Here is a 115,343-nt window from a genome sequence, read left to right on the forward strand (position 1 = left end):
CGTTGCGTCCCGAAGCTTCAGCCGTCACGCCGAGCGCATTGAGCGCGTTGAGGACGATGGATGTTGAGATGGTTTTGTCGTATTCCGGTTTTCCCGCCATAAAGGTAAAGCAGGTATTGCCCAGATCGTGGAACACCGCACCGCCGCCGCTGCTCCGGCGCGCCAGGCGGACGTTGTCTTCTTCCATGCGCCGGGTGTTGCACTCTTTCCACGGATTTTGCGCACGACCAATGACCACCGTATCGGCGTTACGCCAGAGAAAGAGGACGCGCTGGGTGGCAGGCATCTGGCGGAAGATGCACTCTTCCACCGCGAGATTAAACCAGGGATCGTAAGAGTCAGAGATAAGCAGGCGTAACGTCGTCATGGCAAAGTTCCTTTTCTGAATCGTTCGCCTACTTTATCACTATTCTTTCTTCTCGCTCTCTTCGTCTTCGGGGACCGACCGGCTGGCGGTCAGCAGGAACGGGGATTGCTGCCAGCGCGTGCGTTTGCCGCGAAGCAGGGTGCGCGCCAGCACAACGCCAATGGCGAGCGAAAGCAGCAGCATCAGGCGCAGAATGTTGGTGGTATTATCGACCTGCTTGGCTTCAGTCGGAAGAGTATGGGTGTCGAGCGTCAGGCGCAGATACCCCAGAGGGCCATTCTTGCCCTGAATAGGTTCAACAAGCTGTTGGTTGAAGTAGCCGCCGGCTTTTTTGCCGTCCAGCGCCAGCCTGTCGCGCACGTCGACATGTTCGCCCGCGCGGGCAATCAGGTTGCCTTGCTCATCATAGACGCCCGCATCAAGAATGCGGCTGTTCTCCGTCAGCAGGCGTAAAACCTGGCCTATCCGCTTCTCGTCCGGCGTTTCGGTTCGCATGGACGGCGCGACGTTGAGCGTCACCTGGCGTGCCAGCGTGCGGGCCAGCTCTTCAAACTGCGGGTTGCGTTGCCGTTGATGATTCTGGCTAAACCACGATGCCCCTTGCATCAGCACCACTAAGAGTGCGAGACAGGAAAGGACAATCACGGCGCGATGGAGCCGGAATTTCAGTTTTGCGCGAGCCATATTCCACCTGCTGAAAATTTACGGCTTAATGTTGCCAGAAGTGATGGTTACAGGGTAGCCTCATGCGTTATTTTCCCTCTGCAACCTTCCGGCGCGAACGAAATTACAGGAGCTTTAATGCCGAACATTACCTGGTGTGACCTGCCAACGGATGTCTCTTTATGGCCAGGATTGCCGCTCTCTTTAAGTGGCGATGAGGTGATGCCTCTGGATTACCACGCCGGTCGTAGCGGCTGGCTGCTGTACGGACGCGGTCTGGATAAGCAACGCCTGACCCAGTATCAAACCAAACTGGGGGCCGCGATGGTCATCGTCGCCGCCTGGTGCGTGGAAGACTACCAGGTCATTCGTCTGGCGGGCTCTCTGACGCAGCGCGCCACGCGCCTGGCGCATGACGCCGGGCTGGACGTCGCGCCGCTGGGTAAAATTCCGCACCTGAAAACGCCGGGCCTGCTGGTCATGGACATGGACTCTACCGCCATTCAGATCGAGTGTATTGACGAAATTGCGAAGCTGGCGGGCAGCGGCGAGCTGGTGGCGGAAGTCACCGAGCGTGCGATGCGCGGCGAGCTGGATTTCACCGCCAGCCTGAGACAGCGCGTGGCGACCCTGAAAGGGGCCGATGCCAACATTCTGCGCCAGGTGCGCGATGTGCTGCCATTGATGCCCGGACTGACGCAGCTGGTGCTGAAGCTGCAGTCCCTCGGCTGGAAGGTGGCGATTGCCTCCGGTGGCTTCACCTTCTTCGCGGATTATCTGCGGGAAAAACTGCATCTGACCACCGTGGTGGCCAATGAGCTGGAGATCATGGACGGCAAGCTGACCGGCCAGGTGATCGGCGATATCGTGGATGCCCAGTACAAAGCCAATACGCTGACGCGTCTGGCGGAAAAATATGAAATTCCGGTTGTCCAGACCGTCGCCATCGGAGACGGCGCGAACGACCTGCCGATGATCAAAGCGGCCGGCCTGGGCATTGCCTACCATGCCAAGCCAAAAGTGAATGAAAAGACGGAAGTGACTATCCGTCACGCTGACCTGATGGGGGTGTTCTGCATTCTCTCCGGCAGCCTTAATCAGAAATAACGGTCTGCTTTGTAGGCCGGGTAAGCGTAAGCGCCACCCGGCACGCAGGCCGCAGAGAAATAACGAGGTAAACCGTGGCGAAAGCTCCAAAACGCGCATTTGTCTGTAATGAATGTGGTGCGGATTATCCGCGCTGGCAGGGGCAATGCAGCGCCTGTCATGCCTGGAACACCATCACCGAAGTGCGTGGTGTGGCGGCTTCGCCGAGCGTGGCGCGCAACGAGCGCCTGAGTGGCTACGCGGGCAATGCGGGCGTAGCGAAAGTCCAGAAGCTCTCGGACATCAGCCTCGAAGAGCTGCCGCGCTTCTCCACCGGGTTTAAAGAGTTCGATCGCGTGCTCGGCGGTGGCGTGGTGCCGGGCAGCGCGATTCTTATCGGCGGTAACCCGGGCGCGGGTAAATCGACCCTGCTGCTGCAAACGCTCTGCAAGCTTGCCGAACAGATGAAAACCCTGTACGTCACGGGGGAAGAGTCCCTGCAGCAGGTGGCGATGCGCGCGCACCGTCTGGGCCTGCCGACCGGCAACCTGAACATGCTGTCGGAAACCAGCATCGAGCAGATCTGCATGATCGCCGAAGAAGAGCAGCCGAAGCTGATGGTGATCGACTCCATCCAGGTGATGCACATGGCGGACATCCAGTCCTCGCCGGGCAGCGTCGCGCAGGTCCGTGAAACCGCGGCCTACCTGACGCGCTTTGCTAAAACACGCGGCGTGGCGATTGTGATGGTGGGCCATGTGACCAAAGATGGCTCGCTGGCGGGGCCGAAGGTGCTCGAACACTGTATCGACTGCTCCGTGATGCTCGACGGCGACGCGGATTCCCGCTTCCGCACCCTGCGCAGCCATAAAAACCGCTTTGGTGCGGTGAACGAGTTAGGCGTGTTTGCCATGACCGAGCAGGGGCTGCGCGAAGTCAGCAACCCGTCGGCCATCTTCCTGAGCCGTGGCGATGAGATCACCTCCGGCAGCTCGGTGATGGTGCTGTGGGAAGGGACGCGCCCGCTGCTCGTCGAAATTCAGGCGCTGGTCGATCACTCGATGATGGGCAACCCGCGGCGCGTAGCGGTTGGTCTGGAACAGAACCGTCTGGCGATCCTGCTGGCGGTGCTGCACCGTCACGGCGGGCTGCAGATGGCGGATCAGGACGTCTTCGTGAACGTGGTCGGCGGCGTCAAAGTCACTGAGACCAGCGCAGACCTGGCGCTGCTGCTGGCGATGGTCTCCAGCCTGCGCGACAGACCGCTGCCGCAGGATCTGGTCGTCTTCGGCGAGGTGGGGCTGGCCGGGGAAATCCGTCCGGTGCCGAGCGGGCAGGAGCGAATCTCCGAGGCGGCAAAACACGGTTTCCGTCGCGCGATCGTTCCGGCTGCAAACGTGCCGAAAAAAATCCCGGAAGGGATGCAGGTTTTTGGCGTGAAGAAACTCGCAGATGCGTTAAATGTCTTTGACGACTTATAATTACGTATTCGATTTTGCAGGAGGCACCGTAATTTATGTCATCATTTGACTACATCAAGACCGCTATCCGCCAGAAGGGCTGCACGCTGCAGCAGGTGGCAGACGCCAGCGGCATGACCAAAGGCTACCTGAGCCAACTGCTGAACGCCAAAATCAAAAGCCCCAGCGCGCAGAAGCTGGAAGCGCTGCACCGCTTTCTGGGGCTGGAATTCCCGCGTATGCAAAAGAACATCGGCGTGGTGTTCGGCAAGTTTTACCCGCTGCATACCGGGCATATCTATCTGATCCAGCGCGCCTGCAGCCAGGTGGATGAGCTGCACATCATCATGGGATACGACGAAACCCGCGATCGCCAGCTGTTTGAAGACAGCGCCATGTCGCAGCAGCCGACCGTGCCGGACCGCCTGCGCTGGCTGCTTCAGACCTTCAAGTACCAGAAAAACATCCGTATTCACGCCTTTAACGAAGAGGGCATGGAGCCGTACCCGCACGGCTGGGACGTGTGGAGCAACGGCATCAAAGCGTTTATGGAAGAGAAGGGCATTGCGCCTAACTGGATCTACACCTCTGAAGAGTCCGACGCGCCGCAGTTCCGCGAGCATCTGGGCATTGAGACGGTGCTGATCGATCCGAAACGCACCTTCATGAACATCAGCGGGGCACAGATCCGCGAAAACCCGTTCCGCTATTGGGACTACATCCCAACCGAGGTGAAGCCGTTCTTTGTGCGCACCGTCGCCATCCTGGGCGGCGAATCGAGCGGTAAGTCAACGCTGGTCAACAAGCTGGCGAATATCTTCAATACCACCAGCGCGTGGGAGTACGGGCGCGACTATGTCTTTTCCCATCTGGGCGGTGATGAGATGGCGCTGCAGTATTCCGACTACGACAAAATCGCGCTCGGTCATGCCCAGTACATTGATTTCGCGGTGAAATACGCCAACAAGGTGGCGTTTATCGATACCGATTTTGTCACCACCCAAGCGTTCTGCAAAAAGTACGAAGGGCGTGAACATCCGTTCGTGCAGGCGCTGATTGACGAATACCGCTTTGACCTGGTGATCCTGCTGGAAAACAACACCCCGTGGGTGGCCGACGGCATGCGCAGCCTCGGCAGCTCCGTCGACAGGCGTGAATTCCAGACCATGCTGGTGGATATGCTCAACGAAAACAATGTTGAGTTTGTGCACGTGGAAGAGTCGGACTACGACTCCCGTTTCCTGCGCTGCGTCGAGCTGGTGAAGGAGATGATGGGGGAGCAGGGTTAAAGACGGCTCCGTGCTATCCCCTCTCCCCTATGGGGAGAGGGTTAGGGTGAGGGGGAACAACCCACTCAATACTCAACCACCACTTTCCCCCGCATATGCCCGTCCAGCACTTTACGGTGCGCCTCCGTAATGCTTTCCACGCTCAGCCCGTGCAGCGTTTCACTCAGTGAGCTTTCCACCACGCCGTTATCCACCAGCTTCGCCACCTCATTGAGGATCTCACCCTGACGCGCCATATCAGCGGTCTGGTACATGCTGCGGGTGTACATAAATTCCCAGTGCAGCGCGGCGGATTTCGACTTCAGCTTGTCCTGGTTCAGCGGGTGTTCATTCTCCACGATAGAACAGATATGCCCCTGCGGCGCAATCAGTTCGCTGACCGCCTCCCAGTGTCCGTCGGTATCGTTGAGGATGAAAATGTAATCCACAAAGTTCAGCCCGTGCTTCGCCAGTTCGCCTTTCAGATCGCGGTAGTTCACCACCACATCTGCACCGCGATCGCGGCACCACTGGGCGGAATCTTCACGGGACGCCGTTGCGATAACCTTTACCTTGCTGTTGTGCTTCGCAAACGGGATCGCCAGCGATCCCACGCCGCCCGCACCGCCGATGATTAGCAGGGTTTTGTCCGCACCGGCATCCTGAATATTCAGCCGTTCAAACAGGCCTTCCCACGCGGTGAGTGCGGTCAACGGTAGCGCAGCGGCAGCCGCCCAGCCGAGGCTTGTCGGTTTGTGCCCGACTATGCGCGCGTCGATCAGCTGGTGTGTGGTGTTGCTGCCCGGGCGGGTGATGTCCCCTGCATACCACACCTCATCTCCCGGTTTGAATCCGGTGACGCCAGCGCCAGCGGCTTTGACGATCCCGCTGGCATCCCAGCCCAGCACGCGCGGCTCTTTCAGCCCGTTTTTGGCAATGCCTGCGTGGACTTTGGTATCGACCGGGTTAACCGAGACGGCTTTGACCTCCACCAGCAGATCGTGCTCGCCGGGCTGTGGCATTGGTGGGGTGATTTCAATGAAGGTGGACGGATTTTCCGGGTTCACGGCAATGGCTTTAACTGACATGGTGTGCTCCTCAATGGCATGCGTTTTGTTGAGGCTAGTCTATTAAGTGGCCAGCTGCATGATAAGATGGACAATCAAGAACTCAGCGTTCGTACAGGATGAACAATCATGTTTAAACAGCTGCAGGATATGGCGCTTTTCGCGCTGGTGGCGGAGATGGGCAGCTTTACCGCGGCAGCCCAGAAAGCCGAACTGCCGAAATCCAGCGTCAGCCAGCGAATTAGCCAGCTGGAGCAGCAGGTGGGTATCCGCCTGCTCAACCGCACTACCCGCAGGCTGAACCTGACGTTTGCGGGCGAGCACTATCTGGTGCACTGCCGCGAAATGCTGGCGGCCAGCGAGCGGGCGGAGTATGCCATTCAGCGCCTGCGCGAAAACCCGAGCGGGCGGCTGCGCATCACCTGTCCGGCGGGGATTGGCGCGACGCTGCTGGCGCATATGAATGCCGAGTTCCAGCTTCGCTATCCTGAGGTTTCGCTGGACGTGTCGATCTCTGATGATGTGGTGGATCTGGTCGAGTCCGGCTTTGACGTGGCGCTGCGTACCGGCAAGCCGCAGGACTCCTCCCTGATTGGCCGAATGATCGGGCATTGTCCGCGCTACATGCTGGCCTCGCCGGACTATCTGGCGCGGCGGGCGCCGCTAACGCATCCCCGTCAACTGGTGGAGCACCGCAGCATTACGCACAGAGCCTGGTCGGAGTGGCTTCTGCGAAGCGAGAATGAGGATTACCGCTACCTGCCGGATAACGCGCACATGACCGATAATCTGGTGTACGCCCGCGAGTGCGCGATGGCCGGGGCGGGGATCACGCTGCTTCCTGCATTTTTGCTGGAAGATAAGATTGAAAAGGGCGCGCTGGTGCAGGTGCTGCCGGAGTGGAACGTTGAAGGCAACGACCTCTGGCTGGCCTACCCGAGCCGCAAGCTGAATTCGCCCGCGCTGATGAGCTATATTGAGTTTGCGATGCAGTTTGACGAGGTGAAGCGGTATTACGTGGGCAAATAAAAAAGCCGGGTGGCGGCTTCGCCTTACCCGGCCTACACACTGTGCGGCCTGATGCCCTCACCCTGGCCCTCTCCCACGGGGAGAGGGAACAACCATAAAAAACGGCAACCGAAGTTGCCGTTTTGCTTTTATTTCGCAATACGCTTGTACTTAATACGCTTCGGCTCCAGCGCGTCGGCGCCCAGCGTGCGTTTCTTGTACTCTTCGTATTCGGTGAAGTTACCTTCGAAGAACTCCACCTTACCTTCGTCCTGGTAGTCCAGGATGTGGGTCGCGATACGGTCCAGGAACCAGCGGTCGTGCGAGATAACCATCGCGCAGCCCGGGAATTCCAGCAGGGCGTTTTCCAGCGCGCGCAGGGTTTCGATATCCAGGTCGTTTGTTGGTTCATCGAGCAGCAGAACGTTACCGCCCACCTGCAGCAGCTTCGCCAGGTGCAGACGACCGCGCTCACCGCCGGACAGCTCGCCCACGCGTTTGCCCTGGTCGGTGCCTTTAAAGTTAAAGCGACCAACGTAGGCGCGGCTTGGCATCTCGGTGTTGCCGATACGCATGATATCCAGACCGCCGGAGACTTCTTCCCACACGGTTTTGCTGTTATCCATCGCGTCACGGAACTGGTCAACGGAGGCCAGCTTCACGGTCTCACCCAGGGTGATAGAGCCGCTGTCTGGCTGTTCCTGACCGGACATCATGCGGAACAGAGTTGATTTACCCGCGCCGTTCGGACCGATGATGCCGACGATAGCACCTTTCGGTACGGAGAAGGTCAGGTCGTCGATCAGCACACGGTCGCCGTAAGACTTACGCAGGTTGGTCACTTCAACCACTTTATCCCCCAGACGTGCTCCAGGTGGAATAAACAGTTCGTTGGTTTCGTTACGTTTCTGGTATTCGGTGTTGTTCAGCTCTTCGAAGCGTGCCAGACGGGCTTTACCCTTAGACTGACGGCCTTTCGCGCCCTGACGCACCCACTCCAGCTCTTTCTCGATAGACTTACGACGGGCCGCTTCCTGAGACGCTTCCTGAGCCAGACGCTGATCTTTCTGCTCCAGCCAGGAGGAGTAGTTGCCTTCCCACGGAATACCTTCACCGCGGTCCAGCTCCAGGATCCAGCCGGCGACGTTGTCGAGGAAGTAACGGTCGTGGGTAATCGCCACAACGGTGCCTTCGAAGTCGTGCAGGAAGCGCTCCAGCCACGCCACGGATTCCGCATCCAGGTGGTTAGTTGGTTCGTCGAGCAGCAGCATGTCTGGTTTTTCCAGCAGCAGGCGGCACAGCGCCACGCGGCGGCGTTCACCCCCGGAGAGGTTCGCGATTTTTGCATCCCAGTCCGGCAGACGCAGGGCATCAGCCGCGCGCTCCAGCTGCACGTTCAGGTTGTGACCGTCGTGCGCCTGGATGATCTCTTCATACTTGCCCTGCTGTGCGGCCAGCTTGTCGAAGTCCGCATCCGGCTCGGCGTATTTGGCATACACTTCATCCAGACCTTTCAGGGCGTTAACCACTTCGGATACCGCTTCTTCAACAGATTCGCGAACGGTGTGTTCCGGGTTCAGCTGAGGTTCCTGCGGCAGGTAGCCAATCTTGATGCCAGGCTGCGGACGGGCTTCACCTTCGATGTCTGTATCAATGCCGGCCATGATGCGCAGCAGGGTGGACTTACCGGCACCGTTGAGACCCAGAACACCGATTTTTGCGCCCGGGAAGAAGCTCAGCGAGATATTTTTAAGAATATGACGTTTCGGCGGGACAACTTTGCCGACACGATGCATGGTATAAACGAATTGAGCCACGTTGGACTTCGCCTCTTTTATCGTAATGAGAAGGAATTTCAGCCTCGAAGTGTAGCCTTTTTCCCGCCCTAATCCCAGCCAGGAACGTCGGGAGTGTTAAAACGCGCAAGAAAGGTAAAAAAGTGTCCATGACGTGGCGCGTTGAAGGATGCCTGGTTAGCATAAGTTAATTAGACTTTGACGTGGCAAGACGCTGCAATTGACGAAAAAACAATGAGGAAGAGCTTGTGGAAAAAGCCAAACAGGTGGTCTGGCGTCTGCTGGCTGCCAGCGTATGCGTAATGGCGGTAAGCCAGGCGGTGCATGCCGATTCACTGGATGAACAACGTAGTCGCTACGCTCAGATTAAACAGGCGTGGGACAACAAGCAGATGGATACCGTTCAGGCGCTGATGCCGACGCTAAAGGATTATCCGCTGTATCCGTATCTTGAGTATCGCCAGATCACGGACGATCTCATGAACCAGCCCACCGTCACCGTGAATAACTTCATTCAGGCGAACCCGACCCTGCCGCCAGCCCGAAATCTCCAGTCTCGTTTTGTGAATGAGCTGGCGCGTCGCGAAGACTGGCGCGGGCTGCTGGCGTTTAGCCCAGAAAAGCCGAATACCACCGAAGCGCAGTGTAACTACTACTACGCAAAATGGGCGACCGGCCAGCAGGAAGAGGCCTGGGCCGGGGCGAAAGAGCTCTGGCTGACCGGGAAAAATCAGCCGAACGCCTGTGATTCCCTGTTTGGCGCGTGGCGTGCTTCCGGCAAGCAGGACCCGCTGTCCTATCTTGAGCGCATCCGCCTGGCGATGAAGGCAGGCAACACGCGGCTGGTGACCACGCTGGCGGGGCAGATGCCGTCCGATTACCAGACGATCTCCACGGCGGTTATCTCGCTGGCAAACGATCCCAACAGCGTGCTGACCTTTGCCCGCAGTACGGGCGCGACCGATTTTACCCGCCAGATGGCGGCGGTGGCTTTTGCCAGCGTGGCGCGTGACGATGTGGAAAACGCACGGCTGATGATCCCACAGCTGGTGCAGGCGCAGCAGCTTAATGAGGAGCAAACCCAGGAGCTGCGCGATATTGTGGCGTGGCGACTGATGGGCACCGATGTAACCGACGAGCAGGCGCGCTGGCGAGACGATGCCATTATGCGTTCGAACTCCACGTCGCTGGTGGAGCGCCGCGTGCGCATGGCGCTGGGTACGGGCGATCGTCGCGGGCTCAATACCTGGCTCGCGCGGTTGCCAATGGAGGCCAAAGAGAAAGACGAATGGCGCTACTGGCAGGCCGATCTGCTGATGGAGCGCGGTCGTGATGATGAAGCCAAAGAGATTCTCCATACGCTGATGCAGCAACGCGGGTTCTACCCGATGGCGGCCGCGCAGCGCCTGGGCGAGGAGTACACCTTCCGCATTGATAAGGCGCCCGCTAACGCGAACCCGGCGCTGACGCAGGGGCCAGAAATGGCGCGCGTTCGCGAGCTGATGTACTGGAATATGGATAACACCGCGCGCAGCGAATGGGCGAATCTGGTGACCAGCCGCACCACCGATGAAAAAGCCCAGCTTGCCCGCTATGCCTTTGATAACCACTGGTGGGATCTGAGCGTGCAGGCGACGATCGCCGGTAAGCTGTGGGATCATCTGGAGGAGCGTTTCCCGCTGGCGTACAACGATCTGTTCGAACGCTATACCCGCGGCAAAGATATTCCGCAAAGCTACGCGATGGCCATTGCCCGTCAGGAGAGTGCCTGGAACCCGAAAGTCCGCTCCCCGGTGGGCGCCAGCGGCCTGATGCAGATTATGCCGGGAACGGCGACGCACACGGTGAAGATGTTTAACATCCCTGGATACAGCAGCCCGTCACAGCTTCTCGATCCGGATACCAACATCAATATCGGTACCAGCTATCTCCAGTATGTGTATCAGCAGTTCGGCAACAACCGCATCTTCTCGTCGGCGGCCTATAACGCGGGACCGGGTCGCGTGCGCACCTGGCTCGGCAACAGCGCCGGACGCATCGACGCCGTGGCGTTTGTCGAGAGCATCCCGTTCTCGGAAACGCGCGGCTACGTGAAGAACGTGCTGGCCTATGATGCCTACTATCGCTACTTCATGGGGCAGAAAGATACCCTGATGAGCGATGCCGAGTGGCAGAGACGTTACTGATCGGCGTGGGTTGTGTTATGCTGTACTCGCTAAAGAGTACAAGAGGCAGCATAACATGACCCAGCATTCCCCGTATTCCTCGGCAATGGCCGAACAACGTCATCAGGAGTGGCTTCGTTTTGTGGAGTTGCTTCGTCAGTCTTACGAGCAGGATTTGCATTTACCCCTGATGCAGCTGATGCTCACGCCGGACGAGCGTGAGGCGCTGGGCACGCGCGTGCGGATCATTGAAGAGTTACTGCGCGGCGAGATGAGCCAGCGCGAGCTGAAAAATGAGCTCGGCGCGGGCATCGCAACGATTACCCGCGGATCGAACAGCCTGAAGTCGGCGCCCGTTGAGCTGCGCCAGTGGCTGGAAGCGGTGTTGTTGAAAAACGCTTAACGATAGATCGCGTTATGGAACGGGCTTAACGCCAGGATCACCGCCTGGTGGTAAACGCCTGAACGCGTCAGCGCGCCTGCGGTAAAGACGCCAATCGCCCCTTCTTTACGGCCAATCTCATCAATGCCGGTGTACTGCGACATCACCGGCCCGAGCGCTTCACCCGCACGCACTTTTTCCAGAATGATTTCCGGCAGGGGCAGGGTGGCCGAACGCGCTTCGCCGCGCTGTTCACGGCTTTCGATCACCACCCAGCTAAAGGTTGCACCTTCGTCGATACCGGCTTCAATCGCCACCCAAAAGTCCGCATCCGGTGCCGCAGCCCTGGCATTTGCCACGCGATTTCGTGCGCCAGCGCGCGTTTCCTCGCTGCCAAACGGCTGTTCAGGAACGCCACTCTCGACGCCGATGGCCTCAATATGGCAGGATCCTGCGCCGAAGATCTCGTCAAATGCCCTTAGAATTGCCTGAATTTTGGCAGGATTAGTGGTAGCAGAGACAACATGGTGCATAATTAAGCTCGATTCAAAAAAAACTCATCGCAGTATAACGGAAAAAAAGCATGTTACAGGTATACCTTGTTCGCCACGGTGAAACGCAGTGGAACGCCGAGCGACGTATTCAAGGCCAGTCAGACAGTCCTCTCACTGAGAAGGGTGTGCAGCAAGCGTGGCAGGTGGCAGAGCGTGCCAGAACGCTGGGCATTACCCACGTCATTACCAGCGATTTAGGTCGCACACAGCAGACGGCGCGCATCATCGCAGACGCCTGCGGCTGTGACGTCATGCTTGAGCCGCGCCTGCGCGAGCTGGATATGGGCGTGCTGGAAAAACGCCATATCGATACGCTGACGGAAACGGAAGAGGGCTGGCGCCGCACGCTGGTAAACGGTACCGAAGATGGCCGTATTCCTGAGGGCGAATCCATGCAGGAGCTCAGCGTACGTATGCATGCCGCACTGGCGGAATGCCTGAAGCTTCCGGCGGGAAGCCGTCCGCTGCTGGTGAGTCATGGGATTGCGTTGGGTTGCCTGGTGAGCACCATTCTGGGGTTACCGGCTTACGCTGAGCGCCGTCTGCGTCTGCGTAACTGCTCCATTTCCCGAATTGATTATCAGGAAAGCGCGTGGCTGGCGTCAGGTTGGGTCGTGGAGATGGCAGGGGACATTTCGCATCTCGATGCCCCTGCGCTTGACGAACTGCAGCGTTAACGACGTATTGGAATCAAGAATTCCATACGCAGATTGATAGGGCCTTCTTCCGGTTTCGCATCCTGAGCCGGGTAGTAGAGCTCAATGTCCTGACCTTTACGGCGATTCAGATTCAGCATCGGCATGCAGGTTCCGTAAACGGTCAGGATAAACTCCTGCACCCCCGTTCCCAGCCCTTCATAGGCGAACATCACGTATTCGCCACCTTCCAGCACGACAGGCTTCGAACCCTGAATGTAGCCATTGGCCATCTCTGGCGTCAGCGCGGTGGTGTAGAACACCTCCTGCTCGTCGTCTTTTTCCTGGCTTGGGTGCGTTTCGTTGAGACCATACAGGATCGGCGGGATCGCCGGTGCGTGGCTCAGGAAGTCGCGCCAGAACTGAACGCGCATCTGATGACGGAACTCGGAAATCTGCTCCAGTGAACAGGAGTAGCTCTGCGTTGTGCCGATCAGATGGGTTTCCGGCAGGGTAATAATTTCATACTTCGGCATCGCGAACTCGCCCAGACGCAGAGGCGGACGCATGCCAAACGAGCTCCAGTCAGGCGAGCGACGATACAGCGCTGGCGTCAACGAGAACTGTTTTTTAAAGGCGCGGGTGAAGGTCTGCTGCGAATCGAAACGATATTGCAGGGCAATATCCAGAATCGGGCGCGCGGTCAGGCGCAGAGCCACAGCAGATTTCGATAAACGACGTGCGCGAATATAGGCCCCGATAGCATGACCGGTGACATCCTTGAACATCCTTTGCAGATGCCACTTGGAATAGCCTGCTTTAGCCGCCACATTATCCAGTGACAAAGGCTGGTCGAGATGACCTTCCAGCCAGGTGAGCAGGTCGCGAATAATTCCAGCCTGATCCATATACTATCCTCATCCTTAAAACAGCAGGTGCCTGATAACAGGTTAGCGGATAATAGCATTTTTTGATGTTTTAGCATTCAGTGTTTTTTTTGCGCATTCATGCTTTTTGCAGGGCATTATGGGCAAATATATTCTAATCCTGTGATCTTGCTACATTTTTGTCTAAAGTGTTGAATAATCGCTCAGTGTAATTTTAAAGAATGGTAACAATATGAAATACAAGACTTTGCTCTTCACCGCGCTGATGTTGATGGCCGGACGCGCTGCACAGGCGGAACAGATTGGTTCCGTCGATACCGTGTTCAAAATGTTTGGCCCGGACCACAAAATTGTCGTTGAGGCGTTTGACGATCCAGACGTGAAAAACGTCACCTGCTATGTCAGCCGTGCGAAAACAGGCGGTATCAAAGGCGGCCTGGGGCTGGCGGAGGACACCTCCGATGCGGCGATCTCCTGTCAGCAGGTGGGACCGGTTGAATTGAGCGATAAAATTAAAAACGGCAAAGCGCAGGGCGACGTGGTATTCCAGAAACGGACCTCGCTGGTGTTCAAAAAGCTGCAGGTTGTGCGTTTCTACGATGCCAAACGCAACACGCTGGCCTACCTTGCCTATTCTGACAAAGTGGTGGAAGGCTCACCGAAGAACGCGATCAGCGCGGTGCCGATTATGCCGTGGCATTAATTCAGGGATGAATCATGCAACAACCTGTGGTCTGGCTGGTTGAAGACGAAACCAGTATCGCCGATACGCTGATCTACATGCTTCAGCAGGAAGGATTCGCGGTAAAGGCGTTTGAACGCGGTTTACCCGTGCTGGAGGAGGCGCAGCGGCAGGTTCCGGCGCTCGCCATTCTGGATGTCGGACTGCCGGACATCAGCGGGTTTGAGCTTTGCCGTCGGCTGCTGGCGCAGCATCCCTCGCTGCCTGTGCTGTTTCTGACGGCGCGCAGTGATGAGGTCGACAAGCTGCTTGGCCTGGAAATGGGCGCTGATGACTACGTTGCGAAACCTTTCTCCCCTCGTGAAGTCTGCGCGCGGGTGCGGACTGTTTTACGGCGCATGCAAAAATCCGCCGCACCCTCAGAAACGTTGCGTATCGGGCAGTTTGAACTGAACGAGCCTGCCGCGCGAATCAGCTGGTGCGGGGAAACATTGCCCCTGACCCGCTACGAATTCTTGCTGCTCAAAACCTTGTTACAGGCGCCCGGTCGGGTCTTTTCGCGTCAGCAGCTCATGGACAAGGTGTGGGGTGAAGACGGCGACAGTTTCGATCGTACCGTGGACACCCACATCAAAACCCTGCGCGCCAAGCTGCGGGCGGTGAACGAGGAACTGTCCCCCATCAGCACCCATCGCGGTATGGGCTACAGTCTGGGCCTTTACTGATGCGCATTGGGATGCGGTTGCTGCTGGGGTATTTCCTGATCGTCGCCATCGCCGCGTGGTTCGTGCTGTCGATCTTTGTTCAGGAGGTGAAGCCCGGCGTGCGCAGGGCAACCGAGGGCACATTAATCGATACCGCGACCCTGTTGGCCGAAATCGGACGTGATGATTTGCTTTCGGGTCACGCGCAGCAGGGCAAGCTTGCACAGGCCTTTTCTCAGCTTCATAAGCGCCCATTTCGCGCCAATATTGGCGGTATTCATAAAGTGCGTAACGAGTATCACGTCTACATGACCGATGCGCAGGGCAGGGTCGTGTTTGATTCCGCTGGTCTGGCCGTGGGAAAAGATTACTCGCGCTGGAATGATGTCTGGCTGACGCTTCGCGGCGAATACGGCGCGCGCAGTACCCAGAGCCATCCCGACGATCCGGAAAGCACGGTGATGTATGTTGCCGCGCCGGTTGTGGATCAGGGCAAGATAATCGGCGTGCTGTCGGTGGGGAAACCGAACAGCGCGATGGCTCCGGTGATTCACCGCAGCGAGCGACGGATATTGTGGGCAGGCGGTGCGCTGCTCGGCATTGCCCTGCTGATTGGCTTGGCGGTGGCGTGGTGGATCAATCGATCTATCGGTACGTTATCGCGCTATGCCGACTCGGTAACCACCGATACGCCTCTCCCATTGCCTAATCCAGGCAGTAGCGAGCTGCAAAAGCTGGCACAGGCGCTGGAAAATATGCGTATTCGCCTTGAAGGGAAAAACTACATTGAACGCTATGTCCATGCGCTGACCCACGAGCTGAAAAGCCCGATTGCCGCCATACGCGGCGCGGCAGAAATTCTCTCCGAGCAGCCGCCGCCGCAGGTCGCCGCGCGGTTTATCGATAATATTCTGGTGCAAAATGCGCGCATGCAGTCGCTGGTTGAAAAGCTGCTCACTCAGGCGCGGCTTGAAAATCGTGTCGAGATTACGCCTGAAGCTGTCAGCGTTGACTCGCTCTTCACTCGGCTTGCAGACGCGCGAGCGACGCTGTTGGCAGCGAAAGAAATTGTGCTGACCCTTCAGCCGACATCGCTTTATGTGGCGGGCGATCCCGACCTTCTCGAACAGGCGCTCGGCAATTTGCTGGATAACGCTATCGATTTCACCCCGCAGGGTGGCGCCATTGCGCTGGCGGCCCGGGAAGATCGCAGGCAGGTAGAGCTGATCGTCACCGACAGCGGAAGCGGGATCCCGGATTACGCGCTGGAGCGTATTTTTGAGCGCTTTTATTCCCTTCCGCGCGAGAACGGGTTAAAGAGCAGCGGGCTCGGGCTGGCGTTTGTTCAGGAGGTGGCGCGTCTGCATCAGGGTGAGATTACATTGCGTAATCGTGATGAAGGTGGCGTGATGGCCACGCTGAGACTTCACCGTCCCTTCACATAACTTCAAACTGGCCCCACATAGCCTGGTTACGCTCTCCTCATCACAAAGGAGACGTAATGATGAAATCCCCCCTGTTCTGGAAAGTTAGCACCCTGCTGGGGTGCATCCTGCTGCTGTTAGTCCCGCTTTTTATGGTCAGTAACCTGATATCAGAGCGAGAGAGCTACCGCAATGATGTTGAAAATACGCTGCGTCAGAGTACCAGCGGGCCGCAAAAACTGGTCGGGCCGCTGATTGCTATCCCGGTAACGGAGATTTTTTACAAGGTAGAGGATGAGAAGAAAGTCGAGTACAAGAAAAGCTATATGCATTTTATTCTGCCGGAGTCACTGGTTGTTGAAGGTAGCCAGCACGTTGAGTCCCGAAATATCGGGATCTATGACGGACAAATCTGGAACACTGATCTCAGGATAAAAGTGCGGTTCAGCACCGAGAAAATGGCGCAGCTTAAAGGGGAAACGATGACCCTTGGGCAACCGTTTATCGTTGTCGGCGTAGGGGATGCGCGGGGCATTGGCACGGTGAAAGTCTCCAGCATCAATGGCGAGGCGTTGAGCGTCGAGCCGGGGTCGGGTGTGTATGGTGCGCTTTCCGGTATTCATATTCCGCTGACTGACAAAACGCTGGAGTCAAAAACGTTTACCCTGGAGATGTCCCTGAATCTGGCCGGAACGGGGAGTTTTGCCGTGGTTCCTGTGGGACGCAACAGTGAAATGACGCTCAACAGCAACTGGCCACATCCGGGCTTTATGGGTAACTATCTGCCGGTAAAGCATAAAATTGGTGATTCTGGCTTTCAGGCGAACTGGCAGAGCAGCTGGTTTGCGAACAATCTTGAGAGCTGGTTTAACGGCAGTGAATCGCCAGAGTGGGAATCAATCCCTGCTTTTAGCGTTACGGTAGCCACGCCTGCCGATCAGTATCAACTGACTGACCGTGCGATCAAGTACGCCATTTTGCTGATTGCGCTGACGTTTATGGCCTTCTTTGTCTTCGAAACCTTAACCGGATTACGCCTTCACCCGATGCAGTATTTGCTGGTGGGGCTGTCGCTGGTTCTGTTCTATCTGGTGCTGCTGGCGCTGTCTGAACACGTCGGGTTTACCCCCGCCTGGGTTGTTGCAAGTCTGGTTGGTGCAGCGATGAACGTAATGTACCTGCAGGCCGTGATGAAAAGCTGGAAGCGCAGCGGGCTGTTTGTGCTGGCGCTACTCGGGCTGGATGTCGTGATGTGGTTCCTGCTGCGCTCGGAGGACAGCGCGCTGCTGTTGGGGTCAGCGGTTCTCGCGCTGGCGCTGTTCGCCGTGATGTACCTGACCCGGCATTTCGACTGGTACTCGCTCTCTCAGTCAAAGCGGCCTGAACCTCCGGCAGAGCCTGATAACGACACGATGCGGATCTGGAAATAAAAAAAACGGCGCAAATGCGCCGTTTTTTAATGCGTTAACTGCGGGATTACTCCTGCAGGTCACCGCAGAAACGGTACCCTTCGCCGTGGATCGTGGCGATGATTTCCGGCGTATCTGGCGTAGATTCGAAGTGCTTACGAATACGACGGATGGTGACGTCTACGGTACGGTCGTGCGGCTTCAGCTCACGGCCGGTCATTTTCTTCAGCAGCTCTGCACGGGACTGGATCTTGCCCGGGTTTTCGCAGAAGTGCAGCATCGCGCGGAATTCACTGCGCGGCAGTTTATACTGCTCGCCGTTCGGGCTAATCAGCGAACGGCTATTGATATCAAGTTCCCAGCCGTTGAATTTGTAGCTATCGACGCTACGACGCTCTTCGCTGACCGTGCCCAGATTCATGGTACGGGACAGCAGGTTGCGTGCACGAATGGTTAACTCGCGAGGGTTGAACGGTTTGGTGATGTAATCATCCGCACCGATTTCCAGGCCAAGAATTTTATCAACTTCGTTATCACGGCCCGTCAGGAACATTAACGCGACGTTCGCCTGCTCGCGCAGTTCGCGCGCCAGAAGAAGACCGTTTTTGCCCGGCAGGTTAATATCCATGATCACCAGGTTGATATCATTTTCAGAAAGGATCTGATGCATCTCTGCGCCATCGGTCGCTTCAAAGACATCGTAGCCTTCTGCTTCGAAAATGCTCTTCAACGTGTTGCGTGTTACCAACTCGTCTTCAACGATAAGAATGTGCGGGGTCTGCATGTTTGCTACCTAAATTGCCAACTAAATCGAAACAGGAAGTACAAAAGTCCCTGACCTGCCTGATGCATGTCGCAAATTAACATGATCGGCTTAACGTGACTAAAGTACGTAATTGCGTTCTTGATGCACTTTCCATCAACGTCAACAACATCATTAGCTTGGTCTTGGGTACTTTCCCTTTGGACCCGACAGTGTCAAAAACGGCTGTCATCCTAACCATTTTAACAGCAACATAACAGGCTAAGTGACACCAGACACCCAATAAAACTACGCTTCGTTGACATATATCAAGTTCAATTGTAGCACGTTAACAGTTTGATGAAATCATCGTAGCCGAATGCTAGCCTTTGTCACAATTTTTCAATAAACCAACTAGTTGCGGACATTGATTTATAAACGAAGCGAATCCAATCAGAATAGGGTATTCATGTCGCTATTATCATTATAAAACATAAGGATAATAGTGTTCTGTTAACATTCTAACTGATTGTTCAGACACAGAATAGTTTAGCGTTTTTAATTTGTTATGAAACGCTATTTCGGTGATTTGTGTTGCAATTTTGTAAATTCGCGCTGCGTAATATGTTGAAGTGCATCACATTTTTACCGGCTAACTGATTAAAAAGAGAGCATAAATGCATCTGTCGATTGTACTGGTTGCCCCAGCCAGAGCAGAAAATATAGGCGCAGCGGCGCGTGCCATGAAGACCATGGGTTTTACCGATTTGCGTATTGTGGACAGCACGGCCCATCTAGAACCCGCCGCCCGTTGGGTGGCGCACGGATCGGGAGATATTCTCGATAATATAACCACTTACGCTACGCTTGCCGATGCGCTGCACGATATTTCGTTTACCGTCGCAACCACGGCGCGCAGCCGGGCGAAGTTCCACTACTATGCCACGCCAGCGGAGCTGGTGCCGATGCTCAGCGAGAAAAGCCAGTGGCTGGAGAAAGCGGCGCTGGTGTTTGGGCGTGAAGATTCTGGATTAACCAATGAAGAGCTGGAACTGGCGGACGTGCTGACGGGGGCACCGATGGTCGCGGATTATCCGTCCCTCAATTTAGGCCAGGCGGTCATGGTGTATTGCTATCAATTAGCATCCTTAATACAAATTCCCCCGTCGCAAAATACAGGAACCGATGAAAATCAGCTTGCCGCACTTCGCGCGCGCGTAGAAAACCTGCTCGTGCATCTGGGGGTGGCGGACGATCAAAAAATGGCTGACTGGTTGCAGCAGCGTTTGGGGCGTCTTGAACAGCGGGACACCGCCATGCTGCACCGTTTGCTACACGATATTGAAAAAAAATTGGCCGAGTAAAACACTGCCATAAGTTTTTACTATGGCGAATAAGTCTGTCTGGATGGGTTGCACATGGGGGAATCGGATGAAAATAAATCTGCACACAGCGGGACGTGAGAGTCTCCCGAATTGTGATCAAATTAAAAATTCGTTGACTTAAGGTGCCCGATCCTTTAACCCTAAAAGAATACAGCACAGACAGATAATAATGACAGAGTACACAACATCCATGAAACGCATCAGCATCACCACCATTACCACAACCATCATCATTACCACAGGTAACGATGCGGGCTGACGCGTACAGGAAAAACAGAAAAAAGCCCGCACCTAGACAGTGCGGGCTTTTTTTTCGGCTAAAGGAAACGAGGTAGAACCATGCGAGTGTTGAAGTTCGGCGGTACATCAGTGGCAAATGCAGAACGTTTTCTGCGTGTTGCCGATATCCTGGAAAGCAACGCCAGGCAGGGGCAGGTTGCGACCGTGCTCTCTGCCCCGGCAAAAATCACGAACCATCTGGTGGCGATGATTGAAAAGACCATCGGTGGTCAGGATGCACTTCCGAACATCAGCGACGCAGAGCGTATCTTCGCTGACTTACTGCAAGGGCTGGCAGAGGCGCTGCCTGGCTTCCCGCATGCGCAGCTGAAGTCCTTCGTTGAGCAGGAATTCGCGCAAATTAAACATGTCCTGCACGGCATCAGCCTCCTCGGCCAGTGCCCGGACAGCATCAACGCGGCGCTGATTTGTCGCGGTGAAAAACTCTCTATCGCCATCATGGCGGGCGTGCTGGAAGCGCGCGGCCATAGCGTGACCGTGATCGATCCCGTTGAAAAACTGCTGGCGGTGGGCCACTACCTCGAATCCACCGTTGATATTGCCGAATCAACCCGCCGTATCGCCGCCAGCAAAATTCCGTCTGACCACATGATCCTGATGGCTGGCTTTACCGCCGGTAACGAGAAGGGCGAGCTGGTGGTGCTGGGCCGTAACGGCTCCGACTACTCCGCCGCCGTGCTGGCTGCCTGCTTACGCGCGGACTGTTGTGAGATCTGGACTGACGTCGACGGCGTTTATACCTGCGACCCGCGCCAGGTACCGGACGCCAGGCTGCTGAAGTCGATGTCGTACCAGGAAGCGATGGAGCTTTCCTACTTCGGCGCCAAAGTGCTTCACCCGCGTACCATCTCCCCGATTGCCCAGTTCCAGATCCCTTGCCTGATTAAAAATACCGGTAACCCGCAGGCGCCGGGTACGCTGATTGGCGCGAGCACCGATGAGGACGGTCTGCCGGTGAAAGGCATCTCCAACCTCAACAATATGGCGATGTTCAGCGTCTCCGGTCCGGGGATGAAAGGAATGGTCGGCATGGCGGCACGCGTGTTTGCGGCCATGTCCCGCAACGGTATTTCGGTGGTGCTGATCACCCAGTCCTCTTCCGAATACAGCATCAGCTTCTGCGTGCCGCAGGCTGACTGCCTGCGCGCCCGCCGCGCGCTGGAGGAAGAGTTCTATCTGGAGCTGAAAGAAGAGCTGCTGGAGCCGCTCGCGATTCAGGAGCGTCTGGCGATCATCTCCGTGGTGGGCGACGGTATGCGCACCCTGCGCGGTATCTCCGCCAAATTCTTTGCCGCGCTGGCGCGCGCCAATATCAATATCGTGGCGATTGCCCAGGGCTCGTCAGAGCGTTCAATTTCTGTTGTCGTCGATAACGACGATGCCACCACCGGCGTTCGCGTGGTTCACCAGATGCTGTTTAACACCGATCAGGTCATCGAGCTGTTCCTGATTGGCGTGGGTGGCGTGGGCGGCGCGCTCCTGGAGCAGGTGAAGCGCCAGCAGGCGTGGCTGAAGAAGAAACACATCGACCTGCGCGTCTGCGGGATCGCGAATTCCAAAGCGCTGCTGACCAACGTCCACGGCCTGAACCTGGAAAACTGGCAGGCCGAGATGAAGGAGGCAAAAGAGCCGTTCAACCTGGGCCGCCTGATCCGTCTGGTAAAAGAGTATCACCTGCTTAACCCGGTCATCGTCGACTGCACTTCGAACCAGGCGGTGGCCGACCAGTACGCGGACTTCCTGCGTGAAGGTTTCCACGTGGTAACGCCGAACAAAAAGGCCAACACCTCGTCGATGGATTACTATCACCAGCTGCGTCTGGCGGCGAGCAAGTCGCGCCGCAAGTTCCTGTACGACACCAATGTGGGGGCGGGCCTGCCGGTTATCGAGAACCTGCAGAACCTGCTTAACGCGGGCGACGAACTGCAGCGTTTCTCCGGCATTCTCTCCGGCTCGCTGTCGTTTATCTTCGGCAAGCTGGATGAGGGGATGAGCCTCTCGGAAGCCACCCGCGCCGCGCGCGAGCTGGGCTATACCGAGCCGGATCCGCGTGATGACCTTTCCGGTATGGATGTGGCGCGCAAGCTGCTGATCCTCGCCCGCGAAACGGGCCGTGAGCTTGAGCTTTCTGATATCGTGATTGAACCGGTCCTGCCGGCAGAATTTGACAGCAGCGGCGATGTTGGCGCCTTTATGGCCAGTTTGCCGCAGCTTGACGACGCGTTTGCCGCTCGCGTTGCAAAAGCCCGTGATGAAGGTAAGGTATTGCGCTATGTTGGCAACATTGAAGAAGATGGCGTGTGCCGGGTGAAGATTGCCGAAGTGGATGGCAACGACCCGCTGTACAAAGTCAAAAACGGCGAAAACGCCCTCGCGTTTTACAGCCACTATTATCAGCCACTGCCGCTGGTGCTTCGCGGCTATGGCGCAGGGAACGATGTTACGGCGGCGGGTGTGTTTGCCGATCTGCTGCGTACCCTGTCATGGAAGTTAGGAGTTTAACATGGTCAAAGTTTATGCCCCGGCTTCCAGCGCGAATATGAGCGTCGGATTCGACGTGCTGGGTGCGGCGGTGACGCCGGTGGATGGTTCGCTGCTGGGTGATACGGTGACGGTGGAAGCGGCAGACAGCTTCAGCCTGAACAACGTGGGCCGCTTCGCCAGCAAGTTACCGTCCGACCCGCGCGAGAACATCGTCTATCAGTGCTGGGAACGTTTCTGTCAGGAGATCGGCAAAAACGTGCCGGTCGCCATGACGCTGGAAAAGAGTATGCCGATCGGCTCGGGTCTGGGGTCCAGCGCCTGCTCGGTGGTCGCCGCGCTGGTAGCAATGAACGAGCATTGCGGCAAGCCGCTGAACAACAACCGCCTGCTGGGCTTAATGGGCGAGCTGGAAGGGCGTATCTCCGGCAGCATTCACTATGACAACGTGGCGCCGTGCTTCCTCGGCGGCATGCAGTTGATGATCGAAGAAAATGGCATCATCAGCCAGCAGGTGCCAGGGTTTGATGAGTGGCTGTGGGTGCTGGCCTATCCGGGTATCAAGGTTTCAACCGCGGAAGCGCGTGCGATCCTGCCCGCGCAGTATCGTCGTCAGGACTGTATTGCCCACGGGCGTCATCTGGCGGGCTTTATCCACGCCTGCTACACCCGCCAGCCGCAGCTGGCGGCCAAACTGATGAAGGACGTCATTGCCGAGCCGTACCGCACGAAACTGCTGCCCGGCTTTAACGAGGCGCGACAGGCATCAATGGATATCGGCGCGCAGGCGTGCGGGATCTCCGGCTCCGGCCCGACGCTGTTCGCCCTGTGCGACAAGGCAGACACTGCGCAGCGCGTGGCGGACTGGCTCTCTAAACACTACCTGCAAAATCAGGAAGGCTTTGTTCATATTTGCCGTCTGGACACGGCTGGCGCACGAGTACTGGGATAATTAATGAAACTCTACAACCTTAAAGATCATAACGAGCAGGTCAGCTTCGCGCAGGCGGTGACTCAGGGACTGGGCAAAAATCAGGGGCTGTTTTTCCCTCATGACCTGCCGGAATTCCAGCTGACCGAGATTGATGACCTGCTGAAGCAGGATTTTGTCACCCGCAGCACCAAAATTCTGTCCGCGTTTATCGGCGATGAAATTCCGCAGGAGCTGCTGGAAGAGCGCGTACGCGCGGCATTCGCGTTCCCGGCGCCGGTTCAGCAGGTTGAGCCTGACGTCGGCTGTCTGGAGTTGTTCCACGGCCCGACCCTGGCGTTCAAAGACTTCGGCGGCCGCTTTATGGCGCAGATGCTGACCCACATCAGCGGCGACAAGCCGGTGACCATCCTGACCGCAACCTCCGGCGATACCGGCGCGGCGGTAGCCCACGCGTTCTACGGCCTGAAAAACGTCCGCGTGGTGATCCTCTATCCGAAAGGTAAAATCAGCCCGCTGCAGGAGAAACTGTTCTGCACCCTCGGCGGCAACATTGAAACCGTGGCAATTGACGGTGATTTCGATGCCTGCCAGGCGCTGGTCAAGCAGGCCTTCGACGACGAAGAGCTGAAGGTGGCGCTGGGTCTGAACTCCGCCAACTCCATCAACATCAGCCGTCTGCTGGCCCAGATCTGCTACTACTTCGAAGCGGTGGCGCAACTGCCGCAGGAAGCGCGCAACCAGCTGGTGATCTCCGTGCCGAGCGGTAACTTCGGTGACCTGACGGCGGGCCTGCTGGCAAAATCCCTGGGGCTGCCGGTGAAACGCTTTATCGCCGCCACCAACGCCAACGACACCGTGCCGCGCTTCCTGAAAGACGGGAAGTGGGCGCCGAACGCCACGCAGGCGACCCTCTCCAATGCGATGGATGTGTCACAGCCAAACAACTGGCCGCGCGTGGAAGAGCTGTTCCGCCGTAAGATCTGGCGTCTGGGCGATCTGGGCTATGCCGCGGTGACGGATGAGACCACCAAATCCACCATGCGCGAGCTGAAGGCGGTGGGGTATACCTCTGAACCGCACGCGGCGATTGCCTACCGCGCGCTGCGCGATCAGCTTAATCCGGGTGAATACGGCCTGTTCCTGGGAACCGCACATCCGGCGAAGTTCAAAGAGAGCGTGGAGGCGATTCTGGGCGAAACGTTGCCGCTGCCAAAAGAGCTGGCCGAGCGTGCCGACCTGCCGCTGCTGTCTCATGAGCTGCCGGCAGACTTTGCCGCGCTGCGTAAGCTGATGATGACTCGCGCATGATTTTTTGTCGGGTGGCGGCTACGCCTTACCCGACCTACAACCAATGATGACGCGTGCGTGATTGTGTTGCCCGGTGGTGGCTATGCCTTACCGGGCCTACAACGACGAACAAATCGTAGGCCGGGTAAGCGAAGCGCCACCCGGCTTTTTTTATGGAGAAATTAAGGAGAAAAATAGCAGGGAAAAAGTAGAAATTCCCAATAAATGCGGTCACTTAGCGTTTAGGATTGCAGAGAATAACATCCCCCGTTCCCCTCGCGTACTCTCCTTACATCGGCCCACGTTGGGCAAAGATAATAAGGAGTCACCGATGTCTACACTGAAACCTGTGCTGATTGCGCTTTCACTGATGCTGGTCGCTCCCATGGCGGTACAGGCATCCGAAATCACCCTCGTACCTGCGGTCAAATTGCAGATTGGCGACCGGGATAATAACGGGCATTACTGGGACGGCGGCCGCTGGCGCGACCACGACTGGTGGAAAGCGCATTATGACTGGCGCGATAACCACTGGCGCCCACATGATGAGCATCGTAAACACGACGATCGTCACGATGACCATCACCACGATGACCGCCGCGACGATCGCGGCCCGGACTGGAAACACCACTAATGCAAAACCCCGCCAGCTGGCGGGGTTTGTTTTTACTGCTCGTGGCGCTTAAACACCAGTTCGCCTTTCCCTGACGACGCCTCGTCAAAGAAATAGCCTTCGCTGTTGAAGGCGGTTAGCTGCTCCGGCTTCGTCAGGCGGTTCTGAATGATGTAGCGGCTCATCAGGCCACGCGCTTTCTTGGCGTAGAAGCTGATCACTTTGAACTTACCGTTCTTCTCGTCAAGGAATACCGGCTTGATGATGTCGGCATCCAGTTTTTTCGGCTTCACCGACTTATAATATTCATCGGACGCCAGGTTAATCACTACGTTATCGCCCTGTGCGTGCAGCGCCGCATTCAGCTTATCGGTGATGATATCGCCCCAGAAATGGTACAGGTCTTTGCCTTTGGCATTCTCCAGACGAATCCCCATCTCCAGACGGTACGGCTGCATCAGATCCAGCGGGCGCAGTACGCCGTACAGACCCGACAGCATGCGCAGATGCTGCTGGGCAAAATCGAAATCGGCTTCGCTAAAATCTTCCGCCTGCAGGCCGGTATACACGTCGCCTTTAAATGCCAGAATCGCCTGACGAGCGTTGGCAGGGGTGAAATCCGGATGCCATTCATGAAAGCGGGTCGCGTTAAGGTCTGCCAGCTTGTCGCTGATGCTCATCAGCGAGGCGATTTGCGGCGCAGAGAGCTTACGCGCTTCGCGGATCAGCTGTTGCGAATAGTCCAGCAGTTCAGGCTGGGTATAGCGTTCGGTGGCGAGCGGGCTCTGGTAGTCGAGCGTTTTTGCAGGTGAAATAAGAATCAGCATATCCAGTCCTTGCAGGAAATTTAGAGCGACTTTAGCAAAAAATCGCCCCGAATTGATCGATAGCTGTTATTGCCGCGGCAAATCATCCCACGTGCCGGGGGCAAGCTGCGCCTTGATATCGGGATAGCGGGCGGGATCAAAGACCGGCGGAACGCCGAGTTTGCGCTGACGCAGATAGTCTCTGGCAATCAGGGTCACCACGGGCGAGAGCAGCAGGATTGCCGTGAGGTTAGTGATCGCCATTAGCGCCATAATGATATCGGCCAGCTGCCAGACCAGCGGCATACTGAGCAGGGAGCCTGCAATCACCATCAGGATGACCCCCAGGCGCAGGGTTCCGATTGCGGCGCGGGAGTCGAGTTTCAGGAAAATAAGGTTATTTTCGGCGTAAAGGTAATTCACCACTATCGAGCTGAAGGCAAACAAGATCAGGATGAGCGAGACAAATCCGGCTCCCCAGCCGCCGGTCAGGTTGACCAGCGCCTGCTGAAGAAGCTGTATCCCGACGGTGCCCGACGCGTGCGGTACGGGGCCTGCCAGCAGCAAAATCATGGCGCTGGCGGAACAGATAATAATGGTATCGGTAAAGACGCCAATCATCTGCACAATGCCTTGTGCGGCCGGGTGCGGCGGCCAGGAAGAGGCGGCGGCGGCCGCGTTGGGGGTTGACCCCATACCGGCTTCATTGGAGAACATGCCCCGTTGAAAACCCGCCATCAGCGCCTGGCTGAAGGTGTAGCCCAGCGCCCCGGAGGCCACTTCGCGCCAGCCAAAGGCGCTTTTGACGATGGTTGCAATCACGCCCGGCACCTGGTCGAGATGCAGTGCGGCAACGAACAGGCTCGCGGCAACCCAGAGCAGCGCCATAATGGGCACCAGCCACTGCATCAGGCGAGCGATGCCCTTGAGACCGACCGAGATGGTAAGCAGAACGACGAGGGCTAAAGCGAGACCCGCGATCCACTCGGGGCAGGAGAAGGCATAGCGCAGGGCGTTGGCAACTGAGTTCGCCTGGACGGTATTAAAAATAAGACCGTACGCGAGCAGTAAAAAAACCGAGAACAGGACGCCCATCCAGCGCATCCCTAAGCCACGCGCCATGTACCAGGCAGGACCACCGCGAAACTGGCCGTGTTTATCTTTCTCTTTGTAGAGTTGTGCAAGCGAACTTTCGGCAAAGGAGGTGGCCATCCCGAGTAGCGCCGTTACCCACATCCAGAAGACCGCGCCCGGCCCACCGGCGCTGATGGCCAGCGCAACGCCCGCCAGATTACCGCTGCCGAGGCGAGCCGCGAGGCTGGTACAGAGCGCCTGGAATGACGTTAATCCGCCCGGCTGAGGCGTGACGCTGTTTTTCAGACTTCTGCCAAACTTGCGAATATAGCGAAACTGGATAAACCCACTGCGTAGCGTAAACCAAATCCCTGCTCCCAGAAGCAGGTATATCATTATCGAACCCCAAAGGACTTCGTTAATAAAGAAAAAGAAATCAGGCATTAACGTCCCTCTTGTTGATGCCAATGTGGATATGTAAGCGCTACCACTGATTGGGCATGCTGTTGCTTAGCAGCCTGTTAATATTTCCAGTTTATCATACTCTGCCTAAGCGCACTGTCTGCGGTTGCGCTACCCCTCCGTCGTGTTATCATCAGGGCAGACCGGTTACATCCCCCTAACAAGTAAACCTGTCATTTTTCCGCTGCAGGCATGCTGTCGGTAGCGTGAATTATCCAGGGCACGTTAAAAGAGAAACACTATCATGACGGATAAATTGACCTCCCTTCGTCAGTTCACCACTGTCGTAGCTGACACCGGAGATATCGCGGCAATGAAGCTGTACCAGCCGCAGGATGCCACAACCAACCCTTCTCTGATCCTTAACGCCGCACAGATCCCTGAGTATCGCAAACTGATTGACGACGCAGTGACCTGGGCGAAAGCGCAGAGCAATGACCGCGCGCAGCAGGTTGTGGATGCCACTGACAAACTGGCAGTGAACATCGGTCTGGAGATCCTGAAACTGGTTCCTGGCCGTATCTCTACCGAAGTGGATGCGCGTCTCTCCTACGACACCGAAGCGTCTATCGCCAAAGCGAAACGTCTGATCAAAATGTACAACGACGCGGGCATCAGCAACGACCGTATCCTGATCAAACTGGCTTCTACCTGGCAGGGTATTCGCGCGGCAGAGCAGCTGGAAAAAGACGGCATCAACTGTAACCTGACCCTGCTGTTCTCCTTCGCGCAGGCGCGTGCTTGTGCAGAAGCGGGCGTATACCTGATTTCTCCGTTCGTAGGCCGTATTCTGGACTGGTACAAAGCCAACACCGATAAGAAAGAGTACGCACCGGCTGAAGATCCAGGCGTGATTTCTGTGACTGAAATCTACGAATACTACAAACAGCATGGCTATGAGACTGTGGTTATGGGCGCAAGCTTCCGTAACGTCGGTGAAATCATCGAGCTGGCTGGCTGTGACCGCCTGACCATCGCGCCTGCGCTGCTGAAAGAGCTGGCAGAAAGCGAAGGTACCCTGGAGCGTAAACTGTCCTACACCGGTGAAGTGAAAGCACGCCCAGAGCGCATCACTGAATCCGAGTTCCTGTGGCAGCATAACCAGGATCCAATGGCGGTAGACAAGCTGGCGGACGGTATCCGTAAGTTTGCTGTTGACCAGGGCAAACTGGAAAAAATGATCGGCGACCTGCTGTAATCATTCTGCGTGACCGGGTTCCCGGTCACGCGACTTCTTTCGTCCCCTGTCTGAATCCCCTCTCTGCGTGTATCATTCCCTTTAATCAGTACTCTTTGAATGGAATGGATATGAATACCTTACGTATCGGCTTAGTGTCGATTTCTGACCGCGCCTCCAGCGGTGTTTACCAGGATAAAGGCATCCCCGCTCTGGAAGCGTGGCTGGCCAGTGCACTGACTACCCCATTTGAGATCCAGACTCGCCTGATTCCCGACGAACAGCCGATCATCGAGCAGACCCTGTGTGAGCTGGTGGATGAGATGAGCTGTCACCTGGTGTTAACCACCGGCGGAACCGGCCCCGCACGCCGCGACGTGACGCCGGACGCGACGCTGGCGATTGCCGATCGTGAAATGCCTGGCTTCGGCGAACAGATGCGCCAGATCAGTCTACACTTTGTTCCGACGGCCATTCTTTCCCGCCAGGTGGGGGTGATCCGCAAGCAGGCGTTGATCCTGAACCTGCCGGGCCAGCCGAAGTCGATCAAAGAGACCCTGGAAGGGCTTAAAGCGGAAGACGGCAGCGTCATCGTTCACGGTATCTTTGCAAGTGTACCGTATTGTATACAGCTGCTTGACGGCCCGTATGTCGAAACCGATGAGAAAGTGGTAGCAGCTTTTCGTCCTAAAAACGCGCGTCGCGAAACAATCTCCTGAAATTAATCAATATGTGACATAAGCTGAAGCGGCGATAGCGTGGTAACGGTTTTACGGTATAGTAATTTTTTCTTTACGATTACTGTAAAAATAAATCCACAACACACGCATGATGGTTCGCTATGTCACATAACACCCGACCTCTGAATCGACAGGATTACAAAACCCTCACGCTCGCGGCCTTAGGCGGCGCGCTGGAGTTTTACGATTTCATTATCTTCGTCTTCTTCGCCGCCGTGGTGGGGGAGCTCTTCTTCCCGGCAGATATCCCGGAGTGGCTGCGTCAGGTGCAAACCTTCGGCATTTTTGCCGCCGGGTATCTGGCGCGTCCGCTGGGCGGCATTATCATGGCCCACTTTGGCGATCTGGTCGGTCGTAAGAAGATGTTTACCCTTAGCATCCTGCTGATGGCCGTGCCGACACTGGCCATTGGTCTGTTGCCTACCTATGCCTCGATGGGTATTCTCGCGCCGTTGCTGCTGTTACTGATGCGCGTCCTGCAGGGCGCGGCAATTGGCGGTGAAGTGCCGGGCGCGTGGGTGTTTGTCGCGGAGCATGTTCCGGCGCGCCGCATTGGCATCGCCTGCGGAACCTTAACGGCGGGGCTGACGGTCGGGATCCTGCTCGGCTCGGTGGTCGCCACCATTGTGAATACCAGCATGACGCAGCAGACCGTACACGACTGGGGCTGGCGTATTCCGTTCCTGCTGGGCGGGGCGTTTGGTCTGGTCGCGATGTACCTGCGCCGCTGGCTGCAGGAGACCCCCATTTTCCTCGAAATGCGGCAGCGCAAAGCGCTGGCGCAGGAGCTGCCGGTGAAGGCGGTCGTGGTACGCCATAAAAAAGCGGTGGTGGTGTCGATGCTGCTCACCTGGCTGCTCTCGGCGGGCATTGTGGTAGTGATATTGATGTCCCCTGTCTGGCTGCAAAAGCAGTACGGTTTCGCCCCTGCCGTGACGCTACAGGCAAACAGTATCGCGACAATCATGCTCTGCTTTGGCTGTCTGGCCGCCGGGCTGGCGGCGGATCGTTTCGGTGCCAGCGTCACCTTTATTGTCGGCAGCCTGTTACTGGCCGCTTCAAGCTGGGCGTTTTACCATCTGGCAGGCAGCCATCCTGAACAGTTGTTCCTGCTGTACGGCGTGGTAGGGCTGTGCGTGGGCGTTGTCGGGGCGGTACCGTACGTGATGGTGCGCGCGTTCCCGCCAGAGGTTCGCTTCACCGGGATTTCGTTTTCCTACAACGTGTCGTATGCCATTTTCGGTGGGCTGACGCCGATTGCGGTGACGGTCCTGATGGGCGTGTCTCCCATGGCTCCGGCCTGGTACGTGCTGGCGCTGTCGGTGATGGGGCTGGGATTAGGGATTTGGCTGGGGCAGAAGAAGGGATGTCGTGCCCGCGAGGCGGACACGACAGAAGGATCAGTGTTTTTCACCAATCGGTAGCACGGTGCGGTCAAACTGCTCGTTCAGCACTTCACCCATTGCCAGGTAGATAGCGCTTGCGCCGCAAACCAGACCAATCCAGCCTGCAACATGAACGATGCCTTCGTTATCCACGAGGTGACCGATTGCCAGCAGGGCGAACAGGACGGTCAGGCTCAGGAAGACGAACTGCAGCATGCGGTTGCCTTTCAGGGTACCGAAGAACATGAACAGGGTGAAGATGCCCCACAGGCCCAGATAAACGCCCAGGAAGTGGGCGTTTGCCGCGTCTGCCATACCCATTTTAGGCAGCAGCAGAATGGCAACCAGGGTCAGCCAGAAAGAACCGTAAGAGGTGAAGGCGGTTAAGCCGAAGGTATTGCCTTTTTTATATTCCAGCAGGCCCGCGAAAATTTGCGCGATACCGCCGTAAAAAATACCCATCGCCAGGATGATGCCATCCATCGGGAACATCCCGATATTGTGCAGGTTCAGCAGAATAGTGGTCATGCCAAAACCCATCAGGCCCAGCGGAGCCGGATTAGCCAACTTAGTGTTGCCCATAAGTCCTCAAAAAAATCATCATTAATATGGTGAAATGGTTAAACCCGCGTCAGTTCTCCCTGACGGGGCGCGGCATCATAATGGGCGCAATCGATGGCGTCTATGATCTCATCAGGGTGAAATTAAAATTTTTTTTATCATTCCCCCTTGATGGATGCCGTCGCGACCCCATCTTGTAGTCAACCGCAGTGTGTGGACCTGAAAAAAATCAAATCTGGGCAGTTGAAAAAGCACGTTCTGCCCTTATTACAGGTACACAACCACATGTTGACTGAATTTTTAGTGGAGACGTTTAGATGGGTAAAATTATTGGTATCGACCTGGGTACAACCAACTCTTGTGTAGCGATTATGGATGGCACTACTGCACGCGTGCTGGAGAACGCCGAGGGCGATCGCACCACGCCTTCTATCATTGCTTATACCCAGGATGGTGAAACTCTGGTTGGTCAGCCGGCTAAACGTCAGGCAGTGACAAACCCGCAAAACACCCTGTTTGCGATTAAACGCCTGATTGGTCGCCGCTTCCAGGACGAAGAAGTTCAGCGTGACGTTTCCATCATGCCTTACAAAATCATCGCAGCAGATAACGGCGATGCATGGCTTGATGTGAAAGGCACCAAAACGGCACCACCGCAGATCTCTGCTGAAGTGCTGAAAAAAATGAAGAAAACCGCTGAAGATTACCTGGGTGAGCCGGTAACTGAAGCTGTTATCACCGTTCCTGCCTACTTCAACGATGCTCAGCGTCAGGCAACCAAAGATGCTGGCCGTATCGCAGGTCTGGAAGTAAAACGTATCATCAACGAACCAACCGCGGCTGCTCTGGCTTACGGTCTGGATAAAGAAGTCGGCAACCGTACTATCGCGGTTTACGACCTGGGTGGTGGTACCTTCGATATCTCTATTATCGAAATCGACGAAGTTGACGGCGAAAAAACCTTCGAAGTTCTGGCAACCAACGGTGATACCCACCTGGGTGGTGAAGACTTCGATACCCGTCTGATCAACTACCTCGTTGACGAGTTCAAGAAAGATCAGGGCATTGACCTGCGTAACGACCCGCTGGCTATGCAGCGCCTGAAAGAAGCCGCTGAGAAAGCGAAGATCGAACTGTCTTCCGCTCAGCAGACCGACGTGAACCTGCCGTACATCACCGCAGACGCGACCGGTCCTAAACACATGAACATCAAAGTGACCCGTGCGAAACTGGAAAGCCTGGTAGAAGACCTGGTGAACCGTTCTATCGAGCCGCTGAAAGTTGCTCTGCAGGACGCTGGCCTGTCCGTGTCTGATATCAACGACGTTATCCTCGTTGGTGGCCAGACCCGTATGCCAATGGTGCAGAAGAAAGTGGCTGAGTTCTTTGGTAAAGAGCCACGTAAAGACGTTAACCCGGACGAAGCGGTGGCAATTGGTGCTGCGGTTCAGGGTGGCGTACTGACCGGTGAAGTGAAAGACGTACTGCTGCTGGACGTTACCCCGCTGTCTCTGGGTATCGAAACCATGGGCGGTGTGATGACTGCGCTCATCAACAAAAACACCACCATCCCAACCAAGCACAGCCAGGTGTTCTCTACCGCTGAAGACAACCAGTCTGCGGTAACCATCCATGTGCTGCAGGGTGAGCGTAAGCGTGCGGCGGATAACAAATCTCTGGGTCAGTTCAACCTGGACGGTATTAACCCGGCACCGCGCGGCATGCCGCAGATCGAAGTCACCTTCGACATCGATGCTGACGGTATCCTGCACGTGTCTGCGAAAGACAAAAACAGCGGTAAAGAGCAGAAGATCACCATCAAGGCATCTTCTGGCCTGAACGAAGCAGAAATCGAAAAAATGGTTCGCGATGCCGAAGCTAACGCGGAATCCGACCGTAAGTTCGAAGAGCTGGTTCAGACCCGTAACCAGGGTGACCATCTGCTGCACAGCACCCGTAAGCAGGTTGAAGAAGCCGGCGATAAGCTGCCAGCGGAAGACAAAACTGCTATCGAAGCTGCACTGAGCGCACTGGAAACGTCTCTGAAAGGCGAAGACAAAGCGGACATCGAAGCGAAAATGCAGGAGCTGGCACAGGCTTCCCAGAAGCTGATGGAAATCGCTCAGCAGCAGCACGCTCAACAGCAGGCGGGCGCTGACGCTTCTGCGAACAACGCGAAAGACGACGACGTTGTCGACGCTGAGTTCGAAGAAGTTAAAGACAAAAAATAATCGCCCTGATGCAGGGTAATTAATCGGCACGGGCGTAGGAGAACTCTCCACGCCCGTGCTCGCATGTTAAGGGGCTTAAAAAAACCAATGGCAAAGCAAGACTATTACGAGATTTTAGGCGTTCCGAAAACTGCGGAAGAGCGTGAAATCAAAAAGGCGTATAAGCGCCTGGCCATGAAATTCCACCCGGACCGTAATCAGGGTGACAAAGAGGCTGAAGCCAAATTTAAAGAGATCAAAGAAGCCTATGAAGTCCTGACCGATGCACAAAAACGTGCGGCCTATGACCAGTACGGTCACGCAGCCTTTGAACAGGGCGGCATGGGCGGCGGTGGATTCGGTGGCGGCGGCTTTGGCGGCGGTGCTGACTTCAGCGATATCTTTGGCGATGTGTTTGGCGACATCTTCGGCGGCGGTCGTGGTCGTCAGCGCGCGGCGCGCGGCGCTGATCTGCGCTACAACATGGATCTGACGCTGGAAGAGGCCGTTCGCGGTGTCACCAAAGAGATCCGTATTCCGACGCTGGAAGAGTGTGACGTCTGCCACGGCAGCGGCGCGAAAGCGGGTACGCAGCCGCAGACCTGTCCAACCTGTCACGGCTCCGGCCAGGTGCAGATGCGTCAGGGCTTCTTCGCGGTACAGCAGGCCTGTCCGCACTGTCACGGTCGCGGTACGCTGATTAAAGATCCGTGCACCAAGTGCCACGGCCACGGTCGCGTTGAAAAAACCAAGACCCTGTCCGTTAAGATCCCAGCTGGTGTCGATACGGGCGACCGCATCCGTCTGGCGGGCGAAGGTGAAGCCGGAGAACACGGCGCACCGGCAGGCGATCTGTACGTTCAGGTGCAGGTGAAACAGCACGCGATTTTCGAGCGCGAAGGGAACAACCTGTACTGTGAAGTACCGATCAACTTCGCGATGGCGGCACTCGGTGGCGAAATTGAAGTACCGACGCTGGATGGTCGCGTCAATCTGAAGATCCCGGGCGAGACCCAGACCGGTAAGCTGTTCCGCATGCGCGGTAAAGGCGTTAAATCCGTTCGTGGTGGTGCGCAGGGCGATCTGCTGTGCCGCGTCGTCGTGGAAACGCCGGTTGGCCTGAACGACAAGCAGAAACAGCTGCTGAAAGAGTTGCAGGAGAGTTTCGGTGGCCCGACGGGTGAGAAAAATAGCCCGCGCTCCAAAAGCTTCTTCGATGGCGTCAAAAAATTCTTCGATGATTTGACCCGCTAATCGACTAGCTGGTTTTTATCCGCAAAAGCCCGGAAGCGATTCCGGGCTTTTTCTTTTTATCGGTATTGCTCGGTTAAACTGAACCTATACTCAATATTAATCTGTTTTTGCCGAGCTATCTGGCTTGGTATTATGGTTTTATCGAGGTATTGTTGTAAAAGAGAGAACTAAAGTGAAATTACTACACCGTTTCTTTAGCAGTGAGGCATCCGGCGGCGTGATCCTGATTATGGCTGCTGCGGCCGCGATGGTACTGGCCAACGTCGGATTGACCCGCGATCTGTATCATGCATTTCTGGAAACGCCCGTTGAACTGAAGGTCGGGGCGCTGGAAATTAACAAGAATATGCTGCTGTGGATCAACGATGCGCTGATGGCGGTGTTCTTCCTGCTTGTGGGGCTTGAGGTTAAGCGTGAGCTGGTGCTGGGTTCGCTTGCCAGCCGCCAGCGTGCGGCATTCCCGGTCATTGCTGCGCTCGGCGGGATGGTGGTGCCGGCGCTGCTCTTTCTGGCGTTCACCTGGCAGGATCCGGTTGCACGTCACGGCTGGGCGATCCCGGCTGCGACGGATATCGCTTTTGCGCTCGGGGTGCTGGCCCTGCTGGGAAGCCGCGTGCCGGTAGCCCTGAAAATCTTCCTGATGGCGCTGGCGATTATTGATGACCTTGGCGCCATTGTGATTATCGCGCTGTTCTACACCAGCGATCTGTCGATCCTCTCCCTGAGCGTGGCTGCCGGGGCGATTACGGTGCTGGCGCTGCTGAACATCTTTAATGTGCGCCGCATCGGTATTTACATCCTCGTGGGGATGGTGCTGTGGACGGCGGTGCTGAAATCAGGCGTGCATGCCACGCTGGCTGGGGTGATCGTCGGCTTCTTCGTACCGCTGAAGCCGCAGGACGGCAAGTCGCCTGCCAAACAGCTGGAGCATGTGCTGCACCCGTGGGTCGCCTTTATGATCCTGCCGCTGTTTGCGTTTGCCAACGCGGGCGTTTCCCTCGGCGGGGTGACGCTGGACGGGCTAACGTCCGTGCTGCCGCTGGGCATTATTGCCGGGCTGTTTATCGGCAAGCCGCTGGGTATTAGTCTCTTCTGCTGGCTGGCGACGAAACTGAAGCTGGCGTCATTGCCGCACGGCACTACGTTTAAGCAGATTATGGCCGTCGGCGTGCTGTGTGGTATCGGGTTTACGATGTCGATCTTTATCTCGACGCTGGCGTTTGGCGCGCATGCGCCTGAGCTGATCGTCTGGGCGAAACTCGGCATTCTTATCGGGTCATTACTGGCCGCGGTAATCGGTTATACCTTGCTGAAGGTAAAATTGTCCGGACAGGCCGTCCAGGCATAACGGAACACCGGGAGGAGGCGAGCCTTCTCCCGATCCACACTCAGGGAGAGAAGACGCGATGTCTCATTTAAATTACAACCATCTTTACTACTTCTGGCACGTCTATAAACAGGGATCGGTGGTCGGGGCAGCAGAGGCGCTCTACCTGACGCCGCAAACCATCACCGGGCAAATTAAGGCGCTGGAAGAGCGTTTGCAGGGCAAGCTGTTCAAGCGTAAGGGGCGCGGGATTGAACCCAGCGAACTGGGTGAACTGGTTTTCCGCTACGCGGACAAGATGTTCACCCTGAGCCAGGAGATGCTGGATATCGTCAACTACCGCAAAGAGTCGAACCTGCTTTTTGATGTTGGCGTGGCGGATGCGCTGTCCAAACGGCTGGTGAGCGGCGTGCTGGACGCGGCGGTGGTTGAAGATGAACAAATTCATCTTCGCTGCTTTGAATCCACTCACGAGATGCTGCTGGAACAGCTAAGCCAGCACAAGCTGGACATGATTATCTCGGACTGCCCGATTGACTCCACGCAGCAGGAAGGCTTGTTCTCGGTGAAGATTGGAGAATGCGGCGTGAGCTTCTGGTGCATTAATCCGCCGCCGGAGAAACCCTTCCCGGCCTGCCTGGAAGAGCGTCGCCTGCTGGTGCCGGGAAGGCGTTCCATGCTCGGACGCAAGCTGCTGAACTGGTTTAATTCCCAGGGGCTGAAGGTGGAAATCCTCGGTGAGTTCGACGATGCGGCGCTGATGAAAGCCTTTGGTGAAGCGCATAACGCCATCTTTGTTGCGCCGACGCTCTACGCGCACGATCTCTATTCGGATGACAAGATTACGGAGATAGGCAGAGTGGATAACGTGATGGAGGAGTATCACGCCATATTTGCCGAAAGAATGATTCAGCACCCTGCGGTGCAGCGAATCTGTAACCGTGACTACTCGGCGCTGTTTACGCCACCGGCAATCTGAAGACATAAAAAAACCCGCGTTAAGCGGGTTCTTTTAAAACAAGCAACAACAAGCGGCGATTAAGCCAGTTTGTTGATCTGCGCGGTCAGGTTTGCTTTATGACGCGCTGCTTTGTTTTTGTGGATCAGACCTTTAGCAGCCTGACGATCCACGATTGGTTGCATTTCGTTAAATGCGTTCTGCGCAGCAGCTTTGTCGCCAGCTTCGATAGCTGCGTATACTTTCTTGATGAAGGTACGCATCATAGAGCGACGGCTTGCGTTGTGCTTACGAGCCTTCTCAGACTGTACGGCACGTTTCTTAGCTGATTTGATATTAGCCAAGGTCCAACTCCCAAATATGATCTATGTGGACAATTCAAAGGCCGAGGAATATGCCCTCTATACCTTCTTTTGTCAATGGATTTGTGCAAATAAGCGCCGTTAATGTGGCGACGCTACGTTACGTAGTGATGGCGCAGGATTCTACCAGCTTGTTGTTCGTGAATACAGCTTTTCGGCATAAAAATCGCAGTTCGCGAGCAGATTTTTTCGCTGCGAAAGGTCAGCCTGATGAAATCATTACGGCTTTCTGTTTTGCACGAACAATCGCCGGTTAACCTTAACCGCTGTACAAGGTATACTTTGGCGATTTTCACTGTTTTGAGCCAGACATGAAGCTGATACGCGGCATACATAATCTCAGCAGAGCCCCGCACGGGTGCGTGCTGACCATTGGTAATTTCGACGGCGTGCATCGTGGTCATCAGGCGCTGTTGCAGGGATTGCGTAAAGAAGGGGAGGCCCGTGGTCTGCCCGTTGTAGTGATGATTTTCGAACCGCAGCCGCTGGAGCTGTTCGCGGGCGATAAATCTCCCGCCCGTCTTACACGCCTGCGCGAGAAGTTGCGCTATCTGGCTGAGTCCGGCGTGGACTACGTATTGTGCGTACGTTTCGATCGCCGCTTTGCCGCGCTGACAGCACAAAATTTCGTCAGCGACCTGCTGGTTAAGCGTCTTGGCGTGCAGTTTCTTGCCGTGGGCGATGATTTCCGCTTTGGCGCTGGTCGTCAGGGCGATTTCTTGCTATTACAGAAGGCTGGTCTGGAGTACGGTTTTGACGTCACCAGCGCGATGACCTTCTGTGAAGGCGGCGTTCGCGTCAGCAGCACGGCGGTACGCCGGGCACTGGCCGATGATGAACTGGATACGGCAGAAACCCTGCTGGGGCATCCGTTCACCATCTCTGGCCGCGTGGTCCATGGCGATGCGCTGGGCCGCACGATAGGTTTCCCGACGGCGAATATACCGCTGCGTCGTCAGGTTTCCCCGGTTAAAGGGGTCTATGCGGTAGAAGTGGCAGGACTGGGCGATAAACCGTTCTACGGCGTCGCCAATATTGGCACGCGTCCGACCGTCGCCGGTGTGCGTCAACAGCTAGAAGTGCACCTGCTGGACGTTGTAATGGACCTGTATGGTCGCCATATAGATGTAATACTGCGTAAAAAAATACGCAATGAGCAGCGATTTGGTTCGCTGGATGAACTCAAAGCGCAAATTGCGCGAGATGAATTGACGGCCCGCGAGTTTTTTGGGCTTTAGAACCGGCTTAACTGCCTACGTGATAAATACGGAACCGAGAATCTGATGAGTGACTATAAATCAACCCTGAATTTGCCGGAAACAGGGTTCCCGATGCGCGGCGATCTCGCCAAGCGCGAACCGGGAATGCTGGCGCGTTGGACCGATGATGACCTGTACGGCATCATTCGTGCAGCCAAAAAAGGCAAAAAAACCTTCATTCTGCATGATGGCCCTCCCTATGCGAATGGCAGCATTCATATTGGTCACTCGGTTAACAAGATTCTGAAAGACATTATCGTGAAGTCCAAAGGACTCGCGGGCTATGACTCGCCTTACGTTCCGGGCTGGGACTGCCACGGTCTGCCAATCGAGCTGAAAGTCGAACAAGAGTTCGGCAAGCCAGGTGAGAAGTTCACCGCCGCTGAGTTCCGTGCGAAGTGCCGCGAATACGCAGCCACGCAGGTTGACGGTCAGCGTGCTGACTTCATCCGTCTTGGCGTACTGGGCGACTGGTCGCACCCGTACCTGACCATGGACTTCAAAACGGAAGCCAACATTATCCGTGCGCTGGGCAAAATCATCGGTAACGGCCACCTGCACAAAGGCGCTAAGCCGGTGCACTGGTGCGTGGACTGCCGTTCTGCGCTGGCAGAAGCGGAAGTGGAGTATTACGACAAAACCTCTCCGTCTATCGACGTGGCCTTCCACGCGGTGGATCAGGATGCGGTAAAAGCCAAATTTGGCGTCGCCTCGGTAAACGGCCCGATCTCTCTGGTGATTTGGACCACCACCCCGTGGACCCTGCCAGCCAACCGTGCGATCTCCCTGTCCGGTGAGTTCGAATACGCGCTGGTGCAGATTGACGGTCAGGCGGTTATCCTGGCGAAAGATCTGGTTGAGAGCGTGCTGAAGCGCGCGCATATCACTGACTACACCGTGCTGGGCACCGTGAAAGGTGACGCCCTGGAGCTGATGCGCTTCAAACACCCGTTCCTGGACTTCGACGTTCCGGCGATCCTCGGCGACCACGTGACGCTGGAAGCGGGTACCGGTGCGGTACATACCGCCGGTGGCCACGGTCCTGACGACTACAACATCAGCCTTAAGTACGGTCTGGAAATCGCTAACCCGGTTGGCCCGGACGGTTCTTACCTGCCTGGCACCTACCCGGCGCTGGACGGTATCAACGTCTTCAAAGCGAACGACATTATCGTCGACATGCTGCGTACCAGCGGCGCGCTGCTGCACGTTGAAAAAATGCAGCACAGCTATCCGTGCTGCTGGCGTCACAAGACCCCGATCATCTTCCGTGCGACCCCGCAGTGGTTCGTCAGCATGGATCAGAAGGGCCTGCGCGAGCAGTCTCTGAAAGAGATCAAAGGCGTGCAGTGGATCCCGGACTGGGGCCAGGCGCGTATCGAATCCATGGTGGCTAACCGTCCTGACTGGTGTATCTCCCGTCAGCGTACCTGGGGCGTGCCGATGTCGCTGTTCGTGCATAAAGAGACGCATGAGCTGCACCCGAACACCCTGGAACTGATGGAAGAAGTGGCGAAGCGCGTCGAAGTTGACGGCATCCAGGCGTGGTGGGATCTCGACGCCCGCGACATCCTGGGCGCTGATGCGGATAACTACGAGAAAGTGCCGGATACCCTGGACGTGTGGTTCGATTCCGGGTCTACCCACTCCTCCGTGGTTGACGTGCGTCCGGAGTTTGCCGGTCACGCTGCCGATATGTATCTGGAAGGGTCTGACCAACACCGCGGCTGGTTCATGTCATCTCTGATGATCTCTACCGCCATGAAGGGTAAAGCGCCTTACCGTCAGGTACTGACTCACGGCTTCACCGTGGATGGTCAGGGCCGTAAGATGTCCAAATCTATCGGTAACACCGTTTCTCCGCAGGATGTGATGAACAAACTGGGCGCAGACATTCTGCGTCTGTGGGTGGCGTCGACCGACTACACCGGCGAAATGGCGGTGTCTGACGAGATCCTGAAACGCGCTGCCGACAGCTATCGTCGTATCCGTAACACCGCGCGCTTCCTGCTGGCGAACCTGAACGGGTTCGATCCGGCAAAAGACATGGTGAAACCGGAAGAGATGGTCGTTCTGGACCGCTGGGCGGTAGGCTGCGCGAAAGCGGCGCAGGAAGATATCCTGAAGGCCTACGAGTCTTATGACTTCCACGAAGTGGTGCAGCGCCTGATGCGCTTCTGCTCCATTGAGATGGGCTCGTTCTACCTCGACATCATCAAAGACCGTCAGTACACCGCGAAAGCGGACAGCGTGGCGCGTCGTAGCTGCCAGACCGCGCTGTTCCATATCGCAGAAGCGCTGGTACGCTGGATGGCGCCGATCATGTCCTTCACCGCGGATGAAATCTGGGGTTACCTGCCGGGCGATCGTGAGAAGTATGTCTTCACCGGCGAGTGGTACGAAGGTCTGTTCGATCTCTCCAGCACCGAAGCGATGAACGATGCCTTCTGGGACGAGCTGCTGAAAGTGCGTGGCGAAGTGAACAAGGTTATCGAGCAGGCGCGTGCTGATAAGAAAGTCGGCGGCTCTCTGGAAGCGGCAGTAACCCTGTACGCGGAGCCAGAACTGGCGGCGAAGCTGACGGCGCTGGGCGATGAATTACGATTTGTCCTGTTGACCTCCGGTGCGAAAGTTGCGGATTATGCCGAGGCTTCTGCTGATGCTCAGCAGAGCGAACTGCTCAAAGGACTGAAAGTCGCGCTGAGCAAAGCCGACGGTGAGAAATGCCCGCGTTGCTGGCATTACACCACCGATGTCGGTCAGGTGGCGGAACACGCAGACATCTGCGGACGCTGTGTAAGCAACGTCGCCGGTGACGGCGAAAAACGTAAGTTTGCCTGATGAGTAAAACTCTCTGTTCAACAGGACTGCGCTGGCTGTGGCTGGTTGTGGTGGTGCTGATTATTGATCTGGGCAGCAAGTTCCTGATCCTCCAGAATTTTGCTCTGGGGGAGACGGTCCCGCTGTTCCCGTCGCTTAACCTGCACTACGCGCGCAACTACGGTGCGGCGTTCAGTTTCCTTGCTGACAGCGGTGGCTGGCAGCGCTGGTTCTTTGCGGGTATCGCTCTCGGTATCTGCGTGATCCTGGCGGTGCTGATGTACCGCTCGAAGGCAACGCAAAAGCTGAATAACATCGCCTACGCGCTGATCATTGGCGGCGCGCTGGGCAACCTGTTTGATCGCCTGTGGCACGGCTTTGTGGTCGATATGATCGACTTCTACGTCGGCGACTGGCACTTCGCGACCTTTAACCTCGCTGATAGCGCCATTTGCATCGGTGCGGCGTTAATCGTGCTGGAAGGCTTCTTGCCTAAACCCGCTGCGAAAGAGCAGGCGTAAGCATCAATGCCGGGTGGCGCTACGCTTACCCGGCCTACAGAATTTGTGGCTTCCCGTAGGCCCGGTAAGCGTAGCGCCACCGGGCAACAGGTGACCCAAAACAAGCGAGCAATTTGCATGTCTAAATCCGTACAGAGCAACAGCGCGGTTCTCGTTCACTTCACGCTGAAGCTGGATGATGGTTCAACGGCTGAGTCCACCCGCAATAACGGCAAACCGGCCCTGTTTCGTCTTGGCGATACCTCCCTGTCTGAAGGTCTTGAGCAGCAGCTTCTGGGCCTGAAAGAGGGCGAGAAAAAAGCTTTTTCGCTGGAGCCGGATGCGGCATTTGGCGTGCCAAGCCCGGACCTGATCCAGTATTTCTCGCGCCGCGAGTTTATGGACGCAGGTGAACCGGAAATCGGCGCGATTATGCTCTTTACCGCTATGGACGGCAGCGAAATGCCTGGCGTGATCCGCGAAATCAACGGCGACTCGATTACCGTTGACTTCAACCATCCGCTTGCCGGGCGTACCGTTCATTTTGATGTTGAAGTGCTGGAAATCGATCCGGCACTGGAGGCCTGAAATGCAGATCCTGTTGGCTAACCCGCGCGGCTTCTGCGCCGGTGTAGACCGCGCTATCAGCATTGTTGAAAACGCGCTGGAGATTTACGGCGCGCCGATTTATGTACGTCACGAAGTGGTGCATAACCGCTACGTGGTCGACAGCCTGCGCGAACGCGGTGCCATCTTTATCGAGCAGATCAGCGAAGTGCCGGACGGTGCGATCCTGATTTTCTCCGCGCACGGCGTCTCTCAGGCGGTCCGTAACGAAGCCAAAAGCCGCGATCTGACCGTCTTCGATGCCACCTGCCCATTGGTGACCAAGGTGCATATGGAAGTGGCGCGCGCCAGCCGCCGTGGTGAAGAGTCGATCCTGATTGGCCATGCTGGCCACCCGGAAGTCGAGGGCACCATGGGCCAGTACAGCAACCCTGAAGGGGGAATGTACCTGGTGGAGTCGCCTGAAGATGTCTTCACGCTGAACGTGAAAAACGAAGCGCGCCTGTCGTTTATGACCCAGACGACGCTCTCCGTCGACGATACCTCAGACGTGATTGATGCCCTGCGTCAGCGCTTCCCGAAAATCGTCGGGCCGCGCAAGGACGACATCTGCTACGCCACCACCAATCGTCAGGAAGCGGTGCGCGCACTGGCTGAACAGGCGGACGTGGTGCTGGTGGTCGGCTCTAAGAACTCCTCCAACTCTAACCGTCTGGCTGAACTGGCACAGCGAATGGGGAAGGCGGCGTTCCTGATCGACGATGCCACGGATATTCAGGAAGTGTGGGTTAAAGACGCGGCCTGCGTAGGCGTGACGGCCGGGGCATCCGCGCCCGATATTCTGGTACAAAACGTCATTTCCCGTCTGCAGGAGCTGGGCGGCGGCGAAGCGGTGCCGCTGGAAGGACGCGAAGAGAATATTGTTTTCGAAGTGCCGAAAGAGCTGAGAATCGACGCCCGCGAAGTCGAATAGTCCCTTTTCTGATGAAAGGCCAGCACCTCCTGTGCTGGCCTTTTTTTTACCCGTTACTTTATCGTGACGACAAAATCATGTCTTTTACTGATATTTAAGTCGGTTTCACGTTAAATTCTAATTATTGGTGTTTTCAGTTGGCAGTGCTCAGAAAGGCTGGTTAATCTGAAAACGGTTTACATCATTTTAACGTAAGAGAATAACTATGCATGATGCACAGATCCGTGTCGCCATTGCGGGCGCGGGTGGACGTATGGGCCGTCAGCTTATTCAGGCGGCACTTCAGATGGATGGCGTAGCACTTGGCGCGGCGCTGGAGCGTGACGGTTCATCACTTCTGGGGACCGATGCTGGCGAGCTGGCGGGCGCGGGAAAGACCGGCGTAACAGTACAAAGCAGCCTGGACGCGGTTAAAGATGACTTCGATGTGTTCATCGATTTTACCCGTCCTGAAGGGACGCTCGCGCATCTGGCGTTTTGCCGCCAGCACGGCAAGGGGATGGTGATCGGCACCACCGGTTTTGACGATGCGGGCAAGCAGGCTATCCAGGATGCATCCAAAGAGATTGCAATTGTCTTCGCCGCAAACTTTAGCGTGGGCGTAAACGTCATGCTAAAGCTGCTGGAGAAGGCGGCGAAGGTGATGGGCAACTACACCGATATTGAGATTGTCGAAGCTCACCACCGCTATAAGGTTGATGCGCCATCAGGCACGGCGCTGGCAATGGGCGAAGCGATTGCTCATGCACTTGATAAAGATTTAAAAGACTGCGCGGTCTATGCCCGCGAAGGCCACACCGGGGAACGCGTGCCGGGCACCATTGGTTTCGCAACCGTTCGGGCGGGTGACATCGTCGGCGAACATACCGCGATGTTCGCCGATATCGGCGAGCGCGTCGAGATTACGCATAAAGCGTCCAGCCGAATGACGTTTGCCAATGGTGCCGTTCGATCCGCCTTGTGGCTGAAAGAGAAGCAAAACGGTCTTTTTGATATGAGAGATGTGCTTGATCTCAACAATCTGTAAGCATTATTACCCATCGTGATGTGGTTATTGCAGTCGTAATCCTTTGATTGCATAGGGCAATAATTTATTGCCCTTTTATTTTATCTATTTCGTGCCCATTTTGTTCCTTTATCCTTGAAAGTATAGCTATTCCACTTAATTTCCGTTACTGAAATGTAAATTTTGACCATTTGGTCCACTTTTTGATGCTGCGTCGACTCATTTTTCATTAAACCCGGCGCGCAAGCGTTTTCCGCAGTGATTTACCTGATCTTTTTGTCGCTTAAGCTTCACTCACCTCGTCAGATACGCAAAAGACTAAACAAAATATCGGTTTTAAGTTGACTTTTACCCACCAAATCTCCAGAATGCCGCCGTTTGCCAAAAATCCGCTGGCAACACATTTGCATTGATCCATGACATGGTTATGAATTAATATGCAAATAAAGTGAGTGAATATTCTCTGGAGGGTGTTTTGATTAAGTCAGCGCTATTGGTTCTGGAAGACGGAACCCAGTTTATCGGTCGGGCCATAGGGGCAACGGGTTCGGCGGTTGGGGAAGTCGTTTTCAATACTTCAATGACCGGTTATCAAGAAATCCTCACTGATCCTTCCTATTCTCGCCAAATCGTTACTCTTACTTATCCTCATATCGGCAATGTCGGCACCAATGCGGCTGACGAAGAATCCTCTCAGGTACATGCGCAGGGCCTGGTCATTCGTGACCTGCCGCTGATTGCCAGCAACTTCCGCAATACCGAAGACCTCTCTTCTTACCTGAAGCGCCATAACATCGTGGCGATTGCCGATATCGATACCCGTAAGTTAACGCGTCTGCTGCGCGAGAAGGGTGCACAGAACGGCTGCATCATCGCGGGTGATAACCTCGATGCGACGCTGGCGCTGGAAAAAGCGAAAGCCTTCCCGGGCCTGAACGGCATGGACCTGGCGAAAGAAGTCACTACCGCAGAAGCCTACAGCTGGACTCAGGGTAGCTGGACGCTGGAAGGCGACCTGCCGGAAGCGAAAAAAGAGAGCGAGCTGCCGTTCCACGTGGTGGCCTACGATTTCGGCGCCAAGCGCAACATCCTGCGCATGCTGGTTGACCGCGGCTGCCGCCTGACGGTGGTGCCGGCACAAACGTCTGCTGAAGACGTACTGAAGATGAATCCGGACGGTATTTTCCTGTCCAACGGCCCTGGCGACCCGGCGCCGTGCGATTACGCCATCGCTGCCATCAAGTCCTTCCTGGAAACCGACATCCCGGTATTCGGCATCTGCCTCGGCCATCAGCTGCTGGCGCTGGCAAGCGGTGCGAACACCGTCAAGATGAAGTTCGGCCACCACGGTGGTAACCACCCGGTGAAAGATATCGATAACAACACGGTGATGATCACCGCGCAGAACCACGGCTTTGCCGTCGATGAGGCCTCAATGCCGGCTAACCTGCGCGTGACCCATAAGTCGCTGTTCGATGGCACCCTGCAGGGGATTCATCGTACCGATAAGCCAGCGTTCAGCTTCCAGGGACACCCGGAAGCCAGCCCGGGCCCACACGACGCCGCGCCGCTGTTCGATCACTTCATCGAACTTATCGAGCAATACCGTAAGACCGCTAAATAATCAGGAGCCGAGAAGACAATGCCAAAACGTACAGACATAAAAAGCATCCTGATCCTTGGCGCTGGCCCGATCGTCATCGGCCAGGCCTGCGAATTCGACTACTCCGGCGCGCAGGCGTGTAAAGCCCTGCGTGAAGAGGGTTACCGCGTCATCCTGGTTAACTCTAACCCGGCTACCATCATGACCGACCCGGAAATGGCAGATGCGACCTACATCGAGCCGATTCACTGGGAAGTGGTGCGTAAAATCATCGAGAAAGAGCGTCCGGACGCGGTGCTGCCAACCATGGGCGGCCAGACGGCGCTGAACTGCGCGCTCGAGCTGGAGCGTCAGGGCGTGCTGGCCGAATTCGGCGTCACCATGATTGGTGCGACCGCCGACGCGATTGATAAAGCCGAAGACCGTCGCCGCTTCGACGTGGCGATGAAGAAAATCGGCCTCGACACCGCGCGCTCCGGTATCGCACACAACATGGAAGAAGCGCTGGCCGTTGCGGCTGACGTGGGCTATCCGTGCATCATCCGTCCATCGTTCACCATGGGCGGCACCGGCGGCGGTATCGCTTACAACCGTGAAGAGTTCGAAGAAATTTGCGAGCGCGGTCTGGATCTCTCTCCAACCAAAGAGCTGCTGATTGATGAATCGCTGATTGGCTGGAAAGAGTACGAGATGGAAGTGGTGCGTGATAAAAACGACAACTGCATCATCGTCTGCTCCATCGAAAACTTCGATGCGATGGGTATCCACACCGGCGACTCCATCACCGTTGCGCCAGCCCAGACGCTGACCGACAAAGAGTACCAAATCATGCGTAACGCCTCGATGGCGGTACTGCGTGAAATCGGCGTGGAAACCGGTGGTTCAAACGTGCAGTTCTCCGTGAACCCGAAAACCGGCCGCCTGATTGTTATCGAAATGAACCCGCGCGTGTCCCGTTCCTCCGCGCTGGCCTCTAAAGCGACCGGCTTCCCGATTGCAAAAGTGGCGGCGAAACTGGCGGTGGGTTATACCCTCGACGAGCTGATGAACGACATCACCGGTGGCCGCACCCCTGCGTCCTTCGAGCCGTCCATCGACTACGTTGTGACCAAAATTCCACGCTTCAACTTCGAGAAATTTGCCGGCGCCAACGACCGCCTGACCACCCAGATGAAATCCGTCGGTGAAGTGATGGCGATTGGCCGCACGCAGCAGGAATCCCTGCAAAAAGCGCTGCGCGGCCTCGAAGTGGGCGCGACCGGCTTTGACCCGAAAGTGAGCCTGGACGACCCGGAAGCGCTGACCAAAATCCGCCGCGAGCTGAAAGACGCGGGTGCGGAGCGCATCTGGTACATCGCCGATGCCTTCCGTGCCGGCCTGTCCGTCGACGGCGTGTTCAACCTGACCAACATCGACCGCTGGTTCCTGGTACAGATTGAAGAGCTGGTGCGTCTGGAAGAGAAAGTGGCAGAGCTGGGCATCAACGGCCTGGACGCTGACTTCCTGCGCGTGCTGAAGCGTAAAGGCTTCGCCGATGCGCGTCTGGCTAAGCTGGCGGGCGTGCGCGAAGCGGAAATCCGCAAGCTGCGCGACCAGTATGACCTGCACCCGGTCTACAAGCGCGTGGACACCTGTGCGGCTGAATTCTCGACCGACACCGCGTACATGTACTCCACCTATGAAGACGAGTGCGAAGCGAACCCATCCGTCGACCGCGACAAGATTATGGTGCTGGGCGGTGGTCCAAACCGTATCGGCCAGGGCATCGAGTTCGACTACTGCTGCGTACACGCCTCGCTGGCGCTGCGCGAAGACGGTTACGAGACCATCATGGTCAACTGTAACCCGGAAACCGTCTCCACCGACTACGACACCTCCGACCGCCTCTACTTCGAGCCGGTTACCCTGGAAGACGTGCTGGAAATCGTGCGCATTGAGAAGCCAAAAGGCGTTATCGTGCAGTACGGTGGCCAGACTCCGCTGAAGCTGGCGCGCGCGCTGGAAGCGGCAGGCGTACCGGTTATCGGTACCAGCCCGGATGCGATTGACCGTGCGGAAGACCGCGAGCGTTTCCAGCAGGCGGTTGACCGTCTGAAGCTGAAACAGCCAGCGAACGCCACGGTGACGGCCATCGAACAGGCTGTAGAGAAGGCGAAAGAGATTGGCTACCCGCTGGTGGTGCGTCCTTCCTACGTGCTGGGCGGCCGCGCGATGGAAATCGTCTACGACGAAGCCGACCTGCGTCGCTACTTCCAGACGGCGGTGAGCGTCTCCAACGATGCGCCAGTGCTGCTCGACCGCTTCCTCGACGATGCGGTAGAAGTGGACGTTGACGCCATCTGCGACGGCGAAATGGTGCTGATTGGCGGCATCATGGAGCATATCGAGCAGGCGGGCGTGCACTCCGGTGACTCTGCCTGTTCTCTGCCTGCGTACACCCTGAGCCAGGAAATTCAGGACGTGATGCGCCAGCAGGTGCAGAAGCTGGCCTTCGAACTGCAGGTTCGCGGTCTGATGAACGTCCAGTTCGCGGTGAAAGATAACGAAGTCTACCTGATTGAAGTCAACCCGCGTGCGGCACGTACAGTACCGTTCGTCTCCAAAGCCACCGGTATTCCGCTGGCGAAAGTAGCGGCGCGCGTGATGGCAGGCCAGACGCTGGCACAGCAGGGCGTGACCAAAGAGATCATTCCACCGTACTACTCGGTGAAAGAAGTGGTGCTGCCGTTCAACAAATTCCCGGGCGTTGACCCGCTGTTAGGGCCAGAAATGCGCTCAACCGGGGAAGTGATGGGCGTAGGCCGCACCTTCGCAGAAGCGTTCGCGAAGGCGCAGCTGGGCAGTAGCTCAACCATGAGAAAATCGGGCCGTGCGCTGCTCTCCGTTCGCGAAGGCGATAAAGAGCGCGTGGTTGACCTGGCCGCCAAACTGCTGAAGCAGGGCTTTGAGCTGGACGCGACCCACGGTACGGCGATTGTGCTGGGCGAAGCGGGCATCAACCCGCGTCTGGTGAACAAGGTGCATGAAGGTCGTCCGCACATTCAGGATCGTATCAAGAATGGCGAATACACCTACATCATCAACACCACCGCAGGCCGCCAGGCGATTGAAGACTCCAAGCTGATTCGCCGCAGCGCGCTGCAGTACAAAGTGCACTACGACACCACCCTGAACGGCGGTTTCGCAACAGCCATGGCGCTGAACGCGGATGCCACCGAGAAGGTGATTTCGGTTCAGGAAATGCACGCGCAGATTAGCAAGTAATCTGCGTAGGCCCGGCAAGCGGTAGCGCTGCCGGGCAAATGGCGGGTGGCGCTTCGCTTACCCGCCCTGCTTTTTTCTTTATCCATCTTCAGAACCTTCTGGTTTTTCATCCGCATTCAGTGAGTTAGCCTAAAATCATTAGGTCGATAACGAAATTCAACTGAGAGCAGGGGAAAACACCATGCAAAATAAATTACTGATCGCCACCCTTCTTGCCGCCACTGCAACGTTTACCGTCGCGGGCTGTTCCTCTAACCAGGCAGTGAAAACCACCGATGGCAAAACCATTGTCACCGACGGAAAACCACAGGTCGATGATGATACCGGTCTGGTGTCGTATAAAAATGCGGAAACGGGTCAGACCGAGCAGATCAACCGTGATCAGGTTAAATCAATGGGCGAGCTGGATAACTAATAAAAAAGCCGTGGCGTTTGCCACGGCTTTTAGTCTTTCAGGAACGATTACCAGCGGTGGTTCAGCAGGATATGACCGCCATAAGCAGCATAGCTGTTTTTACCCCACTCGCCGCTGGCACGCAGGGACAGCGTGGTGGTGTCGTTCAGGTTACCGGTGACGCCCAGTTCAAGCTGCCCACGATCTTCCGGCGTATCGTTGCTGACGGTCTCGCCATTAAACGCCAGATCGTTTTGACCCGCACCTTTCAGCCAGTTCACGGCAACGTACGGCTGCCAGGCTTTCACATCTTTCTGTTGGAAGTAGCTTGATTTGACGCCCAGACGACCAAACAGACCGTCATTGTCCAGCGTTGTCACCCGCACGCCGTCGCGATCGGTATGATTTTCCTGATCCAGATAGCTGTAGACGATCTGAGCCTGCGGTTCGATTTTCCAGGTGCGCTCATTCTCTGAATCAACCACCCACGCATGGCCCACTTCGACGGAAGCGGCAAAACCGGTGCTGTCGTAGTCTTCATCGTTGCGATTGCTGGTCACTTTATTGTTGTACCAGCTGTAGGCGGCCCAGGTATCAACGTAGCTGCCCAGGCGCAGCTTCTGATCTTCCTGCCAGGTTGCATACAGGCCGACGTTAAAGCCGTCCACTTTGCCCTGCGCATCACGCACGTTGTGTTTTGCATCAGAGTGGGTTTTCGCCTGACCGGCCCCGAACATGCTGCCCGCACGCAGAATACCGTTATCCATAGGCTTGCTCATAAAGTCGCTGCCTACCTGAAGCACGGTGGTGGTGGTGTCATAGCTGACTTTGTCGCCGCCTGCATTGTTTTCATGGTAGCGACCTTTGACGTACATCCAGGTGTTGAGGTCTTCTTCATTACGGAAGGTGATCTGATCGCGATCGTCACGCTTGTGCAGGAACATGCTCTGCGCGGCAAGGTAGTTGCCTAAGTAAGCGCCAACCTCCGGAGCCATGACTTCAGGAGCGCTGTTACCGCCGTTGTCGGTGTTACCGCCGTTGTCAGTGTTACCGCCGTTGTCGGTGTTGCCGCCGTTGTCGGTGTTACCGCCGTTGTCAGTGTTACCGCCGTTGTCGGTGTTACCGCCGTTGTCGGTGTTATCGCCATCATCGGTATTATCAGACGGTTCATCGGAAGGCGTGGCCTTTGACTCCAGGTACCAGTTGCCGTTGCTGTGCTGATAGAGATTATATTCCCACGCACCGGCAACCACCGGTTTGGCAAGGGTCAACTGGGCTTCGGAGCTGCCGCCAACGCTGACAATTTCCATGCCGTTAACGGTTTGCGCGCCCAGGCCGCCAATGTTGTTAACGCTGACGTCGGACTGGCCAAAGCTGCTGCCGGTAATGGTGAGATGATCGGTTGGCGAGTTGTCTTCACCCAGGGTACTGTTCATCACGATCTGACTGCCCGCAGAGCCGGTATAGTCGCCGTTAATGGTGAAATTATTGCCAACGCTGTGATTGGCGGCGCTGAGTAACAGTGTGCCACCGTTGGTGACGTTGCCGTTGACCGTATCGATACCTGAAACGCTCAGCGTATCGTTACCCTGAATCGCATTCCATGCTGCCAGCGTACCACCCGTGAGGATGTTGATATTGTCGTTTACTTCGCCAGCAGTGGCAAACTGAGCGCCATTTTCGACAGTAATCGTCGCGTTGCTACTCTTTGTACCAAGCGTTGAACCAACACCGACCAGCGTGGTGCCGCTATGCAGAACGGTATCACCCGTGTAGGTGTTTTTGCCGGTTAGCGTCAGGGTGTTGGAATCCACTTTTTCAACATTGCCGCTACCGGTAATGCCGGTGGCGAACGCCGTATTACTGCCCTGATTAAAAATAAGGGTGCCGTTGTTGGTCAGTCCACCGCTCAGCGTCGCCGTTCTCGTGCCATCACCCAACTGGAGAGAAGCATCTTTGGCAACGAGAGTCGTGCCTGCATTAGACACATTCCCTGACAGGATTAACTCACCGCTGTTAACCAGCAGCGAATTACCAGAACCGATAATGTCGATATTCCCTGAGAGCGCCCAGCTTTCACCGTCCATTTCTAAAGAAGCGAAGCCATCACCTTCCGATAAGCCAACAAAATTGCTGTCTTCTGTGCCGGTTCCTGCCAGGGTTACCGTATTTCCTTTAGAGATGCTAGAAATGACGTCGCCTTTCAGTGACGAGCCTGTATCAAGTACCAACGTATTATTTTTGCTGCTGGCAAACGTAATTGCCGTACCGCCACCGCCAATCAAACCGTTGTTGGTGATATCGACTTTCGCCGTATCCGTTACGTTGATGCCGTTCTGCGCGCCCTGAACGGTTCCGGTATTGGTGATTTTGGTATTACCGTCGCTCAGGTGAATACCATCATTTTCCGTGCCGGTAAGCGTGCCTTCGTTATTTATAGCCACACCGACGTGTGCACTAAGACCTGTTTTACCTTTAATAACCCCGGTAGCGCCATTCGATATATTTACCGCTGAGGAGTTCTGACTGACATAAATACCGTTGTCGAAAGCGGTAATGCTTCCGTTATTGATAATATCCCCCTGCATGGATTCAATGTTAACGGCAGAGGCACCGGTAGAGGAAATCGTCGCACCTTCCTCATTATTTAAGGTAACACGTTGCGCAGAGGTATTAATGTCCAGACCTTTACCTGCGCCAGAAATATTACCCTTGTTAGTCACGGTTGTTACGTTGAATCCTGAAACAGAAACCGCGCTCTCACTTCCCGAGGACGAGATGGTGACGTCTTTATTGATGGTGTATTCTGCTTCGGAGGAAAACTCTTGTGGGACAGAGGTGGATTGATCAATGGTTCCGGCAAGGGCCACTATCGGTGTGAATATAAACAAGGCAGGAAATATCTTTCCGAGGGTGCTTGTAGTTTTGTTTAATTTGAATTTTTTGTTGCGCATGTACACATCCATTTGAGAAGAAGTGACGCTAATTAATGATATGGAGTAACCCTTTTAGGCTGCTTACAAGAATGGGCTTACGACTAAGAGCATAAAATTATTATTTTTTCAATGCGTTATGTATAGGTTGATTTATTAAATAATGATTTTAGAGTTTCTTAATTGATCGTTAATTAATATATTTAATCCTTAATCATTCATTTAATATATTCTCTGTAAACGGTCATTTTTCGCCTGCTATACCCGTCCGGGACAATCATTGCCCATTGTTGCGTTTTACCTTTGCAAGGCTTTTCGCCCCTTTCACCGGGCGGGTTAACTGTCTACACTCACTGCTACAAGAAGAGAAGAAGACAGGCCATTTGATGATACTCATTATTTACGCGCACCCTTATCCGCAGCACTCGCATGCGAATAAGCGGATGCTTGAGCAGGTAAGGACGCTTGATAACGTAGAGATACGTTCTCTCTATCAACTTTATCCCGATTTCAACATCGATATCGCCGCTGAACAGGAGGCGCTTTCCCGTGCCGATCTGATCGTCTGGCAGCATCCCATGCAGTGGTACAGCACGCCCCCGCTGCTGAAGCTGTGGATTGATAAGGTCTTCTCCCACGGCTGGGCGTATGGCCACAATGGTCATGCGTTAAAAGGGAAAAGCCTGATGTGGGCGGTCACCACGGGCGGAGGGGAAAGCCACTTTGATATTGGTTCCTTCCCGGGTTTTGAGGTTCTGGCACAGCCGCTGCAGGCGACCGCGCTCTACTGCGGCCTGAACTGGCTCCCGCCTTTTGCGATGCACTGCACTTTTGTCTGCGATGACGAAACGCTGCAGGCGCAGGCTCGCCATTATAAACAACGCTTACTTGAGTGGCAGGAGGCGCACCATGGATAGCCATACGCTGATACAGGCGCTGATATACCTTGGCGCAGCGGCGCTGATTGTGCCCGTGGCGGTACGCCTGGGGCTGGGCTCTGTTCTCGGCTACCTGATTGCGGGCTGCGTTATTGGACCGTGGGGCTTTCGACTGGTGACGGATGCAGAGGCGATCCTTCATTTCGCTGAAATTGGCGTTGTGCTGATGCTCTTTGTGATTGGTCTGGAGCTCGATCCGCAGCGCCTGTGGAAGCTTCGCGCCTCGGTATTTGGCGGCGGGGCGCTGCAGATGGTGGCCTGTGGCCTGCTGCTGGGTGGGTTCTGCATCCTGCTGGGCATGGACTGGAAAGTGGCAGAGCTTATCGGCATGACGCTGGCGCTCTCCTCGACCGCCATTGCCATGCAGGCCATGAACGAGCGCAATCTGACGGTCTCCCAGATGGGACGCAGCGCGTTCTCAGTGCTGCTGTTCCAGGACATTGCCGCTATCCCGCTGGTGGCGATGATTCCGCTGCTGGCGGCCAGCGGTTCCTCCACGACGCTGGGGGCGTTCGCGCTGTCGGCATTAAAAGTCGTGGGGGCGCTGGCGCTGGTGGTGCTGCTTGGTCGCTACGTCACCCGCCCGCTGCTGCGGTTCGTTGCCCGCTCGGGCCTTCGCGAAGTGTTCAGTGCCGTGGCGCTCTTCCTGGTGTTTGGTTTCGGTCTGCTGCTGGAGGAAGCCGGTCTTTCGATGGCGATGGGGGCCTTCCTGGCGGGCGTTCTGCTGGCGAGTTCCGAATACCGTCACGCGCTGGAAAGCGATATCGAGCCGTTCAAAGGCTTGCTGCTGGGGCTGTTTTTCATCGGCGTAGGAATGTCCGTCGACTTCGGCACGCTGGTGACGCACCCGCTGCGGATCGTCGTCCTGCTGGTCGGCTTCCTGATCATTAAAATGGCGATGCTGTGGCTGATTGCGCGTCCGCTGAAGGTGCCGAATAAGCAGCGCAGCTGGTTTGCGGTTCTGCTGGGGCAGGGGAGCGAATTTGCGTTCGTGGTTTTTGGCGCGGCGCAGATGGCAAACGTCCTCGATCCCGAGTGGGCAAAAGCGCTGACGCTGGCAGTCGCACTGTCGATGGCCGCGACGCCCGTTCTGCTGGTGGTGCTGACGCGTCTGGAAAAATCGGGTAGCGATCAGGAGCGCGAAGCCGATGAGATCGACGAGGAGCAGCCTCGCGTCATCATTGCCGGATTTGGCCGCTACGGGCAGATCGTTGGCCGTCTGTTGCTGTCCAGCGGGGTGAAAATGGTTATCCTCGATCACGACCCCGACCATGTCGATACCCTGCGTAAATTTGATATGAAGGTGTTTTACGGCGATGCAACCCGCGTCGATCTATTGGAATCCGCCGGGGCGGCGAAAGCGGAGGTATTAATTAACGCGATTGACGATCCGGAGACCAGCCTGCAGATGGTGGAAATGGCGAAAGAGCATTTTCCGGATCTGACCATCATTTCCCGCGCGCGCGATGTTGATCATTATATCCGCCTCAGGCAGGCGGGCGTCGCAGCCCCCGAGCGTGAAACCTTTGAAGGCGCGCTGAAGTCTGGCCGCATGGCGCTGGAAAACCTTGGGCTCGGCGCGTATGAAGCCCGCGAACGGGCGGATCTGTTCCGTCGCTTTAATACCGAAATGGTGGAAGAGATGGCGGCGATGGCGGGCAGTACGGCCACGGAGCGTGCGGCAGTGTTTAAACGCACCAGCGCCATGCTGACGGAAATCATCAATGAGGATCGCAATCACCTGTCGCTGATCCAGCGTCACGGCTGGCAGGGCACGGAAGAGGGCAAGCATACCGGCGATCCGTCTGACGAACCGGAGAGTAAACCTTCCGCGTGAAGTGGAGTTGCCAGCAATATTAAAAAATTTCTGTATCTTTACTCTGCCGCCAGTCGACGAAAGATTAAGCTTTCCGTATAGTGGCGGCAATTTTTTGCATCCGGGAAATTTTCAATGATCAGTCTGATTGCAGCGCTGGCGGTGGACCGCGTTATCGGTATGGAAAATGCCATGCCGTGGAACCTGCCTGCCGATCTCGCATGGTTTAAACGTACTACGTTAAACAAGCCGGTAGTGATGGGCCGCCTGACCTGGGAGTCGATTGGTCGTCCATTGCCGGGCCGTAAAAATATCGTTATCAGTAGCCAGCCGGGTACTGACGATCGCGTCGAATGGGTAAAATCCGTCGACGAGGCGATTGCTGCATGCGGCAATGCCGAAGAGATCATGGTAATTGGCGGCGGGCGCGTGTACGAGCAGTTCCTGCCTAAAGCGCAGAAGCTGTATCTGACCCATATTGATGCGGAAGTGGAAGGGGATACCCATTTCCCGGACTACGATCCGGACGAGTGGGAATCGGTATTTAGCGAATTCCACGATGCGGATGCACAGAACTCTCACAGCTACTGCTTCGAGATCCTGGAACGTCGTTAAGTGATTTGCCCTCTCCCGCCCGGGAGAGGGCATGATTCAGGAGGCGACGGCCTCACTTTCCCCTAAGTCCAGCTGTCGGTTGGACGGCTGAACAAAGTAAGCTTTATCTTCCCAGCGTAAACAGGTTAGCTCTCCGCCCCAGCAGCATCCGGTATCCAGACCGTAAATCCCGTCCGGCGTCCCTTTTCCTTCCAGTGCAGCCCAGTGACCAAATACCACGTTGTACTCGCTTGTCACCGGTCCCGGAATGGCAAACCACGGTTTGAGCGGGGCCGGTGCGCTTTCCGGCGTCTCTTTGGAATACATGTCCAGCTGTCCGTTCGGGAAGCAGAAACGCATGCGGGTGAAGGCGTTCGTGATAAAGCGCAGACGGGCCAGACCGCTGAGATCCTCGCTCCAGTGGTTCGGCATGTCGCCGTACATGGCATCGAGGAAGAAAGGATACGAGTCGCTTGCCAGCACTGCCTCAACGTCACGCGCACAGGTTTTCGCCGTTTCAAGATCCCATTGTGGCGTGATCCCTGCATGCGCCATGACCAGCTTTTTCTCTTCGTCGACCTGAAGCAGGGGCTGACGGCGCAGCCAGTTAATCAGATCGTCCGCGTCCGGCGCATCCAGCAGCGGAGTGAGGCGATCTTTTGGTTTATTGCGGCTGATCCCGGCGAACACTGCCAGCAGATGCAGATCGTGATTGCCCAGCACCATGCGCACGCTGTCGCCCAGTGATTTGACGAAACGTAATACCTCAAGCGAGCCGGGGCCACGTGCGACTAAATCGCCCGTCAGCCAGAGCGTGTCCTGTTCTGGCGTAAAGTCGACCTGTTTTAATAATGCGATCAGTTCATCGTAGCAACCGTGAACGTCGCCAATCAGATATGTAGACATTAGATTAATGAATAAGTGTGGTTACGGCGAGACGGAACACGGGAATGGCAACGCGGAAGCCATTGCCATCGACATCGACCATTTCATAATGGCCTTGCATGGTACCCATCGGCGTTTCAATCACCGCGCCGCTGGTGTACTGGTACTCTTCGCCAGGGGCGATGTGGGGCTGTTCACCGACCACACCTTCCCCCTGAACTTCGATTTCGCGGCCATTGCCGTTGGTGATAAGCCAGTAGCGTCCGCGCAGCTGCACGGGCGTCCGCCCCAGGTTGCGAATGGTCACGGTGTAAGCAAAGACAAAACGTTCTTCGTCCGGCGAGGACTGTGATTCAACATAGACGCTTTGTACATGGACACATACGCGGGGCGAATCAATCATGGCTTAACTCTCCTTCGGCGGCGCATTTTCGCTGATGTAATTAGCCAGCTTGCAGTACTGCTCTACGGAAATGTTCTCCGCACGCATTGCCGGGTCGATCCCCAGTTCAGCTAATACCTCAACGGTGAATGAATTGCTGAGGCTGTTACGGATCGTTTTACGACGCTGGTTAAAGGCTTCAGTGGTAATGCGGCTCAGTACACGCAGATCTTTAACCGGGTACGGTTTCGTTTTGTGCGGCACAAGGCGCACAACCGCTGAATCCACTTTCGGTGGCGGTGTGAACGCTGACGGCGGTACTTCGAGTACCGGGATCACGTTGCAGTAATATTGTGCCATCACGCTTAAACGACCATACGCTTTACTGTTCGGGCCTGCAACCAGACGGTTAACCACCTCTTTTTGCAACATGAAGTGCATATCGGCAATGGCATCAGTATAGCTAAAGAGGTGGAACATGAGCGGCGTGGAGATGTTATACGGCAGGTTGCCGAAAACGCGCAGCGGCTGACCCATTTTTTCCGACAGTTCGCCGAAGTTCATGGTCATGGCGTCCTGCTGATAGATAGTCAGCTTTGGCCCGAGGAACGGGTGCGTTTGCAGGCGTGCGGCCAGATCGCGGTCCAGTTCGATGACGGTCAGTTCGTCGAGGCGTTCGCCTACCGGCTCGGTCAGTGCGGCAAGGCCCGGGCCGATTTCGACCATCGCCTGGCCTTTTTGTGGATTAATAGCCGAGACAATGCTTTCGATCACGAACTGATCGTTAAGGAAGTTTTGCCCGAAACGTTTACGGGCTAAGTGGCCCTGATGGACTCGATTAGTCATTGAGTATTAACAATCATTTTGATGGCGAGATTAAGCGCCGTAATAAAACTGCCGACATCCGCTTTCCCCTGGCCTGCCAGATCCAGCGCAGTACCGTGGTCAACGGACGTTCGAATAAAGGGTAAACCGAGGGTGATATTCACCCCGCGGCCAAAGCCCTGGTATTTTAGCACGGGCAGGCCCTGATCGTGGTACATCGCGAGCACGGCGTCGGCATTATCCAGGTATTTCGGCTGGAAAAGGGTATCAGCAGGCAGCGGACCGCTGAGGTTCATTCCCTTCGCCCGCATTTCGTTGAGTACCGGAATGATGGTGTCGATCTCTTCGGTGCCCATGTGCCCGCCTTCGCCCGCGTGCGGGTTCAGGCCACAAACCAGCACATGCGGCTGCGGGATCCCAAATTTTGTCTGCAGATCGTGATGCAAAATCCCGATGATCTCGCGCAGGAGATCGGGGGTGATCGCATCCGGAATCGCTTTGATCGGCAGATGGGTGGTCACCAGGGCAACGCGCATCGCTTCGGTCGCCAGCATCATCACCACTTTCGGACTGTGCGATCGCTCTTCGAAGAACTCCGTATGCCCGGTAAACGGTATGCCCGCTTCGTTGATCACGCCTTTGTGGACGGGGCCGGTAATCAGGGCGGCAAATTCGCCCTTCAGGCAACCGTCGCAGGCGCGCGCAAGGGTTTCAACCACATAGTGGCCGTTTTCCGTGCTGAGCTGGCCAGGAATGACCGGCGTACGAAGGGGAACAGAAAGAAGGGTGAGGGTACCGGCTTGCTGCGGTGCAGGCTGTTGGCCTTCAACGTAAGGGATGAGCGTTAAAGGCAGACCGAGCAGCGTTGCCCGGTCCTGTAACAGTGTTGCATCCGCGCAGACAACCAGTTCTACTGGCCAGCTGCGCTGGGCGAGCTGGACAACGAGGTCAGGCCCAATCCCGGCGGGTTCGCCGGGCGTGATAACAACACGATGCTGTTTCATTAGTTGCTCAGCACTTTCACGTAAGCACTGGCGCGTTGTTCCTGCATCCAGGTGGCTGCTTCTTCAGAGAACTTACGGTTAAACAGCATACGGTAGGCTCTGTCTTTCTGCGCCGCATCCGTTTTATCAACGTTACGGGTGTCCATCAGCTCGATCAGATGCCAGCCAAACGAAGAGTGGACCGGCGCGCTAATCTGGCCTTTGTTCAGCTTCATCAGCGCGTCACGGAAGGCAGGATCGTAGATATCCGCTGCCGCCCAGCCCAGATCGCCGCCCTGGTTAGCAGAGCCAGGATCCTGCGAGAACTCTTTTGCTGCTTTCGCAAACGAGGTTTTACCGCTCTTAATGTCTGCTGCAATCTGTTCCAGCTTCGCACGCGCCTGATCGTCAGTCATGATTGGTGACGGTTTCAGAAGAATATGACGAGCGTGAACTTCGGTAACGGAGATATTTTGGCTCTGGCCGCGCAGATCGTTCACTTTCAGAATGTGGAAGCCCACGCCTGAACGGATTGGACCGACGATATCCCCTTTCTTCGCCGTGCTCAGGGCCTGAGCAAAGATGGACGGCAGCTCCTGAATACGTCCCCAGCCCATCTGGCCGCCTTTCAGCGCCTGTTGGTCTGCGGAGTAGGTGATGGCCAGCTTGCCAAAGTCGCCGCCGTTACGCGCCTGTTCGACAATTGAACGCGCCTGACTTTCTGCTTCCGCAGCCTGATCGGACGTTGGGTTCTCTGGCAGTGGGATCAGAATGTGGCTCAGATTCAGCTCCGTGCTCGCATCGTTCTGGTTACCCACCTGTTTTGCCAGCGCGTCCACTTCCTGAGGCAGGATAGTGACGCGGCGACGCACTTCGTTGTTACGCACTTCCGAAATCAGCATCTCTTTACGGATCTGATTACGGTAGGTGGCGTAGCTGATGCCGTCATAGGCCAGACGGCTGCGCATCTGGTCTAAAGACATGTTGTTTTGTTTCGCGATGTTAGCGATCGCCTGATCGAGCTGCTCGTCAGTGACCTTCACACCCATTTTCTGCCCCATCTGCAGAACGATCTGATCCATGATCAGACGCTCCAGGATCTGGTGGCGCAGCGTGGCGTCATCCGGAAGCTGCTGACCCGCTTCGCCCGAATTGAGCTTCACCGATTTCATCAGACCGTCAACGTCACTTTCAAGCACGACGCCGTTGTTAACCACCGCGGCGACTTTATCAACAACCTGGGGGGCCGCGAAGCTGGTATTCGCAACCATAGCGACACCGAGCAGCAGCGTTTTCCAGTTCTTCATACTTTTTCCATTTCAATTAACCGCAAAGCGGATTACGTTGCAAATCAAGCACATTACAAGGAACTGCGGTAAGGCAGAATATTCGAGCGCAGCATTTTCTGCGTACCCAGACCGTAGTTGGAACTCAGGCCGCGTAACTCGAAGTTAAAGCCAATCACGTTATCGTATTTGCTTTGATTGTTTTCCCAGCCGTTAAGCTTACGTTCGTAACCGACACGCAGCGCGTAGCAGCAGGAGTTATATTGCAGCCCCACCATCTGGTCAGCAGCTTTATTCGCGTTAGTGTCAAAGTAGTAAGCGCCTACGATTGACCAACGGTCGGCGATGGGCCAACTCGCTGCCGCACCGACCTGAGAAATACCATCCGAATATTGTGGCGATTTCCAGTAGTTGATGCTGTTCTGATCATTGCTTTTCGGTAGCGTTGCCTGAATATATTCTGGGCTAGCGTAACGATAGCTTACCTGAATCATACGATCTTCATCGCGACGATACTCTATGGCTGCACTACTGTTAGCAACGTTGTCGAGACGCGTGTCATACTGCACACCGCCACGCAGGCCCCAACGGTCAGTCATACGCCAGTAGGTATCTCCCGCCCATACTATCGATCCCGTTTTGTTGTCTTTCTCCCACTGAATATTGTCATCGCCCGTGCGAGACTCTGTGAAGTAGTAGATTTGACCCACAGAAACGTTAAAACGTTCAACGGCGGCATCATCATAAACACGTGTTGTGACGCCGGTCGTTAACTGGTTCGCTGAGGCGATGCGGTCCAGACCGCCGTAAGTACGGTCGCGGAACAGACCACTGTAGTCAGACTGCAGTAAAGAGGAGTCGTAGTTTTGAATGTTGCTCTGATCGCGGTATGGCACGTACAAATACTGCATACGCGGTTCAAGCGTCTGGGTATACCCATCCGCCAGCAGGGCCATATCACGCTCGAAGATCAGCTTGCCGTCCATTTTAAACTGAGGGAGCGTTCGGTTAACCGACTCTTCCAGATGCGCACTGTTCGTTGCGTTGTAATTATCGAGATTTTTTTGCTGATAGTGCGTCGCCATCAGCTTGGCTTCGGTATTCAGGCTTGCCCAGTCGTTAGACCATGGCAGATTGATCGTCGGCTCAAGGTGAACACGCGTGGCTTCAGGCATGTCCGAATCCGTGTTCACGAAATGCACCGCCTGAGCGTAAACATGGGTGTCGAAGGGGCCCACGTCATTCTGATACCAGTTGACGTCCAGCTGTGGCTCAGCGCCATAGGTAGGCGTGGACTGGTCAGAAAACACCTGGAATTTCTTGGACGAGACCGTTGCGTCAAAGTTCTGCACCGCATAGCCTACGCTGAATTTCTGCGTGGCATAGCCATCGGTACTCGAGCCGTATTTGGACGAGAAGTCATTAAAATAAGCCGAATCGCTGACTTTGGTGTAGTCAACATTAAAGCGCCACACCTGATCCATCACCCCGGAATGCTGCCAGTAGTACAGCCAACGGTGACGGTTATCACCCGAGACGTTTCTGGCGTCGTCCTTGTAAACGCTATCCGACGGCAGATAATCCAGCTCCATCAGACCCGCACCGGCGTGGGTCAGATAGCGGAATTCGTTCTCCCACATGACGTTGCCGCGCTTGTGGATATAGTGAGGCGTGATCGTCGCATCCATGTTGGGCGCGATATTCCAGTAATACGGCAGGTAGAACTCAAAGTAGTTCGTAGTGCTGTATTTGGCATTCGGGATCAGGAAACCGGAGCGACGTTTGTCACCCACGGGAAGCTGCAAATAAGGGCTGTAGAATATGGGGACCGGACCCACCTTGAAGCGGGCGTTCCAGATCTCAGCGACCTGCTCTTCGCGGTCATGGATCACTTCGCTCCCGACCACGCTCCAGGTATTTGAACCCGGCAGACACGACGTGAAAGTGCCATTTTCCAGGATGGTGTAGCGGTTTTCACCGCGCTGTTTCATCAGGTCTGCGTCACCGCGCCCCTGGCGACCCACCATCTGGTAATCACCTTTCCAGACGTTAGTGTCTTTCGTATTCAGGTTTGACCAAGCTTTCGGACCTTTCAGGATGACCTGATTGTCGTCATAGTGCACATTACCCAGCGCATCCACCGTGCGTACCGGTTCGGCCGCGCCTTCCGGCTGCTTCTGGTGCAACTGCACTTCATCTGCCTGCAGGCGGCTATTGCCCTGATTAATATCGACATTGCCTGTAAACGTGGCATTGTCAGGGTAAGTCCCTTTTGAACTGTCGGCAGTAATGGTTACCGGCAAGCTATTGGTATCGCCACTCACCAGTGGGCGATTATAACTTGGAACGCCAAGCATACACTGCGAGGCGAGATCGGCCGCCAGCCCCTGTTGACTGTACAGGGCGGTGCCAATCATTGTGGCCAGGAGGGTGGGGATACGTTTTTTCATACGTTGTATTTTATTGTTCCGTCATCAGTGGCTACGGCTTACAAACGCTCAGAGACTATCTTACTCATCTGCGCAGTACCAGCGTTAATCCTGCCCGTTTGCGTGCCAGAGTGTTAGGCTCGCTATCGAATGACGAGTATGATAAAGCAAATTATAGGCGATGTCCTTCAATTGACCGTGACTTGAACACAGTGATGATGACGTTGCGTCGGCCAGGAATATGACTATCCGGGGAGTATATGCAGTATTGGGGTAAAATAATCGGCGTTGCGTTCGCCATCATCATGGGTGCCGGGTTCTGGGGAATAGTGCTGGGGCTTATTATTGGCCATATGTTTGATAAGGCGCGCAGCCGCAAAATGGCCTGGTTTGCCAATCAGCGCGAGCGTCAGTCACTCTTTTTCTCCACCACCTTTGAGGTGATGGGGCATTTAACCAAATCCAAAGGCCGCGTTACGGAAGCCGATATTCAGATTGCCAGCGTCTTTATGGACCGCATGAATCTGCACGGTGACTCCCGCCTGGAGGCGCAAAATGCGTTTCGCATCGGGAAATCCGATAACTATCCGCTTCGCGAAAAAATGCGTCAGTTCCGCAGCATCTGCTTCGGCCGTTTTGATTTAATTCGGATGTTTCTGGAAATTCAGATTCAGGCGGCCTTCGCCGACGGCTCGCTTCATCCTAACGAGCGCGATGTTTTATACGTGATTGCGGAAGAGCTGGGCATCTCCCGTATGCAGTTCGACCAGTTCCTGCGCATGATGCAGGGCGGGGCGCAGTTTGGCGGCGGCTATCACCAGCAGTCATCTGGCGGTGCCTGGCAGCAGGCGCAGCGTGGTCCGACGCTGGAAGATGCCTGTAACGTACTTGGCGTAAAGCCTTCTGACGATCAGACCACGATCAAACGTGCCTATCGTAAGCTGATGAGCGAGCACCATCCGGACAAGCTGGTCGCGAAAGGCTTACCGCCGGAAATGATGGAGATGGCGAAGCAAAAGGCGCAGGAAATTCAGAAAGCGTACGAACTGATTAAAGAGAAGAAAGGCTTTAAATAAGCCCCGCTGGAGAATGAAGAAGGGCCTGGCAGGATGAACTGCCAGGCCCTTTCTACGTGATTACCAACTGTAGCGTACGTTCAGACTGCCGTTTACATCGCTGTAATCATTATCACCTTTCTGTCCGGACACCTGGGCGATAACGCTCCATTGCTTGTTCACATTCGCCTGAACACCCGCTTTCAGCTCGGCACGATTGGCAGGAATATCCTGTTTGATCTGTGTGTCACCAAAGTTAACTGCCGTTTCTTCAGAGGTATGCAGCCAGTTGACCTCCGCAAACGGCTGGATAACCGCGTCGTTCGCCTTATTCATCTTGCTGTCAACTCGCAGACCTAAACGGGTGGTCCAGCTGTCACCGTTTTGCCCATCAATTGTTGTGCCGCTGCTGTCTTTGATGTCATCGGCACGGTAATCCTGCCAGACGATCTGTGCCTGCGGCGTGAGGCTCAGCGTGTTGTCGCCGAGTGCGACATCGTAGCGATAGCCCGTTTCCAGCGAAACGGCGTTGGCGTTTGAATCGTAATCCGTTGAGCCAACGTCACCGTTATCTACGCTGTTGTGGTACATCCCGTACTGATACCAGCTGTCGACATAAAAACCCTGATGCTGTCGGGCATCGGCAAACCAGGTGGCATAGACGCCGAGGTTATAGCCATCGACTTTACCGTCAGCGCTAAAGCGGCTGCCGTCAGCACCTCTATTGCCTGTGCTGTCGCTGCTGGCGTTCATATAGCTACCCATAATCCCGACCACCAGGCTTTGTTCGTCGTTGTTCCAGGCTGCAACATCACCCCCCATCTGGAACTGGGAGTAGTTGCTGTCGATATCAATATTGCTCTCTGCCGCAGTGGACTGGTTCTTACCTGCTTTGAAACGCGCCCATGTCGTGCCGTTTTCCGATTTGAACTGGCTGCCTTCTCGGTCTGAGAGGGTCTGCATCTGCAGATCGCGAGCCAGCCACTGGTTGCTAAGGTATGAACCAATATCGGCACGATACTGAGGCGTTACGTCGCCACCCTCATCCGTGGCCTGGGAACGGAGATACCAGTTCCCTGAGTCCTGATACAGACGGTATTCGTAGGCGTTGATCTGGACCTGGTTACCCTGAACAAAGGTACCGTTTGATTCACCGCCGACCTTAATCACTTCAATTCCGTTTTGGGTCAGGGCCCCCTGACCGCCTGCGTTGTTAATGTACAGGGTAGTGTTACCGGACGTATTCCCCGTAATTTTAAGCATATCGGTTGGCGACGTATCGTCGCCTAACTGCGTATTCAGCGTCAGAGACCCCTGATAACCGGTATAATCGCCATTTACGATCAGTGTGTTACCGGTCGTTATGCCGTCGGTACCTTCGATTTTGCCGCTGATAATGCTGCCTGCGTTGCTCAGATCACCATTGATCGTAAGCGTGTCGTTGAACTGAACGGTGCCCTTGCTGTTAACATTGCCGTTCACCACTCCGTTGTCGCCACCAAACGTCGCGCCTGCCGCGACATTCACGGCCTGATCGCTGTTTTGTACGCCGATAACGCCGGCCTCGCCCAGCCAGAGCGTGCCCTGGTTAACATCCGTTGTGCCGCTGTAACTGTTTGCGGCATTCAGAATCAGCGTACCTTGCCCCTCTTTGGTGAGTGATTTACCGTCCCATCCCGTCGTGGCGTTAGCATTTTGATCGACAAGCGCCGTGCTCAGCGTAAAGCTGCCGTCAGCATTGTTCAGGGTGAATGTACCGTGAGCCGCCGTTGGCGTTGGGTTCTGGCTGGCATACCAGGCTAATGACGGCGTCAGGACGTAATTCGTCACGTCGGCGGGGTCAACGGCGCCGCTGAAGGTGATGAAGTCAACGGATCCTAATGCCATACCCGCGACGGTGAAGTGGGTAAAATTGCCATTGATTGCATTTTCAGCGTCAATCACCGTGAAGGTGCTATCCGCTGAAAGCGTGCTGGCACCACCGTAACCCGTAATATTCAGCGTGCCATTCAGCGTTGCATTCTGAGCGATAACAGGGGCACTTGTCGCGTTTGCATCGAGGTAGACATCAGTTTGGCTGTTATCCTGAAGGATGAGATTACCGACATTGAGCGTACCGGCACTGCCGTTTTCATCGCCGAGCGTGATGCGCCCGTTACTGGAAAGATTACCGACGCTGGAATCGCCGGTAAGCAGCCACTGGCTGTTTTCATCCAGATTCATGCTGACATTATCACCGCTGGCCTTAACGGCGCCGGACAGCTTGCTGTTTTGAGCGCTCAGGGTGACTGCATCGGCGGTATTGGCCACGGTGAGCAGATTGTCTGCATTCATCGTTTGCACATTCTTCACGCTAATATCGGCAGATCCTGAATCCACGGCAAAAGCACTTCCTCCGGATGCGGTTGCCGTAATGCTTCCGCCGTCAATTGTGGCGGCATTTTTTCCACCGCTGAACGAGAAGACGGCATTGCTACCGGAAATATTACTGTTAGCGATGGCGGCATTGCTGGCGTTTTGCAAGACGATGGCTGCAGACTGTTCACTGGTAATCGTGGTGCTGGTTGCTTCAAATTCCCCGCCGTTATTTATAACCACCGCCCGTGAATTTTCCCCGGTCGTGATAACAGAACCGTTATTCAGCACGACAGCGCTGGTTGCCTTACTGGAGGATATCGCGTCAGAATTCTGGCCATGCGTAGCAATTTGCGTATCCGAGAGCGCTGCTCGGCCGAAATTGGATAAACCGATAGACTTTTCACCGTAAGTATCAATTTTTGATGAGTCTAAGGTGAACGTTTGGGTGTAATTCTGAATCCCGTAGCTCTCGCTACCGGTTGTACTAATGGTGACCCCGGTGCCGGTCATTTCGCCATTGTTAAATATGCCCGCATTACCAAAATCACCGGTGGTTTTTATAGTAACGTTAGCTAATGTGACCGTTCCTTGTTGGTTAACGAGCCCCCTGGCCATGCCATATCCAGAAGTAGTAATGGTGGTGTTGGGATCGTCTAGCGTGACTTTCGCGCCATTGAAAACGTAAAGGCCCATCGCTGAGTCTCCGCTAGTCGATATTGTCAGCGCGCCACTATCGTTAACAACGACATCGGAACCGTTGGCTGTTACCGCTGCGGTAACATTCTCTGTGGTTGAGTATTCGCCGCTGATCTCGTTATCACCTGGGACAGCCTCAAACGTCCTGTCAGTCGCGAGTGCCGAACCCGCAATGCCGGATAAAATAAAGGTCGCGATAGCCCCTCCAGCGCGAACGCATGAGCGGGTTTTGCTGTCTCCACGGGAAAACTCAGAGGCAACAATGTACATATTTCTGGCACAATTCCAGATGATGTTGTAAGTCCTGTTCATATACGTCCTTGTAAATTAATGAGTCGATTTTTTCTGAATGTTTTTGACTAGCGAAACAACCTGCCCTGGGAGCCAGTGGGATTAGTATTTCCTTATTTTTTAGGTGGATTTTTAACAATGACCGACGTTAATTCAATTTACTATTTTTTAATATGTATTTTAGTTTTTTTAAATAAATGAGAGAGGCGTTATTATAAGCAATAACTTTTGTGAATATTATTTATGATGGCTTTAATATTGATGCGGGAGATATGGATTTTGAATATTTGTTATCAGGCGCGTGCCCGATAACAAATATTTATTGAGAGTGGATTAGAAGTCCACCGGAGCTTTAAACGTCATCGCGTTACCGAAGGCCGGATGGGTGATGGTAAGCGTCTGCGCGTGCAGCTGCAGACGTGGCGCTAAGGCCAGCGCTTCAGGCGGCGCGTAAAACCGGTCGCCCAGAATTGGATGACCCAGGGCAAGCATATGCACGCGTAGCTGATGTGAGCGACCGGTAATCGGCTTAAGCAGGACGCGCGCGGTATTATCCGGCGCGTACTCCAGCACTTCATACTCGGTCTGCGCGGCCTTGCCGGTTTCGTAGCACACCTTCTGCTTTGGCCGGTTCGGCCAGTCGCAGATCAGCGGTAAATCTACCAGCCCTTCCGCCTGCGCGGGGTGACCCCAGACGCGGGCGACATACTGCTTTTTCGGCTCGCGCTCGCGGAACTGGCGCTTCAGCTCGCGTTCCGCCGCTTTGTTCAGCGCCACTACAATCACGCCGCTGGTGGCCATGTCCAGGCGATGGACAGACTCCGCCTGAGGATAATCGCGCTGAATGCGCGTCATCACGCTGTCTTTGTGCTCATCCAGACGCCCCGGCACGGACAACAGCCCGCTGGGCTTGTTGACCACCATAATGTGTTCATCCTGATACAGAATGACCAGCCAGGGATCCTGCGGCGGATTGTACGGCTCCATCACCATCTTGCGCTCCGGTTACTGATGCGTCACAACGATAAGACGCAGAGCATCCAGACGCCAGCTAGCCTGGTTGAGGCTTTCCAGCACCTGCTGACGGTTGCTTTCAATCGCCGCCAGCTCGTCGTCACGGATGTTAGGGTTCACGGCCTTCAGCGCTTCCAGACGCGACAGCTCCGCAGACAGTTTCTCGTCGGCTTCCGCGCGTGCGGCATCGATCAGCGCTCTGGCCGCTTTCTCAATCTGGGTTTCGCCCTGCTGCAGAATAGCGTGCACGTCCTGCTGGACCGCGTTAACAAGCTTGCTGCCGGTATGGCGGTTCACCGCGCTCAGCTGGCGGTTGAAGCTTTCGAACTCGACCTGTCCGGCCAGGTTCGTGCCGTTTTTATCCAGCAGCAGACGGACCGGCGTCGGCGGCAGGAAACGGGTGAGCTGCAGCTGCTTCGGCGCCTGTGCTTCCACAACGTAAATCAGCTCCAGCAGCAGCGTCCCCACCGGCAGCGCCTTGTTCTTTAACAGGGAGATGGTGCTGCTGCCGGTATCACCGGAGAGGATCAGGTCCAGCCCGTTGCGGATCAGCGGGTGTTCCCAGGTGATGAACTGGGCATCTTCACGGGACAGCGCCACGTCACGCTCGAAGGTGATCGTACAGCCATCTTCCGGCAGGCCAGGGAAATCCGGTACCAGCATGTGATCGGACGGGGTCAGGACTATCAGGTTCTCACCACGATCGTCCTGGTTGATACCGACGATATCGAACAGGTTCATCGAGAAGCTAATCAGGCTGGTGTCGTCATCCTGCTCTTCGATGCTCTCTGCCAGCGCCTGCGCTTTCTCGCCACCGTTGGAATGGATCTCCAGCAGGCGATCGCGACCCTGTTCCAGCTGGGCTTTCAGCGCGTCGTGCTTCTCACGACAGGACTTAATCAGATCGTCAAAGCCGTCGGTGTTTTCCGGCGCGGCCAGGTAGCCGATCAGATCGCTATGCACCTGATCGTAAATGGTGCGGCCCGTCGGGCAGGTATGTTCAAACGCATCCAGACCTTCGTGGAACCAGCGCACCAGCACGGACTGGGCCGTTTTTTCCAGATACGGCACGTGGATCTGAATATCATGGGCCTGACCGATACGGTCCAGACGGCCGATACGCTGCTCGAGCAGATCCGGGTTGAACGGCAGATCGAACATCACCAGGTTGCTGGCGAACTGGAAGTTACGGCCTTCGGAGCCGATTTCCGAGCACAGCAGAACCTGCGCGCCGCTGTCCTCTTCGCCAAACCACGCCGCGGCACGGTCGCGTTCAACGATGGACATGCCTTCGTGGAACACGGCGGCGCGAATACCTTCACGCTCGCGCAGAACCTGCTCCAGCTGCAGGGCGGTAGCCGCCTTGGCGCAGATCACCAGCACTTTCTGGGAGCGGTGTGCGGTCAGGTAGCCCATCAGCCACTCCACGCGCGGATCGAAGTTCCACCAGGTGCCGGTATCGCCTTCGAACTCCTGGTAGATTTGCTCCGGATAAAGCATGTCGCGGGCGCGCTCTTCCTGCGTTTTGCGCGCGCCCATAATGCCGGAGACTTTAATCGCCGTCTGATATTGCGTCGGCAGCGGCAGTTTAATGGTGTGCAGCTCGCGTTTCGGGAACCCTTTCACGCCGTTACGGGTGTTACGGAACAGCACGCGGCTGGTGCCGTGGCGATCCATCAGCATGTCGATCAGCTCTTTGCGCGCGGATTCCGCGTTGTCGCTCTCGCTGTTCGCAGCCTGCAAAAGTGGCTCGATATCCTGCTCGCCGATCAGATCGCTCAGGGTGTTGAGTTCGTCATTAGAAAGACGCTTGCCCGCCAGCAGCAGGGCGACGGCATCCGCCACCGGACGGTAGTTATTCTGTTCTTCCACAAACTGCTCAAAATCGTGGAAACGGTTGGGATCGAGCAGGCGCAAACGGGCGAAGTGGCTTTCGAGACCCAGCTGTTCCGGCGTTGCGGTCAGCAGCAGAACGCCAGGCACGCGTTCGGCAAGCTGCTCGATAGCCATATATTCGCGGCTCGGCGCATCTTCGCTCCAGACCAGGTGGTGCGCTTCGTCGACCACCATCAGGTCCCACTCGGCATCGCACAGATGCTCAAGACGCTGCTTGCTGCGGCGCACGAAGTCCAGAGAGCAAATCACCAGCTGTTCGGTTTCAAACGGGTTGTCCGCATCGTGCTGCGCTTCTGCGTAGCGTTCGTCGTCGAACAGAGAGAAACGCAGGTTGAAGCGGCGCAGCATTTCAACCAGCCACTGGTGCTGCAGGGTTTCTGGCACCACGATCAGCACGCGCTCGGCGGCTCCGGAAAGCAGCTGTTGATGCAGGATCATACCCGCTTCAATGGTTTTACCCAGGCCCACTTCATCTGCCAGCAGCACGCGTGGCGCGTGGCGACGGCCCACGTCATGGGCGATGTTCAGCTGGTGGGGGATGAGGCTGGTGCGCTGGCCGCGCAGGCCGCTCCACGGCATGCGGTACTGTTCACTCTGGAACTTACGCGCGCGATAGCGCAGCGAGAAGCGATCCATACGGTCGATTTGCCCGGCAAACAGACGGTCCTGTGGCTTGCTGAACACCAGCTTGCTGTCGAGCAGCACTTCGCGCAGGATGACATTGGCCTCGTCGGTGTCCAGGCGAGTGCCGATGTAGGCGAGCAGTCCATTCTCTTCTTTTACGTCTTCAATCTTGAGCTGCCAGCCGTCATGGCTGGTCACGGTGTCACCCGGATTAAACATCACGCGGGTTACAGGGGAGTCATTGCGAGCGTACAGGCGGTTTTCACCAGTGGCAGGGAAGAGGAGGGTAACCATGCGCGCATCAACGGCAACGACGGTTCCTAATCCAAGTTCGCTTTCTGTATCGCTGATCCAGCGTTGACCAAGTGTAAAAGGCATAGTTGTTCGGCTCTAATCTTTAATTGCAGGCAATAGTTCGACCACCGTCAAAAAAGACGGTCATCGAAAAATGGGTCCGGGAATGGAAAGGGCGCTATGGTACTGGATGGCAGCCATTTCGTCACGTGTCAAAATAGGCCAAGTTGCCCTGTAACCAGTGTAGCAAAGTCGTCGTCGATGAAGGGCAAAATTCCGTCGGCAACCGGCTGAAGCTGACGCGTCAGATAGTGTTCGTAATCCAGAGGCGAATGCTGATAATCCACCGGTTCCGGACCGTTTATCGTCCAGACGTATTTGATGGTGCCCCGGTTCTGATACTGCGGCGCGCGGCCGCGCCGGACGTTTTCGTCGTCCGCAAGGCGCGCGGCGCGCACGTGCGGAGGAACGTTGCGCTGGTACTCCGCGAGCGGGCGGCGCAGGCGTTTGCGATACACCAGCTGCGCGTCAAGCTCGCCCGCCATCAGGCTGGCTATCGTCTCGCGCACGTAGTCCTGATACGGTTCATTGCGAAACACCCGCAGATAGAGCGTTTGCTGGAACTGCTGCGCCAGCGGCGTCCAGTCGGTACGTACCGTCTCGAGCCCTTTAAACACCATCCGCTGCGCGTCGCCGTCCTGAATCAGCCCGGCGTAGCGCTTCTTGCTGCCCTGATCGGTACCGCGAATGGTGGGCATTAAAAAGCGGGCGAAATGGGTTTCAAATTCCAGCTCCAGCGCGCTGGTTAACCGCGCTTTCTGCAGATGTTCCTGCCACCAGTCGTTCACGAAGGCGACCAGCGCTTTGCCGATTTGCGCGGCGTCTTCTTCTGAATGCGCGCCCTTAAGCCACACAAAGGTGGAGTCGGTGTCACCATAGATGACGTCATAGCCCCGGGACTCAATCAGCGCTTTGGTCTGACGCATGATCTCGTGCCCGCGCATGGTGATCGACGATGCCAGACGCGGGTCGAAGAAGCGGCAGGCGCTGGTACCCAGCACGCCGTAGAAGGCGTTCATGATGATTTTCAGCGCCTGTGATAGCGGTTTGTTGCCGTGGCGCTTGGCCTCATCGCGGCCGTGCCAGATGTTTCCCACGATGTCGGGCAGGCAGTGTTTTTCCCGCGAGAAGCGTGCGCCGAGGAAGCCTTCGGTGCTGTGTTCATCATCCGGCTGGGCCAGGCCCTCAACCAGCCCGACGGGATCGATCAGGAAGGTGCGGATTATCGACGGGTAGAGGCTTTTGTAGTCCAGCACCAGAACGGAATCATACAATCCTGGCCGGGAATCCATGACGTAGCCGCCGGGGCTGGCCTGCGGCGGCACCTCCCCGAGGTTAGGGGCGACATATCCTGCCCGGTGCATTCGGGGAAAGTAGAGATGGCTAAAGGCGGCAACCGATCCACCATGCCTGTCGACCGCAAGGCCGTTCACCGTCGCGCGCTCCAGCAGGAAGGGCATAATTTCGGTTTTGTGGAAAATCTGCGTGACCAGCTCGCAATCTTTCAGGTTATAGGTGGCGAGCGCGGGCTTGTCTTCGTTAAAGCGCCGGTCGATCTCGTCCATTCTGTCCCAGGGGTTGTCGATGGATTTGCCTTCGCCAAGCAGCTCCTGCGCCACCGCTTCGAGAGAGAAGGAAGAGAAGTTCCAGAAGGCGGACTTGAGCGCCTCGATGCCGTCGATAATCAGGCGACCGTTCGCCTGGGCGAAGAAAACGCCGTTCTTAAAACCGTGCTCGCGCCATTCCAGCTCGCTGTTGCCGCGCCCGAGCATCAGCGGGATGCGGTAACGCTCGGCGTGTTTTTGCAGCACGCGCAGGTCGAACTGCACCACGTTCCAGCCGATCAGAACGTCGGGATCGTAGTCGGCAAACCACTGGTTAAGCTTCTCCAGCAGCTGCGGGCGGCTGTTGACGTACTCAAGCCGGAAATCCAGCGCAGAGGCATCACCATTTGGCGGCCCGAGCATATAGACAACCCGATCGCCGCAGCCTTCTAGTCCTATGCAGTACAGTTCGCCGTGGCGGGTGGTTTCGATATCCAGGGAGACCCACTTCAGCGGAGGGCGGTAGTGCGGGTTCGGCTTCAGCCGCGCGTTAACGAGACTGCCGTTGTGCGCGGTGCCGTCGACCCAGACGGGCGCGGTAATAAACCGCTCCATCAGAAAGCGCTCCGGTGGGCGGATGTCGGCTTCGTAGAGCGTCACGCCCGCTTCGCGGAGCAGTTTTTCATAGCGCATCAGCTGACGATGGGCGCGACAGTAAAGGCCATAAACCGGTTGACGGTGGAAATCTTTCAGCTCAAGCGGGGTAATGCGCAAGCCGTTTTCACCGCGCAGCAGCTGTTTCACTTTTTCGACGTGCGCTTCTGGAATAAACGCCACGGACTCCTGCGGCGGCAGCGTCACCTGCAGCGGGCCGTTGTCCGTTGCCAGCCAGAATTCAACCTCGGTGCCCTGAGGCGTATCCCGCCAGTGTCGGGTCAGTAAAAAGCCTTCTTGCGCCTGCGCCACGCCGTTATCCCAGAAAACAAAACCAGGCCTGATTATAGCCTGGTTGAGGTAGGCTTGCTGGGGTTTTATACAGTGCCTGTTTCGCCGGATGGCGCTACGCTTATCCGGCCTGCAGGTTCCGTAGGCCCGGTAAGCGCAGCGCCACCGGGCAAGGGTTTACTGCCCGTAGTAGGCCTTCGCGCCGTGCTTACGCAGGTAATGCTTATCCAGCAGGGTTTGCTGCATATCCGGCAGCTGCGGCGCCAGCTGGCGACAGAAGATCCCCATATAGGCGATCTCTTCGAGCACGATGGCATTATGCACCGCGTCCTCCGCGTTTTTCCCCCAGGCAAACGGGCCGTGGGAGTGCACCAGCACGCCGGGCATTTGCGCCGCGTCGATTCCCTGTTTTTCGAAGGTCTCAACGATCACGTTACCGGTTTCCCACTCATACTCGCCGTTGATCTCCGCATCGGTCATCAAACGCGTGCAGGGAATGGTGCCGTAAAAGTAGTCCGCGTGGGTGGTGCCGGTCGCCGGGATGGCCTGGCCCGCCTGCGCCCAGATAGTGGCATGGCGCGAATGGGTATGCACGATACCGCCGATAGTCGGGAATGATCGATAGAGCAGGCGGTGAGTGGGCGTATCGGATGACGGCTTTTTGTTGCCTTCCACCACTTCACCCGTTTCGATGCTGACAACGACCATATCGTCCGCCGTCATCACCGCGTAATCGACGCCGGAAGGCTTGATCACGAACACGCCTTTATCGCGGTCAACGGCGCTCACGTTGCCCCAGGTCAGGGTGACCAGATTATGTTTCGGCAGCGCCAGGTTGGCTTCAAGTACCTGCCGTTTGAGCTCTTCTAACATTGTTGTCTCCAGTGCCGGATGGCGTTTCGCTTATCCGGCCTACAGGATCGTAGGCCCGGTAAACGCGGCGCCACCGGGCATTCCGTGCTTTAGCGTTTTGAACCGTAATAGACTTCGTTCCAGCGCAGCGCGTCCTTGAAGGCGGGCAGGCGGGTATCGTTATCAATGACGGTCAATTCGATATCGTGCAGCTCGGCGAACTGACGCATGTCGTTCAGATCCAGCGCGTGGCTGAAGACGGTATGGTGCGCGCCACCGGCCAGGATCCAGGCTTCTGACGCGGTCGGCAGATCCGGCTGTGCTTTCCACAGGGCGTTGGCGACCGGCAGTTTCGGCAGAGAATGTGGTGTTTCAACCGCATCGACGCAGTTCACCAGCAGGCGGAAACGATCGCCCAGATCGATCAGGCTGGCGTTGATGGCCGGGCCCGTGCGGGTGTTGAAGATCAGACGCGCCGGATCGGCTTTACCGCCGATGCCGAGGTACTGCACGTCGAGGATCGGTTTTTCCTCTACCGCGATGGAAGGACACACTTCCAGCATGTGCGAGCCGAGCACCAGGTCATTGCCGTTCTCGAAGTGATAGGTGTAGTCCTCCATAAAGGAGGTGCCGCCCTGCAGACCGGTCGACATCACCTTCATGATGCGAAGCAGAGCGGCAGTTTTCCAGTCGCCTTCGCCGGCAAAGCCGTAGCCCTGCTGCATCAGACGTTGTACTGCCAGACCCGGCAGCTGTTTCAGACCGTGGAGATCTTCAAAAGTGGTGGTAAAGGCGTGGAAACCGCCCTGTTGCAGGAAGCGCTTCATGCCCAGTTCGATGCGCGCCGCATCCAGCACGTTCTGACGCTTGTCGCCGTTGATCTGTGCCGCAGGCGTCAGGCGGTAACTGCTTTCGTACTCATCCACCAGCGCGCTTACGTCGCCATCGCTGATGTCATTCACCACCTGCACCAGGTCGCCCACGGCCCAGGTATTCACGGAAAAGCCGAACTTGATCTGCGCGGCCACTTTGTCACCGTCGGTGACCGCCACTTCACGCATGTTGTCGCCGAAACGCACCACTTTCAGGTGGCGGGTATCCTGCTTCGAAACCGCCTGGCGCATCCAGGATCCGATACGCTGTTGCGCCTTACCATCCTGCCAGTGGCCGGTGACCACCGCGTGCTGCTGACGCATGCGCGCGCCGATGAAGCCGAACTCGCGGCCGCCGTGTGCGGTCTGGTTCAGGTTCATAAAGTCCATGTCGATGCTGTCCCACGGCAGGGAGGCGTTGAACTGGGTATGGAACTGCAGCAGCGGTTTGTTGAGGATAGACAGGCCGTTGATCCACATTTTTGCCGGTGAGAAGGTGTGCAGCCATACCACCAGACCGGCGCATTTATCGTCGTAGTTCGCGTCGCGGCAGATATGGGTAATCTCATCCGGCGTTGTGCCCAGCGGTTTCAGCACCAGCTTGCACGGCAGTTTGGCTTCCGCGTTCAGCGCGTTAACGACGTGCTCCGCGTGTTTCGTTACCTGCTGCAGCGCTTCCGGTCCGTACAGATGCTGGCTGCCAATCACAAACCACACTTCATAGTTATTAAAAATGGTCATCATCGTGTCCTTAATGGGTCAGGGTTGCCGTAGTGTCCGCGGTGCTTTTGGCCGGGGCGGCGACAGGGAGATAGTGAAGTTCGGCGCTTTTTGCCCACTGCTGGTAGCGCTGATAAAGCTGTTCAAAGCGTTGTGCCTGCTGAGCACGCGGCTGAAGGGTGTTTTCGACGGCGCTCGCCATGTGCTGCTGCGCGGTGGGGATATCCGCATGGACGCCCGCGGCGACGGCGGCGAAAATCGCCGCGCCCAGCGCGCAGCACTGATCGGACGCCACAATCTGCAGCGGACGGTTCAGCACGTCGCAGCAGGCCTGCATGATCACCGGGTTTTTACGGGCGATGCCGCCCAGCGCCATCACGTTATTCACGTCGATGCCCTGCTCGGTGAAGCACTCCATAATGGCGCGGGCACCGAAGGCCGTTGCGGCAATCAGGCCGCCGAAGAGCGCAGGTGCGTCGGTCGCCAGGTTGAGATCGGTAATCACCCCTTTCAGGCGCTGGTTGGCAAACGGCGTGCGGCGACCGTTAAACCAGTCCAGCACCACCGGGAGGTGATCGAGAGACGGATTTTTGGCCCAGGCGTCGGTGAGCTGGGGCAGAAGCTGCTTTTTGCTCTCGGCGATCTGGGTTTTCAGTTCAGGATGCGCCGCCGCCAGCCGATCCAGCGGCCAGCCGAGCACGCGGCCAAACCAGGCGTAGATATCGCCAAACGCGGACTGACCGGCTTCTAGGCCGATAAAGTCTGGCACCACGCTGCCGTCAACCTGGCCGCAGATACCTTTTACCGCGCGGTCGCCGACGGTGGCTTTATCCGCCGTCAGGATGTCGCAGGTGGAGGTGCCGATGACTTTGACCAGCGTGTTTGGCTGCGCGCCCGCGCCCACGGCGCCCATATGGCAGTCAAACGCGCCGCCGGAGATCGCCACGTTTTGCGGCAGGCCGAGGCGCGTCGCCCACTCCTCACAAAGGGTGCCGACGGGAATATCGGCGGTAAAGGTGTCGGTAAACAGCGGGTATGTCAGGCTCTTGTTGATGATCGGGTCGAGTTCATCGAAGAAGGCTGCCGGAGGTAGGCCGCCCCAGCTTTCATGCCACAGGGATTTATGCCCGGCGCTGCAGCGACCGCGGCGGATATCCTGTGGACGCGTGGTGCCGGAGAGCAGAGCAGGCACCCAGTCGCACAGCTCAACCCATGACGCTGCAGCCTGCGCAACGGTTGCGTCGGCACGGGTGACGTGCAGGATCTTGGCCCAGAACCATTCGCTGGAGTAAATTCCGCCGATGTAGCGCGAGTAGTCCGTTTTGCCCGGCTGATGGCACAGGCGGGTGATGGCTTCGGCCTCTTCCACGGCGGTATGGTCTTTCCACAGCACGAACATGGCGTTCGGGTTGTCGGCAAACTCAGGACGCAGCGCCAGCACGCGGCCTTCGGCATCCACAGGGGCAGGCGTGGAGCCGGTACTGTCGACGCCAATCCCAACAATATCCGCCCGCTGGGCGTCGGTCAGTTCGGCCAGAACGGTTTTAATGGCCGCTTCCATCGACTCAATGTAGTCACGCGGGTGATGCCGAAACTGGTTGTTCGGCGCATCGCAGTAGCGCCCCTCTTGCCAGCGCGGGTACCACTCAACGCTGGTTGCTATCTCCTGGCCGGACGTACAGTCCACTGCCAGCGCGCGAACCGAATCGCTGCCAAAATCGAGGCCAATCGCAATTGCCATGGTGTTGCTCCATCGAAAAAAGAGGTATGGAAGAACATTAGAGACTGGGGACAAAAGTCGTCAGGCAGGATCCGCTAATCTTATGGACTAAATTGCTGTTACAACGGAAAGTGTGACGCCGTGCAAATATTCAATGTGGACATTTCTGCCGCAGTTATAGACACTTTTGTTACTGCTTATCTGCCTGCTCAGGCGGAGAAATCAGGGGGAAAGGCTGAAACATGGCGGACGTAAAAGCGGCGTGATGCTTTTTGGATCTTTTCGCGGGCCATTTTTAACCTGCTTTTAGTGATATGGACAATTGGTTTCCTTGAGGACCCTTGGGAGAACTGAATCTATGGCCGAAACGCAAAACGATCCTCTGCTGCCGGGATACTCGTTTAACGCGCACCTTGTGGCGGGACTGACTCCTATCGAGGCTGAAGGATATCTCGACTTTTACGTCGATCGACCGCTTGGGATGAAAGGATATATCCTCAACCTGACCGTGCGAGGGGAAGGGATCATCAAAAACGGTGACCAGCAGTTTGTCTGCCGCCCGGGGGATATCCTGCTGTTCCCGCCGGGGGAGATCCACCACTATGGCCGTCATCCGGATGCCAAAGAGTGGTATCACCAGTGGGTCTATTTCCGTCCGCGCGCCTACTGGCAGGAGTGGCTTTCCTGGCCGGCTATTTTTGCGCACACCGGTTTTTATCGTCCGGACGAGGTGCATCTGGCGCAGTTTCGCGAACTTTTTGCGCAGATTATCGAGGCGGGACAGGCCGGGGGGCGCTACGCTGAACTGCTGGCGATTAACCTGCTTGAGCAGCTGCTGCTGCGACGGATGGAGGCGATTAACGCGTCGCTTAACCCGCCGCTGGATAACCGCGTGCGCGACGCCTGCCAGTACATCAGCGACCACCTGGCCGATAGCCAGTTTGATATCGCCAGCGTTGCCCAGCACGTCTGCCTGTCACCGTCGCGTCTGTCGCATCTGTTCCGCCAGCAGCTGGGCGTCAGCGTGTTGAGCTGGCGCGAGGACCAGCGCATCAGCCAGGCGAAGCTGCTGCTCAGCACCACCCGGATGCCCATCGCCACCGTGGGGCGCAACGTGGGCTTTGAGGATCAGCTCTATTTCTCCCGGGTATTTAAAAAATGCACCGGTGCCAGCCCCAGTGAATTCCGCGCGGGATGTGAATAAACGGTAAAAAAAGATAAACAAACAGGTGAATGCGGGAAGCAACCTGTAAACTATTCAGACAATTGTTGCCTTGACGCGGTGCGGGGCGCTAAGCAGAATCGCTGATTCGTTTTCTGACCGGAATAGTTATGCAGGCATTGCTGGAACACTTTATTACCCAGTCCGTTATGTACTCGCTCATCGCCGTGGCGCTGGTGGCGTTTCTGGAGTCGCTGGCGCTCGTCGGGTTAATCCTGCCTGGCACCGTGATGATGGCGGGGCTTGGCGCGCTGATCGGCAGCGGTGAGGTCAATTTCTGGCAGGCGTGGCTGGCGGGAATTATCGGCTGCCTGCTCGGCGACTGGATCTCCTTCTGGCTGGGCTGGCGCTTTAAGAAGCCGCTGCACCGCTGGTCGTTCATGAAAAAGAACAAAGCTTTGCTGGATAAGACCGAGCATGCGCTGCACCAGCACAGCATGTTTACCATCCTCGTCGGCCGCTTCGTAGGGCCAACGCGTCCGCTGGTGCCGATGGTGGCCGGGATGCTGGATCTGCCCGTTGCGAAATTCGTGGTGCCAAACATTATCGGCTGCGTCTTCTGGCCGCCGTTCTACTTCCTGCCGGGGATCCTCGCGGGGGCCGCCATCGATATTCCTGACGGTATGCAAAGCGGTGAGTTTAAGTGGCTACTGCTGGGCACGGCGCTGCTGCTATGGCTGGCGGCATGGCTCTGCTGGCGACTGTGGCGCAGCGCGAAGGCAAATATCGATCGCCTGACGCGCTACCTCCCGCGTACTCGCCTGCTCTGGCTGGCCCCGCTGACGCTGGGTGTGGCGGTGGTGGCGCTGGTGGCGCTGATTCGTCACCCGCTGATGCCGGTGTACGGTGAGATTCTATTGAAGGTGGTGAGCCGTTAAGCGCCGGGCGGCACTGCGTTTGCCCGGCCTACGGTTTTATACCCAATAATCCAGAAGCGCTTTCTTTTCCGCTCATTAATGCTTCTGTTGCTCCATCCCACAAAATGCGTCCCTCCGCGATCACCACCGATCGCGGGGCAATCCGTGCGGCATCCTCGATGCTGTGCGAAACCATCAGCATCGTCAGTTGCTGGCGCTGACAGACCTCCTGCACCAGGGCCAGCATCTCCTGGCGCAGCGCGGGATCGAGCGCCGAGAACGGCTCATCCAGCAGAAGTATCGGCTGTTCGCGCACCAGACAACGTGCCAGCGCAACGCGCTGACGCTGCCCGCCGGAAAGCTCGCCCGGCAGCCTGTCGATAAACCCGGCGATCCCCATCTGCGCGGCAATAACTTCCAGTTTATGGCGCTGATCATCGTTCAGCCTCAGTCCCGGGTGCATTCCCAGCGCGATGTTTTGCCGCACCGTCAGGTGGGTAAACAGGTTGTTTTCCTGAAACAGCATTGAGACAGGACGTTTAGCCGGAGGGGCGTTGGTGAAATCACGATTATCGATGACTATCGACCCGCTGGCAGGTTGCAGAAAACCGGCGATCAAATTGAGCAAGGTGCTTTTCCCGGCACCGCTTGGGCCAAGCACGGCGATCATCTCTCCCTGGCGCACGGAGAGCGTGAAGCGCATCGGCAGATGCTGATAAAGCCAGGTTACATCAGTCAGTTTTAGCATCACGCCCCGGAAGTTTTTCGATAACGGTAAATAAGGCAAAGCACAGCAGCAGCAGTAACAGCGCGGTGACCGCGCCGTCCTGACTGCGGTAAGAGCCGATTTGCTGATAGAGCCAGTATGGCAGCGTGCGGAAATCGTCATTGCCGAACAGCGCCACGACCCCAAAGTCTCCAATAGAGAGCACGCAGGCAAACGCCAGCGCCTGTGCCAGCGGACGCTTTAGCGCGCGCAGTTCGACCACCTTCAGCCGCTGCCAGCCCTGCATGCCCAGCGACTGGCACAGCAAACTGTAGCGGCTGTTGACGTCGCGCATCGGGTTTTCCAGCACCTTGAGCGCGTAAGGAATGGCCATTAAGGCGTTGGTAAAGATCACGATGCCGTCGGCGCTTTCCGGCAGGCCGAGGGTGCTGTTGAACAGTAAAAAGAAGCCCGTTGCCAGTACAATCCCCGGCATCGCCAGAATCAGCATGCCCGTCAGCTCCAGCATTTGTCCGGCTTTTTGCGCCTGGCGGGCGTAAAGCTCACGGCTGCTCCACAACAGCATCATGGTCAGGATGACGCACAGTAATCCGGCAGCCAGCGCGATACGCAGCGAGGTCCAGGTGGCCTGCCAGAGGACGGGCTGTTGCAGGACGGACAGGAGATTAAGGTTTAGACCGTCAACGATAACGGCCAGCAGCGGCGGCAACAGCAGCAGGAGCGCCAGCGCGATCAGGATAACATCACTGACGCGGCTGTGCAGGCTGTCCTGCGGATCGCGCCAGCCGGTTATTTGATGACTACCAGCGGGAATGGCTTTACTCAGCCGCTGGCTCAACAGAACCAGTGCAAGGCAGCACGCCATCTGGACTATCGCCAGCAGTGCGGCGCGACCGGGATCGTAGTCGTAACTCAGCGCCTGGTAAATCGCCAGCTCAATGGTGGTGGCCTGCGGCCCGCCGCCAAGTGACAGCACGGTGGCAAAGCTGGCAAAGCAGAGCATGAAGATTAATGCCGCTACGGGCGGGAGCTGGCGGCGCAGCCACGGCCATTCGACAAAGCGGAAGAACGACGCGCCGCGCATGCCGAGCTGGGCGGCAATCTGGCGCTGTTCGCCGGGAATGTTCTCCAGCGCTTGCAAAAAGAGGCGCGTTGCCATCGGCATATTGAAAAAGACGTGTGCCAGCAGGATGCCCTGCAGTCCGTAAGGCGAGAATGACCATTCCAGACCAAGCTGGCCGAACAGCGAAGCCAGCCACCCCTGGCGACCGTAAACGCTCAGAATGCCAAATACCGCCACCAGCACGGGCAGGATCAGCGTCATGGCGCACAGGCGCAGCAGAGCCTGCCTGCCGGGGAAACGCCGCCGATACAGCGCGCGTGCAAGAAAAATCGCCGGGAGCACCGACATCAGGGCAGAAAGAAACGCCTGCCAGAAAGAGAACCGAATGACGTGCCAGAGGTAGCTGTCGTGCCAGAGAGCGAGCAGGTCGCTCTCCGGCGCGTTAAACCACAGCGCAAGAAAAGCCCCCAGGCTGACTGCCACCATTACGACGGCGGCGAGCAGCCCGGGAAGCAACCAGCCGGGAATTAGCGGCTGACGGCGCGTTGCCATTCACTTACCCATGCGGCACGCTGCGCGGCGACCTGCTGCGGCGTAAACTCCAGCGAGGTTTTCGGTTTGGTCAACTGTTCAAAACCTGCAGGCAGTGCAACGCTGGTGACCGGATACATCCAGTTGCCTGCGGGAATGGCATTCTGGAATGCCGGCGAAACCATAAACTTCAGGAACTTCTCGGCCAACTCCGGCTGCTTGCTGGCAGCGGTACGCGCGGCCACTTCCACCTGCAGATAGTGCCCTTCCGCAAAATCTGCGGCAGCATAGTTATCTTTCTTCTCGGCGATAATGTGGTAAGCCGGGGAGGTGGTGTAGCTCAGCACCAGGTCGCTTTCACCTTTCAGGAACAGGCCATAGGCTTCGCTCCAGCCTTTGGTCACGGTCACGGTTTTGGCAGCCAGCTTCTGCCACGCTTCCGGCGCCTTATCGCCGTAGACTTTCTGCATCCACAGCAGCAGACCCAGGCCTGGCGTGCTGGTCCGCGGATCTTCATAAATCACGCGCCACTTCTGGTCGCTTTCCACCAGCTCTTTCAGGCTCTTCGGCGGGTTTTTCAGCTTGTTTTTGTCGTAAACAAAAGCAAAGTAGCCGTAGTCGAACGGCACAAAGGTGTCGTTCTTCCAGCCGCCAGGCACGTTAACGGCCTCTGCTGCGACGCCGCTTTTGGCAAACAGTTTGGTCTGCGAGGCGGCTTCCAGCAGGTTGTTATCCAGACCAAGCACCACGTCAGCCTTGCTGTTTTTCCCTTCCATGCGCAGACGGTTGAGCAGTGAAACGCCATCTTCCAGCGCCACGAACTTCAGCTCGCAGTTGCAGTCAGCTTCAAAGGCTTTTTTGACAACCGGGCCAGGGCCCCAGTCGGCAGAGAAAGAGTCGTAGGTGTAGACCGTCAGGACGGGTTTGGCTAAAACGGGCAGCGCGAACAGCGCCAGCAGGGGGAGAACTTTTTTTAACACTTTGCACCTCAGGGTTGAGTGGCAAAGGATTTTGAGCGACAGCCTCAAATCCCTTCGCCGGCGTTATCCGGATCAGGTTCGACGGGTATTATCTCAGCGCACATCTGTGATGCAGCACCCCGTTGAGAACGGCGCTATTGTAATGATTTGGTGAATATTACGAAAGCGTTATGGCTCCGGGGGCGCAAACCAGGCGGATTTGAAATCAAACCAGCCCAGGGTGTTCATCCGCAGGCCACGCATGCTGCGCTGGCCCTGAATCATCAGCCAGTGGTGGATCAACGGGACGATCGCCTGCTCGGCCAGCAGCTGCTGGCACCACACGGCAAGATTCATCTCGCCCGCATGCCACAGGGCGGCATCCTGCTGCCAGTCACGGTCGATGCAGTGCTGGATCAGCGGGACTTCATACAAATGCGAGAAAAGGGAAAAATCGAGCGGCAGGGTAAAATTAGCGCTGTTGAGCCAGATATCACTGGCGATTTCCCCCTGATGCCATTCGTCATAGTCCACTTCCCTGATGTCCAGCCTGACCCCCTCGGCTGCCAGCAGGCGGGTCATGATCCTCGCGATAAAACGATGCTCAACATGCTCGCGGTAGTAGGTCAGGGTGATGGACTCCAGCCCTGCGGGTTTGTCGCAGTGCGACGGGCGGGCGTGGTGCCAGCGCGGAAGCAGGCCGTACGCCGGGAACCAGTATGTCTGGTACTGCGCTTCCGCATGGTAGATCAGATTGGAAGGGGACAACACGTGGCTGATCCACTTCCGGACGTCCTGGTTTGCTCCGCGGTGGGTGCGGCGGTCAAAGAGAAGATAGTAGCATCCCTCCTCCAGGCGGCTCTCCACGGCCTTTTCTCCCGTGGTGGGGCCTTCCAGCGTCAGCCCGCAGCTCAGGTCTTCATTGAGATCCGGCAATACCCACACGTTCACTTCGTCGATCAGCGCCCGATAGCCAAAGTAGTCATCGAACGCGCGGATTTTCAGCTGATTGCTGTTATTGCGGGACACGGCGTAGGGGCCGGTGCCAATTGGCAGGCTGGCAAAATTGTTCATCGATTCCCACTCGCCGGGCAAAATCATCGACGGTACATAGCCCAGCAGCCAGGGAAGCCACTTGTCCTGCTGCGACAGCTCAATATCCAGCGTCCAGGCCGTAGGGGAGTGGATGCGCGAAATATGCGAGTAGAGCGGCAGCCTGCGGGCGCGTTCCAGAGAGGCGATGACGTCGTGCATCTCCAGCTCGCGACCGTGGTGAAAGTGGATGCCAGGGCGTAAGAAAAAGCGCCAGTGGCGCGGGGAAAGCTGCTGCCAGTGGTGCGCGATATCCGCCTCCAGTTCCCCGTTTTCCTCATTTATCCGCGTCAGGCCGCTGAAGATTTGCCGGGCCATATGGGTTTCTGAGCGGCGTAACGCCGTGCCGGGCAACAGATTTTTCATTGGCCGATAGTAGAGCACCCGCAAAATGTGTCGGCCCTGACGAAAACTGCGTCCGAGATGGGAAACCAGCATCTGGCGCACGGCGGCTTTGTCGCCCACCAGTTGGACCAGCTGATCGATGCGGTCCTGCTCGAGCAGGTCTTCTGCACGCTGCTGCTGCAATGCAAGCCCGGTGTAGAGAAAGGTCAGTCGCGAGCGTTTCCCGCGTCCCGCTTCCGCTTCCCAGCTTAACCAGCCCTGCTGCTGCATGGTATTGAGCAACGTACGCATATGACGGCGGGAACAGCTAAGCAGGTCGGCCAGCTCGTTGAGCGTCGTTTCCTGCGATTGCCCCTCGCAGCACTGCCAGAGGCGGATAAATTGTTGCTGCAGACGACCGGAAGGCATAAAAGGGGAACTCCTGACAAAAAACCAGCAATTTATTAATCCCTATATTAGGCCAATAATGCTTCCCGATGAAGCGAGGAGGTAAATGATGAAGAGGTCTACCGCACGTCAGTTTTATCAGCAGTACTTTTCAGCGACAAAAGGATCGTCCTGGCTGGCCCGCCAGTGTGCAGAGCAACGGCTGAAAATGTTAGAAGAACTGATGCAGTGGGACGTTACGAAACCGGCCTCTTCTCGCTGACTCGCCTCGATCATGTGTGACTGAGTATTGGTGCTTATCACCCGCCAGCAAAATGTTTTTGCTGGCTTTTTTCGTTTATTCTTTCACCCAATTTCGATTCGCTTTCACAAGGACTTGCGCATGCTGTGGTTGATGACGATGGGGCGACGCCTGAACGGCGTGTATGTCGCTTTTATGCTGGTGGCCTTTATGATGGGCGTGGCGGGGGCGCTGCAGGCGCCGACGCTGAGCCTGTTTCTCAGCCGCGAGGTGGGGGCGCAGCCGTTTTGGGTAGGGCTGTTTTATACCGTTAACGCGATTGCCGGGATCCTGGTCAGCCTCGCGCTGGCGAAACGATCGGACAGCCAGGGCGATCGCCGCAAGCTGATCCTCTTTTGCTGCGCCATGGCCGTGGGTAACGCACTGCTCTTTGCTTTCAACCGTCATTACCTGACGCTCATTACCTGCGGCGTGCTGCTGGCATCGCTGGCGAATACCGCCATGCCGCAGCTGTTTGCGCTGGCGCGGGAATATGCGGATAGCTCGGCGCGGGAAGTGGTGATGTTCAGCTCGGTGATGCGTGCCCAGCTCTCGCTGGCGTGGGTCATTGGTCCGCCGCTGGCCTTTATGCTGGCGTTGAACTACGGCTTTACCACCATGTTCACCATCGCGGCCGGGATTTTTGTCATCAGCCTGGCGCTGATAGCCTTCGCGCTGCCATCCGTGGCGCGCGTCGAACAGACAACGGACAAGCCTCTCACCCAGGTGAGCGGCTGGCAGGACAAGAACGTCCGTATGCTGTTTATTGCCTCCACGCTGATGTGGACCTGCAACACCATGTACATCATCGACATGCCGCTGTGGATCAGCAGCGATCTGGGCTTACCGGACAAGCTTGCGGGGATCTTAATGGGGACCGCTGCCGGGCTGGAAATTCCGGCAATGATTCTGGCGGGCTATTACGTTAAGCGTTTCGGTAAACGCAAAATGATGGTGGTTGCGGTTGCTGCCGGGGTGTTGTTTTATCTTGGGCTGATCTTATTCCACTCGCGCGAAGCGCTGCTGGCGCTGCAGCTGTTTAATGCCGTGTTCATTGGGATCGTCGCCGGAATTGGCATGCTCTGGTTTCAGGATCTGATGCCCGGACGCGCGGGATCGGCCACGACGCTCTTTACGAACAGTATTTCAACCGGGGTGATTCTGGCCGGTGTGATCCAGGGCGCGCTGGCGCAAAGCTATGGCCATACGTCGGTTTACTGGGTGATTGCGGCGATATCCGTTGTGACGCTCCTGCTGACCTGCCGGGTAAAAGACGTGTGATTCTGGAAGACGGCTTCACAAATTGGAACGACATTCTGACAGAGATCACGAAGGGGAATAGAGTGCGTGGCGGGTGCTTGAGGCTGTTTGCCTCAGGCTTTCGCAAGAGGCAAACAGTGGAGAGTCCCACATCAAAAGATTGATGGGGAGACCAACTTCACAACCAACATTGCGAGGTTAGTCTCTTCATTGCCGAAAAGCAATAAGGAGGCTGGAATGCCAAAACGTACTCTGCTGTTAGGTTTATTTCTGATCTGTACGACGTTGTTGATCTTCACCTGGATGGTCCGTGATTCGTTGTGTGAATTGCATTTCAGACAGGAGAAAACAGAAATGGCGGCAGTGTTGGCTTACGAAGCAAAACGTTAGCGGTATGGGCGGGGAAGTTTCCCCGCCTCTCCAGAGTGGTTGAGCCTCAACGCACCCTTATCAATGGCCCGCATTTCGCGGGCCATTGCCTTTAGCCCATAAACGCAGGCTGTTTTTTCTCATACGCTGAGATGGCGTCTTCGTGCTGCAGCGTCAAACCAATGCTGTCCAGACCGTTCAGCATGCAGTGACGGCGGAACGCATCAATGCTGAAGCTGTAGGTCTTATCCCCGGCTTTCACCACTTCCGCTTCCAGATCAACTTCAAACGACATGCCCGGATTGGCCTTAACCAGCGCAAACAATTCATCGACCTGCTCATCGCTCAGCGTCACCGGCAGCAGCTGGTTGTTGAAGCTGTTGCCGTAGAAGATATCCGCAAAGCTTGGGGCAATAACCACCTTAAAGCCGTAGTCGGTCAACGCCCAGGGCGCATGCTCACGCGACGAGCCGCAGCCAAAGTTTTCCCGCGCCAGCAAAATGGAGGCACCTTTGTATTCCGGGAAGTTCAGAACGAATTCCGGATTAGGCACTTCGCCTTTGTCGTCCAGGAAACGCCAGTCGTTGAACAGGTGCGCGCCAAAACCGGTACGCGTCACCTTCTGCAAAAACTGCTTAGGAATAATGGCGTCAGTATCGACGTTCGCGGCGTCCAGGGGGACAACCCGGCCTGTATGTTGGGTAAATTTCTCTGCCATGATTGTCTCCTTATTTCAGGCTGCGAATGTCGGCGAAATGGCCGGTGACTGCCGCAGCGGCGGCCATTGCCGGGCTGACCAGATGGGTGCGCCCACCGCGGCCCTGACGGCCTTCAAAGTTACGGTTGCTGGTGGAGGCACAGCGCTCACCCGGATTCAGGCGATCGTTGTTCATGGCCAGACACATGGAACAGCCTGGCAGGCGCCACTCGAAGCCTGCTTCGATAAAGATCTTATCCAGACCTTCGGCTTCCGCCTGGGCTTTCACCGGACCGGAGCCTGGAACGACCAGCGCCTGCACGCCCGGCGCGACTTTACGGCCTTTGGCGATCTCTGCCGCCGCACGCAAATCTTCGATACGGGAGTTGGTGCAGGAGCCGATAAACACCTTATCAATGGTCACGTCGGTCAACGGCACGCCGGGCTTCAGCCCCATATAGGCCAGCGCTTTTTCCGCACTGGCGCGCTCGACCGGATCGGCGAAGGAAGCCGGATCGGGAATGGCGTCGTTGACGGAAATCACCTGACCCGGGTTGGTCCCCCAGGTCACCTGAGGGGCAATCTCTTCTGCCTGCAGCGTGACAACGGTATCAAACGTTGCCCCGTCGTCGGTTTTCAGGGTTTTCCAGTAGGCTACCGCGTCGTCAAAATCCTGCCCTTTCGGCGCGTGCAGACGGCCCTTCACATAGTTAAAGGTCGTTTCATCTGGCGCGACCAGCCCGGCTTTGGCACCCATCTCAATGGCCATGTTGCACAGGGTCATGCGACCCTCCATGCTCAGCGCCTGAATAGCGTCGCCGCAGAACTCAACGACGTGGCCGGTACCGCCTGCGCTGCCGGTTTTACCGATAATCGCCAGCACGATATCTTTCGCGGTAATGCCTGGTGCCGCTTTGCCCTTCACTTCAATCTTCATCGTTTTGGCGCGACCCTGCTTCAGGGTCTGCGTCGCCAGCACGTGTTCCACCTCGGAAGTGCCAATCCCGAACGCCAGAGCGCCAAACGCGCCGTGGGTTGCGGTATGCGAGTCACCGCAGACGATGGTCATGCCCGGCAGGGTAATCCCCTGCTCAGGGCCCATCACGTGGACGATGCCCTGATACGGATGGTTCAGGTCGTACAGCTCAACGCCAAATTCATTGCAGTTCTTAATCAGCTCCTGCATCTGGATACGCGCCATCTCACCCGAGGCGTTAATGTCTTTAGTCTGGGTGGAAACGTTGTGATCCATCGTCGCGAAGGTTTTACCCGGCTGGCGTACCGGACGCTTGTGCGCGCGCAGGCCGTCAAATGCCTGAGGAGAGGTCACCTCGTGTACCAGATGTCTGTCGATATACAGCAGTGGGGTTTCGTTTGGTGCTTCGTAGACAACGTGCGCATCAAACAACTTTTCATATAACGTCTTAGCCATGATTACACCCCTTCAGCGACATAGCGGGCAATAATGTCGCCCATTTCATCGGTACTGACTGCCGCCGTGCCGCGTGCTAAATCACCGGTACGAACGCCTTCTTCTAACGCCCGGTTAATGGCGTTTTCAATTGCGGTTGCTGCATCGCCTGCATCCAGGCTGTAGCGCAGCAGCAGGGCCAGAGAGAGGATCTGCGCAATCGGGTTAGCGATGTTTTTGCCGGCGATATCCGGTGCGGAGCCGCCCGCAGGCTCGTACAGGCCGAAGCCTTCTTCATTCAGGCTGGCGGATGGCAGCATGCCCATCGAGCCGGTAATCATCGCGCACTCGTCAGAAAGAATATCGCCGAACAGGTTGGAGCACAGCAGCACGTCAAACTGGGACGGATCCTTAATCAGCTGCATGGTCGCGTTGTCGATGTACATGTGCGACAGCGCAACGTCCGGGTACTGTTTAGCGACTTCGCTGACGATCTCGCGCCACAGAATGGAAGACTGCAGCACGTTCGCTTTATCAATCGAGGTCACCTTATGGCGGCGTTTGCGCGCCGACTCAAACGCGATATGGGCGATACGTTCAATTTCGAAGCGGTGATACACCTCGGTATCGAACGCTTTTTCATGCTGACCGCTGCCTTCGCGCCCCTTTGGCTGACCGAAATAGATCCCACCGGTCAGTTCACGTACGCACAGAATGTCGAAACCGTTAGCGGCGATATCGGCGCGCAGCGGGCAAAACTCTTCCAGACCCTGGTACAGCTTCGCCGGACGCAGGTTACTGAACAGTTTGAAATGTTTACGCAGCGGCAGCAGCGCGCCGCGCTCTGGCTGCTCTGCTGGCGGCAGGTGTTCCCATTTTGGACCACCGACGGAACCAAACAGCACGGCATCGGCATTTTCACAGCCTTCCACGGTCGCTTTTGGCAGTGGCGTACCGTGGTTATCAATCGCAATACCGCCCACATCGTAGTGGCTGGTGGTGATTTTCATCGCAAAACGCGCGCGAACGGCTTCCAGTACTTTCAGCGCCTGTGCCATCACTTCCGGGCCAATACCGTCGCCCGGTAACACAGCAATATGGTAATTCTTCGACATTACACGGTTTCCTTGTTGTTCTCTTTATTCTGAGCTTTGCGTTGCAACTCTTTTTCGACTTCGGCGGCGCGCCAGATGTTATTCAGCACATGCACCATCGCTTTCGCGGAGGATTCAACGATATCGGTCGCCAGACCCACGCCATGGAAGCGGCGGCCATTGTGGGTCACAACAATGTCGACCTGGCCCAGTGCATCTTTGCCATGGCCCTTGGCCGTCAGGTCATATTTGACCAGCTCAACGTCGTACTCGGTAACGCGGTTGATGGCCTGGTAAATCGCATCGACAGGTCCATTACCGTTAGCTGCCTCTGCTTTAATTTCATCTCCGCAGGCCAGCTTGACCGAGGCGGTGGCGATGTCGCTGGATCCGGACTGCACGTTGAAGTAATCCAGACGGAAGTGCTCTGGCTCTTCCTGCTGTTTGTTAATAAAGGCCAGCGCTTCCAGGTCATAGTCGAACACCTGCCCTTTTTTGTCGGCCAGCTTCAGGAACGCGTCATACAGTTGATCCATGTTGTAATCGCTGTCCTTATAGCCCATCTCTTCCATGCGGTGCTTCACTGCCGCACGTCCGGAACGGGAGGTCAGGTTCAACTGGACCTGGTTCAGGCCGATGGATTCCGGGGTCATAATTTCGTAGTTTTCACGGTTCTTCAGCACGCCATCCTGATGAATACCGGAGGAGTGCGCGAAGGCGCCAGTGCCGACAATCGCTTTGTTGGCCGGAATAGGCATGTTGCAAATCTGGCTGACGGTCTGGCTGGTGCGCCAGATCTCGTTGTGATTGATGCGGGTGTGCACGTCCATGATGTCCTTGCGCACTTTGATCGCCATGATCACTTCTTCCAGCGAACAGTTGCCCGCGCGTTCGCCGATGCCGTTCATCGCGCCTTCTACCTGACGCGCGCCAGCGTGGACGGCGGCGATAGCATTGCCCACGGCCAGACCCAAATCATCGTGGGTGTGGACGGAGATAATCGCTTTATCAATGTTTGGAACGCGGTCATACAGGCCGGTGATGATGTTGGCGAACTCAAACGGCATGGTGTAGCCGACGGTGTCCGGGATGTTGATGGTTTTGGCACCCGCGTTAATGGCGGCTTCCACGACGCGCGCCAAATCGTCGATTGGCGTACGGCCTGCATCTTCACAGGAGAATTCAACGTCATCGGTGTAGTTGCGTGCGCGTTTCACCATGTACACCGCGCGCTCAATCACCTCATCCAGCGTGCTGCGCAGCTTGGTGGCGATGTGCATGGGCGAGGTGGCAATAAAGGTATGGATACGGAACGCTTCGGCCACTTTCAGTGACTCGGCTGCAACGTCGATATCTTTTTCTACACAGCGCGCCAGACCACATACGCGGCTGTTTTTAATGGTGCGGGCGATGGTCTGGACGGATTCGAAATCACCCGGAGACGAGACCGGGAAACCCACCTCCATCACGTCGACACCCATACGTTCGAGAGCCAGCGCGATCTGCAGTTTCTCTTTTACACTCAGGCTTGCCTGTAATGCCTGTTCACCGTCACGTAAAGTAGTATCGAAAATAATGACTTGCTGGCTCATGGGTTAGGTCCTTGTCAGTCTTAGGGCGCCTTGCTACGAGCATAAAAAAACCCGCGCAGTGGCGCGGGTTTTTAGTCTTACTGGTGACGATTCAACGCTGAATTTCGCCCGCCAGTCTACCGCGCACAGTGGATGCGTTTAGTAGTAGTAGACCGGTGAAACGAATGGTGCGAATCATGAATCGTGCTCCGTTAAATTCAATATGCTTTTAGTGGTACTGGATACGACAGTTGATGTCAACCCCTGACGATAAAAACGGACCCGACGGGCGGAACTGGCAGGATTTTACTTTAGCTAATTGTGCTGGTTTTGGCTTTTGCGAGCCGACTAATTGTCTAATTTTGGACTGAAGAAAACAGTTGCAGAAATAAATAAATATAATTGTTTAAAATGAGTGACGTGCGTTACAGAGAGTATTCTGTACATAAAGGGGTTTACTATCATTAAGTTATAATTGCGGTGAATCTATTACGCGTCGCTAAAAAATGAACAGAGGTAACATGTTATTAACTAACTGATGAGCGGTGGCGATAACAGTTTAATAATACTTAAGTCATCATTAATCTGGCAGTCATTGTGTATTTGCTTGGTTTATGGTTTCATTTAAATCCTAAAGTCAAACATATCATTTGCGCTATTTTCTTTTCGTTTGTATAGCGTCTTTATATATTCTGAATTTTAAATAATTCTCTTTCGCTGATCGTATTTGCATGATAAATCATATTTTTCGAGATTATTACCGTACGTGAGCAAAGGGAGTGTAGCGTGACAGTGGAGTCAGAAGTGTCAGAAAATAATATTAAACAACCTCAAGCTACTGATGGGATTAAACCGCAGTTACGCACGGTGGATCTTAATCTTCTGACGGTGTTTGATGCTGTCATGCAGGAACAGAATATCACCCGCGCGGCCCAGGCGTTGGGGATGTCACAACCTGCTGTGAGTAACGCCGTTGCCAGGCTTAAGGTCATGTTTAACGACGAATTGTTTGTTCGTTACGGAAGAGGGATCCAGCCTACTGCGCGCGCATTCCAGCTGTTCGGCTCAATCCGTCAGGCGTTGCAGCTGGTACAAAACGAGCTTCCGGGATCGGGCTTTGAACCTTTAAGCAGCGAGCGCACATTTCATCTGTGTGTCTGCAGTCCATTAGATAATTATTTAACCTCGATTATCTATAATAAAGTCGAAGAGATCGCGCCAAATATCCATCTGGTTTTTAAATCATCCCTGAACCAAAGTACAGAGCATCAGTTACGCTATCAGGAGATTGAATTCGTCCTGGGGTATGAAGAGTTCCGTCGTCCTGAATTTTCCTGCGTACCGCTGTTTAAAGATGAAATGGTTCTGGTGGCCAGTAAAAATCATCCTCGGCTGAAATATCCACTACGCGAAAATGATGTCTATAACGAGCAGCATGCCGTTGTTGCCCTCGACAGATATGCTTCCTTTAGCCTGCCATGGTATGACTCTGCGGATAAGCAGGCGAGCGTGGCTTATCAGGGGATGGCTATGGTCAGCGTATTAAATGTTGTCTCCCAAACACATCTGGTGGCGATTGCACCGCGCTGGCTGGCAGAAGAGTTTTCTGACCCGTTAAATCTGCAAATTTTGCCTCTGCCGCTTAAATTAAATAGCCGAACCTGCTATCTCTCCTGGCATGAAGCGGCCGGAAGGGATAAAGGACACCAGTGGATGGAAGAGTTGCTGGTCGGTATCTGCCGCCGGTAAACGCATCAGGATAAATCGCATCGGATTGTGTGATTTATCCTGAGTTTTTATAGATAATTACTATTTTGTTCTGTGATGCTTTTTTTCGGGCCGCTCTTCGGTACGCAAAAATAGATGATTTCCTGCATTGCCACGCTTTTCAGCGATGATTTATCACACCGTCCTCTATTCCCAGAGGAATTAACCATATCTTCAGTTAACGGCTGCTTTTTCTGCTTTACGCACCGTTTATCTCCCCGGGTTTGCTAATTGCCTGCCTCATAACGAGCGGTTAAGGTAAAGAACACTCTGCAAAATATAAGATTGGTTCATCCCGATCGTAAGACGGTGCGGAAATGAATTCGGCAGTCCGTCTATAACAAAATGCCTGGAGGCAAAGCATGGAGATGTTGTCTGGCGCGGAAATGGTCGTGCGGTCGCTGATCGATCAGGGCGTAAAGCAAGTGTTCGGCTACCCTGGCGGCGCGGTCCTGGATATTTATGATGCGCTGCATACGGTAGGGGGCATTGACCATGTTCTGGTACGTCACGAGCAAGCGGCTGTACACATGGCCGACGGTCTGGCGCGTGCGACGGGTGAAGTGGGCGTGGTCTTAGTCACGTCCGGCCCCGGCGCGACAAACGCCATTACCGGCATTGCGACGGCGTATATGGACTCTATCCCGCTGGTGATCCTCTCCGGGCAGGTAGCAACCTCGCTGATTGGCTACGATGCTTTTCAGGAGTGTGACATGGTCGGGATTTCCCGTCCCGTTGTGAAGCACAGCTTTCTGGTCAAGCAAACCGAAGACATTCCCGGCGTACTGAAAAAAGCCTTCTGGCTGGCAGCAAGCGGGCGCCCGGGACCGGTGGTGGTCGATCTGCCTAAAGACATTCTGAACCCGGCAAACAAGCTGCCGTACGTCTGGCCTGACTCGGTGAGCATGCGTTCTTACAATCCGACAACGCAGGGGCATAAAGGACAGATCAAGCGGGCGTTGCAAACGCTTCTGGCAGCCAAAAAACCGGTCGTCTATGTCGGCGGCGGGGCGATCAACGCAGCCTGTGAAGCCCAGCTTCGTGAGCTGGTTGAAAAACTCAACCTTCCTGTGGCGTCGTCGCTGATGGGGCTGGGGGCGTTTCCCGCCACTCACCGCCAGGCGCTCGGCATGCTGGGTATGCACGGTACCTATGAAGCCAACATGACGATGCATCACTCCGATGTGATCTTTGCCGTCGGCGTGCGTTTTGACGATCGTACCACCAACAATCTGGCGAAGTATTGCCCGAACGCCACCGTGTTGCACATTGATATCGATCCGACGTCCATTTCAAAAACGGTGTCGGCTGATGTGCCGATCGTCGGTGATGCTCGTCAGGTTCTGGAACAGATGCTGGATCTGCTGACCCAGGAGAACGCGACCCAGCCGCTGGATGAGATCCGCGACTGGTGGCAGCAGATTGAACAGTGGCGAGCGCGTCAGTGCCTGAAATATGACACGCAGAGCGAAAACATTAAGCCGCAGGCGGTCATCGAAGCGGTGTGGCGACTGACGAAGGGTGAGGCGTATGTAACCTCAGACGTGGGCCAACACCAGATGTTTGCCGCCCTGTATTACCCGTTTGATAAACCGCGTCACTGGATCAACTCGGGTGGCTTAGGCACCATGGGCTTCGGTCTGCCTGCCGCGCTGGGCGTGAAGCTGGCCCTGCCGAATGAAACCGTCGTCTGCGTGACCGGAGACGGCAGTATTCAGATGAACATTCAGGAGCTGTCTACCGCACTGCAGTATGAGCTGCCGGTTCTTGTGCTGAACCTGAATAATGGCTACCTCGGCATGGTGAAGCAGTGGCAGGATATGATTTACTCTGGCCGTCATTCGCAGTCCTATATGCAATCGCTGCCGGATTTTGTTCGTCTTGCTGAAGCTTATGGCCATGTTGGGATGCGAGTGACCGATCCGGCCGAGCTGGAAACGAAGCTCGCACAAGCGCTTGAGCACGTTAAAAACAACCGCCTTGTCTTTATGGATGTGATTGTTGATGGAACCGAACACGTTTATCCGATGCATATTCGGGGGGGCGGTATGGATGAAATGTGGTTAAGCAAAACGGAGAGAACCTGATATGCGCCGGATATTATCGGTTTTACTGGAAAACGAGTCTGGCGCACTGTCGCGCGTCATTGGTCTTTTTGCGCAGCGCGGTTATAACATTGAAAGCCTGACCGTCGCGCCGACGGAGGATCCCACGCTGTCGCGCATGACGATTCAAACCGTTGGCGACGCCAAAGTGCTTGAACAGATTGAAAAACAGCTGCATAAGCTGGTTGATGTGCTGCGCGTGAGCGAGCTGGGGCAGGGGGCCTACGTTGAACGTGAGGTCATGCTGGTGAAAATCCAGGCCACCGGCTACGGGCGTGAAGAAGTTAAACGCAATGCGGATATTTTCCGCGGACAGATTATCGACGTCACGCCTTCTCTTTATACGGTTCAGCTGGTCGGGACAAGTGACAAGCTGGATGCTTTCCTGACGTCCGTGCGGGATGTGGCAAAAATTGTTGAAGTCGCAAGATCGGGTGTCGTGGGGCTGTCACGCGGCGAGAAAATCATGCGTTAGTTGTCAAAAAGGTTCGCCTCTTTCTGCCCGGTCACCAAAGCCGGGCTTTTTTTTGCGTAATCAGCCGACAACGCAGATAAAAGCGGTTGCCGCGAAGGCTTTTCTGCGTTTAGATGTTAAAAGATTTAACCATAACCTTGACAGGGCCATGGACTCTTTTCTTTTTTTAAGGGGCAATTGTGAAACTGGATGAAATCGCCCGGCTAGCCGGCGTGTCACGAACAACGGCCAGCTATGTGATTAACGGTAAAGCAAAGCAGTACCGTGTCAGCGACAAGACCGTTGAAAAAGTTATGGCGGTGGTTCGTGAACATAACTACCATCCGAATGCTGTCGCAGCCGGTCTGCGCGCCGGGCGCACCCGCTCTATTGGTCTGGTGATCCCGGACCTGGAAAACACCAGCTATACCCGTATCGCCAACTATCTTGAACGTCAGGCGCGCCAGCGTGGCTATCAGCTGCTGATTGCCTGCTCGGAAGATCAGCCTGATAACGAGATGCGCTGCATTGAGCATCTGCTCCAGCGTCAGGTGGATGCCATTATTGTTTCGACCTCCTTACCGCCAGAACATCCGTTCTACCAGCGCTGGGCGAACGACCCGTTCCCAATCGTGGCGCTGGATCGCGCGCTCGATCGTGAACATTTCACAAGCGTAGTGGGTGCGGATCAGGATGATGCCGAAATGCTGGCCGCAGAGCTGCGGACGTTCCCGGCGGAAACGGTGCTGTATCTTGGCGCGTTGCCCGAGCTTTCGGTGAGCTTCCTGCGCGAGCAGGGATTCAGAACCGCCTGGAAAGACGATCCGCGCGAGGTTCACTACCTCTATGCCAACAGCTACGAACGTGAAGCCGCCGCGCAGCTGTTCGAGAAATGGCTGGAAACCCACCCGATGCCTCAGGCGCTGTTCACGACCTCGTTTGCGCTTTTGCAGGGCGTCATGGATGTCACCTTACGCCGTGAAGGTAAACTCCCCTCCGACCTGGCGATTGCCACGTTCGGGGATAACGAGCTGCTCGACTTCCTTCAGTGCCCGGTGCTGGCGGTTGCACAGCGTCACCGTGACGTGGCTGAACGCGTGCTGGAGATTGTGCTGGCGAGTCTGGATGAACCCCGCAAACCAAAGCCGGGCCTGACGCGTATCAAACGTAATCTCTACCATCGCGGAATTTTAAGCCGCCAAAAATGAAATGACTGGGGCGGCGAAATCTGCCCCATTTTGCTACGATAATTCGTGCGGATAATTCCCGGAGAGAAATTAGGATAATTCTTGTGAGATCATAATCGCCTATTTTTCTTAATTCATTTTGGCTTTTAAATTGTTCTTTAAAGAACATCTCAGCGATTTTAAACGGTATTCTTTGTATTATTTTGTTACAAACCCTCTTCGGTCGATGAATATTCAGACGTTTTTTCCTCTTCCTTTGCCAGCTTACGTGCTAACCACTGCGCTTACCGTGTGCCTGGGTGAATCTGGCGCTGTCATCCCCTGAGAATCTGTCATAAAATGCTGCCCGCGTCGCAAACTGACACTTTATATTTATCTGCGATGATATTGAGTGAGCCTTAACGCTAGTGTGCATATTCGGTTTTTTTCTTACAAATATTCATAACGTTAATTTTGCCTCGCCAGTTGTGCAGTTATTAACCAGGACTGTTTAACTCTGTAAATAGAGGGCTTTCGAGTCCTTATACGGAGAGTCCTGGCTTGACAAGCTTTTCCCTCGCTCCGTAAACTCCTTTAGGTGGGAATTTGTGGGTTAAAGTGGTGAGGAGGGGTGAGACTGGCATGTTCCGTGGAGCAACGTTAGTCAATCTCGACAGCAAAGGGCGTTTATCGGTACCAACCCGATACCGCGACCAGCTGATTGAGAACGCTGCGGGTCAAATGGTTTGCACCATTGACATTAACTCCCCCTGCCTGCTGCTTTACCCCTTACCTGAATGGGAAATTATTGAGCAAAAGCTGTCGCGACTGTCGAGCATGAACCCGCAGGAACGCCGCGTGCAGCGGCTGTTATTGGGACATGCCAGTGAATGTCAGATGGATAACGCAGGGCGATTACTGATTGCCCCTGTGTTGCGGCAACATGCCGGTCTGACAAAAGAAGTGATGCTGGTCGGGCAGTTCAACAAGTTTGAACTGTGGGATGAAACGACCTGGTATCAACAGGTCAAGGAAGATATCGACGCTGAGCAGTCTGATTCCGCGACATTATCGGAACGACTGCAGGACTTGTCTCTATAAATATGATGGAAAATTATAAACATAAAACGGTGTTACTGGACGAGGCCGTTAACGGCCTGAATATTCGTCCGGATGGCATCTACATTGATGGCACATTTGGTCGCGGTGGCCACTCGCGTTTGATCCTCTCCCAGTTGGGTGAGGAGGGACGTCTGCTGGCAATCGATCGCGATCCGCAGGCAATTGCCGTTGCACAGACCATCAATGACCCACGCTTTTCCATCGTGCATGGACCTTTCTCTGCGCTCGCGGACTATGTGGCTGAGCGCGGCCTGACGGGCAAGATCGACGGGATTCTTCTCGATCTTGGCGTCTCTTCACCCCAACTCGACGACGCTGAGCGCGGTTTCTCCTTTATGCGTGATGGTCCGCTGGACATGCGGATGGACCCGACGCGCGGACAATCCGCCGCCGAGTGGCTACAGACCGCTGACGAAGCCGATATTGCATGGGTCATCAAAACGTTTGGCGAAGAGCGTTTTGGCAAACGTATTGCGCGCGCCATTGTTGAGCGCAACCGCATTGAGCCAATGACCCGCACCAAAGAGTTGGCCGAGGTGATCGCGGCAGCGACCCCGGTGAAGGATAAGCACAAACATCCCGCGACCCGTACCTTCCAGGCGGTTCGCATCTGGGTAAACAGTGAACTGGAGGAAATAGAGCTGGCGCTAAAAAGCTCGCTCGACGTGCTTGCCCCGGGTGGGCGGTTATCCATCATCAGCTTCCATTCGCTGGAAGACCGTATTGTGAAACGCTTTATGCGTGAACAAAGCCGCGGTCCACAGGTGCCAGCGGGGCTGCCGATGACGGAAGAACAACTCAGGAAGCTGGGTGGCCGTCAGTTGCGAGCATTAGGCAAGTTGATGCCGGGCGAAGAAGAAGTGGCAGAGAATCCACGCGCCCGTAGTTCAGTGCTGCGTGTTGCAGAGAGGACGAACGCATGATCGGCAGAGTGACAGAGACCCTAAGCAAAGTTAAGGATTCGTTAGGAAGCAACGAGCGCCATGCCTTGCCTGGCGTGATCGGCGACGATCTTTTGCGGTTTGGGAAACTGCCACTCTGTCTGTTCATTTGCATCATTGTCACGGCAGTAACGGTGGTGACGACAGCCCACCATACACGTTTATTGACTGCGCAACGCGAGCAGATGGTACTGGAACGCGATGCGCTGGATATTGAATGGCGAAATCTGATCCTTGAAGAAAACGCGCTCGGCGATCACAGCCGGGTTGAACGGATCGCAACGGAAAAGCTGCAGCTGCAGCATGTTGATCCTTCACAGGAAAATATCGTAGTACAAAAATAAGGGAAAACGCGACGCATGAAAGCAGCGGCAAAAACGCTAAAACCAAAACGTCAGGAAGAACAGGCCAACTTTATCAGTTGGCGTTTTGCGTTGCTTTGCGGCTGCATTTTACTGGCGCTGGGTTTTCTGCTGGGCCGCGTGGCCTGGCTGCAAATCGTCGCGCCTGACATGCTGGTACGCCAGGGCGATATGCGCTCTCTGCGCGTTCAGGAGGTCTCCACGTCCCGCGGGATGATCACCGACCGCTCCGGTCGTCCGCTGGCGGTGAGCGTGCCGGTGAAGGCTATCTGGGCCGATCCGAAAGAGCTGCACGACGCCGGTGGCATTACCCTTGATAACCGCTGGAAAGCGCTGGCTGATGCGCTGAAAATGCCGCTGGATCAGCTGGCCTCCCGCGTTAACGCGAACCCGAAAGGGCGTTTTATCTATCTGGCGCGTCAGGTTAACCCTGACATGGCGGACTACATTCGCAAACTGAAGCTACCGGGCATTCATCTGCGTGAAGAATCCCGTCGTTACTATCCATCCGGCGAAGTAACCGCTCACCTCATTGGCTTCACCAACGTCGACAGCCAGGGGATTGAGGGCGTTGAAAAAAGCTTCGATAAGTGGCTCACCGGTCAGCCGGGCGAGCGAATCGTGCGTAAGGACCGCTACGGGCGCGTCATCGAAGATATCTCTTCCACGGACAGTCAGGCAGCGCACAACCTGGCCCTCAGTATCGACGAGCGCCTGCAGGCGCTGGTCTACCGCGAGCTGAACAACGCCGTGGCGTTCAACAAGGCGGAGTCAGGCAGCGCCGTGCTGGTGGATGTCAGCACCGGTGAAGTGCTGGCGATGGCCAACAGTCCGTCCTACAACCCGAACAACTTTACCGGCACCGCAAAAGATGCCATGCGTAACCGGGCGATTACCGACGTGTTCGAACCTGGATCCACGGTGAAGCCGATGGTGGTGATGACCGCGCTCCAGCGCGGCATCGTCAATGAAAACACGGTTCTGAACACCATCCCATACCGTATTAACGGCCACGAGATAAAAGACGTGGCGCGCTACAGCGAATTGACCCTGACCGGGGTGTTACAGAAGTCGAGTAACGTCGGTGTTTCAAAGCTGGCGTTAGCGATGCCGTCCTCAGCGTTAGTAGAGACTTACTCACGTTTTGGACTGGGAAAGGCGACCAATTTGGGGTTGGTCGGAGAACGCAGTGGCTTATATCCTCAAAAACAACGGTGGTCTGACATAGAGAGGGCCACCTTCTCTTTCGGCTACGGGCTAATGGTAACCCCGTTACAGTTAGCGCGAGTCTACGCAACGATTGGCAGCTATGGCGTTTATCGCCCGCTGTCGATTACCAAAGTTGATCCACCGGTGCCGGGCGAGCGTATCTTCCCGGAATCCATCGTTCGTACCGTAGTGCACATGATGGAAAGCGTGGCGCTGCCGGGCGGCGGCGGCGTGAAGGCGGCGATTAAAGGCTATCGTATCGCCATTAAAACCGGTACAGCGAAAAAAGTGGGGCCAGACGGCCGCTATATCAACAAATACATTGCCTATACCGCAGGCGTTGCGCCTGCAAGCAATCCGCGTTTTGCGCTGGTGGTCGTAATAAACGATCCACAGGCGGGTAAATACTACGGCGGCGCCGTCTCCGCGCCTGTGTTTGGGGCAATCATGGGCGGCGTGTTACGCACCATGAACATTGAACCGGATGCGCTGGCGACGGGCGAAAAAAGTGAATTTGTAATTAATCAAGGCGAGGGTACAGGTGGCAGATCGTAATTTGCGCGACCTTCTCGCTCCGTGGGTGCCAAATGCACCGGAGCGAGCACTGCGAGAGATGGTACTGGACAGCCGCGTGGCTGCTTCTGGCGATCTTTTTGTGGCGGTGGTCGGTCATCAGGCGGACGGGCGTCGTTATATCCCGCAGGCGATTGCGCAAGGTGTGGCTGCCATTATTGCTGAGGCTAAAGATGAGGCAACCGACGGTGAGATCCGTGAAATGCACGGCGTGCCGGTCATCTATCTCAGCCAGTTAAATGAACGTCTTTCCGCACTGGCGGGACGTTTTTATCACGAACCTTCCGACCAGCTGCGCCTGGTTGGCGTAACGGGTACGAACGGAAAAACCACCACCACGCAGCTGATGGCGCAGTGGGCTCAGCTGCTGGGTGAAACCGGCGCGGTGATGGGGACTGTGGGTAACGGTCTGCTGGGCAAAGTGAGCCCGACGGAAAACACCACTGGCTCCGCGGTTGACGTACAGCACGTGCTCGCCGGTCTGGCAGGGCAGGGTGCAACCTTTGCCGCGATGGAGGTCTCTTCGCACGGTCTGGTACAGCACCGCGTCGCGGCGCTGAAATTTGCCGCGTCCGTGTTTACCAACCTGAGCCGCGATCATCTTGATTATCATGGTGATATGGAGCACTACGAAGCCGCGAAATGGCTGCTCTATTCCACTCACCACTGTGGTCAGGCGATCATCAATGCCGACGATGAAGTCGGCCGCCGCTGGCTGGCGAAGCTGCCGGATGCGGTTGCCGTATCGATGGAAGACCATATCAATCCGAACTGCCATGGCCGCTGGCTGAAGGCGGTTGAGGTGAATTATCACGATAGCGGAGCGACCATCCGCTTTGCCTCTTCCTGGGGTGAAGGCGAAATTGAAAGCCGCCTGATGGGGGCGTTTAACGTCAGCAACCTGCTGCTGGCGCTGGCAACGCTGCTGGCGCTGGGTTACCCGATGGCTGAACTTCTGAAAACCGCCGCGCGTCTGCAGCCAGTTTGTGGCCGTATGGAAGTGTTTAGCGCGCCGGGTAAACCGACCGTTGTGGTTGATTATGCCCACACGCCGGATGCGCTGGAAAAAGCGCTGGAAGCGGCGCGCCTGCACTGTACCGGTAAGCTCTGGTGCGTGTTTGGTTGTGGCGGCGATCGTGACAAAGGCAAACGCCCACTGATGGGCGCTATTGCGGAACAGTTCGCAGATATTCCGGTTGTCACCGATGACAACCCGCGTACGGAAGAGCCGCGCGCCATCATTAATGACATTCTGGCGGGCATGCTGGATGCGGGCCGCGCGCGCGTCGTGGAAGGCCGGGCGGAAGCCGTGACGAACGCCATCATGCAGGCACAGGAGAATGATGTTGTTCTGCTGGCGGGTAAAGGCCATGAAGATTATCAGATCGTTGGCAACCGCCGTCTGGATTACTCGGATCGCGTAACGGCAGCTCGCCTGCTGGGAGTCGTCGCATGATTAGCCTCTCGTTAAGCCAGGCCGCAGCGGTACTGCACGGCGACCTGCACGGGCAAGACCTGACCATTGATGCCGTGACGACGGACACCCGCAAAGTCACCGCTGGCTGTCTGTTCGTGGCGCTGAAAGGCGAGCGTTTTGACGCGCATGATTTTGCTGAACAGGCCAAAGAGAACGGCGCCGGTGCGCTGCTGGTCAGCCGCAAACTTGATATCGATCTGCCGCAGGTTGTGGTGAAAGATACGCGTCTCGCGTTCGGCGAGCTGGCGGCCTGGGTTCGTCAGCAGGTGCCGGCTCGCGTCGTCGCCCTGACCGGATCCTCAGGCAAAACGTCAGTGAAAGAGATGACGGCGGCCATCCTCAGCCAGTGCGGCAATACGCTTTATACCGCGGGCAACCTCAATAATGACATCGGCGTGCCGATGACATTGCTTCGCCTGACCAAAGAGCACGAGTATGCGGTGATCGAGTTAGGTGCAAACCACCAGGGTGAAATCGCCTGGACCGTGAGCCTGACGCGCCCGGAAGCAGCGCTGGTGAATAACCTCGCGGCTGCGCACCTGGAAGGCTTTGGCTCGCTGGAAGGCGTGGCAAAAGCGAAAGGCGAGATTTACACCGGCCTGCCGGAAAACGGTATCGCCATTCTGAACGCCGATAACAACGACTGGCTGAACTGGCAGAGCATCATTGGTGCGCGTAAAACCTGGCGCTTCTCGCCAAATGCGGCCAACAGTGATTTTACGGCGACCAATATCCATGTGACGTCGCACGGCACCGAGTTCACCCTCACGACCCCAACGGGTGGCGTGGAGGTGCTGCTGCCGCTGCCGGGTCGCCATAACATCGCCAATGCCCTTGCGGCGGCGGCGCTGGCAACGGCGGTAGGCGCTTCACATGAGGCGATCAAAGCCGGGCTGGCGAACCTGAAAGCCGTGCCGGGACGCTTGTTCCCGATTCAGCTTTCGGAAAACAAGCTGCTGCTGGATGACTCCTATAACGCGAACGTTGGCTCGATGACGGCGGCGGTGCAGGTGTTATCTGAAATGCCGGGCTTCCGCATCATGGTGGTTGGCGACATGGCAGAGCTGGGCGACGAAAGCGAAGCCTGTCATACCCAGGTCGGTGAAGCGGCGAAAGCGGCGGGGCTGGACTGTGTACTGAGCGCAGGAAAACTGAGCCAGGCGATTAGCCAGGCCAGCGGCGTTGGCGAGCATTTTGCCGATAAAGCCGCGTTGATTGAGCGCCTTAAGGCATTAATGACAGAAAAACAAATTGTGACAGTGTTAGTGAAAGGTTCACGTAGTGCCGCCATGGAAGAGGTTGTGCACGCATTACAGGAGAACGGGACATGTTAGTTTGGCTGGCCGAACATTTGGTCAAATATTACTCAGGCTTTAACGTCTTTTCCTATCTGACGTTTCGCGCCATCGTCAGCCTGCTGACTGCGCTGTTCATCTCGTTGTGGATGGGCCCGCGCATGATTGCCCGTCTGCAAAAGCTCTCTTTCGGCCAGGTTGTGCGTAACGACGGCCCGGAATCGCACTTCAGCAAGCGCGGTACCCCGACCATGGGCGGGATCATGATCCTGACTGCCATCGTCGTTTCCGTACTGCTGTGGGCGTACCCGTCCAACCCGTACGTCTGGTGTGTGCTGACGGTTCTGGTGGGTTACGGGATCATTGGTTTCGTCGATGATTACCGCAAAGTCGTCCGCAAAGATACCAAAGGCCTGATTGCCCGCTGGAAGTACTTCTGGATGTCGGTGATCGCGCTGGGCGTGGCCTTCGCGCTGTATCTGGCAGGGAAAGACACGCCAGCGACCGAGCTGGTCGTGCCGTTCTTTAAAGACGTGATGCCGCAGCTGGGTCTGTTCTACATTCTGCTGGCGTACTTTGTGATTGTCGGCACCGGTAACGCCGTTAACCTGACCGACGGTCTGGATGGCCTGGCGATTATGCCAACCGTCTTCGTGGCGGCCGGTTTTGCGCTGGTGGCCTGGGCGACCGGTAACATGAATTTCGCGAACTACCTGCACATCCCTTATCTGCGCCACGCGGGTGAACTGGTGATCGTCTGTACGGCGATTGTCGGCGCGGGGCTTGGCTTCCTGTGGTTCAACACCTATCCGGCTCAGGTCTTTATGGGTGACGTCGGTTCACTGGCGTTAGGCGGCGCGCTGGGCATTATTGCCGTACTGCTGCGTCAGGAGTTCCTGCTGGTGATCATGGGCGGCGTGTTTGTGGTTGAGACGCTGTCGGTGATTTTGCAGGTCGGCTCCTTCAAGCTGCGCGGTCAGCGCATCTTCCGTATGGCGCCGATTCACCACCACTATGAACTTAAAGGCTGGCCGGAGCCGCGCGTCATTGTGCGCTTCTGGATTATTTCGCTGATGCTGGTGCTGATTGGCCTGGCAACGCTGAAGGTACGTTAATCATGGCAGATTACCAGGGTAAAAAAGTCGTTATCATCGGGTTAGGCCTCACGGGCCTTTCCTGCGTGGACTTTTTCCTCGCACGTGGCGTGACGCCGCGCGTGATGGATACGCGTGTCTCTCCGCCGGGTCTGGATAAACTGCCGGAACAGGTTGAACGCCACCTTGGTGGTCTGAATGATGACTGGCTGCTGGCAGCCGATCTGATTGTCGCCAGCCCGGGTATGGCGCTGGCGCATCCTTCCCTGAGCGCTGCCGCAGATGCAGGTGTTGAGATTGTCGGCGATATCGAGCTGTTCTGCCGCGAAGCGCAGGTGCCCGTTATCGCGATTACCGGTTCTAACGGTAAAAGCACCGTCACCACCCTGGTGGGGGAAATGGCAAAAGCGGCGGGCATGAACGTCGGCGTTGGCGGTAACATTGGTTTACCTGCTCTGATGCTGCTGGACAAAGGCTGTGAACTGTATGTTCTCGAGCTTTCCAGCTTCCAGCTGGAAACGACCTCAAGCCTGCATGCTGCCGCTGCGACGATCCTCAACGTGACTGAAGATCACATGGACAGATATCCATTTGGTCTGCAGCAGTACCGTGCTGCCAAGCTGCGCGTTTATGAGAATGCCAAAGTCTGCGTAGTGAACGCCGATGATGCGCTGACCATGCCGGTGCGTGGCGCAGACGACCGCTGCATTAGTTTTGGCATCACCATGGGTGATTATCATCTGAACCGCCAGCTGGGTGAAACCTGGCTGCGCGTGAAAGGTGAGAAAGTGCTGAACGTGAAAGAGATGAAGCTCTCTGGTCAGCACAACTATACCAATGCGCTGGCGGCGCTGGCGCTGGCGGACGCAGTGGGGCTGCCGCGCTCCTCAAGCCTGAAAGCGTTAACCACGTTTTCCGGCCTGGCACACCGTTTCCAGCTGGCGCTGGAGCACAACGGCGTGCGCTGGATCAACGACTCCAAAGCCACCAACGTGGGCAGCACGGAGGCCGCGCTGAACGGCCTGCACGTTGACGGTACCCTGCATCTGCTGCTGGGCGGCGACGGTAAATCAGCGGATTTCTCGTCCCTGAAGCCGTATCTCTCCGGCGATAACGTCCGTCTGTACTGCTTCGGCCGTGACGGCAGCGAGCTGGCTGCACTGCGCCCTGAGGTCGCCGAGCAAACCGAAACCATGGAACAGGCGATGCGGCTGATTGCCCCTCGCGTGAAGCCGGGTGATATGGTGCTGCTCTCTCCGGCCTGTGCCAGCCTCGATCAATTCAAGAATTTCGAACAGCGTGGTGATGTCTTTACCCGCCTGGCGAAGGAGTTAGGCTGATGCGTTTATCTCTCCCTCGCCTGAAAATGCCGCGCCTGCCAGGATTTGGGATCCTGGTGTGGTTGTTTGCGGCACTCAAAGGCTGGGTGATGGGCTCTCGTCAAAAAGATAACGACAGCCTGATCATGTACGACCGCACGCTGTTCTGGCTCACGATGGGGCTCGCGGCGGTCGGCTTTATTATGGTGACGTCAGCGTCAATGCCCGTCGGGCAGCGTCTGGCGAACGATCCTTTCCTGTTTGCCAAGCGTGATGGTCTGTACATTATCCTGGCATTCTGCCTGGCGCTGGTGACCTTGCGTCTGCCGATGGAGTTCTGGCAGCGACACAGTACGGCGATGCTGATCGCCTCGATCATTATGCTGCTGATCGTTCTGGTGGTGGGGAGTTCCGTAAACGGGGCATCACGCTGGATCGCCTTTGGCCCGCTGCGTATTCAGCCTGCGGAATTTACCAAGCTCTCCCTGTTCTGCTACCTGGCGAACTACCTGGTGCGTAAGGTAGATGAAGTGCGTAATAACCTGCGCGGCTTCTTAAAACCGATGGGCGTGATTCTGGTGCTGGCGGTATTACTGCTGGCGCAGCCTGACCTCGGTACCGTGGTGGTACTGTTTGTCACCACGCTGGCTATGCTGTTCCTGGCGGGCGCAAAGCTGTGGCAGTTCATCGCCATTATCGGGATGGGGATTTCAGCGGTTGTGCTGCTGATCCTCGCCGAGCCTTACCGTATTCGCCGCGTGACCTCGTTCTGGAACCCGTGGGAAGACCCGTTCGGCAGCGGCTATCAGCTGACGCAGTCACTTATGGCCTTTGGGCGCGGTGAGCTCTGGGGGCAGGGGCTGGGTAACTCGGTACAGAAACTGGAGTATTTACCGGAAGCGCATACTGACTTCATCTTCTCCATTATTGCGGAAGAACTGGGTTATATCGGTGTGGTATTAGCGCTATTAATGGTATTCTTCGTCGCTTTCCGCGCCATGTCCATCGGCCGGAAAGCGCTGGAGATCGATCACCGTTTCTCAGGCTTCCTGGCCTGCTCAATTGGTATCTGGTTTAGCTTCCAGGCATTGGTTAACGTCGGGGCCGCAGCAGGTATGCTGCCGACCAAAGGTCTGACGTTGCCGTTGATCAGTTATGGTGGTTCCAGTCTGTTGATTATGTCGACGGCCATCATGCTGTTGTTACGCATAGATTATGAGACGCGTCTGGAAAAAGCCCAGGCGTTTACACGAGGTTCACGATGAATCAACCGAAGCGGTTAATGGTGATGGCAGGCGGTACCGGCGGACATGTGTTCCCGGGACTGGCGGTTGCGCACCATTTAATGGATCAGGGCTGGCAGGTACGCTGGCTGGGAACCGCAGACCGCATGGAGGCCGACCTGGTACCGAAACACGGTATTGAGATCGACTTTATTCGTATTTCCGGCCTTCGGGGCAAAGGCCTCAAGGCAATGCTGCTGGCACCGGTGCGCATTTTTAACGCCTGGCGTCAGGCGCGCACCATCATGAAGCGCTTTAAGCCCGATGTGGTGCTGGGCATGGGCGGCTATGTCTCGGGTCCAGGTGGGTTAGCCGCGTGGTCGTTAGGTATTCCCGTTGTGCTGCATGAGCAGAACGGTATTGCGGGTCTGACCAACAAATGGCTGGCGAAAATCGCCACCAAAGTCATGCAGGCATTTCCCGGCGCGTTCCCGAAAGCGGATGTGGTGGGAAACCCGGTGCGCGTAGACGTACTGGCACTGCCGCTGCCGGATGCTCGCCTGGCGGGCCGTGAAGGGCCGGTGCGTGTGCTGGTCGTCGGCGGCTCTCAGGGCGCACGTATTTTAAACCAGACGATGCCGCAGGTTGCCGCAAAGCTGGGTGATACCGTCACCATCTGGCACCAGAGTGGAAAAGGCGCTCAGCAGACCGTTGAGCAGGCTTACGCCGAGGCGGGGCAGTCGCAGCATAACGTGACGGAATTTATCGACGACATGGCGGCAGCGTACGCCTGGGCCGATGTCGTGGTCTGTCGTTCTGGCGCCTTAACGGTAAGCGAAATCGCTGCCGCGGGGCTGCCGGCTCTGTTTGTGCCTTTCCAGCACAAAGACAGACAGCAGTACTGGAATGCCCTGCCGCTTGAGAAAGCCGGTGCGGCGAAAATTTTTGAGCAGCCACAATTTACCGCCGACGCGGTCGCCACCACCCTGGCGGGCTGGAACAGAGACGTATTGCTTGAGATGGCTGAACGCGCGCGCGCGGCGGCTATCCCTGATGCGACGGAACGGGTGGCAAAAGAAGTGAGCCTGGCAGCCCAGGCTTAACCCTCGCAGCGCGTGAAGCGCGGCACGAATTTTAAGTAGTCGATGGCGTTTAGAGAATGAATACACAACAACTGGCAAAACTGCGTTCAATCGTGCCCGAGATGCGTCGCGTCCGGCACATTCACTTTGTTGGCATCGGTGGTGCTGGCATGGGCGGTATTGCCGAAGTGTTAGCTAACGAAGGCTATCAGATCAGCGGGTCTGACCTGGCGCCAAACCCTGTAACGCAGCAGCTGGCGTCGCTTGGGGCGACTATCTATTTCAATCATCGCCCGGAAAACGTGCGCGATGCGAGCGTGGTAGTGGTATCGAGCGCTATCTCCTCTGACAACCCGGAAATCGTTGCCGCGCATGACGCGCGCATTCCGGTGATCCGCCGTGCAGAAATGCTGGCGGAACTGATGCGTTTTCGCCACGGCATCGCGATTGCCGGGACCCACGGTAAAACCACGACCACGGCGATGGTCTCCAGTATTTATGCGGAAGCAGGTCTCGACCCGACGTTTGTCAACGGCGGCCTGGTCAAAGCCGCGGGCGTGCATGCGCGTCTGGGCCACAGTCGTTATCTGATTGCTGAAGCGGATGAGAGCGACGCGTCGTTCCTGCACCTGCAGCCGATGGTGGCGATTGTCACCAACATCGAAGCGGACCATATGGATACCTACCAGGGTGACTTCGAGAACTTAAAGCAGACCTTTATCAACTTCCTGCACAACCTGCCGTTCTACGGGCGCGCGGTGATGTGCGTAGACGATCCGGTGATCCGCGAGCTGCTGCCGCGCGTGGGTCGTCAAATCACCACTTACGGTTTCAGTGAAGACGCTGACGTCCGCGTGGAAGAGTACAAACAGATTGGCGCGCAGGGGAACTTCACGCTGGCGCGTCAGGACAAAGAGCTGCTGCACGTGACGCTGAATGCGCCAGGGCGCCATAACGCGCTCAATGCCGCAGCAGCAGTGGCCGTCGCGACGGAAGAAGGCATTGATGATGATGCGATCCTGCGCGCGCTGGAAAGCTTCCAGGGCACCGGTCGTCGTTTCGACTTCCTCGGTGAATTCCCGCTGGATCCGGTGAACGGTAAAGCCGGTACGGCGATGCTGGTGGACGACTACGGTCACCATCCAACCGAAGTGGACGCCACCATTAAAGCCGCACGTGCGGGCTGGCCGGACAAGAATCTGGTGATGGTGTTCCAGCCGCACCGTTTCACGCGTACGCGCGATCTGTATGACGATTTCGCCAGCGTCCTGTCGCAGGTTGATACCCTGTTAATGCTGGATGTATACGCCGCAGGCGAGACGCCGATTCCTGGCGCAGACAGCCGTTCTCTGTGTCGCACCATTCGTGGACGCGGTAAGGTTGACCCTATTCTGGTTTCTGACCCTGCCCAGGTGGCGGAAATTCTGGCACCGGTCCTGACAGGTAACGATTTGATTCTGATTCAGGGTGCGGGAAATATCGGCAAAATCGCCCGTACCTTAGCTGAAATCAAACTGAAGCCGCAAAACCAGGAGGATGAGCATCATGGCTGATAAGATTGCTGTCCTGTCTGGCGGCACCTCCGCCGAGCGCGAGGTTTCCCTGAATTCCGGCGCGGCTGTACTGGCGGGCCTGCGTGAAGGTGGCGTTAATGCGCACCTGGTTGACCCAAAAGAGGTCGACGTGACGCAATTAAAAGCCATGGGCTTCGATAAAGTTTTTATCGCTTTACACGGTCGTGGCGGTGAAGACGGTACCCTGCAGGGGCTTCTGGATCTGCTCGGCCTGCCGTACACCGGCAGCGGCGTGATGGCTTCCGCTATCTCTATGGATAAACTGCGCAGCAAGCTGCTGTGGCAGGGCGCAGGGTTACCTGTCGCACCATGGGTAGCGCTGACGCGACGCGAATTTGAATTGGGCCTGTCGGATAGCGTTAATGCACGCATTGCTGAACTGGGCTTACCGGTTATTGTAAAGCCCAGCCGGGAAGGCTCCAGCGTGGGAATGTCCAAAGTCGACAAAGCTGACGATTTAGCATCCGCTTTAGCGCTGGCATTTCAACATGATGATGAAGTTCTGGTAGAAAAATGGCTTAGCGGGCCGGAATTTACCGTCGCGATGCTTGGCGAAGAAATTTTACCGTCAATCCGTATCCAACCCGCTGGAGTCTTCTATGATTATGAGGCGAAGTATCTCTCTGATGAGACGCAATATTTCTGCCCAAGTGGTCTTGAAGCTGAGCGTGAAGCCGAATTACAGTCCCTGGTGCTTAAAGCCTGGCATGTTCTGGGTTGCCAGGGCTGGGGGCGCATCGACGTGATGCAGGACCGGGATGGACAATTTTATCTGCTGGAAGCCAATACCTCTCCGGGAATGACCAGCCACAGCCTTGTGCCGATGGCCGCGCGTCAGGCGGGGATGAGCTTCTCGCAGTTAGTCGTACGCATTCTGGACCAGGCGGGCTGATATGTCTCAGGCTGCATTGAACACGCGCAACCGCGATGACGAGGAAGAATATACCTCTTCACGCCGCAGTAATGGAACGCGTCTTGCAGGCATCATTTTCCTGCTCGGGGTGCTGTGCACCGTGTTTATCAGCGGCTGGATGGTCCTGGGCTGGATGGAAGATGCGCAGCGGTTGCCACTTTCTAAGCTGGTGGTCACCGGTGAGCGTCACTACACGCGTAACGACGATATTCGCCAGTCAATACTGGCACTGGGCTCGCCTGGCACCTTTATGACTCAGGACGTCAATATTATCCAGAGCCAGATTGAACGTCTGCCATGGATAAAACAGGCGAGCGTAAGAAAGCAATGGCCTGATGAATTGAAGATTCATCTGGTTGAATATGTGCCCATTGCGCGTTGGAATGATCAGCACATGGTTGACGTCGACGGAAATTCCTTCAGCGTCCCGGCCGATCGTGTCAACAAGCAAAATTTACCGATGTTGTATGGCCCTGAAGGCAGCGAAAACGAAGTGTTACAGGGTTTTCGTGAAATGGGTCAGGTTCTGGCGAAGGACAGGTTTACGTTAAAAGATGCTGCCATGACGGCGCGCCGTTCCTGGCAGCTTACGTTAACGAACGGCATTAAGCTCAACCTGGGGCGCGGGGACACCATGAAGCGTCTGGCGCGTTTTGTCGAACTTTACCCGGTTTTACAGCAGCAGGCACAGACTGACGGCAAACGGATAAGCTACGTTGATTTGCGCTATGACTCAGGCGCAGCAGTCGGTTGGGTACCGGCTCCGGTCGAGGAACCTAATCAGCAACAGAATCAGGCACAGGTACAGGCAGAACAACAATGATCAAGGCGACGGACAGAAAACTGGTAGTTGGACTGGAGATTGGCACCGCGAAGGTTGCCGCTTTAGTAGGGGAAGTTCTGCCCGACGGTATGGTCAATATCATTGGCGTGGGCAGTTGCCCGTCCCGTGGTATGGATAAAGGTGGGGTAAACGATCTTGAATCGGTGGTGAAGTGCGTCCAGCGCGCCATCGATCAGGCTGAATTGATGGCAGATTGCCAGATTTCTTCTGTCTATCTGGCCCTTTCTGGTAAGCACATTAGCTGCCAGAACGAAATCGGTATGGTGCCGATTTCCGAAGAAGAAGTGACGCAGGAAGACGTTGAAAACGTTGTGCATACGGCGAAATCCGTGCGTGTCCGCGATGAGCATCGCGTATTGCACGTGATCCCGCAGGAATATGCGATTGACTACCAGGAAGGGATCAAGAACCCGGTTGGTCTGTCAGGCGTTCGTATGCAGGCAAAAGTGCACCTGATCACATGTCACAACGATATGGCGAAGAACATTGTAAAAGCCGTTGAACGTTGTGGCCTGAAAGTTGACCAACTTATTTTCGCCGGTCTGGCGGCAAGTTATTCCGTGCTGACCGAAGATGAACGTGAACTGGGTGTCTGTGTGGTCGATATTGGTGGTGGTACAATGGACATGGCCGTGTATACCGGCGGTGCGTTGCGCCACACCAAAGTGATCCCGTACGCAGGGAACGTCGTGACCAGCGATATTGCTTACGCTTTTGGTACGCCACCGAGCGATGCAGAAGCGATTAAAGTGCGCCACGGCTGTGCGCTGGGCTCTATTGTTGGCAAAGATGAGAGCGTTGAAGTGCCAAGCGTCGGTGGTCGTCCACCGCGCAGCCTGCAGCGCCAGACGTTGGCAGAGGTGATCGAGCCGCGCTATACCGAGCTGCTCAACCTGGTCAACGAAGAGATTTTACAGTTACAGGAACAGCTTCGTCAGCAGGGTGTTAAACATCATCTTGCAGCGGGGATTGTATTAACCGGCGGTGCAGCGCAAATTGAAGGTCTTGCGGCCTGTGCACAGCGCGTGTTCCATACGCAGGTGCGTATTGGTGCGCCGCTGAATATCACCGGTTTAACGGATTATGCTCAGGAGCCGTATTATTCAACGGCTGTGGGCCTGCTCCACTACGGGAAGGAATCTCATCTCAGTGGTGAAGCGGAAGTGGAAAAACGCGTCTCAGTGGGGTCGTGGGTCAAACGACTGAACAACTGGTTGCGAAAAGAGTTTTAATTTTTTTAAGAGACCGGAGAGAATTAGCGGTCTCGGGCGACAGGCACAACGGAGAGAGAAATTATGTTTGAACCTATGGAACTGACCAACGACGCGGTGATTAAAGTCATCGGCGTCGGTGGCGGCGGCGGTAACGCCGTAGAGCATATGGTGCGTGAACGCATTGAAGGTGTTGAATTCTTTGCAGTTAATACCGATGCACAGGCACTGCGTAAGACGGCTGTAGGCCAGACTATCCAGATCGGCGGTGGTATCACCAAAGGGCTGGGAGCAGGGGCTAACCCGGAAGTGGGCCGCAATGCGGCTGAAGAAGATCGTGAAGCCCTGCGCGCTGCACTGGAAGGTGCGGACATGGTCTTCATTGCAGCAGGTATGGGTGGCGGTACCGGTACCGGCGCAGCACCTGTTGTAGCTGAAGTGGCTAAAGATTTAGGTATCCTGACCGTTGCTGTCGTGACTAAGCCTTTCAATTTTGAAGGCAAGAAGCGTATGGCCTTCGCGGAGCAGGGTATCACCGAGCTGTCCAAGCACGTGGACTCGCTGATCACCATCCCGAACGACAAGCTGTTGAAAGTGCTGGGTCGCGGTATCTCCCTGCTGGACGCCTTCGGCGCAGCAAACGACGTGCTGAAAGGCGCGGTTCAGGGTATCGCTGAACTGATTACCCGTCCTGGCCTGATGAACGTTGACTTTGCAGACGTTCGCACCGTGATGTCCGAAATGGGCTACGCGATGATGGGCTCTGGCGTGGCGAGCGGCGAAGACCGTGCAGAAGAAGCGGCTGAAATGGCCATCTCCTCTCCACTGCTGGAAGATATCGATCTGTCTGGTGCGCGCGGCGTGCTGGTCAACATTACCGCTGGCTTTGACCTGCGTCTGGATGAGTTCGAAACCGTGGGTAACACTATCCGTGCGTTCGCCTCTGACAACGCTACCGTGGTAATCGGTACTTCGCTTGACCCTGAAATGAACGACGAGCTGCGTGTTACCGTTGTTGCGACCGGTATCGGTATGGACAAGCGTCCTGAGATCACCTTAGTGACCAACAAGCAGACTCAGCAACCGGTAATGGATCGTTACCAGCAGCACGGTATGTCTCCGCTGACTCAGGAGCAGAAACCGGCCGCGAAAGTGGTGAACGACCCAACGCCGCAAACGGCGAAAGAGCCAGATTATCTGGATATCCCGGCGTTCCTGCGTAAGCAAGCTGATTAAGAATTGGCTGGAATTAGGGGATTTGCGCTCTTTGTGCTAAACTGGCCCACCGTTAGTGATATACACTCTCGGTTGGATAGTTAATTTGGCGAGATTATACGATGATCAAACAAAGGACACTTAAACGTATCGTTCAGGCGACGGGTGTCGGTTTACATACCGGCAAGAAAGTCACGCTGACGTTACGCCCTGCGCCGGCCAATACCGGGGTCATCTATCGTCGCACCGACTTGAATCCACCGGTAGATTTTCCGGCCGATGCCAAATCTGTGCGTGATACTATGCTCTGTACTTGTCTGGTGAACGAGCATGACGTGCGGATTTCTACCGTAGAGCACCTGAACGCCGCCCTGGCGGGGCTGGGTATCGACAACATTATTGTTGAAGTCGATGCGCCAGAAATCCCGATTATGGATGGCAGTGCTGCACCGTTCGTCTATCTGTTGCTGGATGCCGGCATCGAAGAACTGAACTGCGCGAAGAAATTTGTTCGCATCA

Annotated in this window: 97 protein-coding genes, 2 pseudogenes, 1 riboswitch and 1 other annotated feature (2 of these 101 running past the window's edge); of the genes and pseudogenes, 64 read left to right on the top strand and 35 right to left on the bottom strand. The window is 56.1% G+C overall.

What is annotated here, in order from left to right; all coding sequences use genetic code 11:
- On the bottom strand, positions 1 to 367 hold the 5' end (the start) of the coding sequence (gene lplA, locus V1572_RS06055; protein ID WP_048028573.1) for a lipoate--protein ligase LplA. 650 nt of this gene lie to the left of the window's left edge; 367 of the gene's 1,017 nt are visible here — the first part of the coding sequence; its start codon is at positions 365 to 367; its stop codon lies beyond the left edge, outside the window.
- Positions 368 to 406: 39 nt separating this feature from the next.
- Entirely contained in the window at positions 407 to 1,051 is a 645-nt protein-coding gene (locus V1572_RS06060) for a YtjB family periplasmic protein (RefSeq protein ID WP_048225575.1), read from the bottom strand.
- Positions 1,052 to 1,168: 117 nt separating this feature from the next.
- Between V1572_RS06060 and serB the strand changes: the two genes are divergently transcribed.
- The 3 genes from serB to nadR all read left to right on the top strand — a co-directional run bounded on the left by serB (position 1,169) and on the right by nadR (position 4,865).
- Positions 1,169 to 2,137 (top strand): phosphoserine phosphatase, encoded by a 969-nt coding sequence (serB, locus tag V1572_RS06065; RefSeq protein ID WP_008502066.1) that lies wholly within the window; start codon positions 1,169 to 1,171, stop codon positions 2,135 to 2,137.
- Between the two features lie 74 nt (positions 2,138 to 2,211).
- Positions 2,212 to 3,597 (top strand): DNA repair protein RadA, encoded by a 1,386-nt coding sequence (gene radA / locus V1572_RS06070; RefSeq protein WP_023293325.1) that lies wholly within the window; start codon positions 2,212 to 2,214, stop codon positions 3,595 to 3,597.
- A gap of 35 nt (positions 3,598 to 3,632) precedes the next feature.
- Positions 3,633 to 4,865, top strand: a complete 1,233-nt coding sequence (nadR, locus tag V1572_RS06075) for a multifunctional transcriptional regulator/nicotinamide-nucleotide adenylyltransferase/ribosylnicotinamide kinase NadR (RefSeq protein ID WP_032643997.1) — start codon at positions 3,633 to 3,635, stop codon at positions 4,863 to 4,865.
- 65 nt (positions 4,866 to 4,930) lie between these two features.
- Here nadR and V1572_RS06080 read toward each other — a convergent pair whose 3' ends face one another.
- Positions 4,931 to 5,932, bottom strand: a complete 1,002-nt coding sequence (locus tag V1572_RS06080) for a zinc-binding alcohol dehydrogenase family protein (RefSeq protein ID WP_395299785.1) — start codon at positions 5,930 to 5,932, stop codon at positions 4,931 to 4,933.
- Positions 5,933 to 6,040: 108 nt separating this feature from the next.
- Between V1572_RS06080 and V1572_RS06085 the strand changes: the two genes are divergently transcribed.
- Complete coding sequence (locus V1572_RS06085; RefSeq protein ID WP_248222492.1) at positions 6,041 to 6,940, top strand: LysR family transcriptional regulator; 900 nt, start codon at positions 6,041 to 6,043, stop codon at positions 6,938 to 6,940.
- Positions 6,941 to 7,068: 128 nt separating this feature from the next.
- Here the strand turns inward: V1572_RS06085 and ettA are convergent, their stop codons facing one another.
- On the bottom strand, positions 7,069 to 8,736 hold the full coding sequence (ettA, locus tag V1572_RS06090) for an energy-dependent translational throttle protein EttA (RefSeq protein ID WP_003856515.1): 1,668 nt from the start codon (positions 8,734 to 8,736) through the stop codon (positions 7,069 to 7,071).
- Positions 8,737 to 8,963: 227 nt separating this feature from the next.
- On the opposite strand from ettA, the gene sltY reads away from it, so the two are divergent.
- Positions 8,964 to 10,901 (top strand): murein transglycosylase, encoded by a 1,938-nt coding sequence (gene sltY, locus V1572_RS06095; protein WP_048028566.1) that lies wholly within the window; start codon positions 8,964 to 8,966, stop codon positions 10,899 to 10,901.
- A gap of 55 nt (positions 10,902 to 10,956) precedes the next feature.
- Positions 10,957 to 11,283: a trp operon repressor gene (trpR, locus tag V1572_RS06100; protein ID WP_021240574.1), complete on the top strand. Its 327-nt coding sequence runs from the start codon at positions 10,957 to 10,959 to the stop codon at positions 11,281 to 11,283.
- Here trpR and yjjX read toward each other — a convergent pair.
- Positions 11,280 to 11,795, bottom strand: a complete 516-nt coding sequence (gene yjjX, locus V1572_RS06105; protein WP_008502058.1) for an inosine/xanthosine triphosphatase — start codon at positions 11,793 to 11,795, stop codon at positions 11,280 to 11,282. The two genes, trpR and yjjX, sit on opposite strands and share 4 nt — an antisense overlap.
- 50 nt (positions 11,796 to 11,845) lie before the next feature.
- Here yjjX and gpmB point away from each other — a divergent pair, with 50 nt between their 5' ends.
- Complete coding sequence (gpmB, locus tag V1572_RS06110; protein WP_008502057.1) at positions 11,846 to 12,493, top strand: 2,3-diphosphoglycerate-dependent phosphoglycerate mutase GpmB; 648 nt, start codon at positions 11,846 to 11,848, stop codon at positions 12,491 to 12,493.
- On the opposite strand, the gene robA is transcribed toward gpmB, so the two are convergent.
- On the bottom strand, positions 12,490 to 13,359 hold the full coding sequence (gene robA, locus V1572_RS06115) for an MDR efflux pump AcrAB transcriptional activator RobA (protein ID WP_045907752.1): 870 nt from the start codon (positions 13,357 to 13,359) through the stop codon (positions 12,490 to 12,492). The two genes, gpmB and robA, sit on opposite strands and share 4 nt — an antisense overlap.
- A 211-nt stretch (positions 13,360 to 13,570) precedes the next feature.
- On the opposite strand from robA, the gene creA reads away from it, so the two are divergent.
- Genes creA through creD form a run of 4 tightly spaced genes read left to right on the top strand, consistent with a single transcriptional unit; the run spans position 13,571 to position 17,578 of the window.
- Positions 13,571 to 14,041, top strand: a complete 471-nt coding sequence (gene creA / locus V1572_RS06120) for a protein CreA (RefSeq protein ID WP_048225583.1) — start codon at positions 13,571 to 13,573, stop codon at positions 14,039 to 14,041.
- Between the two features lie 14 nt (positions 14,042 to 14,055).
- The gene (gene creB / locus V1572_RS06125) at positions 14,056 to 14,745 is read left to right on the top strand and encodes a two-component system response regulator CreB (protein ID WP_229226400.1); all 690 of its coding nucleotides are present in this window, start codon (positions 14,056 to 14,058) and stop codon (positions 14,743 to 14,745) included.
- Positions 14,745 to 16,169 (top strand): two-component system sensor histidine kinase CreC, encoded by a 1,425-nt coding sequence (creC, locus tag V1572_RS06130; protein ID WP_395299786.1) that lies wholly within the window; start codon positions 14,745 to 14,747, stop codon positions 16,167 to 16,169. The genes creB and creC overlap by 1 nt, the downstream gene beginning before the upstream one ends.
- A gap of 56 nt (positions 16,170 to 16,225) precedes the next feature.
- Positions 16,226 to 17,578, top strand: coding sequence for a cell envelope integrity protein CreD (gene creD, locus V1572_RS06135; protein WP_395299787.1), 1,353 nt, complete (start codon positions 16,226 to 16,228; stop codon positions 17,576 to 17,578).
- Between the two features lie 46 nt (positions 17,579 to 17,624).
- Here creD and arcA read toward each other — a convergent pair whose 3' ends face one another.
- Complete coding sequence (gene arcA / locus V1572_RS06140) at positions 17,625 to 18,341, bottom strand: two-component system response regulator ArcA (RefSeq protein ID WP_003856501.1); 717 nt, start codon at positions 18,339 to 18,341, stop codon at positions 17,625 to 17,627.
- Between the two features lie 95 nt (positions 18,342 to 18,436).
- On the opposite strand from arcA, the gene yjjY reads away from it, so the two are divergent.
- From yjjY to V1572_RS06175, 7 genes are all read left to right on the top strand, one after another.
- Positions 18,437 to 18,577, top strand: a complete 141-nt coding sequence (gene yjjY, locus V1572_RS06145; protein ID WP_085928893.1) for a protein YjjY — start codon at positions 18,437 to 18,439, stop codon at positions 18,575 to 18,577.
- A 399-nt stretch (positions 18,578 to 18,976) separates the two neighbouring features.
- Positions 18,977 to 19,663 carry a tRNA/rRNA methyltransferase gene (locus V1572_RS06150; RefSeq protein ID WP_045907754.1) on the top strand — a complete coding sequence of 229 codons (687 nt, stop codon included), beginning with the start codon at positions 18,977 to 18,979 and terminating at the stop codon, positions 19,661 to 19,663.
- Positions 19,664 to 19,874: 211 nt separating this feature from the next.
- Positions 19,875 to 19,943, top strand: a complete 69-nt coding sequence (gene thrL, locus V1572_RS06155) for a thr operon leader peptide (RefSeq protein WP_015572623.1) — start codon at positions 19,875 to 19,877, stop codon at positions 19,941 to 19,943.
- Positions 19,882 to 19,999 (top strand) — a sequence feature (Thr leader region). (Overlaps the previous gene by 62 nt.)
- A gap of 24 nt (positions 20,000 to 20,023) precedes the next feature.
- Positions 20,024 to 22,486 carry a bifunctional aspartate kinase/homoserine dehydrogenase I gene (gene thrA, locus V1572_RS06160; protein WP_045907755.1) on the top strand — a complete coding sequence of 821 codons (2,463 nt, stop codon included), beginning with the start codon at positions 20,024 to 20,026 and terminating at the stop codon, positions 22,484 to 22,486.
- Between the two features lies 1 nt (position 22,487).
- On the top strand, positions 22,488 to 23,417 hold the full coding sequence (thrB, locus tag V1572_RS06165; RefSeq protein WP_048225593.1) for a homoserine kinase: 930 nt from the start codon (positions 22,488 to 22,490) through the stop codon (positions 23,415 to 23,417).
- Positions 23,418 to 23,420: 3 nt separating this feature from the next.
- Entirely contained in the window at positions 23,421 to 24,707 is a 1,287-nt protein-coding gene (gene thrC / locus V1572_RS06170) for a threonine synthase (protein ID WP_023326668.1), read from the top strand.
- 310 nt (positions 24,708 to 25,017) lie between these two features.
- Positions 25,018 to 25,320 (top strand): DUF2502 domain-containing protein, encoded by a 303-nt coding sequence (locus V1572_RS06175; RefSeq protein WP_045907758.1) that lies wholly within the window; start codon positions 25,018 to 25,020, stop codon positions 25,318 to 25,320.
- A 32-nt stretch (positions 25,321 to 25,352) separates the two neighbouring features.
- On the opposite strand, the gene yaaA is transcribed toward V1572_RS06175, so the two are convergent.
- On the bottom strand, positions 25,353 to 26,126 hold the full coding sequence (gene yaaA, locus V1572_RS06180) for a peroxide stress protein YaaA (RefSeq protein ID WP_048225595.1): 774 nt from the start codon (positions 26,124 to 26,126) through the stop codon (positions 25,353 to 25,355).
- A gap of 66 nt (positions 26,127 to 26,192) precedes the next feature.
- On the bottom strand, positions 26,193 to 27,623 hold the full coding sequence (locus tag V1572_RS06185; RefSeq protein ID WP_045907759.1) for an alanine/glycine:cation symporter family protein: 1,431 nt from the start codon (positions 27,621 to 27,623) through the stop codon (positions 26,193 to 26,195).
- 262 nt (positions 27,624 to 27,885) lie between these two features.
- On the opposite strand from V1572_RS06185, the gene tal reads away from it, so the two are divergent.
- The 3 genes from tal (at position 27,886) to V1572_RS06200 (ending at position 30,982) form a co-directional block, all read left to right on the top strand.
- On the top strand, positions 27,886 to 28,839 hold the full coding sequence (gene tal, locus V1572_RS06190) for a transaldolase (protein WP_024907418.1): 954 nt from the start codon (positions 27,886 to 27,888) through the stop codon (positions 28,837 to 28,839).
- A gap of 110 nt (positions 28,840 to 28,949) precedes the next feature.
- The gene (gene mog, locus V1572_RS06195) at positions 28,950 to 29,537 is read left to right on the top strand and encodes a molybdopterin adenylyltransferase (protein WP_008502044.1); all 588 of its coding nucleotides are present in this window, start codon (positions 28,950 to 28,952) and stop codon (positions 29,535 to 29,537) included.
- Between the two features lie 122 nt (positions 29,538 to 29,659).
- A complete protein-coding gene (locus tag V1572_RS06200; protein WP_262796761.1) occupies positions 29,660 to 30,982 on the top strand; it encodes an MFS transporter in 1,323 nt (440 codons plus the stop codon).
- On the opposite strand, the gene satP is transcribed toward V1572_RS06200, so the two are convergent.
- Positions 30,959 to 31,525 (bottom strand): acetate uptake transporter, encoded by a 567-nt coding sequence (satP, locus tag V1572_RS06205; protein ID WP_032649862.1) that lies wholly within the window; start codon positions 31,523 to 31,525, stop codon positions 30,959 to 30,961. The genes V1572_RS06200 and satP overlap by 24 nt on opposite strands.
- Before the next feature lie 296 nt (positions 31,526 to 31,821).
- Here satP and dnaK point away from each other — a divergent pair, with 296 nt between their 5' ends.
- The 4 genes from dnaK (at position 31,822) to nhaR (ending at position 37,274) form a co-directional block, all read left to right on the top strand.
- Positions 31,822 to 33,735 carry a molecular chaperone DnaK gene (gene dnaK / locus V1572_RS06210; RefSeq protein WP_045907761.1) on the top strand — a complete coding sequence of 638 codons (1,914 nt, stop codon included), beginning with the start codon at positions 31,822 to 31,824 and terminating at the stop codon, positions 33,733 to 33,735.
- 87 nt (positions 33,736 to 33,822) lie between these two features.
- A complete protein-coding gene (gene dnaJ, locus V1572_RS06215; RefSeq protein WP_008502040.1) occupies positions 33,823 to 34,968 on the top strand; it encodes a molecular chaperone DnaJ in 1,146 nt (381 codons plus the stop codon).
- A gap of 172 nt (positions 34,969 to 35,140) precedes the next feature.
- On the top strand, positions 35,141 to 36,316 hold the full coding sequence (nhaA, locus tag V1572_RS06220; protein ID WP_395299788.1) for a Na+/H+ antiporter NhaA: 1,176 nt from the start codon (positions 35,141 to 35,143) through the stop codon (positions 36,314 to 36,316).
- Between the two features lie 58 nt (positions 36,317 to 36,374).
- Positions 36,375 to 37,274, top strand: a complete 900-nt coding sequence (gene nhaR, locus V1572_RS06225; RefSeq protein ID WP_032660752.1) for a transcriptional activator NhaR — start codon at positions 36,375 to 36,377, stop codon at positions 37,272 to 37,274.
- Between the two features lie 59 nt (positions 37,275 to 37,333).
- On the opposite strand, the gene rpsT is transcribed toward nhaR, so the two are convergent.
- Positions 37,334 to 37,597, bottom strand: a complete 264-nt coding sequence (gene rpsT / locus V1572_RS06230; protein WP_003856458.1) for a 30S ribosomal protein S20 — start codon at positions 37,595 to 37,597, stop codon at positions 37,334 to 37,336.
- A gap of 115 nt (positions 37,598 to 37,712) precedes the next feature.
- On the opposite strand from rpsT, the pseudogene V1572_RS06235 reads away from it, so the two are divergent.
- From V1572_RS06235 to V1572_RS06280, 10 genes and pseudogenes are all read left to right on the top strand, one after another.
- Positions 37,713 to 37,919, top strand: a pseudogene (locus tag V1572_RS06235) (DUF2575 domain-containing protein); the annotation flags it as partial.
- 7 nt (positions 37,920 to 37,926) lie between these two features.
- Entirely contained in the window at positions 37,927 to 38,853 is a 927-nt protein-coding gene (ribF, locus tag V1572_RS06240; protein WP_045907763.1) for a bifunctional riboflavin kinase/FAD synthetase, read from the top strand.
- A 45-nt stretch (positions 38,854 to 38,898) separates the two neighbouring features.
- Complete coding sequence (gene ileS, locus V1572_RS06245; protein ID WP_047746182.1) at positions 38,899 to 41,715, top strand: isoleucine--tRNA ligase; 2,817 nt, start codon at positions 38,899 to 38,901, stop codon at positions 41,713 to 41,715.
- Complete coding sequence (lspA, locus tag V1572_RS06250) at positions 41,715 to 42,215, top strand: signal peptidase II (RefSeq protein ID WP_008502034.1); 501 nt, start codon at positions 41,715 to 41,717, stop codon at positions 42,213 to 42,215. Before ileS ends, lspA begins: the two co-directional genes overlap by 1 nt.
- A 117-nt stretch (positions 42,216 to 42,332) precedes the next feature.
- Entirely contained in the window at positions 42,333 to 42,782 is a 450-nt protein-coding gene (gene fkpB / locus V1572_RS06255) for an FKBP-type peptidyl-prolyl cis-trans isomerase (RefSeq protein ID WP_003856450.1), read from the top strand.
- Between the two features lies 1 nt (position 42,783).
- The gene (gene ispH, locus V1572_RS06260; protein ID WP_045907765.1) at positions 42,784 to 43,734 is read left to right on the top strand and encodes a 4-hydroxy-3-methylbut-2-enyl diphosphate reductase; all 951 of its coding nucleotides are present in this window, start codon (positions 42,784 to 42,786) and stop codon (positions 43,732 to 43,734) included.
- Positions 43,735 to 43,939: 205 nt separating this feature from the next.
- Positions 43,940 to 44,761: a 4-hydroxy-tetrahydrodipicolinate reductase gene (dapB, locus tag V1572_RS06265; RefSeq protein WP_395299789.1), complete on the top strand. Its 822-nt coding sequence runs from the start codon at positions 43,940 to 43,942 to the stop codon at positions 44,759 to 44,761.
- A gap of 454 nt (positions 44,762 to 45,215) precedes the next feature.
- On the top strand, positions 45,216 to 46,364 hold the full coding sequence (gene carA, locus V1572_RS06270) for a glutamine-hydrolyzing carbamoyl-phosphate synthase small subunit (protein ID WP_010427050.1): 1,149 nt from the start codon (positions 45,216 to 45,218) through the stop codon (positions 46,362 to 46,364).
- Positions 46,365 to 46,382: 18 nt separating this feature from the next.
- Positions 46,383 to 49,607: a carbamoyl-phosphate synthase large subunit gene (gene carB, locus V1572_RS06275; protein WP_047072642.1), complete on the top strand. Its 3,225-nt coding sequence runs from the start codon at positions 46,383 to 46,385 to the stop codon at positions 49,605 to 49,607.
- Positions 49,608 to 49,788: 181 nt separating this feature from the next.
- Positions 49,789 to 50,022 carry a YgdI/YgdR family lipoprotein gene (locus V1572_RS06280; RefSeq protein WP_021240552.1) on the top strand — a complete coding sequence of 78 codons (234 nt, stop codon included), beginning with the start codon at positions 49,789 to 49,791 and terminating at the stop codon, positions 50,020 to 50,022.
- Positions 50,023 to 50,069: 47 nt separating this feature from the next.
- Here the strand turns inward: V1572_RS06280 and V1572_RS06285 are convergent, their stop codons facing one another.
- Positions 50,070 to 52,955 carry an autotransporter outer membrane beta-barrel domain-containing protein gene (locus tag V1572_RS06285; protein WP_395299790.1) on the bottom strand — a complete coding sequence of 962 codons (2,886 nt, stop codon included), beginning with the start codon at positions 52,953 to 52,955 and terminating at the stop codon, positions 50,070 to 50,072.
- Positions 52,956 to 53,320: 365 nt separating this feature from the next.
- Here V1572_RS06285 and kefF point away from each other — a divergent pair, with 365 nt between their 5' ends.
- The 3 genes from kefF to folA all read left to right on the top strand — a co-directional run bounded on the left by kefF (position 53,321) and on the right by folA (position 56,303).
- Entirely contained in the window at positions 53,321 to 53,851 is a 531-nt protein-coding gene (gene kefF / locus V1572_RS06290) for a glutathione-regulated potassium-efflux system oxidoreductase KefF (RefSeq protein ID WP_045907770.1), read from the top strand.
- Entirely contained in the window at positions 53,844 to 55,709 is a 1,866-nt protein-coding gene (kefC, locus tag V1572_RS06295; protein ID WP_045907771.1) for a glutathione-regulated potassium-efflux system protein KefC, read from the top strand. Before kefF ends, kefC begins: the two co-directional genes overlap by 8 nt.
- A 114-nt stretch (positions 55,710 to 55,823) precedes the next feature.
- Complete coding sequence (folA, locus tag V1572_RS06300; protein WP_008502023.1) at positions 55,824 to 56,303, top strand: type 3 dihydrofolate reductase; 480 nt, start codon at positions 55,824 to 55,826, stop codon at positions 56,301 to 56,303.
- Positions 56,304 to 56,339: 36 nt separating this feature from the next.
- On the opposite strand, the gene apaH is transcribed toward folA, so the two are convergent.
- Genes apaH through lptD form a run of 6 tightly spaced genes read right to left on the bottom strand, consistent with a single transcriptional unit; the run spans position 56,340 to position 63,093 of the window.
- Positions 56,340 to 57,188, bottom strand: a complete 849-nt coding sequence (apaH, locus tag V1572_RS06305; protein WP_048028538.1) for a bis(5'-nucleosyl)-tetraphosphatase (symmetrical) ApaH — start codon at positions 57,186 to 57,188, stop codon at positions 56,340 to 56,342.
- A 4-nt stretch (positions 57,189 to 57,192) separates the two neighbouring features.
- The gene (apaG, locus tag V1572_RS06310) at positions 57,193 to 57,570 is read right to left on the bottom strand and encodes a Co2+/Mg2+ efflux protein ApaG (RefSeq protein WP_032644031.1); all 378 of its coding nucleotides are present in this window, start codon (positions 57,568 to 57,570) and stop codon (positions 57,193 to 57,195) included.
- 3 nt (positions 57,571 to 57,573) lie between these two features.
- Entirely contained in the window at positions 57,574 to 58,395 is an 822-nt protein-coding gene (gene rsmA, locus V1572_RS06315) for a 16S rRNA (adenine(1518)-N(6)/adenine(1519)-N(6))-dimethyltransferase RsmA (RefSeq protein ID WP_008502020.1), read from the bottom strand.
- Positions 58,392 to 59,378, bottom strand: a complete 987-nt coding sequence (gene pdxA, locus V1572_RS06320) for a 4-hydroxythreonine-4-phosphate dehydrogenase PdxA (RefSeq protein WP_045907774.1) — start codon at positions 59,376 to 59,378, stop codon at positions 58,392 to 58,394. The genes rsmA and pdxA overlap by 4 nt, the downstream gene beginning before the upstream one ends.
- The gene (gene surA / locus V1572_RS06325; RefSeq protein WP_045907775.1) at positions 59,378 to 60,664 is read right to left on the bottom strand and encodes a peptidylprolyl isomerase SurA; all 1,287 of its coding nucleotides are present in this window, start codon (positions 60,662 to 60,664) and stop codon (positions 59,378 to 59,380) included. The genes pdxA and surA overlap by 1 nt, the downstream gene beginning before the upstream one ends.
- Positions 60,665 to 60,717: 53 nt before the next feature.
- The gene (gene lptD, locus V1572_RS06330; protein ID WP_395299791.1) at positions 60,718 to 63,093 is read right to left on the bottom strand and encodes an LPS assembly protein LptD; all 2,376 of its coding nucleotides are present in this window, start codon (positions 63,091 to 63,093) and stop codon (positions 60,718 to 60,720) included.
- A 239-nt stretch (positions 63,094 to 63,332) separates the two neighbouring features.
- Between lptD and djlA the strand changes: the two genes are divergently transcribed.
- Positions 63,333 to 64,148, top strand: a complete 816-nt coding sequence (djlA, locus tag V1572_RS06335; protein ID WP_008502016.1) for a co-chaperone DjlA — start codon at positions 63,333 to 63,335, stop codon at positions 64,146 to 64,148.
- Between the two features lie 60 nt (positions 64,149 to 64,208).
- Here djlA and V1572_RS06340 read toward each other — a convergent pair whose 3' ends face one another.
- From V1572_RS06340 to araB, 8 genes and pseudogenes are all read right to left on the bottom strand, one after another.
- A complete protein-coding gene (locus tag V1572_RS06340) occupies positions 64,209 to 66,725 on the bottom strand; it encodes an autotransporter outer membrane beta-barrel domain-containing protein (protein ID WP_395299981.1) in 2,517 nt (838 codons plus the stop codon).
- Positions 66,726 to 67,415: 690 nt separating this feature from the next.
- Positions 67,416 to 67,493, bottom strand: a pseudogene (locus tag V1572_RS22515) (ESPR domain-containing protein); the annotation flags it as partial.
- A gap of 312 nt (positions 67,494 to 67,805) precedes the next feature.
- On the bottom strand, positions 67,806 to 68,465 hold the full coding sequence (rluA, locus tag V1572_RS06350; RefSeq protein WP_008502014.1) for a bifunctional tRNA pseudouridine(32) synthase/23S rRNA pseudouridine(746) synthase RluA: 660 nt from the start codon (positions 68,463 to 68,465) through the stop codon (positions 67,806 to 67,808).
- 12 nt (positions 68,466 to 68,477) lie between these two features.
- Positions 68,478 to 71,384, bottom strand: coding sequence for an RNA polymerase-associated protein RapA (rapA, locus tag V1572_RS06355; RefSeq protein WP_045907779.1), 2,907 nt, complete (start codon positions 71,382 to 71,384; stop codon positions 68,478 to 68,480).
- Between the two features lie 128 nt (positions 71,385 to 71,512).
- On the bottom strand, positions 71,513 to 73,870 hold the full coding sequence (gene polB / locus V1572_RS06360) for a DNA polymerase II (protein ID WP_395299792.1): 2,358 nt from the start codon (positions 73,868 to 73,870) through the stop codon (positions 71,513 to 71,515).
- Positions 73,871 to 74,026: 156 nt separating this feature from the next.
- Positions 74,027 to 74,722, bottom strand: a complete 696-nt coding sequence (araD, locus tag V1572_RS06365; RefSeq protein ID WP_248222937.1) for an L-ribulose-5-phosphate 4-epimerase — start codon at positions 74,720 to 74,722, stop codon at positions 74,027 to 74,029.
- 89 nt (positions 74,723 to 74,811) lie between these two features.
- A complete protein-coding gene (gene araA / locus V1572_RS06370; RefSeq protein ID WP_196347010.1) occupies positions 74,812 to 76,314 on the bottom strand; it encodes an L-arabinose isomerase in 1,503 nt (500 codons plus the stop codon).
- Positions 76,315 to 76,324: 10 nt separating this feature from the next.
- Complete coding sequence (araB, locus tag V1572_RS06375) at positions 76,325 to 78,034, bottom strand: ribulokinase (RefSeq protein WP_395299793.1); 1,710 nt, start codon at positions 78,032 to 78,034, stop codon at positions 76,325 to 76,327.
- 337 nt (positions 78,035 to 78,371) lie between these two features.
- Here araB and araC point away from each other — a divergent pair, with 337 nt between their 5' ends.
- Complete coding sequence (gene araC, locus V1572_RS06380; RefSeq protein WP_023293301.1) at positions 78,372 to 79,217, top strand: arabinose operon transcriptional regulator AraC; 846 nt, start codon at positions 78,372 to 78,374, stop codon at positions 79,215 to 79,217.
- Positions 79,218 to 79,345: 128 nt separating this feature from the next.
- Positions 79,346 to 80,113, top strand: a complete 768-nt coding sequence (locus V1572_RS06385) for a DedA family protein (protein WP_045907783.1) — start codon at positions 79,346 to 79,348, stop codon at positions 80,111 to 80,113.
- A 28-nt stretch (positions 80,114 to 80,141) separates the two neighbouring features.
- Here the strand turns inward: V1572_RS06385 and thiQ are convergent, their stop codons facing one another.
- The 4 genes from thiQ to sgrR all read right to left on the bottom strand — a co-directional run bounded on the left by thiQ (position 80,142) and on the right by sgrR (position 85,217).
- A complete protein-coding gene (gene thiQ, locus V1572_RS06390) occupies positions 80,142 to 80,840 on the bottom strand; it encodes a thiamine ABC transporter ATP-binding protein ThiQ (protein ID WP_395299794.1) in 699 nt (232 codons plus the stop codon).
- Positions 80,824 to 82,434, bottom strand: a complete 1,611-nt coding sequence (thiP, locus tag V1572_RS06395) for a thiamine/thiamine pyrophosphate ABC transporter permease ThiP (RefSeq protein ID WP_395299795.1) — start codon at positions 82,432 to 82,434, stop codon at positions 80,824 to 80,826. The genes thiQ and thiP overlap by 17 nt, the downstream gene beginning before the upstream one ends.
- The gene (gene thiB, locus V1572_RS06400) at positions 82,410 to 83,393 is read right to left on the bottom strand and encodes a thiamine ABC transporter substrate binding subunit (protein WP_395299796.1); all 984 of its coding nucleotides are present in this window, start codon (positions 83,391 to 83,393) and stop codon (positions 82,410 to 82,412) included. The genes thiP and thiB overlap by 25 nt, the downstream gene beginning before the upstream one ends.
- Before the next feature lie 31 nt (positions 83,394 to 83,424).
- A riboswitch (TPP riboswitch) is annotated at positions 83,425 to 83,525 on the bottom strand.
- 36 nt (positions 83,526 to 83,561) lie between these two features.
- A complete protein-coding gene (gene sgrR, locus V1572_RS06405; protein WP_048225627.1) occupies positions 83,562 to 85,217 on the bottom strand; it encodes an HTH-type transcriptional regulator SgrR in 1,656 nt (551 codons plus the stop codon).
- Between the two features lie 88 nt (positions 85,218 to 85,305).
- Here sgrR and sgrT point away from each other — a divergent pair, with 88 nt between their 5' ends.
- The 3 genes from sgrT to V1572_RS06420 all read left to right on the top strand — a co-directional run bounded on the left by sgrT (position 85,306) and on the right by V1572_RS06420 (position 87,126).
- Positions 85,306 to 85,458, top strand: a complete 153-nt coding sequence (gene sgrT, locus V1572_RS06410; protein ID WP_045907787.1) for a glucose uptake inhibitor SgrT — start codon at positions 85,306 to 85,308, stop codon at positions 85,456 to 85,458.
- A 120-nt stretch (positions 85,459 to 85,578) separates the two neighbouring features.
- On the top strand, positions 85,579 to 86,757 hold the full coding sequence (locus tag V1572_RS06415; RefSeq protein ID WP_395299797.1) for a sugar efflux transporter: 1,179 nt from the start codon (positions 85,579 to 85,581) through the stop codon (positions 86,755 to 86,757).
- 216 nt (positions 86,758 to 86,973) lie between these two features.
- Complete coding sequence (locus tag V1572_RS06420; protein ID WP_045907789.1) at positions 86,974 to 87,126, top strand: Hok/Gef family protein; 153 nt, start codon at positions 86,974 to 86,976, stop codon at positions 87,124 to 87,126.
- A 91-nt stretch (positions 87,127 to 87,217) separates the two neighbouring features.
- Here V1572_RS06420 and leuD read toward each other — a convergent pair whose 3' ends face one another.
- The 5 genes from leuD to leuL all read right to left on the bottom strand — a co-directional run bounded on the left by leuD (position 87,218) and on the right by leuL (position 92,077).
- Entirely contained in the window at positions 87,218 to 87,823 is a 606-nt protein-coding gene (gene leuD / locus V1572_RS06425) for a 3-isopropylmalate dehydratase small subunit (RefSeq protein WP_023616037.1), read from the bottom strand.
- A gap of 10 nt (positions 87,824 to 87,833) precedes the next feature.
- Positions 87,834 to 89,234: a 3-isopropylmalate dehydratase large subunit gene (gene leuC, locus V1572_RS06430; RefSeq protein WP_008501999.1), complete on the bottom strand. Its 1,401-nt coding sequence runs from the start codon at positions 89,232 to 89,234 to the stop codon at positions 87,834 to 87,836.
- Positions 89,235 to 89,236: 2 nt separating this feature from the next.
- Positions 89,237 to 90,328 carry a 3-isopropylmalate dehydrogenase gene (gene leuB / locus V1572_RS06435; protein ID WP_023310385.1) on the bottom strand — a complete coding sequence of 364 codons (1,092 nt, stop codon included), beginning with the start codon at positions 90,326 to 90,328 and terminating at the stop codon, positions 89,237 to 89,239.
- A complete protein-coding gene (gene leuA / locus V1572_RS06440) occupies positions 90,328 to 91,899 on the bottom strand; it encodes a 2-isopropylmalate synthase (RefSeq protein ID WP_008501997.1) in 1,572 nt (523 codons plus the stop codon). Before leuA ends, leuB begins: the two co-directional genes overlap by 1 nt.
- A gap of 91 nt (positions 91,900 to 91,990) precedes the next feature.
- Positions 91,991 to 92,077, bottom strand: coding sequence for a leu operon leader peptide (gene leuL, locus V1572_RS06445; protein ID WP_071530973.1), 87 nt, complete (start codon positions 92,075 to 92,077; stop codon positions 91,991 to 91,993).
- Between the two features lie 587 nt (positions 92,078 to 92,664).
- Here leuL and leuO point away from each other — a divergent pair.
- From leuO to lpxC, 20 genes are all read left to right on the top strand, one after another.
- Positions 92,665 to 93,627 carry a transcriptional regulator LeuO gene (leuO, locus tag V1572_RS06450; protein ID WP_275430302.1) on the top strand — a complete coding sequence of 321 codons (963 nt, stop codon included), beginning with the start codon at positions 92,665 to 92,667 and terminating at the stop codon, positions 93,625 to 93,627.
- 380 nt (positions 93,628 to 94,007) lie between these two features.
- On the top strand, positions 94,008 to 95,732 hold the full coding sequence (ilvI, locus tag V1572_RS06455) for an acetolactate synthase 3 large subunit (protein WP_045907791.1): 1,725 nt from the start codon (positions 94,008 to 94,010) through the stop codon (positions 95,730 to 95,732).
- Position 95,733: 1 nt separating this feature from the next.
- On the top strand, positions 95,734 to 96,225 hold the full coding sequence (gene ilvN / locus V1572_RS06460) for an acetolactate synthase small subunit (RefSeq protein WP_063620771.1): 492 nt from the start codon (positions 95,734 to 95,736) through the stop codon (positions 96,223 to 96,225).
- A 179-nt stretch (positions 96,226 to 96,404) separates the two neighbouring features.
- The gene (cra, locus tag V1572_RS06465; protein ID WP_008501993.1) at positions 96,405 to 97,412 is read left to right on the top strand and encodes a catabolite repressor/activator; all 1,008 of its coding nucleotides are present in this window, start codon (positions 96,405 to 96,407) and stop codon (positions 97,410 to 97,412) included.
- 600 nt (positions 97,413 to 98,012) lie between these two features.
- Positions 98,013 to 98,471 carry a division/cell wall cluster transcriptional repressor MraZ gene (gene mraZ, locus V1572_RS06470; RefSeq protein ID WP_021240528.1) on the top strand — a complete coding sequence of 153 codons (459 nt, stop codon included), beginning with the start codon at positions 98,013 to 98,015 and terminating at the stop codon, positions 98,469 to 98,471.
- Positions 98,472 to 98,473: 2 nt separating this feature from the next.
- A complete protein-coding gene (rsmH, locus tag V1572_RS06475) occupies positions 98,474 to 99,415 on the top strand; it encodes a 16S rRNA (cytosine(1402)-N(4))-methyltransferase RsmH (RefSeq protein ID WP_021240527.1) in 942 nt (313 codons plus the stop codon).
- Positions 99,412 to 99,777, top strand: a complete 366-nt coding sequence (gene ftsL, locus V1572_RS06480; protein ID WP_008501989.1) for a cell division protein FtsL — start codon at positions 99,412 to 99,414, stop codon at positions 99,775 to 99,777. The genes rsmH and ftsL overlap by 4 nt, the downstream gene beginning before the upstream one ends.
- A gap of 15 nt (positions 99,778 to 99,792) precedes the next feature.
- Positions 99,793 to 101,559, top strand: coding sequence for a peptidoglycan glycosyltransferase FtsI (locus V1572_RS06485; protein ID WP_045907793.1), 1,767 nt, complete (start codon positions 99,793 to 99,795; stop codon positions 101,557 to 101,559).
- Positions 101,546 to 103,033, top strand: coding sequence for a UDP-N-acetylmuramoyl-L-alanyl-D-glutamate--2,6-diaminopimelate ligase (gene murE, locus V1572_RS06490; RefSeq protein ID WP_039265669.1), 1,488 nt, complete (start codon positions 101,546 to 101,548; stop codon positions 103,031 to 103,033). The genes V1572_RS06485 and murE overlap by 14 nt, the downstream gene beginning before the upstream one ends.
- Positions 103,030 to 104,388, top strand: coding sequence for a UDP-N-acetylmuramoyl-tripeptide--D-alanyl-D-alanine ligase (murF, locus tag V1572_RS06495; protein WP_196352411.1), 1,359 nt, complete (start codon positions 103,030 to 103,032; stop codon positions 104,386 to 104,388). Before murE ends, murF begins: the two co-directional genes overlap by 4 nt.
- Complete coding sequence (mraY, locus tag V1572_RS06500) at positions 104,382 to 105,464, top strand: phospho-N-acetylmuramoyl-pentapeptide-transferase (RefSeq protein ID WP_008501985.1); 1,083 nt, start codon at positions 104,382 to 104,384, stop codon at positions 105,462 to 105,464. The genes murF and mraY overlap by 7 nt, the downstream gene beginning before the upstream one ends.
- 2 nt (positions 105,465 to 105,466) lie before the next feature.
- Complete coding sequence (murD, locus tag V1572_RS06505; RefSeq protein WP_395299798.1) at positions 105,467 to 106,783, top strand: UDP-N-acetylmuramoyl-L-alanine--D-glutamate ligase; 1,317 nt, start codon at positions 105,467 to 105,469, stop codon at positions 106,781 to 106,783.
- Positions 106,783 to 108,027: a cell division protein FtsW gene (gene ftsW, locus V1572_RS06510; RefSeq protein ID WP_008501983.1), complete on the top strand. Its 1,245-nt coding sequence runs from the start codon at positions 106,783 to 106,785 to the stop codon at positions 108,025 to 108,027. The genes murD and ftsW overlap by 1 nt, the downstream gene beginning before the upstream one ends.
- Positions 108,024 to 109,088 (top strand): undecaprenyldiphospho-muramoylpentapeptide beta-N-acetylglucosaminyltransferase, encoded by a 1,065-nt coding sequence (gene murG, locus V1572_RS06515; protein ID WP_196352410.1) that lies wholly within the window; start codon positions 108,024 to 108,026, stop codon positions 109,086 to 109,088. The genes ftsW and murG overlap by 4 nt, the downstream gene beginning before the upstream one ends.
- Positions 109,089 to 109,144: 56 nt before the next feature.
- Complete coding sequence (gene murC, locus V1572_RS06520; RefSeq protein ID WP_395299799.1) at positions 109,145 to 110,620, top strand: UDP-N-acetylmuramate--L-alanine ligase; 1,476 nt, start codon at positions 109,145 to 109,147, stop codon at positions 110,618 to 110,620.
- A complete protein-coding gene (locus tag V1572_RS06525) occupies positions 110,613 to 111,533 on the top strand; it encodes a D-alanine--D-alanine ligase (RefSeq protein ID WP_063620781.1) in 921 nt (306 codons plus the stop codon). Before murC ends, V1572_RS06525 begins: the two co-directional genes overlap by 8 nt.
- A 1-nt stretch (position 111,534) precedes the next feature.
- Entirely contained in the window at positions 111,535 to 112,377 is an 843-nt protein-coding gene (gene ftsQ / locus V1572_RS06530) for a cell division protein FtsQ (protein WP_023293285.1), read from the top strand.
- On the top strand, positions 112,374 to 113,630 hold the full coding sequence (gene ftsA, locus V1572_RS06535; RefSeq protein WP_006173845.1) for a cell division protein FtsA: 1,257 nt from the start codon (positions 112,374 to 112,376) through the stop codon (positions 113,628 to 113,630). Before ftsQ ends, ftsA begins: the two co-directional genes overlap by 4 nt.
- Before the next feature lie 63 nt (positions 113,631 to 113,693).
- Positions 113,694 to 114,845, top strand: a complete 1,152-nt coding sequence (ftsZ, locus tag V1572_RS06540; RefSeq protein WP_008501978.1) for a cell division protein FtsZ — start codon at positions 113,694 to 113,696, stop codon at positions 114,843 to 114,845.
- Positions 114,846 to 114,946: 101 nt separating this feature from the next.
- Positions 114,947 to 115,343: the 5' end (the start) of a UDP-3-O-acyl-N-acetylglucosamine deacetylase gene (lpxC, locus tag V1572_RS06545; protein ID WP_010426966.1), read on the top strand. It continues 521 nt past the right edge of the window; 397 of the gene's 918 nt are visible here — the first part of the coding sequence; the start codon lies at positions 114,947 to 114,949; its stop codon lies off the right edge, out of view.

The organism is Enterobacter quasiroggenkampii, from assembly GCF_043972695.1.
Classification (GTDB): Bacteria; Pseudomonadota; Gammaproteobacteria; order Enterobacterales; family Enterobacteriaceae; genus Enterobacter; species Enterobacter quasiroggenkampii.

Coding starts and splice junctions, on each gene's coding strand:
- V1572_RS06060 (WP_048225575.1), bottom strand. CDS start 1,051: ATGGCTCGCGCAAAACTGAAATTCCGGCTCCATCGCGCCGTGATTGTC.
- serB (WP_008502066.1), top strand. CDS start 1,169: ATGCCGAACATTACCTGGTGTGACCTGCCAACGGATGTCTCTTTATGG.
- nadR (WP_032643997.1), top strand. CDS start 3,633: ATGTCATCATTTGACTACATCAAGACCGCTATCCGCCAGAAGGGCTGC.
- V1572_RS06080 (WP_395299785.1), bottom strand. CDS start 5,932: ATGTCAGTTAAAGCCATTGCCGTGAACCCGGAAAATCCGTCCACCTTC.
- V1572_RS06085 (WP_248222492.1), top strand. CDS start 6,041: ATGTTTAAACAGCTGCAGGATATGGCGCTTTTCGCGCTGGTGGCGGAG.
- trpR (WP_021240574.1), top strand. CDS start 10,957: ATGACCCAGCATTCCCCGTATTCCTCGGCAATGGCCGAACAACGTCAT.
- yjjX (WP_008502058.1), bottom strand. CDS start 11,795: ATGCACCATGTTGTCTCTGCTACCACTAATCCTGCCAAAATTCAGGCA.
- gpmB (WP_008502057.1), top strand. CDS start 11,846: ATGTTACAGGTATACCTTGTTCGCCACGGTGAAACGCAGTGGAACGCC.
- robA (WP_045907752.1), bottom strand. CDS start 13,359: ATGGATCAGGCTGGAATTATTCGCGACCTGCTCACCTGGCTGGAAGGT.
- creA (WP_048225583.1), top strand. CDS start 13,571: ATGAAATACAAGACTTTGCTCTTCACCGCGCTGATGTTGATGGCCGGA.
- creB (WP_229226400.1), top strand. CDS start 14,056: ATGCAACAACCTGTGGTCTGGCTGGTTGAAGACGAAACCAGTATCGCC.
- creC (WP_395299786.1), top strand. CDS start 14,745: ATGCGCATTGGGATGCGGTTGCTGCTGGGGTATTTCCTGATCGTCGCC.
- creD (WP_395299787.1), top strand. CDS start 16,226: ATGATGAAATCCCCCCTGTTCTGGAAAGTTAGCACCCTGCTGGGGTGC.
- arcA (WP_003856501.1), bottom strand. CDS start 18,341: ATGCAGACCCCGCACATTCTTATCGTTGAAGACGAGTTGGTAACACGC.
- V1572_RS06150 (WP_045907754.1), top strand. CDS start 18,977: ATGCATCTGTCGATTGTACTGGTTGCCCCAGCCAGAGCAGAAAATATA.
- thrA (WP_045907755.1), top strand. CDS start 20,024: ATGCGAGTGTTGAAGTTCGGCGGTACATCAGTGGCAAATGCAGAACGT.
- thrB (WP_048225593.1), top strand. CDS start 22,488: ATGGTCAAAGTTTATGCCCCGGCTTCCAGCGCGAATATGAGCGTCGGA.
- thrC (WP_023326668.1), top strand. CDS start 23,421: ATGAAACTCTACAACCTTAAAGATCATAACGAGCAGGTCAGCTTCGCG.
- V1572_RS06175 (WP_045907758.1), top strand. CDS start 25,018: ATGTCTACACTGAAACCTGTGCTGATTGCGCTTTCACTGATGCTGGTC.
- yaaA (WP_048225595.1), bottom strand. CDS start 26,126: ATGCTGATTCTTATTTCACCTGCAAAAACGCTCGACTACCAGAGCCCG.
- V1572_RS06185 (WP_045907759.1), bottom strand. CDS start 27,623: ATGCCTGATTTCTTTTTCTTTATTAACGAAGTCCTTTGGGGTTCGATA.
- tal (WP_024907418.1), top strand. CDS start 27,886: ATGACGGATAAATTGACCTCCCTTCGTCAGTTCACCACTGTCGTAGCT.
- mog (WP_008502044.1), top strand. CDS start 28,950: ATGAATACCTTACGTATCGGCTTAGTGTCGATTTCTGACCGCGCCTCC.
- V1572_RS06200 (WP_262796761.1), top strand. CDS start 29,660: ATGTCACATAACACCCGACCTCTGAATCGACAGGATTACAAAACCCTC.
- satP (WP_032649862.1), bottom strand. CDS start 31,525: ATGGGCAACACTAAGTTGGCTAATCCGGCTCCGCTGGGCCTGATGGGT.
- dnaK (WP_045907761.1), top strand. CDS start 31,822: ATGGGTAAAATTATTGGTATCGACCTGGGTACAACCAACTCTTGTGTA.
- dnaJ (WP_008502040.1), top strand. CDS start 33,823: ATGGCAAAGCAAGACTATTACGAGATTTTAGGCGTTCCGAAAACTGCG.
- nhaR (WP_032660752.1), top strand. CDS start 36,375: ATGTCTCATTTAAATTACAACCATCTTTACTACTTCTGGCACGTCTAT.
- ribF (WP_045907763.1), top strand. CDS start 37,927: ATGAAGCTGATACGCGGCATACATAATCTCAGCAGAGCCCCGCACGGG.
- ileS (WP_047746182.1), top strand. CDS start 38,899: ATGAGTGACTATAAATCAACCCTGAATTTGCCGGAAACAGGGTTCCCG.
- lspA (WP_008502034.1), top strand. CDS start 41,715: ATGAGTAAAACTCTCTGTTCAACAGGACTGCGCTGGCTGTGGCTGGTT.
- fkpB (WP_003856450.1), top strand. CDS start 42,333: ATGTCTAAATCCGTACAGAGCAACAGCGCGGTTCTCGTTCACTTCACG.
- ispH (WP_045907765.1), top strand. CDS start 42,784: ATGCAGATCCTGTTGGCTAACCCGCGCGGCTTCTGCGCCGGTGTAGAC.
- dapB (WP_395299789.1), top strand. CDS start 43,940: ATGCATGATGCACAGATCCGTGTCGCCATTGCGGGCGCGGGTGGACGT.
- carB (WP_047072642.1), top strand. CDS start 46,383: ATGCCAAAACGTACAGACATAAAAAGCATCCTGATCCTTGGCGCTGGC.
- V1572_RS06280 (WP_021240552.1), top strand. CDS start 49,789: ATGCAAAATAAATTACTGATCGCCACCCTTCTTGCCGCCACTGCAACG.
- V1572_RS06285 (WP_395299790.1), bottom strand. CDS start 52,955: ATGCGCAACAAAAAATTCAAATTAAACAAAACTACAAGCACCCTCGGA.
- kefF (WP_045907770.1), top strand. CDS start 53,321: ATGATACTCATTATTTACGCGCACCCTTATCCGCAGCACTCGCATGCG.
- kefC (WP_045907771.1), top strand. CDS start 53,844: ATGGATAGCCATACGCTGATACAGGCGCTGATATACCTTGGCGCAGCG.
- folA (WP_008502023.1), top strand. CDS start 55,824: ATGATCAGTCTGATTGCAGCGCTGGCGGTGGACCGCGTTATCGGTATG.
- apaH (WP_048028538.1), bottom strand. CDS start 57,188: ATGTCTACATATCTGATTGGCGACGTTCACGGTTGCTACGATGAACTG.
- apaG (WP_032644031.1), bottom strand. CDS start 57,570: ATGATTGATTCGCCCCGCGTATGTGTCCATGTACAAAGCGTCTATGTT.
- rsmA (WP_008502020.1), bottom strand. CDS start 58,395: ATGACTAATCGAGTCCATCAGGGCCACTTAGCCCGTAAACGTTTCGGG.
- pdxA (WP_045907774.1), bottom strand. CDS start 59,378: ATGAAACAGCATCGTGTTGTTATCACGCCCGGCGAACCCGCCGGGATT.
- surA (WP_045907775.1), bottom strand. CDS start 60,664: ATGAAGAACTGGAAAACGCTGCTGCTCGGTGTCGCTATGGTTGCGAAT.
- lptD (WP_395299791.1), bottom strand. CDS start 63,093: ATGAAAAAACGTATCCCCACCCTCCTGGCCACAATGATTGGCACCGCC.
- djlA (WP_008502016.1), top strand. CDS start 63,333: ATGCAGTATTGGGGTAAAATAATCGGCGTTGCGTTCGCCATCATCATG.
- rluA (WP_008502014.1), bottom strand. CDS start 68,465: ATGGTGATGGAGCCGTACAATCCGCCGCAGGATCCCTGGCTGGTCATT.
- rapA (WP_045907779.1), bottom strand. CDS start 71,384: ATGCCTTTTACACTTGGTCAACGCTGGATCAGCGATACAGAAAGCGAA.
- araD (WP_248222937.1), bottom strand. CDS start 74,722: ATGTTAGAAGAGCTCAAACGGCAGGTACTTGAAGCCAACCTGGCGCTG.
- araA (WP_196347010.1), bottom strand. CDS start 76,314: ATGACCATTTTTAATAACTATGAAGTGTGGTTTGTGATTGGCAGCCAG.
- araB (WP_395299793.1), bottom strand. CDS start 78,034: ATGGCAATTGCGATTGGCCTCGATTTTGGCAGCGATTCGGTTCGCGCG.
- araC (WP_023293301.1), top strand. CDS start 78,372: ATGGCCGAAACGCAAAACGATCCTCTGCTGCCGGGATACTCGTTTAAC.
- V1572_RS06385 (WP_045907783.1), top strand. CDS start 79,346: ATGCAGGCATTGCTGGAACACTTTATTACCCAGTCCGTTATGTACTCG.
- thiQ (WP_395299794.1), bottom strand. CDS start 80,840: ATGCTAAAACTGACTGATGTAACCTGGCTTTATCAGCATCTGCCGATG.
- thiP (WP_395299795.1), bottom strand. CDS start 82,434: ATGGCAACGCGCCGTCAGCCGCTAATTCCCGGCTGGTTGCTTCCCGGG.
- sgrR (WP_048225627.1), bottom strand. CDS start 85,217: ATGCCTTCCGGTCGTCTGCAGCAACAATTTATCCGCCTCTGGCAGTGC.
- sgrT (WP_045907787.1), top strand. CDS start 85,306: ATGAAGAGGTCTACCGCACGTCAGTTTTATCAGCAGTACTTTTCAGCG.
- V1572_RS06415 (WP_395299797.1), top strand. CDS start 85,579: ATGCTGTGGTTGATGACGATGGGGCGACGCCTGAACGGCGTGTATGTC.
- V1572_RS06420 (WP_045907789.1), top strand. CDS start 86,974: ATGCCAAAACGTACTCTGCTGTTAGGTTTATTTCTGATCTGTACGACG.
- leuD (WP_023616037.1), bottom strand. CDS start 87,823: ATGGCAGAGAAATTTACCCAACATACAGGCCGGGTTGTCCCCCTGGAC.
- leuC (WP_008501999.1), bottom strand. CDS start 89,234: ATGGCTAAGACGTTATATGAAAAGTTGTTTGATGCGCACGTTGTCTAC.
- leuB (WP_023310385.1), bottom strand. CDS start 90,328: ATGTCGAAGAATTACCATATTGCTGTGTTACCGGGCGACGGTATTGGC.
- leuA (WP_008501997.1), bottom strand. CDS start 91,899: ATGAGCCAGCAAGTCATTATTTTCGATACTACTTTACGTGACGGTGAA.
- leuL (WP_071530973.1), bottom strand. CDS start 92,077: ATGATTCGCACCATTCGTTTCACCGGTCTACTACTACTAAACGCATCC.
- ilvI (WP_045907791.1), top strand. CDS start 94,008: ATGGAGATGTTGTCTGGCGCGGAAATGGTCGTGCGGTCGCTGATCGAT.
- ilvN (WP_063620771.1), top strand. CDS start 95,734: ATGCGCCGGATATTATCGGTTTTACTGGAAAACGAGTCTGGCGCACTG.
- mraZ (WP_021240528.1), top strand. CDS start 98,013: ATGTTCCGTGGAGCAACGTTAGTCAATCTCGACAGCAAAGGGCGTTTA.
- rsmH (WP_021240527.1), top strand. CDS start 98,474: ATGATGGAAAATTATAAACATAAAACGGTGTTACTGGACGAGGCCGTT.
- ftsL (WP_008501989.1), top strand. CDS start 99,412: ATGATCGGCAGAGTGACAGAGACCCTAAGCAAAGTTAAGGATTCGTTA.
- V1572_RS06485 (WP_045907793.1), top strand. CDS start 99,793: ATGAAAGCAGCGGCAAAAACGCTAAAACCAAAACGTCAGGAAGAACAG.
- murF (WP_196352411.1), top strand. CDS start 103,030: ATGATTAGCCTCTCGTTAAGCCAGGCCGCAGCGGTACTGCACGGCGAC.
- mraY (WP_008501985.1), top strand. CDS start 104,382: ATGTTAGTTTGGCTGGCCGAACATTTGGTCAAATATTACTCAGGCTTT.
- murD (WP_395299798.1), top strand. CDS start 105,467: ATGGCAGATTACCAGGGTAAAAAAGTCGTTATCATCGGGTTAGGCCTC.
- ftsW (WP_008501983.1), top strand. CDS start 106,783: ATGCGTTTATCTCTCCCTCGCCTGAAAATGCCGCGCCTGCCAGGATTT.
- murG (WP_196352410.1), top strand. CDS start 108,024: ATGAATCAACCGAAGCGGTTAATGGTGATGGCAGGCGGTACCGGCGGA.
- murC (WP_395299799.1), top strand. CDS start 109,145: ATGAATACACAACAACTGGCAAAACTGCGTTCAATCGTGCCCGAGATG.
- V1572_RS06525 (WP_063620781.1), top strand. CDS start 110,613: ATGGCTGATAAGATTGCTGTCCTGTCTGGCGGCACCTCCGCCGAGCGC.
- ftsQ (WP_023293285.1), top strand. CDS start 111,535: ATGTCTCAGGCTGCATTGAACACGCGCAACCGCGATGACGAGGAAGAA.
- ftsA (WP_006173845.1), top strand. CDS start 112,374: ATGATCAAGGCGACGGACAGAAAACTGGTAGTTGGACTGGAGATTGGC.
- ftsZ (WP_008501978.1), top strand. CDS start 113,694: ATGTTTGAACCTATGGAACTGACCAACGACGCGGTGATTAAAGTCATC.